105 protein-coding genes, 2 tRNA genes, 1 other RNA gene and 2 pseudogenes are annotated in these 112672 nt (G+C 70.8%); 65 read left to right on the plus strand and 45 right to left on the minus strand.

The window, feature by feature from the left end; translation table 11 throughout:
* Positions 1 to 687: 687 nt before the first annotated feature.
* On the minus strand, positions 688 to 1563 hold the full coding sequence (locus ACFE7H_RS11165; protein WP_375401313.1) for an aldo/keto reductase: 876 nt from the start codon (positions 1561 to 1563) through the stop codon (positions 688 to 690).
* Positions 1564 to 1657: 94 nt separating this feature from the next.
* Between ACFE7H_RS11165 and ACFE7H_RS11170 the strand changes: the two genes are divergently transcribed.
* The 6 genes from ACFE7H_RS11170 (at position 1658) to ACFE7H_RS11195 (ending at position 6375) form a co-directional block, all read left to right on the plus strand.
* Positions 1658 to 2104 (plus strand): MaoC family dehydratase N-terminal domain-containing protein, encoded by a 447-nt coding sequence (locus ACFE7H_RS11170; RefSeq protein WP_375401314.1) that lies wholly within the window; start codon positions 1658 to 1660, stop codon positions 2102 to 2104.
* Positions 2101 to 2577 carry a MaoC/PaaZ C-terminal domain-containing protein gene (locus tag ACFE7H_RS11175; RefSeq protein WP_375401315.1) on the plus strand — a complete coding sequence of 159 codons (477 nt, stop codon included), beginning with the start codon at positions 2101 to 2103 and terminating at the stop codon, positions 2575 to 2577. The genes ACFE7H_RS11170 and ACFE7H_RS11175 overlap by 4 nt, the downstream gene beginning before the upstream one ends.
* Entirely contained in the window at positions 2574 to 3776 is a 1203-nt protein-coding gene (locus ACFE7H_RS11180) for a UDP-N-acetylmuramate dehydrogenase (protein WP_375401316.1), read from the plus strand. The genes ACFE7H_RS11175 and ACFE7H_RS11180 overlap by 4 nt, the downstream gene beginning before the upstream one ends.
* A gap of 32 nt (positions 3777 to 3808) precedes the next feature.
* Positions 3809 to 4402: a GNAT family N-acetyltransferase gene (locus ACFE7H_RS11185; RefSeq protein ID WP_375401317.1), complete on the plus strand. Its 594-nt coding sequence runs from the start codon at positions 3809 to 3811 to the stop codon at positions 4400 to 4402.
* A gap of 143 nt (positions 4403 to 4545) precedes the next feature.
* Entirely contained in the window at positions 4546 to 5088 is a 543-nt protein-coding gene (locus ACFE7H_RS11190; protein ID WP_375401318.1) for a hypothetical protein, read from the plus strand.
* Positions 5089 to 5196: 108 nt separating this feature from the next.
* Complete coding sequence (locus tag ACFE7H_RS11195) at positions 5197 to 6375, plus strand: MFS transporter (protein WP_375401319.1); 1179 nt, start codon at positions 5197 to 5199, stop codon at positions 6373 to 6375.
* A gap of 40 nt (positions 6376 to 6415) precedes the next feature.
* Here the strand turns inward: ACFE7H_RS11195 and ACFE7H_RS11200 are convergent, their stop codons facing one another.
* The 3 genes from ACFE7H_RS11200 to ACFE7H_RS11210 form a co-directional block, all read right to left on the minus strand.
* Positions 6416 to 7276: an ABC transporter permease gene (locus ACFE7H_RS11200; RefSeq protein WP_375401320.1), complete on the minus strand. Its 861-nt coding sequence runs from the start codon at positions 7274 to 7276 to the stop codon at positions 6416 to 6418.
* On the minus strand, positions 7273 to 8145 hold the full coding sequence (locus tag ACFE7H_RS11205; RefSeq protein WP_375401321.1) for an ABC transporter ATP-binding protein: 873 nt from the start codon (positions 8143 to 8145) through the stop codon (positions 7273 to 7275). Before ACFE7H_RS11205 ends, ACFE7H_RS11200 begins: the two co-directional genes overlap by 4 nt.
* Positions 8146 to 8219: 74 nt before the next feature.
* On the minus strand, positions 8220 to 9428 hold the full coding sequence (locus ACFE7H_RS11210) for a pyridoxal phosphate-dependent aminotransferase (RefSeq protein WP_375401322.1): 1209 nt from the start codon (positions 9426 to 9428) through the stop codon (positions 8220 to 8222).
* Between the two features lie 203 nt (positions 9429 to 9631).
* Here ACFE7H_RS11210 and ACFE7H_RS11215 point away from each other — a divergent pair.
* The 5 genes from ACFE7H_RS11215 to rplA all read left to right on the plus strand — a co-directional run bounded on the left by ACFE7H_RS11215 (position 9632) and on the right by rplA (position 12441).
* Positions 9632 to 9704, plus strand: a tRNA-Trp gene (locus ACFE7H_RS11215).
* A 44-nt stretch (positions 9705 to 9748) separates the two neighbouring features.
* On the plus strand, positions 9749 to 10024 hold the full coding sequence (secE, locus tag ACFE7H_RS11220) for a preprotein translocase subunit SecE (protein ID WP_375401323.1): 276 nt from the start codon (positions 9749 to 9751) through the stop codon (positions 10022 to 10024).
* A gap of 122 nt (positions 10025 to 10146) precedes the next feature.
* Entirely contained in the window at positions 10147 to 11202 is a 1056-nt protein-coding gene (locus ACFE7H_RS11225; protein WP_375401324.1) for a transcription termination/antitermination NusG family protein, read from the plus strand.
* A 106-nt stretch (positions 11203 to 11308) separates the two neighbouring features.
* Entirely contained in the window at positions 11309 to 11737 is a 429-nt protein-coding gene (gene rplK, locus ACFE7H_RS11230) for a 50S ribosomal protein L11 (RefSeq protein WP_375401325.1), read from the plus strand.
* A gap of 11 nt (positions 11738 to 11748) precedes the next feature.
* The gene (rplA, locus tag ACFE7H_RS11235; RefSeq protein WP_375401326.1) at positions 11749 to 12441 is read left to right on the plus strand and encodes a 50S ribosomal protein L1; all 693 of its coding nucleotides are present in this window, start codon (positions 11749 to 11751) and stop codon (positions 12439 to 12441) included.
* Positions 12442 to 12540: 99 nt separating this feature from the next.
* Here the strand turns inward: rplA and ACFE7H_RS11240 are convergent, their stop codons facing one another.
* Positions 12541 to 13560 (minus strand): NADP-dependent oxidoreductase, encoded by a 1020-nt coding sequence (locus ACFE7H_RS11240; protein WP_375401327.1) that lies wholly within the window; start codon positions 13558 to 13560, stop codon positions 12541 to 12543.
* Positions 13561 to 13793: 233 nt separating this feature from the next.
* Between ACFE7H_RS11240 and ACFE7H_RS11245 the strand changes: the two genes are divergently transcribed.
* Together ACFE7H_RS11245 and ACFE7H_RS11250 are read left to right on the plus strand one after the other, a co-directional pair.
* A complete protein-coding gene (locus ACFE7H_RS11245; protein ID WP_375401414.1) occupies positions 13794 to 14546 on the plus strand; it encodes a response regulator transcription factor in 753 nt (250 codons plus the stop codon).
* 15 nt (positions 14547 to 14561) lie between these two features.
* A complete protein-coding gene (locus ACFE7H_RS11250; RefSeq protein ID WP_375401328.1) occupies positions 14562 to 16022 on the plus strand; it encodes a sensor histidine kinase in 1461 nt (486 codons plus the stop codon).
* Positions 16023 to 16188: 166 nt separating this feature from the next.
* Here the strand turns inward: ACFE7H_RS11250 and ACFE7H_RS11255 are convergent, their stop codons facing one another.
* The 3 genes from ACFE7H_RS11255 to ACFE7H_RS11265 all read right to left on the minus strand — a co-directional run bounded on the left by ACFE7H_RS11255 (position 16189) and on the right by ACFE7H_RS11265 (position 19442).
* Positions 16189 to 17406, minus strand: coding sequence for an Nramp family divalent metal transporter (locus tag ACFE7H_RS11255; protein ID WP_375401415.1), 1218 nt, complete (start codon positions 17404 to 17406; stop codon positions 16189 to 16191).
* A gap of 237 nt (positions 17407 to 17643) precedes the next feature.
* A complete protein-coding gene (locus ACFE7H_RS11260) occupies positions 17644 to 18651 on the minus strand; it encodes a 1-phosphofructokinase family hexose kinase (protein ID WP_375401329.1) in 1008 nt (335 codons plus the stop codon).
* A gap of 59 nt (positions 18652 to 18710) precedes the next feature.
* Positions 18711 to 19442, minus strand: a complete 732-nt coding sequence (locus ACFE7H_RS11265; RefSeq protein WP_375401330.1) for a YoaK family protein — start codon at positions 19440 to 19442, stop codon at positions 18711 to 18713.
* Between the two features lie 119 nt (positions 19443 to 19561).
* Here ACFE7H_RS11265 and ACFE7H_RS11270 point away from each other — a divergent pair, with 119 nt between their 5' ends.
* From ACFE7H_RS11270 to ACFE7H_RS11310, 9 genes are all read left to right on the plus strand, one after another.
* Positions 19562 to 20632 carry an acetamidase/formamidase family protein gene (locus ACFE7H_RS11270; protein ID WP_375401331.1) on the plus strand — a complete coding sequence of 357 codons (1071 nt, stop codon included), beginning with the start codon at positions 19562 to 19564 and terminating at the stop codon, positions 20630 to 20632.
* On the plus strand, positions 20625 to 21851 hold the full coding sequence (locus tag ACFE7H_RS11275) for an amidase family protein (protein WP_375401332.1): 1227 nt from the start codon (positions 20625 to 20627) through the stop codon (positions 21849 to 21851). The genes ACFE7H_RS11270 and ACFE7H_RS11275 overlap by 8 nt, the downstream gene beginning before the upstream one ends.
* A gap of 88 nt (positions 21852 to 21939) precedes the next feature.
* Positions 21940 to 23193, plus strand: a complete 1254-nt coding sequence (locus ACFE7H_RS11280) for a D-arabinono-1,4-lactone oxidase (protein ID WP_375401333.1) — start codon at positions 21940 to 21942, stop codon at positions 23191 to 23193.
* Positions 23190 to 24626 carry a xylulokinase gene (gene xylB / locus ACFE7H_RS11285; protein WP_375401334.1) on the plus strand — a complete coding sequence of 479 codons (1437 nt, stop codon included), beginning with the start codon at positions 23190 to 23192 and terminating at the stop codon, positions 24624 to 24626. Before ACFE7H_RS11280 ends, xylB begins: the two co-directional genes overlap by 4 nt.
* Positions 24627 to 24894: 268 nt before the next feature.
* Positions 24895 to 25980: a VIT1/CCC1 transporter family protein gene (locus ACFE7H_RS11290; protein WP_375401335.1), complete on the plus strand. Its 1086-nt coding sequence runs from the start codon at positions 24895 to 24897 to the stop codon at positions 25978 to 25980.
* 253 nt (positions 25981 to 26233) lie between these two features.
* Positions 26234 to 26656: a BLUF domain-containing protein gene (locus ACFE7H_RS11295; protein WP_375401336.1), complete on the plus strand. Its 423-nt coding sequence runs from the start codon at positions 26234 to 26236 to the stop codon at positions 26654 to 26656.
* Positions 26657 to 26936: 280 nt separating this feature from the next.
* Entirely contained in the window at positions 26937 to 27374 is a 438-nt protein-coding gene (locus ACFE7H_RS11300) for a BLUF domain-containing protein (protein WP_375401337.1), read from the plus strand.
* Between the two features lie 76 nt (positions 27375 to 27450).
* A complete protein-coding gene (locus ACFE7H_RS11305; protein WP_375401338.1) occupies positions 27451 to 28680 on the plus strand; it encodes a pyridoxal-phosphate-dependent aminotransferase family protein in 1230 nt (409 codons plus the stop codon).
* 11 nt (positions 28681 to 28691) lie between these two features.
* Entirely contained in the window at positions 28692 to 29945 is a 1254-nt protein-coding gene (locus ACFE7H_RS11310; protein ID WP_375401339.1) for an allantoate amidohydrolase, read from the plus strand.
* Between the two features lie 164 nt (positions 29946 to 30109).
* Here ACFE7H_RS11310 and ACFE7H_RS11315 read toward each other — a convergent pair whose 3' ends face one another.
* The gene (locus ACFE7H_RS11315) at positions 30110 to 30697 is read right to left on the minus strand and encodes an NTP transferase domain-containing protein (protein ID WP_375401340.1); all 588 of its coding nucleotides are present in this window, start codon (positions 30695 to 30697) and stop codon (positions 30110 to 30112) included.
* Positions 30698 to 30806: 109 nt separating this feature from the next.
* On the opposite strand from ACFE7H_RS11315, the gene uraD reads away from it, so the two are divergent.
* Together uraD and uraH are read left to right on the plus strand one after the other, a co-directional pair.
* A complete protein-coding gene (gene uraD / locus ACFE7H_RS11320) occupies positions 30807 to 31295 on the plus strand; it encodes a 2-oxo-4-hydroxy-4-carboxy-5-ureidoimidazoline decarboxylase (protein ID WP_375401341.1) in 489 nt (162 codons plus the stop codon).
* A complete protein-coding gene (gene uraH / locus ACFE7H_RS11325) occupies positions 31292 to 31624 on the plus strand; it encodes a hydroxyisourate hydrolase (RefSeq protein WP_375401342.1) in 333 nt (110 codons plus the stop codon). The genes uraD and uraH overlap by 4 nt, the downstream gene beginning before the upstream one ends.
* A 29-nt stretch (positions 31625 to 31653) precedes the next feature.
* On the opposite strand, the gene ACFE7H_RS11330 is transcribed toward uraH, so the two are convergent.
* The 6 genes from ACFE7H_RS11330 to allB form a co-directional block, all read right to left on the minus strand.
* Positions 31654 to 32373, minus strand: coding sequence for an HAD family hydrolase (locus ACFE7H_RS11330; protein WP_375401343.1), 720 nt, complete (start codon positions 32371 to 32373; stop codon positions 31654 to 31656).
* 111 nt (positions 32374 to 32484) lie between these two features.
* A complete protein-coding gene (locus tag ACFE7H_RS11335) occupies positions 32485 to 33750 on the minus strand; it encodes a hypothetical protein (RefSeq protein WP_375401344.1) in 1266 nt (421 codons plus the stop codon).
* Between the two features lie 247 nt (positions 33751 to 33997).
* A complete protein-coding gene (locus ACFE7H_RS11340; RefSeq protein WP_375401345.1) occupies positions 33998 to 35263 on the minus strand; it encodes a hypothetical protein in 1266 nt (421 codons plus the stop codon).
* Between the two features lie 140 nt (positions 35264 to 35403).
* Entirely contained in the window at positions 35404 to 35913 is a 510-nt protein-coding gene (locus ACFE7H_RS11345) for a nucleoside deaminase (protein ID WP_375401346.1), read from the minus strand.
* 13 nt (positions 35914 to 35926) lie between these two features.
* Complete coding sequence (gene pucL, locus ACFE7H_RS11350; RefSeq protein WP_375401347.1) at positions 35927 to 36826, minus strand: factor-independent urate hydroxylase; 900 nt, start codon at positions 36824 to 36826, stop codon at positions 35927 to 35929.
* 68 nt (positions 36827 to 36894) lie between these two features.
* Entirely contained in the window at positions 36895 to 38232 is a 1338-nt protein-coding gene (gene allB, locus ACFE7H_RS11355; RefSeq protein WP_375401348.1) for an allantoinase AllB, read from the minus strand.
* Positions 38233 to 38290: 58 nt separating this feature from the next.
* Here allB and ACFE7H_RS11360 point away from each other — a divergent pair, with 58 nt between their 5' ends.
* A complete protein-coding gene (locus ACFE7H_RS11360; protein ID WP_375401349.1) occupies positions 38291 to 39319 on the plus strand; it encodes a methylenetetrahydrofolate reductase C-terminal domain-containing protein in 1029 nt (342 codons plus the stop codon).
* 33 nt (positions 39320 to 39352) lie between these two features.
* Here the strand turns inward: ACFE7H_RS11360 and ACFE7H_RS11365 are convergent, their stop codons facing one another.
* Positions 39353 to 41116 (minus strand): cation:proton antiporter, encoded by a 1764-nt coding sequence (locus tag ACFE7H_RS11365; protein WP_375401350.1) that lies wholly within the window; start codon positions 41114 to 41116, stop codon positions 39353 to 39355.
* A 53-nt stretch (positions 41117 to 41169) separates the two neighbouring features.
* Between ACFE7H_RS11365 and ACFE7H_RS11370 the strand changes: the two genes are divergently transcribed.
* A complete protein-coding gene (locus tag ACFE7H_RS11370; RefSeq protein ID WP_375401351.1) occupies positions 41170 to 41940 on the plus strand; it encodes a dienelactone hydrolase family protein in 771 nt (256 codons plus the stop codon).
* Positions 41941 to 42030: 90 nt separating this feature from the next.
* On the opposite strand, the gene ACFE7H_RS11375 is transcribed toward ACFE7H_RS11370, so the two are convergent.
* Positions 42031 to 42612: an NADPH-dependent FMN reductase gene (locus tag ACFE7H_RS11375; RefSeq protein WP_375401352.1), complete on the minus strand. Its 582-nt coding sequence runs from the start codon at positions 42610 to 42612 to the stop codon at positions 42031 to 42033.
* A 102-nt stretch (positions 42613 to 42714) separates the two neighbouring features.
* Between ACFE7H_RS11375 and ACFE7H_RS11380 the strand changes: the two genes are divergently transcribed.
* Positions 42715 to 43296: a MarR family winged helix-turn-helix transcriptional regulator gene (locus ACFE7H_RS11380; RefSeq protein ID WP_375401353.1), complete on the plus strand. Its 582-nt coding sequence runs from the start codon at positions 42715 to 42717 to the stop codon at positions 43294 to 43296.
* Between the two features lie 73 nt (positions 43297 to 43369).
* On the plus strand, positions 43370 to 43588 hold the full coding sequence (locus ACFE7H_RS11385; RefSeq protein WP_375401354.1) for a hypothetical protein: 219 nt from the start codon (positions 43370 to 43372) through the stop codon (positions 43586 to 43588).
* A 43-nt stretch (positions 43589 to 43631) separates the two neighbouring features.
* Here the strand turns inward: ACFE7H_RS11385 and ACFE7H_RS11390 are convergent, their stop codons facing one another.
* The 7 genes from ACFE7H_RS11390 to ACFE7H_RS11420 form a co-directional block, all read right to left on the minus strand.
* A complete protein-coding gene (locus ACFE7H_RS11390; protein WP_375401355.1) occupies positions 43632 to 44207 on the minus strand; it encodes a pyridoxal 5'-phosphate synthase in 576 nt (191 codons plus the stop codon).
* A gap of 19 nt (positions 44208 to 44226) precedes the next feature.
* Positions 44227 to 45009 carry a creatininase family protein gene (locus tag ACFE7H_RS11395; RefSeq protein ID WP_375401356.1) on the minus strand — a complete coding sequence of 261 codons (783 nt, stop codon included), beginning with the start codon at positions 45007 to 45009 and terminating at the stop codon, positions 44227 to 44229.
* Complete coding sequence (locus ACFE7H_RS11400; protein WP_375401357.1) at positions 45006 to 46373, minus strand: FAD-binding oxidoreductase; 1368 nt, start codon at positions 46371 to 46373, stop codon at positions 45006 to 45008. Before ACFE7H_RS11400 ends, ACFE7H_RS11395 begins: the two co-directional genes overlap by 4 nt.
* 99 nt (positions 46374 to 46472) lie before the next feature.
* Positions 46473 to 47669 carry an ABC transporter substrate-binding protein gene (locus ACFE7H_RS11405; protein WP_375401358.1) on the minus strand — a complete coding sequence of 399 codons (1197 nt, stop codon included), beginning with the start codon at positions 47667 to 47669 and terminating at the stop codon, positions 46473 to 46475.
* Between the two features lie 66 nt (positions 47670 to 47735).
* Positions 47736 to 48596 carry an ABC transporter permease gene (locus ACFE7H_RS11410; RefSeq protein WP_375401359.1) on the minus strand — a complete coding sequence of 287 codons (861 nt, stop codon included), beginning with the start codon at positions 48594 to 48596 and terminating at the stop codon, positions 47736 to 47738.
* Positions 48596 to 49369 carry an ABC transporter ATP-binding protein gene (locus ACFE7H_RS11415; RefSeq protein ID WP_375401360.1) on the minus strand — a complete coding sequence of 258 codons (774 nt, stop codon included), beginning with the start codon at positions 49367 to 49369 and terminating at the stop codon, positions 48596 to 48598. Before ACFE7H_RS11415 ends, ACFE7H_RS11410 begins: the two co-directional genes overlap by 1 nt.
* Complete coding sequence (locus tag ACFE7H_RS11420) at positions 49366 to 50670, minus strand: amidohydrolase family protein (RefSeq protein ID WP_375401361.1); 1305 nt, start codon at positions 50668 to 50670, stop codon at positions 49366 to 49368. Before ACFE7H_RS11420 ends, ACFE7H_RS11415 begins: the two co-directional genes overlap by 4 nt.
* 177 nt (positions 50671 to 50847) lie before the next feature.
* Here ACFE7H_RS11420 and ACFE7H_RS11425 point away from each other — a divergent pair, with 177 nt between their 5' ends.
* From ACFE7H_RS11425 to galK, 4 genes are all read left to right on the plus strand, one after another.
* On the plus strand, positions 50848 to 51798 hold the full coding sequence (locus ACFE7H_RS11425) for a PDR/VanB family oxidoreductase (protein WP_375401362.1): 951 nt from the start codon (positions 50848 to 50850) through the stop codon (positions 51796 to 51798).
* Between the two features lie 48 nt (positions 51799 to 51846).
* On the plus strand, positions 51847 to 53025 hold the full coding sequence (locus tag ACFE7H_RS11430; protein ID WP_375401363.1) for an XdhC family protein: 1179 nt from the start codon (positions 51847 to 51849) through the stop codon (positions 53023 to 53025).
* Positions 53026 to 53098: 73 nt separating this feature from the next.
* Positions 53099 to 54223, plus strand: coding sequence for a galactose-1-phosphate uridylyltransferase (galT, locus tag ACFE7H_RS11435; protein ID WP_375401364.1), 1125 nt, complete (start codon positions 53099 to 53101; stop codon positions 54221 to 54223).
* Positions 54220 to 55365: a galactokinase gene (gene galK, locus ACFE7H_RS11440; protein ID WP_375401365.1), complete on the plus strand. Its 1146-nt coding sequence runs from the start codon at positions 54220 to 54222 to the stop codon at positions 55363 to 55365. Before galT ends, galK begins: the two co-directional genes overlap by 4 nt.
* A 153-nt stretch (positions 55366 to 55518) precedes the next feature.
* On the opposite strand, the gene ACFE7H_RS11445 is transcribed toward galK, so the two are convergent.
* Together ACFE7H_RS11445 and ACFE7H_RS11450 are read right to left on the minus strand one after the other, a co-directional pair.
* On the minus strand, positions 55519 to 56052 hold the full coding sequence (locus ACFE7H_RS11445) for a MarR family winged helix-turn-helix transcriptional regulator (protein ID WP_375401366.1): 534 nt from the start codon (positions 56050 to 56052) through the stop codon (positions 55519 to 55521).
* Positions 56049 to 56444: a hypothetical protein gene (locus ACFE7H_RS11450; protein WP_375401367.1), complete on the minus strand. Its 396-nt coding sequence runs from the start codon at positions 56442 to 56444 to the stop codon at positions 56049 to 56051. The genes ACFE7H_RS11445 and ACFE7H_RS11450 overlap by 4 nt, the downstream gene beginning before the upstream one ends.
* 318 nt (positions 56445 to 56762) lie before the next feature.
* On the opposite strand from ACFE7H_RS11450, the gene ACFE7H_RS11455 reads away from it, so the two are divergent.
* Positions 56763 to 58583, plus strand: coding sequence for an ATPase (locus tag ACFE7H_RS11455; RefSeq protein ID WP_375401368.1), 1821 nt, complete (start codon positions 56763 to 56765; stop codon positions 58581 to 58583).
* A 22-nt stretch (positions 58584 to 58605) separates the two neighbouring features.
* Here ACFE7H_RS11455 and ACFE7H_RS11460 read toward each other — a convergent pair whose 3' ends face one another.
* The 6 genes from ACFE7H_RS11460 to ACFE7H_RS11485 all read right to left on the minus strand — a co-directional run bounded on the left by ACFE7H_RS11460 (position 58606) and on the right by ACFE7H_RS11485 (position 65213).
* The gene (locus tag ACFE7H_RS11460) at positions 58606 to 61302 is read right to left on the minus strand and encodes a molybdopterin-dependent oxidoreductase (protein WP_375401369.1); all 2697 of its coding nucleotides are present in this window, start codon (positions 61300 to 61302) and stop codon (positions 58606 to 58608) included.
* Positions 61299 to 62105 carry an FAD binding domain-containing protein gene (locus ACFE7H_RS11465; RefSeq protein WP_375401370.1) on the minus strand — a complete coding sequence of 269 codons (807 nt, stop codon included), beginning with the start codon at positions 62103 to 62105 and terminating at the stop codon, positions 61299 to 61301. Before ACFE7H_RS11465 ends, ACFE7H_RS11460 begins: the two co-directional genes overlap by 4 nt.
* 67 nt (positions 62106 to 62172) lie before the next feature.
* Positions 62173 to 62601 (minus strand): PRC-barrel domain-containing protein, encoded by a 429-nt coding sequence (locus tag ACFE7H_RS11470; RefSeq protein WP_375401371.1) that lies wholly within the window; start codon positions 62599 to 62601, stop codon positions 62173 to 62175.
* Positions 62598 to 63188, minus strand: a complete 591-nt coding sequence (locus tag ACFE7H_RS11475; RefSeq protein WP_375401372.1) for a PRC-barrel domain-containing protein — start codon at positions 63186 to 63188, stop codon at positions 62598 to 62600. Before ACFE7H_RS11475 ends, ACFE7H_RS11470 begins: the two co-directional genes overlap by 4 nt.
* Positions 63185 to 63328 carry a hypothetical protein gene (locus tag ACFE7H_RS11480; protein WP_375401373.1) on the minus strand — a complete coding sequence of 48 codons (144 nt, stop codon included), beginning with the start codon at positions 63326 to 63328 and terminating at the stop codon, positions 63185 to 63187. Before ACFE7H_RS11480 ends, ACFE7H_RS11475 begins: the two co-directional genes overlap by 4 nt.
* Positions 63329 to 63491: 163 nt before the next feature.
* Positions 63492 to 65213 carry an AMP-binding protein gene (locus tag ACFE7H_RS11485; RefSeq protein ID WP_375401374.1) on the minus strand — a complete coding sequence of 574 codons (1722 nt, stop codon included), beginning with the start codon at positions 65211 to 65213 and terminating at the stop codon, positions 63492 to 63494.
* A gap of 38 nt (positions 65214 to 65251) precedes the next feature.
* Here ACFE7H_RS11485 and ACFE7H_RS11490 point away from each other — a divergent pair, with 38 nt between their 5' ends.
* From ACFE7H_RS11490 to ACFE7H_RS11525, 8 genes are all read left to right on the plus strand, one after another.
* Positions 65252 to 66097, plus strand: coding sequence for an aldo/keto reductase (locus ACFE7H_RS11490; protein ID WP_375401375.1), 846 nt, complete (start codon positions 65252 to 65254; stop codon positions 66095 to 66097).
* A 432-nt stretch (positions 66098 to 66529) separates the two neighbouring features.
* The gene (rplJ, locus tag ACFE7H_RS11495) at positions 66530 to 67039 is read left to right on the plus strand and encodes a 50S ribosomal protein L10 (RefSeq protein ID WP_375401376.1); all 510 of its coding nucleotides are present in this window, start codon (positions 66530 to 66532) and stop codon (positions 67037 to 67039) included.
* A gap of 159 nt (positions 67040 to 67198) precedes the next feature.
* The gene (rplL, locus tag ACFE7H_RS11500; RefSeq protein ID WP_375401377.1) at positions 67199 to 67585 is read left to right on the plus strand and encodes a 50S ribosomal protein L7/L12; all 387 of its coding nucleotides are present in this window, start codon (positions 67199 to 67201) and stop codon (positions 67583 to 67585) included.
* A gap of 136 nt (positions 67586 to 67721) precedes the next feature.
* Positions 67722 to 68738: a LacI family DNA-binding transcriptional regulator gene (locus tag ACFE7H_RS11505; protein ID WP_375401378.1), complete on the plus strand. Its 1017-nt coding sequence runs from the start codon at positions 67722 to 67724 to the stop codon at positions 68736 to 68738.
* 52 nt (positions 68739 to 68790) lie between these two features.
* The gene (locus ACFE7H_RS11510; protein ID WP_375401379.1) at positions 68791 to 69219 is read left to right on the plus strand and encodes a hypothetical protein; all 429 of its coding nucleotides are present in this window, start codon (positions 68791 to 68793) and stop codon (positions 69217 to 69219) included.
* Between the two features lie 127 nt (positions 69220 to 69346).
* Positions 69347 to 70681 (plus strand): ABC transporter substrate-binding protein, encoded by a 1335-nt coding sequence (locus ACFE7H_RS11515; RefSeq protein WP_375401380.1) that lies wholly within the window; start codon positions 69347 to 69349, stop codon positions 70679 to 70681.
* A gap of 137 nt (positions 70682 to 70818) precedes the next feature.
* Positions 70819 to 71811, plus strand: a complete 993-nt coding sequence (locus ACFE7H_RS11520) for a carbohydrate ABC transporter permease (protein WP_375401381.1) — start codon at positions 70819 to 70821, stop codon at positions 71809 to 71811.
* Positions 71808 to 72743, plus strand: coding sequence for a carbohydrate ABC transporter permease (locus tag ACFE7H_RS11525; RefSeq protein WP_375401382.1), 936 nt, complete (start codon positions 71808 to 71810; stop codon positions 72741 to 72743). The genes ACFE7H_RS11520 and ACFE7H_RS11525 overlap by 4 nt, the downstream gene beginning before the upstream one ends.
* Positions 72744 to 72770: 27 nt before the next feature.
* Here ACFE7H_RS11525 and ACFE7H_RS11530 read toward each other — a convergent pair whose 3' ends face one another.
* Positions 72771 to 73724 (minus strand): glycosyl hydrolase family 32, encoded by a 954-nt coding sequence (locus ACFE7H_RS11530; protein WP_375401383.1) that lies wholly within the window; start codon positions 73722 to 73724, stop codon positions 72771 to 72773.
* A gap of 148 nt (positions 73725 to 73872) precedes the next feature.
* On the opposite strand from ACFE7H_RS11530, the gene ACFE7H_RS11535 reads away from it, so the two are divergent.
* From ACFE7H_RS11535 to ACFE7H_RS11570, 8 genes are all read left to right on the plus strand, one after another.
* Positions 73873 to 74571: a hypothetical protein gene (locus tag ACFE7H_RS11535; RefSeq protein ID WP_375401384.1), complete on the plus strand. Its 699-nt coding sequence runs from the start codon at positions 73873 to 73875 to the stop codon at positions 74569 to 74571.
* A gap of 125 nt (positions 74572 to 74696) precedes the next feature.
* Entirely contained in the window at positions 74697 to 76601 is a 1905-nt protein-coding gene (locus tag ACFE7H_RS11540; RefSeq protein WP_375401385.1) for an ABC transporter ATP-binding protein, read from the plus strand.
* A gap of 231 nt (positions 76602 to 76832) precedes the next feature.
* Positions 76833 to 78197 carry a cystathionine beta-synthase gene (locus tag ACFE7H_RS11545; RefSeq protein WP_375401386.1) on the plus strand — a complete coding sequence of 455 codons (1365 nt, stop codon included), beginning with the start codon at positions 76833 to 76835 and terminating at the stop codon, positions 78195 to 78197.
* Complete coding sequence (locus ACFE7H_RS11550; RefSeq protein WP_375401387.1) at positions 78197 to 78322, plus strand: hypothetical protein; 126 nt, start codon at positions 78197 to 78199, stop codon at positions 78320 to 78322. Before ACFE7H_RS11545 ends, ACFE7H_RS11550 begins: the two co-directional genes overlap by 1 nt.
* Positions 78323 to 78327: 5 nt before the next feature.
* A complete protein-coding gene (locus tag ACFE7H_RS11555) occupies positions 78328 to 79482 on the plus strand; it encodes a cystathionine gamma-synthase (protein ID WP_375401416.1) in 1155 nt (384 codons plus the stop codon).
* 81 nt (positions 79483 to 79563) lie between these two features.
* On the plus strand, positions 79564 to 80901 hold the full coding sequence (locus ACFE7H_RS11560; protein ID WP_375401388.1) for a glycosyltransferase: 1338 nt from the start codon (positions 79564 to 79566) through the stop codon (positions 80899 to 80901).
* Positions 80898 to 83060, plus strand: a complete 2163-nt coding sequence (locus ACFE7H_RS11565; protein ID WP_375401389.1) for a glycosyltransferase family 39 protein — start codon at positions 80898 to 80900, stop codon at positions 83058 to 83060. Before ACFE7H_RS11560 ends, ACFE7H_RS11565 begins: the two co-directional genes overlap by 4 nt.
* 92 nt (positions 83061 to 83152) lie before the next feature.
* Positions 83153 to 84421, plus strand: coding sequence for a saccharopine dehydrogenase C-terminal domain-containing protein (locus ACFE7H_RS11570; protein ID WP_375401390.1), 1269 nt, complete (start codon positions 83153 to 83155; stop codon positions 84419 to 84421).
* A 67-nt stretch (positions 84422 to 84488) separates the two neighbouring features.
* On the opposite strand, the gene ACFE7H_RS11575 is transcribed toward ACFE7H_RS11570, so the two are convergent.
* The 4 genes from ACFE7H_RS11575 to ACFE7H_RS11590 all read right to left on the minus strand — a co-directional run bounded on the left by ACFE7H_RS11575 (position 84489) and on the right by ACFE7H_RS11590 (position 87938).
* Positions 84489 to 85148, minus strand: a complete 660-nt coding sequence (locus tag ACFE7H_RS11575; RefSeq protein WP_375401391.1) for a hypothetical protein — start codon at positions 85146 to 85148, stop codon at positions 84489 to 84491.
* Between the two features lie 113 nt (positions 85149 to 85261).
* Positions 85262 to 85927: a response regulator gene (locus ACFE7H_RS11580; protein WP_375401392.1), complete on the minus strand. Its 666-nt coding sequence runs from the start codon at positions 85925 to 85927 to the stop codon at positions 85262 to 85264.
* Positions 85924 to 87117 carry a sensor histidine kinase gene (locus ACFE7H_RS11585; protein WP_375401393.1) on the minus strand — a complete coding sequence of 398 codons (1194 nt, stop codon included), beginning with the start codon at positions 87115 to 87117 and terminating at the stop codon, positions 85924 to 85926. Before ACFE7H_RS11585 ends, ACFE7H_RS11580 begins: the two co-directional genes overlap by 4 nt.
* Positions 87114 to 87938: a sensor histidine kinase gene (locus ACFE7H_RS11590; RefSeq protein WP_375401394.1), complete on the minus strand. Its 825-nt coding sequence runs from the start codon at positions 87936 to 87938 to the stop codon at positions 87114 to 87116. The genes ACFE7H_RS11585 and ACFE7H_RS11590 overlap by 4 nt, the downstream gene beginning before the upstream one ends.
* Before the next feature lie 246 nt (positions 87939 to 88184).
* On the opposite strand from ACFE7H_RS11590, the gene ACFE7H_RS11595 reads away from it, so the two are divergent.
* Together ACFE7H_RS11595 and ACFE7H_RS11600 are read left to right on the plus strand one after the other, a co-directional pair.
* Positions 88185 to 88799 carry a hypothetical protein gene (locus ACFE7H_RS11595; RefSeq protein WP_375401395.1) on the plus strand — a complete coding sequence of 205 codons (615 nt, stop codon included), beginning with the start codon at positions 88185 to 88187 and terminating at the stop codon, positions 88797 to 88799.
* A 122-nt stretch (positions 88800 to 88921) separates the two neighbouring features.
* Positions 88922 to 89269, plus strand: a complete 348-nt coding sequence (locus ACFE7H_RS11600; RefSeq protein WP_375401417.1) for a nuclease-related domain-containing protein — start codon at positions 88922 to 88924, stop codon at positions 89267 to 89269.
* A 252-nt stretch (positions 89270 to 89521) separates the two neighbouring features.
* Here ACFE7H_RS11600 and ACFE7H_RS11605 read toward each other — a convergent pair whose 3' ends face one another.
* The 4 genes from ACFE7H_RS11605 to ACFE7H_RS11620 form a co-directional block, all read right to left on the minus strand.
* Positions 89522 to 89902 (minus strand): DUF1048 domain-containing protein, encoded by a 381-nt coding sequence (locus tag ACFE7H_RS11605; RefSeq protein WP_375401396.1) that lies wholly within the window; start codon positions 89900 to 89902, stop codon positions 89522 to 89524.
* A 2-nt stretch (positions 89903 to 89904) separates the two neighbouring features.
* Positions 89905 to 90258, minus strand: coding sequence for a PadR family transcriptional regulator (locus ACFE7H_RS11610; protein WP_375401397.1), 354 nt, complete (start codon positions 90256 to 90258; stop codon positions 89905 to 89907).
* Between the two features lie 712 nt (positions 90259 to 90970).
* Complete coding sequence (locus ACFE7H_RS11615; protein ID WP_375401398.1) at positions 90971 to 91183, minus strand: RNA-binding S4 domain-containing protein; 213 nt, start codon at positions 91181 to 91183, stop codon at positions 90971 to 90973.
* A gap of 1829 nt (positions 91184 to 93012) precedes the next feature.
* On the minus strand, positions 93013 to 94128 hold the full coding sequence (locus ACFE7H_RS11620; protein ID WP_375401399.1) for a helix-turn-helix domain-containing protein: 1116 nt from the start codon (positions 94126 to 94128) through the stop codon (positions 93013 to 93015).
* 463 nt (positions 94129 to 94591) lie between these two features.
* On the opposite strand from ACFE7H_RS11620, the gene ACFE7H_RS11625 reads away from it, so the two are divergent.
* Genes ACFE7H_RS11625 through ACFE7H_RS11635 form a run of 3 tightly spaced genes read left to right on the plus strand, consistent with a single transcriptional unit; the run spans position 94592 to position 96640 of the window.
* A complete protein-coding gene (locus tag ACFE7H_RS11625; protein ID WP_375401400.1) occupies positions 94592 to 95614 on the plus strand; it encodes a hypothetical protein in 1023 nt (340 codons plus the stop codon).
* The gene (locus ACFE7H_RS11630; protein WP_375401401.1) at positions 95604 to 96065 is read left to right on the plus strand and encodes a hypothetical protein; all 462 of its coding nucleotides are present in this window, start codon (positions 95604 to 95606) and stop codon (positions 96063 to 96065) included. Before ACFE7H_RS11625 ends, ACFE7H_RS11630 begins: the two co-directional genes overlap by 11 nt.
* Complete coding sequence (locus ACFE7H_RS11635; protein ID WP_375401402.1) at positions 96062 to 96640, plus strand: hypothetical protein; 579 nt, start codon at positions 96062 to 96064, stop codon at positions 96638 to 96640. The genes ACFE7H_RS11630 and ACFE7H_RS11635 overlap by 4 nt, the downstream gene beginning before the upstream one ends.
* Positions 96641 to 96808: 168 nt before the next feature.
* Here ACFE7H_RS11635 and ACFE7H_RS11640 read toward each other — a convergent pair whose 3' ends face one another.
* Entirely contained in the window at positions 96809 to 98098 is a 1290-nt protein-coding gene (locus ACFE7H_RS11640; protein WP_375401403.1) for an IS256 family transposase, read from the minus strand.
* Between the two features lie 122 nt (positions 98099 to 98220).
* On the opposite strand from ACFE7H_RS11640, the pseudogene ACFE7H_RS11645 reads away from it, so the two are divergent.
* Positions 98221 to 98604: pseudogene (locus ACFE7H_RS11645) on the plus strand (tyrosine-type recombinase/integrase); the annotation flags it as partial.
* A 217-nt stretch (positions 98605 to 98821) separates the two neighbouring features.
* Here the strand turns inward: ACFE7H_RS11645 and ACFE7H_RS11650 are convergent.
* From ACFE7H_RS11650 to ACFE7H_RS11660, 3 genes are all read right to left on the minus strand, one after another.
* Positions 98822 to 98906: transfer RNA gene (locus ACFE7H_RS11650), tRNA-Ser, on the minus strand.
* A gap of 108 nt (positions 98907 to 99014) precedes the next feature.
* On the minus strand, positions 99015 to 100391 hold the full coding sequence (locus ACFE7H_RS11655; RefSeq protein WP_375401404.1) for a polysialyltransferase family glycosyltransferase: 1377 nt from the start codon (positions 100389 to 100391) through the stop codon (positions 99015 to 99017).
* Positions 100391 to 101338 carry a glycosyltransferase family 2 protein gene (locus tag ACFE7H_RS11660; protein WP_375401405.1) on the minus strand — a complete coding sequence of 316 codons (948 nt, stop codon included), beginning with the start codon at positions 101336 to 101338 and terminating at the stop codon, positions 100391 to 100393. Before ACFE7H_RS11660 ends, ACFE7H_RS11655 begins: the two co-directional genes overlap by 1 nt.
* Before the next feature lie 119 nt (positions 101339 to 101457).
* Between ACFE7H_RS11660 and ffs the strand changes: the two genes are divergently transcribed.
* The 10 genes and pseudogenes from ffs (at position 101458) to ACFE7H_RS11710 (ending at position 112306) form a co-directional block, all read left to right on the plus strand.
* Positions 101458 to 101554: signal recognition particle sRNA small type (ffs, locus tag ACFE7H_RS11665), an RNA gene on the plus strand.
* A 290-nt stretch (positions 101555 to 101844) separates the two neighbouring features.
* A complete protein-coding gene (locus ACFE7H_RS11670; protein WP_375401406.1) occupies positions 101845 to 103755 on the plus strand; it encodes a DNA polymerase III subunit gamma and tau in 1911 nt (636 codons plus the stop codon).
* Between the two features lie 5 nt (positions 103756 to 103760).
* On the plus strand, positions 103761 to 104360 hold the full coding sequence (gene recR, locus ACFE7H_RS11675) for a recombination mediator RecR (RefSeq protein ID WP_375401407.1): 600 nt from the start codon (positions 103761 to 103763) through the stop codon (positions 104358 to 104360).
* Between the two features lie 22 nt (positions 104361 to 104382).
* Positions 104383 to 105237 carry an alpha/beta fold hydrolase gene (locus tag ACFE7H_RS11680; RefSeq protein ID WP_375401408.1) on the plus strand — a complete coding sequence of 285 codons (855 nt, stop codon included), beginning with the start codon at positions 104383 to 104385 and terminating at the stop codon, positions 105235 to 105237.
* Positions 105238 to 105468: 231 nt separating this feature from the next.
* Positions 105469 to 106752 carry an aspartate kinase gene (locus tag ACFE7H_RS11685; RefSeq protein WP_375401409.1) on the plus strand — a complete coding sequence of 428 codons (1284 nt, stop codon included), beginning with the start codon at positions 105469 to 105471 and terminating at the stop codon, positions 106750 to 106752.
* On the plus strand, positions 106749 to 107807 hold the full coding sequence (locus ACFE7H_RS11690) for an aspartate-semialdehyde dehydrogenase (protein WP_375401410.1): 1059 nt from the start codon (positions 106749 to 106751) through the stop codon (positions 107805 to 107807). Before ACFE7H_RS11685 ends, ACFE7H_RS11690 begins: the two co-directional genes overlap by 4 nt.
* Positions 107808 to 107896: 89 nt before the next feature.
* Positions 107897 to 109375 carry a malate:quinone oxidoreductase gene (locus tag ACFE7H_RS11695; protein WP_375401411.1) on the plus strand — a complete coding sequence of 493 codons (1479 nt, stop codon included), beginning with the start codon at positions 107897 to 107899 and terminating at the stop codon, positions 109373 to 109375.
* A 63-nt stretch (positions 109376 to 109438) separates the two neighbouring features.
* Positions 109439 to 110515 (plus strand): annotated as a pseudogene (locus ACFE7H_RS11700) (Rv2578c family radical SAM protein).
* A 303-nt stretch (positions 110516 to 110818) separates the two neighbouring features.
* Positions 110819 to 111490 carry a DNA-binding response regulator gene (locus ACFE7H_RS11705; protein WP_375401412.1) on the plus strand — a complete coding sequence of 224 codons (672 nt, stop codon included), beginning with the start codon at positions 110819 to 110821 and terminating at the stop codon, positions 111488 to 111490.
* A gap of 183 nt (positions 111491 to 111673) precedes the next feature.
* Positions 111674 to 112306 (plus strand): thymidine kinase, encoded by a 633-nt coding sequence (locus tag ACFE7H_RS11710; protein ID WP_375401413.1) that lies wholly within the window; start codon positions 111674 to 111676, stop codon positions 112304 to 112306.
* Positions 112307 to 112672 lie beyond the last annotated feature (366 nt).

The following is a 112672-nucleotide window of genomic DNA, read 5'->3' on the forward strand; positions in this document are numbered from 1 at the left end:
GAACTCTTGACCTTCTCCTTACCATGGAGATGCTCTACCACTGAGCTATCGGGGCCAGGCGCAGGCCCGTCGGGGCCCGCAACACGGCCGAAACTGTAGCATCCCGGCTCCGCCCGCTCCCCGGTGTGACCGGCTGCGACTGCGCTCGCCGGCTACTCCGCTGCGGTCGCAGTTGCCGGACCTGCTCGAGGGCCGATCGACTCGGGTCGGTGCGGTGTCGGAGGGGGGCGGGACACTGTCGACGGCGCGTCGCGCGTCGTTGCTGAGAAGTGCGCCGCGACACGCTGACCACTACATGTAGTCCTCGACTCCGCGTCCAGGGCCGGTATATAGTGATCTCAGGTCGCAAGGGTGACCATCCGAACGCCGGGTACGACCGTGTGAAGGTCTACCGGCCCACGATGCATTGGAGATATCATGAACTTCGACTCCGACACCATCGACGGCTACGCGGTCCCCATGGATCCCATGGACTTGCTCCAGTGCGACAGCTGCCAGTAGGCACCCCGCAGCCGGCGTAGCACGCCGCACGAAAGCGGCAACGAGCCCCGACACCTCTTCAGGTACCGGGGCTCTTTGCTGCGCTCCGTCGTCGCGGTCCTGTCACTCGGATCGTCGCGCGGTACCCGTGACGCGACGCGGTATGCGTGCGTACCGCGCGTCGGCACAGGTACCGCGCGACCTGCATCAAGCCGAGAGGGTCGCCAGCTCGTCGTCGGTCAACGTCAGGGTCGCGGCACCGACGGAGTCGCGGATGCTCTCCGGCCGGGAGGCACCGGGAATCGGGATGACGACCGGGGCCAGCGACAGCTCCCACGCCAGCGCCACCTGCTGCGGGCTGACCCCGCGCGCGTCCGCGACCTGCTGGAACGGGGCGAAGCTGCTGCCGAGGTCACCGGCGTTGCCGATGCCGCCGAGCGGGCTCCACGGCAGGAAGGCGATGCCGAGTTCCGCGCACAGCCGCAGCTCCGGCAGCGACGACCGGAACGCCGGCGAGAACTGGTTCTGCACCGAGGCCAGGCGGCCGCCCAGGATCTCGTTCGCCTCGTTGATCTGATCGGGGTCGGCGTTCGAGATGCCGGCCATCTGAATGGTGCCGGCGTTCAGAAGATGCTCCAACGCGCCGACGGACTCGGCGAAGGGCACGTCCGGGTCGGGCCGGTGGAACTGGTACAGACCGATCGCGTCGCCGCCCAGCCGGCGCGACGACTCCTCCGCCGCCCGGATCAGGTAGTCGGGACGGCCGTTCAGCGTCCAGAGGCCGCCGCCGGGCCGCAGGTGGCCGCCCTTCGTCGCGACGAGCACCTGCGAGGTGTCGCCGCCGTAGGAGTCGAGTGCGCGAGCGACGAGCAGCTCGTTGTGCCCATCGTCGCTCGAGTCGATGTGGTACGCGTCGGCAGTGTCGATGAGGGTCACGCCCGCATCGAGCGCGGCGTGGACGGCCGCGACGGCACGGGCTTCGTCCGGGCGGCCCTCGATCGACATGGGCATGGCGCCGAGGCCGATCGCGCTGACGGAGCGGCTGCCGAGGATGCGGGTGGGAAGAGTGACGGTGGTTGGCATGACGACCATCCTGTGAGCGGCGCTTGGGAGGCGCCTGGCGGTCTGCTCCGCCGTGGTCCGCTCATCGACGCGGAGGCGCGGATACCATCGCCGGATGGCCGTCAACGCCGATCTCGCCGGCACCGTCTATCCGCCGACGGCGCCGTACCTGGTCGGCCGCGAGGACGTGCGCCGCTTCGCCGCAGCGGTCGGGTGCACCGACACGCGCAGCCTTGATCCCGCTGCCGCCCGCGCCGCCGGGCATGCGGACGTCGTCGCTCCGCCCACCTTCGCCGTGGTGGTCCAGGAGCGCGGTCTGGCCCAGCTGCTCGCCGACGAGCGCGCGGGCATCGACTTCACCCGCGTCGTGCACGGCGAGCAGCGCTTCCGCTTCAGTCGCCCGATCGTCGCCGGCGACGAACTGACCGCGGTGCTGACCGTCGCGAGCGTGAAGACGCTGGGCGGCAATGCCATGGTCACCGCCGACTCCGACATCCGCGACGTGCAGGGGCAGCACGTGCTCACCGCCACCTCGACGCTCGTCGTGCGGGGCGACGCATGACCGCCGCCGCCCCGACCCTCGCCGTCGGCGACGTGGTCGCGACCCGCACCTACCCCATCGAGCGGGACACCCTGGTGCGGTACGCCGGAGCCTCCGGCGACTTCAATCCCATCCACTACCGCGACGACGTGGCGCAGTCGGTAGGCCTGCCCGGCGTGCTGGCCCACGGCATGCTGACCATGGGGCTCGCCGTACAGCCGGTGCTGGAGTGGCTGGACGGGCGCGGCGAGGTGCTGGAGTACGGCGTCCGGTTCACGAGGCCGGTGCCGGTGCCGGCGCAGGGGAGCGTGGAGCTGAAGGTCAGCGCCGCCGTCGGCGTGCTGGCCGGCGACGGCACCGCGCGCATCGACATCACCGCCCGGGTCGGCGGGCAGGCCGTGCTGGGACGCGCCCAGGTGCTCGTACGGCTGCCGGAGGCGGCGTCGTCCGGCGCAGGGCTGCCCCAGGCTGGGCCGTCCGGCGGCACCGGATGACCGACACCCGGCAGGCGCTTTCGGAGCTGACCACGCTGCGGGTGGGCGGCCCGGCACGGCGGATCCTCACCCTGCGGTCCCGCGACGAGGTCATCGCGGCAGCGCGTGCGGCCTGGGCCGAGGACGAGGACTGGCTCGTGCTCGGCGGCGGCTCCAACGTGGTGATCGGCGACGACGGCTTCGACGGCACCGTACTGCACGTCGCCACGCGAGGGATCGAGCGCCTGGCCGACGTCCCTCGCGGCGCGGTACCCCCCGTGCCGGCCACCGACGCCGACCGGCTGCGCTCCCTGGAGCGGTCGCTACGCCCCGCCCGGCAGCGGGAGCTGGTCCCCATCCGAGTACAGGCCGGGGAGTCGTGGGACGACCTGGTCGCCCACGCCGTGCAGCAGGGCTGGAGCGGCATCGAGGCGCTCTCCGGCGTGCCCGGATCGTGCGGAGCGTCGCCCGTGCAGAACATCGGCGCCTACGGACAGGAGCTGGCCGCCACCCTGACCGGGGTGGAGTTCCTGGACTACGGCACGGGCGAAGTGCGCTCGCTGCTCGCATCCGAGCTGCAGCTGGGCTACCGCACCAGCGTGTTCAAGCAGGGCCTGCGCGGCATCGTCCTGTCGATCGACCTGCTGCTGCTCGGACCGGAGCGGGGACGGGAGGCGCTCTCGGCACCCATCGCCTACGCGCAGCTGGCGGACGCGCTGGGTGTCCCGCTCGGCACCAGGGTGCCCATCGCTGTACTGCGTGAGACCGTCCTCACCCTGCGCCGCCGCAAGGGCATGGTCGTCGACGCCGGCGAGAGCGAGTCGGCCAGCGTCGGCTCGTTCTTCACGAACCCGGTCGTCAGCGAGAGCTTCGCGCGCTCCCTGCCTCCCTCCGCGCCCCGCTGGCCGACCACGGGCGACGAGCCGGACATCATCGTGCCGCTCGGCGAATCGCTGCCGGCGCGCGCCCCCGTGGACGGCGACCGCCAGGTGAAGCTCTCGGCGGCGTGGCTCATCGAGCACGCCGGCCTGACCCGCGGCTTCGCCCTGCCGGGTTCGAGCGCCCACATCTCGCACCGGCACACCCTGGCGATCGTGAACGGGGGCGGCGCGACCGCCGAGCAGGTGCTGGAGCTGGCCCGGTACATCCGCTCGATGGTGCAGATCGAGTTCGGCGTGCTGCTGCAGATCGAGCCGGCCGTGATCGGCGCCGAGCTCTGAGCCCGTCCGCGGAGCAGGAGACGGAGCAGGAGGTGCAGGAGCCGGAGGTGCAGGCGCAGCCGGAGCCGGAGCCGCAGCCGCCCGAGCTGACCGCTCGGCGCGTCGTGCTGCGCCCCTTCCGCGACACCGACCTGGACGCGGTGCTGGAGGCGGCGGACGATCCACTGATCCCGCTCATCACCAGCATCCCGAGCGGCGTCGACACCGCCGGCGCGCTCGCCTACATCACGCGGCAGCGGAATCGCCTGCCGGCCGGGCTCGGCTACTCCTTCGCGGTGGCCGAGCGCCGCGATGCCGCCATGGCGGTCGGCCAGGTCGGTCTCTGTCTGCGCGACGCCGACATCGGTCGCGGGCGTATCCGGTACTGGATCCGGCCCTCCTTCCGCCGTCAGGGCCTGGCCGCTGACGCACTGGCGACCCTCTCGGAGTGGGCGGTGTCACTGCCCTGGGTGCGCCGGCTGGAGCTGCTGATCGAGCCGGCGAACGAGGGATCGTGGCGAGCGGCGGAGTCGGCGGGCTTCCAGCGCGAGGGAGTGCTGCGCGCGTTCCAGCCGATCGGCGGGACGCAGCGCGACATGGCGATGTACGCCCGCATATCCGCTCCGGCCGCCCCGCCGGAGGACTGACAACGCTCCCCGCGAAGGCCGGACCCGCTCCGGACACGGTCAGGTGCGCCCAGCACATGCCGAGGCCCTACCCATGCGCCGTGCCCGGCATGCCCAGCCGCGGGGGCCATGCTGGTCCACTCTCACCGACTAGGAGCTTCTTCATGTCACAACGCAACACCGTCATTCGCAGCATGCACGACCTCGGCATGGCCGCGTGGTTCGGCGGAACCCTGATGGGTGCGGTGGGCCTGAACGGTGCGGCGGCCAAGGCCATCGATCCGACCGAGCGCCTTCGGCTGTCCTCCATCGGCTGGGGGCGCTGGGCACCCGTGCAGGGCGCCGCGATCCTGACCCACGCCATCGGCGGCGTCGGCGTGATCATCACCAACCGCGGCCGCCTGGCCGCCCAGTCCGACGCGCGCGTCAACTCCTACATCAAGCTGCCGCTGACCATCGTCGCCGCGGGCCTCAGCCTCTACTCGGGCATCCTGGGCACCCGCATCGCCAAGCACGCCGACGAGGGTGCGACCGGAGTCACGGAGCCGGGCGCCGGCACGTCCGACGAACTCGCGGCCGTGCAGCGCCAGCAGAAGATCGTGCAGTGGACCCTGCCGCTGATCACCGGTGTACTGATCGTCCTCGGTGCGCAGCAGGGCGAGCAGCAGCGCCCGGTCGCCGGCTGGCTCGACCGCTTCAAGCGCTGATCGATCGCGGCGCTGACCCGATTCTGCGCTGATCCGGTTCGGCACGGCGCGGGTTCGGAGCGGATCAGTCGGCGCCGGTCACCCGGGTCGTCAGTATCGTTGGGGCGGATGCCTCGACGACTGCCGGTGCGCTCCGCAGGGTCCGCACCGGGGCCCGTCCTCGCGGTATTCGTCGTCGGAGTGTTCCTCGCCCTGACCTCGGAGGTGCTGCCGGTCGGGCTGCTCAGTCCGATCGCTTCCGGCCTGCACACCTCTGCTGCCGCGGTCGGCCTGCTCGTGTCGGTGTACGCCGTCATCGTGGCGGTCGCGTCGGTGCCGTTGACGCTGTGGTTGCGCCGGTGGCCTCGCAGACCGGTGCTGGTGCTGTTGCTGCTCGGCTATGCCGCCAGCACGATCGTCTTCGGCCTCGCTGAGACCTATGCGATCGCCTTCGCGGCACGGTTGGCGGGCGGGTTGATCCACGCCGCGTTCTTCTCCGCCGTGTTCGCTGCGGGGGCGGAGGCGATGCGGCCGGGGCGCGCCGGACGGGGCATCGCGATCGTCAGCCTCGGTACGACGGCCGGGTTCGCCCTGGGGGTTCCGCTCGGCACCGCGCTCGGCGTGGCGGTCGACTGGCGCGTCGTATTCGTCGTCGACGGCGTCGCCCTGGCGGTCGTCGCCGTGGTCGCCGCACTCGTGATCCCCGTCGGCTCGGCTGCCTCCGGGGCGCCGGGTGCGGCGCCGGCTGCAGATGCGCGTGGGGCGCTGCGGCGCCTGCTGCCGGTGGCCGTCGTCATCGCGGTCCTGACGCTCGGCCACAACACGGCCTTCACCTACATCTCTCCGCTGCTCAGCCTGGACGGCATTCCGCTCGCGCAGCAGAGCGTCGTCTTGCTGGTCTTCGGGCTCGCCGGCGCGGGCGGTGTCGCACTGGCCGCGCTGACCGTCGACCGGGTGCCTCGCGCCGCAGCCGCCGGCGGCGCGGTAGTGACTGCGCTCTGCCTGGTGGTGCTCGCCGTCCGGCCGGCGGCCCCGGTCGTCTTCGTCGTGGCAGCGCTCTGGGGGGTCTCGTTCGCCGCGCTGATCCCGCTGCTGCAGACGATCGCGACGACCGCGTCGCCCGCCGCGGGTGACCTGGCTCCGGCCGTCGTCAACTCCACCTTCAATGTCGGCATCGCCGGCGGCGCCCTGCTCGGCGGAGGGGCTCTGCTGCTCGCCTCGCCCGCGCTGCTCGCCTGGCTGGGAGCCGGCCTCGCGCTGGCGAGTGTCGCGGGGATCGCACGTCTTGGTCGGCCCGGCGCCGCGTGACCTGCCCGCGCACGACCCTTGGGGGCACGACTACCGCCGCTCAGCCGTCCTTGCGCACCCAGCGGAAGGTGAGCAGCGCGACGACCAGGCCGACGATCGCCCACACCGCGATCATCAGCGCGACCGTGCCCAGGTCCCACGAGCCGGTCTGCTCCACTTGGGCGAACCGCTCCGGCAGGAACACCGAGCGCATCCCCTGCGCGATCCACTTGAGCGGGAAGATCCCGGCGATCGTCTTCAGCCAGTCGGGCAGGTCGGCGAAGTTGAAGTAGACCCCGGAGATGAACTGCAGGATCAACAGGATCGGCACGATGACCGCGCTCGCGGTTCGACCCGACCGCGGCAGCCCCGAGATGCCGATGCCCAGCATGACCGACATGAGGATCGACAGCAGGAAGAGCCAGGCGAACCGGCTCCAGGCGGCGCCGTCATCCGGCAGCGTCACGCCGAACGCGAAGCGGGCGACGAGCAGCAGCAGCACCAGCTGGGCCAGGGCGGTGACCAGCACCATCCCGACCTTGCCCAGGAAGTAGCTGACCACGGGCAGCGGCGAGCCGCCCAGTCGCTTCAGGGTGCCGTCGCCGCGCTCCACCGCGATGTCGATGCCCAGGTTCTGGATGCCCGAGAGCACGATGCCGGATGCGACCAGACCCGGCAGGTAGTACGCGGCCACGCTGATCCCGCCCTTGCCGCCCGGCCCTGCTCCTACATCACCCGAGGCGCTGAACGCGGCGGCGAAGATCACGAAGATGACGCTGGGGAACAGGAACGTGAAGAACAGGGCGTCGCTCTGCCGGAAGTAGGAGCGCACCTCGTAGCCGACGCGCAGGGCGCCGAGCCGCAGCGTGCGGCCGACTCCGCCGACGGCCGGCCGGCTCGTCGGAGTCGGGGCGGTCGTCATATCGGCTGCTCCTCGTGCTGTTGCTCGTCGGCCTGGATCAGGCCCAGGTAGATGTCCTCCAGGCTGGGGCGCACCACTTCCAGGCCCTCCGGCTCCCCGCCGGCCTGCGCGACCAGGTGGGCGACGAGCGCGCCGGGCGCGTCGGTGCGCTGCTCGTGCCGGCCGTCCGCGTCGCGCCATCGCACGATCGGCACCCGTGCCGCAGCCGAGCCGATGGAGTCGATCGGACCGATGTCCACCAGGCGCCCGCCTGCGATCACGGCGGCACGGTCGCTCAGGTGCTGCGCCTCATCCAGGTAGTGCGTCGTCAGCAGGATCGTGGTGCCCTCCGCCTGCAGCCGGCCCACCAGGTCCCAGAACTGTCGCCTCGCCTCCGGATCGAAGCCGGTGGTCGGCTCGTCGAGGAACAGCAGCTCGGGACGTCCGATCACGCCGAGCGCTACGTCCAGTCGGCGTCGCTGGCCGCCGGAGAGGGCCCGGATGCGCTGCTTGGCCGCCTGCCCCAAACCCACATCGGCGAGCGTCTCATCGACATTCCGCGGGTTCGGGTACAGCGCGGCGAAGTGCGCGAGTTGCTCGCGCACGGTCGCGACGGCGGCTTCGCTGCTGGACTGCAGCACGATCCCCAGCCGAGCCTTCCAGTCCGTGCCACCCCGGCCCGGGTCCTGTCCGAGCACCGTCGCCGACCCGCCGCTGCGCTGCCGGTAACCCTCCAGGATCTCGATCGTGGTCGACTTGCCCGCTCCGTTCGGGCCCAGCAGGGCGAAGACCTCTCCGCGCCGGATGTCGAAGCTCACCCCGTGCAACGCCGTGCGCTCGCCGTACCGCTTCGTCAGGTCGTCGACGCGCACCACGGCCTCGGACGACATGACCCCAGCCTGCCCCAGGACCGGCCGCCGAGGTGACCGGCACACGCCGGCCGCGCGCGGTCGGTCGGCGCGGATCAGGCCGCGAAGAACGCCGCCAGGCGCCGCACGCCTTCGGCCAGGGCGTCGTCGCCCAGGGCGTAGCTGAAGCGCAGGTAGCCGCTCGGGCCGAACGCCTCGCCCGGCACCACGGCGACCTCGCACCGTTCCAGCAGCAGGTCGGCCAGTTCCAACGTGGTGCGCGGAGTGACTCCGGCCCACTCGCGGCCGAGCAGCGCGGTGACGTCGGGGTAGACGTAGAAGGCGCCCTGCGGAGTCGGCGTGCGGAAGCCCGGGATCGCGTTCAGGCCGGCGACGATCGCGCGGCGGCGACGGTCGAACGCCTGCCGCATCGCCTCCATCGGCTGCATCGGACCGTTCAGTGCCGCGATCGCGGCGCGCTGGGCGACGTTGGACACGTTGGAGCTGAGGTGCGACTGCAGGTCGGCGGCACCCTTGATCACCGGCGCCGGGCCGACCATCCAGCCCACCCGCCACCCGGTCATGGCGTACGTCTTCGCGACTCCGTTCACCAGCACGGCCTGCTCGGCCAGCTGCGGTACCGCCTCGACGATCGAGACCGCGCGCACCCCGTCGTAGACCAGGTTCTGGTAGATCTCGTCCGTCACGACCCAGATGCCGTGCTCGAGCGCCCATTCGCCGATGGCGCGGGTCTCGTCGGGGGAGTAGACCGCGCCGGTGGGATTGGACGGCGAGACGAACAGCAGCACCGTCGTGCGGGGCGTGCGCGCCGCCTCCAACTGCTCGACGGTGACCTTGTAGTCCGCGTCGGCGCCGGCGAACACGGCGACGGGCACGCCGCCGGCCAGTTTGACGACCTCGGGATAGGTGACCCAGTAGGGCGAGGGGATGACCACCTCGTCGCCCTCGCCGACCAGGGTCTGGATGGTCTGGTACACGGCGTGCTTGCCGCCGTTGGTGACGATGACCTGCGACGGCGCCACCTGCAGGCCGCTGTCGCGCAGTGTCTTGGCGGCGATCGCCTCGCGCAGCTCCGGCAGGCCGACGGCGGCCGTGTAGTGGTGGTTGCGCGGATCGTGCGCGGCGGCGACGGCCGCCTCGACGATGTGCGCGGGGGTGTCGAAGTCGGGCTCGCCGGCCGCGTAGCTGACCACCGGGCGGCCCGCTGCGGCCAGGGCCTTCGCCTTCGCGTCGACGCGAAGGGTCGCCGACTCGGCGATGGCCGCGATGCGCGGCGAGATGGCGGTCGGCACGGGTGCGGTCACATGAGCCAGGGTACCGGCGGGCACGGCGGCGGGTTCTGGCCGTCGTACGCCGGCTCCGGCGGCGGAGGGGGTGCGCTGCTACAATCGCTCAGTCAGTCGGAGCCAACGTGTGCTTCGGCGTGCCTGCAGCGGCTGACCGCCGTGCTCAGTCGCCCTCTGCGGCAGTGGAACGCACGCCGGACGGGCAGCGGATGCGGCGACCTAGGGCGGTGGCTCAATTGGTAGAGCAGCGGTCTCCAAAACCGCAGGTTGCAGGTTCGAGTCCTGTCCGCCCTGCGAAGTCAGTCGCACCGAACCGCATCAGAACAGGAGGTTGACCCGTGGCACGTGGAGTAGTGGACGAACCCAGCGAGGACGTCGTCGCGGTCGCCCGCCTGGAACGGGGCGTGCGGCGTAGCCCCATCGCTCGCGTCGTCACCTTCCTGCGTCAGGTGATCGTCGAGCTGCGCAAGGTGATCACGCCCACCCGCCGCGAGTTGGTCACCTACACCGGCGTCGTGCTGGTCTTCGTGGTCGTCATGATCGGCATCGTGTACCTGCTCGACCTCGGCTTCGGCTCCCTGGTGTTCTTCCTCTTCGGCAGCCCCGCCAGTTGACCCCGCGCCTCCGGGCACCCGGCTGTTCGTTCCACCGAACCGAACGGCCCGAATCGACCTGAACGGCCCTCGAGCCGTCACCATAATCAAGAAGACCGAGTTCATTAAGGACCTGTAGAGCAGTGGCAAGAGAACATCGCGACGACCTGGATCTCGCTCCCGAGGATGAGCAGAGCTCCGAGGTCGACGATTCCTTCGACGAGCACCTGCCGAGCGGCGGCGAGGAGCTGGAGCAGGCCGCGACCGACGAGCGCCTGAACGAGGTCGACACCGACCCCACCGACGAGCAGGCCGAACGCGACGCGATCGAGGAGGCGGCCGATCCCGAGGCCGACCGCGAGGTCGACGAGGCGCTCGAGGTGCACGACCCGAGCGACTACGAAGCCGCCGAAGCCGCCACCGACGACGAGGCCGACGAGGTCTTCGCCGAGAACCCCGCCCAGGGCATCGCGACCGATGTAGCCGACGCGCAGTCGTCCGATGCGGCGTCGGCCGACCCGAGCGACGAGGCGGCGGATGCAGAGCCGACTGAGCCGGTCGAAGAGGTGCAGGTCGACCCGTACGACACCTTCCGCAAGGAACTGAAGGCCAAGTTCGGCAAGTGGTACGTCATCCACTCCTACGCCGGCTTCGAGAAGCGCGTCAAGCAGAACATCGAGCAGCGCAAGGGATCCCTGGGCCAGGAGGACAGCGTCTTCGAGGTGCAGGTGCCCATGGAGGACGTGGTCGAGATCAAGAACGGCCAGCGCAAGCTGGTCAACCGCGTGCGCATCCCCGGCTACGTGCTGGTGCGCATGGAGCTGACCGAGGACTCCTGGTCCGTCGTCCGGCACACCCCGGGTGTCACCGGCTTCGTCGGCAACTCGCACAACCCCACGCCGCTGCGCTTCGAAGAGGCGTTCAACATGCTGAAGAGCACGGTGCAGATCATCGAGGCGCCGGTCAAGGCCGGTGCCGCAGCGCCCAAGGGCGGCCGCGGTCCCGGCGTGCGGTCCGCCCCCATCGAGGTCGACTTCGAGGCCGGCGAGACCATCACCATCAAGGAGGGCTCGTTCGCGGGCCTGCCCGGCACCATCAGTGAGATCAAGCCCGAGAGCGGCAAGCTCACCGTGCTCGTCTCGCTCTTCGAGCGCGAAACCCCGGTCGAGCTCAGCTTCGACCAGGTGACCAAGCTCTGACCCACCTTCCTCTCCGGAGGAACCCACAGACACCACATCCGCAACGGCGGAGCAGTGGGAGCGGATGCGCGCAGTAGCGCGCGTCCTCGACACGAAAGAAGGAAACATGGCTCGCCAGAAGAAGGTGACCGGCCTGATCAAGCTCCAGATCAAGGCGGGCGCCGCCAATCCGGCGCCCCCGATCGGGCCTGCGCTCGGTCAGCACGGCGTCAACATCATGGAGTTCTGCAAGGCGTACAACGCCGCGACCGAGGCCCAGCGTGGCAACGTCATCCCCGTGGAGATCACCGTCTACGAGGACCGCACGTTCACCTTCGTGCTGAAGACCCCGCCCGCCGCCGAACTCATCAAGAAGGCCGCCGGCGTCAGCAAGGGCTCCTCGACCCCGCACACCGTCAAGGTCGCCAAGCTGACCCGCGACCAGGTGCGCGAGATCGCCCAGCAGAAGCAGCCCGATTTGAACGCCAACGACCTGGACGCGGCGGCGAAGATCATCGCCGGCACCGCCCGGTCCATGGGCATCACGGTCGAGTAGGAGGAGCAGCGATGGCACAGAAGAGCAAGGCGTACCGCGCGGCGGCCGCCAAGATCGACGCCGACAAGTTCTACAGCCCCACCGAGGCCGTGGATCTGGCCAAGCAGACCGGATCCGCCAAGTTCGACTCCACCGTCGAGGTGGCGCTCAAGCTGGGCGTCGACGTGCGCAAGGCCGACCAGATCGTCCGCGGCACCGTCTCGCTGCCGCACGGCACGGGCCGCACCGCGCGCGTAGTCGTGTTCGCGATCGGCCCGGCCGCGGAGGCCGCCATCGCCGCGGGCGCCGACGAGGTGGGCGGTGACGACCTGATCGCCAAGGTCGCGGCCGGCTACACGTCGTTCGACGCCGCGGTCGCGACGCCGGACATGATGGGCAAGGTCGGCCGCCTGGGCCGCGTGCTCGGCCCCCGTGGGCTGATGCCGAACCCGCGCACCGGCACCGTGACTCCGGATGCCGCCCGCGCGGTGTCCGAGATCAAGGGCGGCCGCATCGAGTTCCGCACCGACAAGCACTCCAACGTGCATTTCGTCGTCGGCAAGGCCGGGTTCCCGGCCGAGCAGCTGAACGAGAACATGAAGGCCGCCATCGACGAGGTCGTGCGGCTCAAGCCGTCCGCCTCCAAGGGCCGCTACATCCAGAAGGCGTCGCTCTCGACCACCTTCGGACCCGGCATCCCCGTGGACGTGACCGCGTTCGGCTGATCGAGCAGTAGTGATCGAACGCTGCTGATCGAACAGTGACAGCGATGAGGCCGGTCCGAACGGGCCGGCCTCGTGTCTGTCGCTGTGGGGCCGCCCGCTTCAGTACTCGGCGATCTGCACCACGAGCTTGCCGCGCACATGGCCCTCTTCGAGCCGGCGGTGGGCCATGCCGGCCTCCTCGAGCGGGAACACCTCGTCCACGTTCACCCGCACGTCGCCGGAGGTGATCAAGCGACTGATCACCGCCAGCGTCTGCGCGTCGGCGATCATGCGGAACGTCGTCGCCCGCACGTCGGCAGCAGCGGCGTCCGCGGCGAGCGTCGGCCAGCTGGCGCTCGGCACGTTGATGAGCAGGCCGCCCGGCCGCAGCACCGACAGCGAGCGGGAGCCGGTGTGATCGATCGCGTCGCCGATCAGGTCGATGACGGCATCGACGTCGTCGAGCCCGTCCTCGAAGCGCATCCGCGTGTAGTCGATCACTTCGGCGGCGCCCAGCTCGCGCAGCCAGCCGGTGTTCCTCGACGAGGCGGTGGCGATGACCCGCGCGCCGAAATACGAGGCGAACTGCACCGCGAAGTGCCCCACACCGCCCGCGCCGGCGTGGATCAGGATGCGCTGACCTTCGTGCGCCTTCGCCTGCTCCACCACCGCCCCCCACGCGGTCAGCGCCGCCAGCGGTACGCCCGCGGCCTCGACGTGCGAGAGGGTGCGCGGCTTGCGGGCCAGTCCCCAGGCGGGCGCAGCGACGTATTCGGCCAGGCTGCCACCGCCCCGCGGCACGCCGGTGACGCCATAGACCTCGTCGCCCGGCTGCAACGGGAAGCTCTCGTACGGCGCGCGCATCACGACACCGCTGAAGTCACTGCCGAGCACCGCGGGCCAGCCGGGCAAGCCGGCGGCGGCGCCGCGGCCGGCGCGGGTCTTGGCGTCGATCGGGTTCACTCCGGCGGCGATCACGCGCACGAGCAGCTCGGCACCGACCGGCACCGGTACCGGTACCTCGGCCATGTGCAGGGCGTCGGGCTCCCCGAAGCCCGTGATGACCGCGGCGCGCATGCGGTCGGGCAGGTCGGGGTCCTTGCGGGTCGTCGTGGGACCGGCGTCGGTGCTGATCGTCATCGGGACCTTTCCGGCGGCGCCGTCCGGAGGGTTCCGGTGGCTGCGTGCGCGTGCGGGCGCGACCCCCATTCCACTCCGCGGGTGATTCGGCCCGGTTACGGTCAGATCACCGCTGTGTCAATCCGTGCCCCCAGTCCGCGGTGCGCACGCGGTCATGCGTGCTTGACCAGGATTCCTTCGCCATCGCACAGAAGGCTCATAGGGAGGTCCTGATACTTGGCCATGTGACCACAATCCGTCCTGGCACCGCTCCCGAGACCTCGGCCGTCCGCCCCCGGCTGAAGCATCCCGACGGCACTCCCATCCGCGTGCTCGTCGTCGACGACGAGCCCACCCTGGTCGACCTGCTGCAGATGGCGCTGCGCTACGAGGGCTGGGAGGTGCGAACCGCCTCCGACGGCCGGCACGCGCTGAGCCTCGCCCGCGAGTTCCGGCCCGATGCGATCGTGCTCGACATCATGCTTCCCGACATCGACGGCATGCAGGTGCTGTCGCGGGTGCGCCAGGACGGGCAGCAGACGGCCGTGCTGTTCCTGACGGCCAAGGATTCGCTCGAAGACCGCATCAACGGGCTCACCGCGGGTGGCGACGACTACGTCACCAAGCCGTTCAGCCTCGAGGAGCTGGTCGCCCGCCTGCGCGGGCTGATCCGCCGCTCCATGCTGGCCGTGGCCGACGAGGAGGACCCCCGGCTGGTCGTGGGCGATCTGATGCTGGACGAGGACAGCCACGAGGTCACCCGCGCCGGCGAGCCGATCGAGCTGACCGCGACCGAGTTCGAACTGCTGCGCTACCTGATGCGCAACCCGCGGCGCGTGCTGTCCAAGACGCAGATCCTGGACCGCGTGTGGTCGTACGACTTCGGCGGCAAGTCCAGTGTCGTGGAGATCTACATCTCATACCTGCGCCGCAAGATCGACGCCGGCCGCAAGCCGATGATCCACACCGTCCGCGGCGCGGGATACATGCTGAAGTCCGCCGAATAGGCGGACCGCACCACCATGCTCCGCAACTGGACGCTGCGCACGCGGCTGATCGCCCTCGTGGTGGCGCTGCTCGCGGTCACCAGCATCGTCATCGGCGGGGTGATGTTCCTCGTGCTCAGCACCGCGATGTCGAACCAGTTCGATTCCCAGCTGGCGAATGACGCGCAGCGGATCACCCATGGCAACGGAGGTCCGTCAGCCCGAGGCGAACTGATCGACCCCGGCACGATCGCGGTCGGATTCGACGACTACGGCAACTCGCTCGGGGGCGGGTACTTCTCGTCCTCGACGAAGATGACCGCCTTGCCGGGCGCGCAGATCTCCGCGCTGCGCGTCGTGCCCGCCGATGGAAACCCTCGTTCCATCGCAGTCCAGGGATACGGCGACTACCGGTTCGTATCGGTCGAGGCGTTCGGGGGGCGCTTCGTGGTCGGCGAGCCGTTGTCGTCGCTCAATCGACGCATCGCCGGAGTGCTGGTGACTGTCGTGCTCGTCGTATTGGCCGCAATCCTTCTCGCCGCTGTTCTGGGTGCATTCATCATCGGGCGGGCCCTGCGACCCTTGCGCCGGGTCGCGGCCGTCGCGTCCAGCGTCGCCGCGATGCGACTGGACCAGGGCGAGGTGAAGGTCGGGCAGCGGGTGCCCGAGCAGGACACGAACTCGCACACCGAGGTGGGACAGGTGGGCGCGGCGCTCAACAATCTGCTCGACTCCGTCGGTTCCGCGCTCGCGGTGCGCCAGGCGAGCGAGGAGAAGGTGCGCGCGTTCGTCGCCGATGCCAGCCACGAGCTGCGCACGCCGCTCGCCTCCATCCGCGGCTATGCGGAGCTGACCCGGCGCTTCGGCGGCGAGCTGACCGACGACGTGCAGCACAACATCGACCGAATCGAGTCGGAGTCCAAGCGCATGACCGCGCTCGTCGAGGATCTGCTGCTGCTCGCGCGGCTCGACTCGCAGCCCGAGCTGGCGGCGGAGGACGTGGACCTCTCCCGCCTGCTGGTCGACGTGGTCAGCGATGCGCATGCCGCCGGCCGCGACCACCGATGGGACCTCGAGCTGCCCGACGAGCCGGTGCTGGTCCGCGGCGACGACGCCCGGCTGCACCAGGTGTTCACGAACCTGCTCGCCAACGCCCGCGTGCACACGCCGCCGGACACCCGGGTCACGGTGCAGCTGCGGGAGCCGACCGGCGACACCGTCACCGTGCTGGTCCGCGACTCCGGTCCCGGCATCCCGCCCGACCTGCTGCCCCGCCTCTTCGGCCGCTTCGTGCGCGGTGACAGCTCGCGCAACCGCACCACCGGCAGCACGGGCCTCGGACTCTCGATCGTCAGCGCGGTCGTACAGGCGCAGGGCGGCACCGTCGAGGTCACCTCCGAGCCGGGCGACACCGCCTTCCGCGTCACCCTGCCGCGCGCGTACGCCGCGAGCACGGGCGCCCCCGCGGTCACGGAGTCGGCCAGCGCCTCCGCCTGACCCTCCGCCCGGCCCATCCCGACTACGGGGATCCGGCCCGACTACGGAGATCTCGAGCGACACGCCGTGTTCGAGGGCGGATCCTCCGTACGTGCGCACGCCGGTCCGTACTTGGGGAGGTTCTCCGTAGTCGAGGGTGCCGGAGGGTGCCGGAGGGTCAGAAGGGTCAGGAGGCGCCGGTCACCGTGAGGGCGATCAGCGCGAAGTTCAGCCCCACCACCAGCGCGACGGCCGTCCAGGCGGCCACCCGGGTCCACGGGCGGTCGACGTGGGCGCCCATCAACGCCCGGTCGCCGGTCAGCCGCACCAGCGGGATCAGCGCGAACGGGATACCGAAGCTCAGCACGACCTGGCTCACCACCAGTGCCCAGGTGGGGTCGATGCCGGCCCCCAGCACCAACAGTCCCGGGACCATCGTGATCAGCCGCCGTAGCAGCAGCGGGATCCGGATGCGCAGCAGCCCGCTCATCACGACCGAGCCCGCGTAGCACCCGACGGAGGTGGACGCCAGGCCGGAGGCGAGCAGCCCGACCGCGAACACCACGCCGATGCCGGGTCCCAGGGAGCGGGCGATCGCGTCGTGCGCGCCGGCGATCGTGTCCGTGCCGCCGACGCCCCGCAGGCTGGCCGCGGCGAGCAGCAGCATCGCGATGTTCACGGCTCCGGCGAGGGCGAGCGCCAGCCCCACGTCCAGCCGGGTCGCCCGAATCCGCTGGAGCAGGATCGCCGGCGACGTGGACGCTCCGTGGCGGTCGCGAGCCAGCGCCGAGTGCAGGTAGATGGCGTGCGGCATCACCGTGGCTCCGAGGATGCTGGCCGCCAGCAGGACCGAGCCGGTCCCGGCGAACCGCGGCACCAGGCCTCCGGCGGCGCCGCCCCAGTCGACCGGACTGACGAACAGCCCCGCCAGGAAGCCGACCGCGATGATCGCGAGTAGCCCCACGATGACGCTCTCGAAGGTGCGCTGGCCCCGCCGGGACTGCACGGCGAGCACGAGCATCGAGACGACGCCGACGATCAGTCCGCCGAGCACCAGTGGCAGCCCGAACAGCAGGTTGAGCGCGATGGCTCCGCCGATCAGCTCGGCGACGTCGGTCGCCGCCGCGACCGCTTCGGCCTGCAGCCAGTACAGCCGCCGGCCCGTCGTCCCGAGCCGGCCGGCGAGCACCTGCGGCAGGCTGCGTCCGGTGACCAGGCCGAGCTTGGCGGACTGGTACTGCACGAGCACGGCGATGGCATTGGCGGCCACGAGCACCCAGACGAGCAGGTACCCGTACCGCGCGCCTCCGGTCAGGTTCGCGGCGACATTGCCCGGATCCACATACGCGATGGCCGCGACGAACGCCGGACCGAGCAGGCCGAGCAGCGGTGAGCCGGAGCGCACTCGGCGCCGCGGAGCGAGGACACCGAGGTCGACCGCCACCCGCACCTCCGGCCGCTCAAAAGTTAGCCGAGTCTAACTCTCCGATCCGGCGGCGAAGGGAACATCCACGACCGCGCCGGCCCAGCCCACGCGGTACCTGTGGCCTCGCGCGGTGAAGATGCACCTCCCCAGCCCGGCAGGGGCTGTGGGCCCGGCGCGAAGCCACATCTACCGCGCGAGGTCTTGGGCGGCACCGTCCTAGCGGCGGGCGGGCACGGTCGCGTCGACGAGGGGGCGGTCGAGGTCCGGCTCGCCCACCTCCGCGACCGGTGCGTCGGCGAGGCCGGTGATGAGCGTCGTCGGCAGGGAGACCGCCAGGGCGCCCCACGAGCAGGCGGAGCCGATGGCCGACGCCAGATCGAGCCGCGGCTGGCCGCCGCCGATGCGGTCCTCGTCCCGAATCGAGTGCGCCAGAAAGCCGGCCAGGGTCGCGTCGCCCGCCCCGGTGGTGTTGACGACCCGGGAGGCGGTGGCGCGGCCCCACCGCACCTCGTCCGCCGAGATGGCGAGGGCGCCGTCCGCTCCCAGGGACACGAGCGCCACCTCCACGCCGAGCGCGTTCAGTTCGCGACCCGCGTCCAGGGCGGCGCCGATGGTGGGGATGTCGTGACCGACGAGTGCCGCCAGCTCGTCGGCGTTGGGCTTGATCAGGTTGACGAGCCCGCTTTTGGTGAGCCGCTCCAGCGGCAGCCCGCTCGTGTCCAGGGCGACGCGGGCGCCCGCCTCGCGAGCGCGCTCGAACAGGTCGGTCATCGAGACGTGGTCGCCGGTGTCGCTGTCGAAGGGGTGCACGCCGGAGACGGTCAGCCAGTCGGCGTCGGTCTCGATCAGCTGCTCGATGGTCAGGTCGCAGACGCGCTGCCAATCCGCGCCGGAGACCGGCAGCGCCGACTGGTTGACGTTGGTCGTGCGGCCGCCGTCCTCGACGATGGCGGTATTCACCCGAACCCGGCCGAGGATCGGCACGATCCGCAGGATGTGCGGGTAGGGCGTGCGGAAGAGCAGGTGCTCGTCGTCGCGGCCGATCGGCATGACGCTGGCCACCTGCACGCGCGCCAGATGCAGGGTTCGGGCCACGTTCAGGCCCTTGCCGCTCATGTACTCGTGCACCTCGACGGCGCGGTTCACCTTGCCCGGATTCATCGACGGCACCAGGTAGGTGCGGTCGAGCACCGGGGCCGGAGTCAGGGTGATGACGCCGCTCACGTGTGGTCTCCTCGAGTACGGCCCGCGGGCGGGCCCCTGCGCGCCCGATCCGCGTCAGCCTAGGACGTGCGCGGCGACGGGTCCGACCGGGCGGCGTCTGCGGCGGCGGCGGATCCCGCCACCCGCTGCCCGGCGTACCCCACCGCGGCGACGGCGACCAGCACCAGGGCAGCGACGCTCAGCCCGACCCAGAAGTGCAGCAGCAGCAGCGCGGCACCGACCACCGCACCGACGCCGAGCAGTCCCACCGCCAGCAGACGCCGGGGCCAGCGCTGCTGCACCCGGCGACCCAGCCAGGAGTCGAACGACAGCCCGATCAGCGTGGAGGTGACGACCACCGTCGGCACATCGGCGACCGCGATGTGGCGGGCGGCGCCGCCCTGCATCCCCATCGCCAGGCCGAGCAGCCCGGTGACCGGCAGTCCGACCGCGGTCGGATAGGGCGCGTCGGCGGACACGGTGGGGATCACCGCGATCACGAGCAGCACGGCGGCGACGCCGAGCAGGGCGGTGTCGCGTCCCGTCCAACCTGCTGCGGCGCCGCGCAGCACCCGGCCGGCGACGGTCGCGCCCACCACGAAGCCGGCCAGGGCGACGATCGGTCCGACGATCGGCAGATTGCCGTTCCCGGTCAGCCCCATCGCCAGCACCACGACGTTGCCGGTCATGTTCGCGGTGAACACCCGGTCCAGGCCGAGATAGCCCACCGCATCGACCACGCCCGTCGCGAAGCACAGCGTCAGCATCAGCACCACGTGCAGGCGCTCCGTGTCCGTGAGCAGGCGTCGCATGGCGACGATCCTGGCGGAACGGCCCGGCTAGCGTTGCACCGTCCGGCCGACCAGCCCGTCGTGTTCGGCCCGTCGCGGTCGCCCGTCCGTGGTCAGCCCGTCCGTGCTCAGGAGGTGCCGTGCAGGATCCGCCGGTGCTGCAGCCGCGTCCCGCCGGTCCCGGCTACCTGCCCGCGACAGTCGCGACCGTGCTGTGGGGCCGCCTGCCGTGCGGTGCGGACCGCGCCGTCGCCTGCGTCCCCTCCGGCGGTTCGCTGACGATCGACACCGTTTCGCACGAGGGCGTGCTGCCGGATCAGGGTCAGGACCCCGCCGCCTATTTCGCCGCCCGCGGCGTCGATCGGCGCGCGGTCCTGGACGATGCGGTACTGCTGGCGTCCGAGGGCGTCCGGCTCGACGGGGACGGGCCGCATCTGACCACCGGCCCGATCGCGGTGACGGGCGCGCTTCCCGGCGACCTGCTGCGCATCGACGTGGTCGAGCTGCTCCCCCGGGTGCCGTACGGCGTGATCTCGAACCGGCACGGCCGCGGGGCGCTGCCGGGGGAGTACCCCACGACGCCCGAGACGGTCAGCGTGTTCGCCCGCGTCGAGCAGCGCGACGGCCAGCAGGTAGGCGTCCTGCCCCGCGCCGGCACCGACGGCCCCGGCGTGCACTTTCCGCTGGCGCCGTTCCTCGGCATCATGGGCGTCGCCGCAGCCGGTGACGTGCGGCCCCATTCGGTGCCGCCGGGTGCTTTCGGCGGGAACCTGGACATCCGGCTGCTGACCGAGGGCACGTCGCTGTACCTGCCCGTGCAGGTGCCGGAGGCGCTCGCCTACATCGGCGACCCGCACTTCGCGCAGGGCGACGGCGAGGTGGCCCTGACCGCGCTGGAGGCGTCGCTGCGTGCGACGCTGCGCTTCACGGTCGTACCCAGGGCGCAGGCGATCGCGGCCTTCGGCGAGGTGACCGGACCGCTCGTGCAGACCGATGACTACCTGTGCCCGACCGGGCTGGACGAGGACTTGGACGTCGCCGTACAGCGCTGCGTGCGGGCCGCGATCGAACTGCTGCATGCCCGATTCGGCATGGACCGGCCGAACGCGCTCGCCTACCTGAGCGCCGCGACCGATTTCGACATCTCGCAGGTCGTCGACCTGGTGAAGGGTGTGCACGCCCGCATCCGCATCGCGGACTTCGATGCCTGAGATCGACCGCCGCGTCTGGCGGGTCAAGGGCGACCCCCTCGTCGCCGCCGTGCCGCGATCGGCCGGGCACGGCGCACCTGCGGCCCTCGACGGACAGACGGTCGCGGTCAAAGACCTGTTCGCGGTCGCGGGTCAGCGGATCGGCGCCGGGGTGCCGGGGTATCTGGCCGAAGCGCTCGTGCAGCCCGTCTCGGCGTCCGCGGTGCAGCGCCTGATCGACGGCGGCGCGAGCGTGATCGGCATCGCGCAGACCGATGAGTTCGCCTTCAGCCTGGCCGGCGCCAACCCGCACTACGGCAGCCCTCCCAACCCCGCCGTGCCGGGAGGGCTGCCGGGCGGCTCGTCGAGCGGGCCCGCGAGCGCCGTCGCGCTCGGCGAGGCCACGATCGGGCTCGCCACCGACACCGCCGGCTCGATCCGGGTCCCCGCCTCGTACCAGGGACTCTGGGGGCTGCGGACCACGCACGGCGCGGTTCCGCGCGACGGGCTGCTCCCGCTCGCTGCCGGCTTCGACACGGTCGGCTGGCTGACCCGGTCGCCGGCGCTGCTCCTCCGCGTCGCGGTCCAGCAGCTGCCGGAGGCGGCGATGCTCCAGGTCGGGATACCGCCGGCCATGCGGTTCGCGATCGACCCGACGCTGCTGACGGGTGTCGATCCGGGCGTCGCCGCCGCGTTCGTCGCCTTCGTGCGGTACCGGCTGGGAGGCGAGGTCGACGAGGTCGCCGTCGGCGATACGGCCGAATCCGCCGACGCGTTCCGAATTGCGCAGGCGTTCGAGGCGTGGGCCTGCCACGGCGCGTGGCTGACGGCGCACCCCGGCGCCGTCAGCGGCGCCGTCAGCGCACGATTCGACGCCGCCCACCGGGTCACGGCGGCCGAGGCGTCGGAGTCGCGCGAGATTCTCGCGGCCGCGCGCGGCCGGCTCACCGCCCTGCTGGCCGCGCGGGTGCTGCTGCTGCCGAGCACCGCGACAACGGCGCCGTCGCTCACGGCCGAGCCGCCGGTGGTGGAGCACGCCCGCGCGAGGACGGTTCGCCTGACCCACCTCGCCTCGGTCCTCGGCGGTCCGGCCGTCAGCGCCCCGCTGCTCACCGTGAACGGCGCACCCCTCGGAATCTCACTGGTGGCGCTGCCCGGCCGAGACGTGGAACTCCTGCGACTGGCCGCCACGCTGGCGGCCGACGCAGGGCAGCCCACCGAATCGCCGACCGACCGTTGATGTCGGGGCCCGAACCGACCACCGAAGGCGCCCAATACGATGTCCGGCGAGACGCCGCACCGAAGCGGCACGCGAGGACGGGTACCACGTGCAGAACTGGGGCGGCAACGTCACGTTCACCGCTCCTGCGCTGATCGACGCCACGAGCGTGGCGCAGGTGCGGCGCGCGGTCGCATCGGGTGGGCGCGTGCGCGCCATCGGCACCCGCCACTCCTTCAACGAACTGGCGGACACGGACGGCACCCTCGTCTCCGTGCTGGACATGCCGCCGGACTTCCACCTGGACGAGCACGCCGGCACCGTGTCGTTCGCGGCGGGCACTCGGTACGGCGCGGTCGCCGCGTACCTGGTGCAGCACGGGCTCGCGCTGCACAACACCGGCTCGCTCCCGCACATCTCGGTCGCCGGCGCGATCGCCACGGGCACGCACGGCTCCGGAGTCGACCTGGGCAATCTGGCGACCGCGGTGCGCGCGCTCGAGCTCGTCGGCCCCGGCGGAGACCTGCGCCGCATCGCTGCCGGCGACGGCGACTTCGCCGGCTCGGTGGTGGCGCTCGGGTCCCTGGGCGTCGTCACGCGGGTCACCCTGGCGGTGCAGCCCTCGTACCTGATCCGGCAGGACGTGTACGAGCACCTGCCGTGGCCGGTGCTGCTGGCCGATGTGGATGCGGTCGTCGGCGCCGCGTACAGCGTCAGCGTGTTCCTGGACTGGCGGGGCGACACCGTGCGGCAGGTCTGGCTGAAGCGGCGCGTGAGCAGCGAGGACGAGCCCGTGGCCGACGACCTGCTCGGGGCGGCGCGCAACCCGAGCGCGACGGCCTCGATCATCTCGCCCATCGACAACACCACGCCGCTCGGCGTGGCCAGGCCGTGGGCGTTCACGCTGCCGCACTTCCGCCTGGACGCGACTCCGAGTGCAGGCGACGAGATCCAGTCGGAGTACTTCGTCCCCCGCGAGCACGCCGCCGACGCGCTGCGGGCCGTCCGCGAGCAGGCTCCGGTCTTCGCGCCGCACCTGCTGATCAGCGAACTGCGCACCGTCGCCGCCGATGATCTGTGGCTCAGTCCCGCGAACGGGCGCGACTCGCTCGCCATCCACTTCACCTGGCGTAACGACACCCCCGCCGTCCTCGACGTCCTGCCGGCGATCGAGGCGGCGCTCGCTCCCTTCGCCCCGCGACCGCACTGGGCCAAAGTGCACACGATGGCACCGCAGGCGGTGCTCGAGACCTATCCCGACCTGCCCAGGATGCGCGACCTGATCACCCGCGCCGATCCGCAGGGTGTCTTCCGGAACGAGCACCTGGACCGTGCGCTCGGGCTGCAGCGAGAGTTCGCGTGACCCTGGTCGCGGGAGTGGATTCCTCCACCCAGAGCTGCAAGATCGTGGTCCGCGACGCCGAGACGGGCGCGCTGGTCCGCAGCGGGCGAGCGGAGCACCCCGCGGGCACGGCAGTCGATCCGGAGGCCTGGTGGCAGGCGCTGCTCGCCGCCGTCGCCGACGCCGCTGGCATCGAGGACGTGGCCGCGATCGCCGTCGCCGGTCAGCAGCACGGCATGGTGACCCTGGACTCCGGCGGGGCCAGCGTGCGCGACGCGCTGCTGTGGAACGACATCCGCTCCTCCGCTGCGGCCGCCGATCTGGTGCGCGAGCTCGGCGCGACCGCCTGGGCCGATGCGGTCGGCACCGTCCCCGTCGCCTCCTTCACGGCTACCAAGCTGCGCTGGCTGCGAGACGCCGAGCCCGAGGCGGCCGGCCGAGTCGCCGCGGTCGCGCTGCCACACGACTACCTCACCTGGCGGCTGGGCGGCTTCGGGCCCGGCCGACCCGACTTGGACGCGCTCGCCACCGACCGGTCCGACGCCAGCGGCACGGCCTACTGGTCGGCGTCGGAGGGGGCGTATCGCCTTGATCTGCTGGAGCGGGCCTTCGGCCGGGCCGTCATTGTGCCGCGGGTGCTCGGGCCGGATCAGGCCGCGGGAGTCACCGGCCCCGGTCTGCCCGGCATCCCGGCGGGCATCCCGATCGGTCCGGGCGCGGGCGACAACGCGGGCGCCGCGCTGGGTCTCGGTGCCGGGCCGGGCGACGTGATGGTGTCGGTGGGTACCTCCGGCACGGTGTTCGCGGTGACGCAGCGGCCGACCTCGGATGCCAGCGGGCTGGTGGCGGGGTTCGCGGACGCGACCGGCGACTTCCTGCCGTTGATCGCGACGCTGAACGCGGCCCGCGTACTGACCGCCGGCGCGACGCTGCTGGGGGTCGACCACGACCGGTTGGCGGCACTCGCGCTCGGCGCTCCGGCGGGCGCGAACGGTGTGGTGCTGCTGCCCTACCTGGAGGGCGAACGCACCCCGAACCTGCCGCACGCGACCGGATCCCTGCACGGCCTGACGCTGGCCAGCGCGACTCCCGCCACGGTCGCCCGAGCCGTTGTGGAGGGGATGCTCTGCGGCCTGGCCGACGGGCTGGACGCGATCACGGCGCAGGGTGTCGGCGTGGAGCGCATGCTGCTGATCGGCGGTGGCGCCAAGAACCCGGCCGTGCAGGCGATCGCGCCGCAGATCTTCGGCCTGCCGGTGACGGTGCCGCCCGCGGGGGAGTACGTCGCCGACGGTGCCGCCCGCCAGGCCGCGTGGGTGCTGACCGGCGGTCTGCCATCGTGGACGCTCGGCGAGGGGGTGATCGTGACGGCCGGAACCCGCCCCGAGACGCGGGCCCGATACGCGGAGGCGCAGCGCGCGCTCGGCTACCCGGTTTCCGTCGCCCTCGGCTGATTCGTCCGCTCGGCAGTGCGACGGGTCCGCGTTGATCGTCGATATCCCCTTCCGTGTCGGTACCCTGGAGGTGAAGGGGAGTAGTTCCTGCTCGGGTCGCCGAGTTGCGACGCATCGACATGCTGGTCCGATCCGGGCCCGGTGCGTCACCCGCAAGGGCGAACGAGACCTTCGGCCCGACACCAACGACCGCGATTCTGCGGTCCGTGCGTCGTCCGGCCGGGCCCTTCGGCTCCCGGTCGTGCGGCTCGACCGAAGGAGCACCCCCATGTCCACGACCCTGCCCACGCAGCGGCCGGACCCGGCGCAGTTGCGCCGCTGGCGGCAGCACCTGGCCGACGAGCGTGCGGAGGCTGCGATCTACAACAACCTCGCCCACCGCCGCACGGGCGAGGAGCGCGAGATCCTGCTCGGGCTGGCGGAGGCGGAGAAGCGGCACGAGGCGTACTGGTTGGCGCTGTTGGGCGACCGGGTCGGCAAGCCGCGCCGGACCGACCTGCGCACTCGCCTGCTCGGTCTGCTGGCGGGCCGGTTCGGATTCGTCTTCGTGCTCGCGCTTCTGCAGCGCGCCGAGGGCCGCTCCCCCTACGACGACGATCCCGACGCGACCTCCACGATGGCCGCCGACGAGCGCCTGCACGGGGAAGTCATCCGATCGCTGGCCGAGCGCGGCAGGAAACGGCTGTCCGGGTCGTTCCGGGCGGCGGTGTTCGGCGCCAACGACGGCCTGGTCAGCAACCTCTCCCTGATCCTGGGCGTCGGCGCGAGCGGCGTTCCGATGGCGGTGATCCTGCTGACCGGCGTCGCGGGGCTGCTCGCCGGAGCGCTCTCGATGGGTGCCGGCGAATACGTGTCGGTCCGGTCGCAGCGGGAGCTGCTGGAGGCCTCGACCCCCGATCCGCGCGCCCACACCCTGCTGCCCGATCTCGATATCGACACCAATGAGCTTGCGCTCCTGTTCCGTTCCCGCGGCCTGGACGAGGAGGAGGCAGCGCGGCGAGCCGAAGAGGTCCTGGCCGGAGGCCGGGATCAGCGCACCGCGATCGGCGGCGACGTCGACACCCACGAAGCGGTCGGCAGCGGCCTCGGCGCCGCGCTCAGCAGCTTTCTCTGCTTCGCCTCCGGAGCGATCATCCCCGTGCTGCCCTATCTCTTCGGCGCGCAGGGGATCGTCGCGGTCATCCTGTCCGCGGGACTGGTCGGCCTGACCCTGCTCGGCACCGGCGCGATCGTCGGGATCCTCTCCGGAGGGTCCCCCCTGCTGCGCGGCCTGCGCCAGCTGCTCATCGGGTACGGCGCCGCCGCCGTCACCTACCTGCTCGGCCTGCTCTTCGGTACCGGCGCCGCGGGCTGACCCTCGAGGGCCCGCCCACCGGACGATTCGTACCGATCGCCTCCGTACAGGTTCAGGACAGACGTGCAGGCGCGCCTATGCACGCGTCTCGAGTCCGTACAGATCCTCGGCGCCGTTGCGCCCAGCGACCTTGCGAGGGAAGACGAATTGCGGCCTTCATCACGCTCGAAGTCAATACCCCGAAATCGGGCTGCCGGCGAGTAGCGTCGCACCGATGTGATCGCAGTGATTGGGTGTTGTCGCACTGATTGGGATGTCGGGGGATGCCATGTTTTCAACGGTCTACATCAGTGAGTCGACTGCCGCCTTCCAGGTGGACGATCTACCGGCCCTGGTTGCGCAGGCCAGTGACAAGAACGGCAAGGCGGGCCTGACCGGACTGCTCCTCTACAGGGACGACAGGTTCCTTCAGACGCTCGAGGGTCCGGAGCAGACGGTCCGTGCACTGATGGCCGCCATCACGGCAGATCCGCGGCACGACCACATCCGAGTGCTCGCCGAGGAACAGATCGAGCAGCGGCGGTTCCCGGACTGGTCCATGGTGTGTCCGCAGGTCGCCGATGCTGATGCAGAGGCCCGTCTCGGCTCCGCCGATCTCCTGGCTCACGCTCGGGAAGGGCTCCAGGCATTTCCATCGCGGACGGCCTTACTGCTGCATTGGTTCCAGATGCACTGACCTCGCCGATCGTCGCAATGTGCGCCTAGTCGACCTTCCGGAGCGAGCACCTGGCGGACTACCCGAACAAGCAGTGCACCGGTGGTGCGTCCGGCCGGCCCGCCTATTGATGCGTGGCAGCCGGAGTCGTATTCCGTCGCCGGTATGCGCAAGTACGGATCAGGACCGCCAGCAGCAGGAAGCCGGCCAGCATCACGACTGCACCATCACGACTGCGCCATGACGAGAACGCCCCGAAGGCGGGGTGTTGACGGAGTGATCGACGTGATGCGATCGCAGGGTGAGCAAGTTGAAGTCGAAGAGGGAAACCGTGTTCTCGGCGGTCTACATCAGCACGTCGACGTCGGAGTTCAGGGAGGGCGATCTGCCCGCTCTGCTGGAGAAGTCCCGCGAGAACAACGGTATGGCCGACTTGACCGGCATGCTCCTCTACCGGGAAGGCCGGTTCCTGCAGGCACTCGAGGGGCCGGAGGACACCGTTCGCGCCGTGATGAGCATCATCGCGGCGGACCCGAGGCATGAACACATCCAGGTACTCGCCGAGGAACAGATCGAGGAGCGGCGGTTCCCGGCTTGGTCCATGGGCTACCCGCAGGTCAGCGATGCGGACGTCGAGACCCTGCCGGGCTTCACCGACTTCCTATCCAGCAATCAGCGCGCGTTCCAGGACTCCTCGTCGCGGGCGACACTGCTGCTGGACTGGTTTCGGGCGCACTGACCCTCTGCTGAGTCGCGCGATCGTCGTCCTGCCTCGGTCCCCTACCCTCGATGGGGACCCGGGGAGGACGCAACCGATGCCCGCACCGCAGATCGATCCGCCTGCCCGGCTGCTGATGGGGCCGGGTCCGGTGAATGCCGACCCGCGTGTGTTGCGGGCGATGTCCGCGCAGTTGACCGGCCAGTACGACCCGTTCATGACGGCGACGATGACCGAGACGCAGCAGCTGTACCGCGAGGTGTTCCGCACCGAGAACGACGCGACCGTGCTCGTCGACGGCACGTCGCGCGCCGGTATCGAGGCGGCGATCGTGTCGCTCGTCGCGCCCGGTGAGCGCGTGCTGGTGCCGCGGTTCGGCCGGTTCGGTCACCTGCTGGTCGAGATCGCGGAGCGTGCGGGGGCCGAGGTGCACACCATCGACGTGCCGTGGGGGCAGGTGTTCGCGCCCGAGCAGATCGAGGCCGCCGTGCGCGAGGTACGGCCCGCGCTGGTCGCAGTGGTGCACGGCGACACCTCCACCACCGTCGCGCAGCCGCTCGCGGACCTCGGCCCCATCTGCCGCGAGTACGGGGCGCTGCTCTACTCGGACACGACGGCGAGCCTCGGCGGCAACGACTTCCGCACCGACGAGTGGGGGCTGGACGCGGTCACCGCCGGCCTGCAGAAGTGCCTGGGCGGACCCTCCGGCAGCGCCCCCATCACCCTCTCGCCGCGCGCTGTCGAGGTGGTACGCGCCCGCAGCCGGGTCGAGGCCGGGCTGCGCGACCCGGCGGACAGCGACGGCGCCCGCGGTACCGAGCGCATCCGCTCCAACTACTTCGACCTGGGGATGATCCTCGACTACTGGGGCCCGGCCCGCCTGAACCACCACACCGAGGCGACCACGATGCTCTACGGCGCCCGGGAGTGCGCTCGGGTGCTGCTGCAGGAGGGGCTGGATGTCGCGGTCGAACGCCATCGGCTGCACGGCGAGGCGATGCTCGCCGGTTTGCAGGGCCTGGGGCTGACCCCCTTCGGCGACCTGGCCCACCGGATGACGAACATCGTGGCGGTCGAGATTCCGGAGGGGGTGGTCGGCGACGATGTGCGCGGCGAGCTGCTGGCCGACTATGGCCTGGAGATCGGGACGTCGTTCGGTCCGCTGCACGGGCGCGTCTGGCGGATCGGGGTGATGGGGGTCAACGCCCGGCGCGACACCGTGCTCACCACGCTGGCCGTGCTGGAGCAGGTGCTGCGGCGGCACGGCGTCGCGGTGCCGCCCTCGGGCGGCGTGGACGCGGCGCTCGCGTCGTACGGGTCGGCGTGAGTATCGCCGGCGTGAGCACCGCTCGCCCGAGCGGCGCCGACGCCGCGCGGGTGATGGATCGCTGCGACCGGCTCGCAGGCATCAGTTCGCTGCCCGGCGGCATCGAGCGGGTGCACCTCAGCCCCGAGCACCGTGCCGCGAACGATCTCGTCGCCGGCTGGATGGCGGAGGCGGGGCTCGCGGCGCGCCAGGACGCCGCGGGCAACCTGATCGGCCGGCTGGAGGGGAACCGTTCCGACCTGCCCGCGCTGGTGCTCGGCAGCCACCTGGACACGGTCACCGATGCGGGCCGGTACGACGGGATCCTCGGCGTGCTCGTCGCGATCGAGACCGCGCGTCGGATCGCCGACTCCGGTCTCGAGCTGCCGTTCGCGCTGGAGGTGCTCGGCTTCACGGACGAGGAGGGCACCCGGTTCGGCAACGCCCTGTTCGGCTCCCGCGCCTTCGCCGGGCAGGTCGGCGAGCCGTGGCTCGCGCTGCGCGACCGGGCCGGGACGTCGGTGCGCGACGCGCTGACGGCCTTCGGCCTCGATCCGGCGCGGGTGGGCGACGCCGCCCGCGACCCGGCCAAGCTGATCGCATACCTGGAGGTGCATATCGAGCAGGGACCGTACCTGGCGGACAGCGGCCGCGCGCTCGCCGCCGTCTCCACGATCGCGGGCGCCCGCCGGTTCGCGATCACCGTGACGGGCCGCGCGGGGCACGCGGGCGGCACGCCCTACGACCGTCGACGTGATGCGCTCGTCGGCGCGGCCGAGATCGTCGTCGAGATCGAGCGGCTCGCGATCCGCACCGGCACCATCGCGACGGTCGGGCGCATTCGCGCCTTCCCCGGCGGCATCAACGTCGTGCCGGGCACGGCGCGGTTCTCCCTGGACCTGCGGGCGGAGCGCGACGAGGACCGCGACGCGGCGTTCGCGGAGCTGCAGGCGTTCGCCGGGCAGGTCTGTGCCAGGCGGCGCCTCGGCTGGCACGTCGAGGAGCTGTATCGCGCCGATGCCGTGGCATGCGATCCCGCCCTGCAGCAGGCGATCGAGGCGGGTATCCGCACCACCGGCGACGCCGATCCGGCGGTGCTGTGGAGCCGTGCGGGCCACGACGGCATGGCGGTCGCGGCCGTCACTCCGTTCGCGATGCTGTTCGTACGCTGCGGCAACGACGGCATCAGCCATCACCCGGACGAACTGGTGGCGGAGGACGATGTCGCGCTCGCCATCGACGCCTTCGAGGCAGCCGTCCTGCACCTCATCCAGGCACACGGATAGCACACCGTCCGCGCCCCGAGGCGGCGCGGACGCCTCCCGAGTATGGAGCGACCTCCTCAACGACGCAGGATTTCGGCCTCGAGATCGGCGGGTCGCCGGAATTCCCCGTCGTTGGGCGGGATCTCCGTAGTTGGTGTGGTGAAGACGGCGGCACGCGGCCCGTATCAGGGGCCGGCATCGGGGGTGGAGGACGGTCGGTCGACGTCCGCGCCCGTGAACAGGTCGCCGCACTCCACCCGCCGAGCGCCGGCTGCGGCCAGGTAGGCGCCGGCCCCGCGGTCGCCGTGCAGGCCGTTCTGCACGCGTGCCCAGTGGTGACGACCGAGCAGCGCCGGATGGCCGGGCGTCCCGTCGTAGACGGCCTGCCGCAGCGAGCCCGCATCCGCCCCACCGTCCAGCAGACGGAGGCAGGCGGCGACCGGCAGATCGGGCAGGTCGACCAGGGTGATGAGGACCGCGTCCGTGTCCTCATCGGAGTCCGCGAGCGCCCGCAGTCCTGCCTTCAGCGACGCGGAGAGGCCCTGCGCCCATGCCTCCGCGAGCACCACACGCGCTGTTCGGGGGACGAGCCCGCTCGCCTCCTGGGCGGCGGCGCCGAGCACCACGAGCACCGGAGCGCAGCCTGCCTGCTGCAGCGCGGCGACCGCGCGTCGCACCCACGGGTCGCCGTCCGACGTGCGGGCGAGCGCCTTCGGACCGCCGAAGCGGGTACCCGCGCCGGCCGCGAGCACCAGTCCCGCGGTCCGCGACATGGCCGCAAGTCAAGCAGGCTGCACATGTCGAGCGGGCCGGCACGAGTCGAGCGGGCCATGCCGGTCGAGAGGCCCACGCCTGTCGCTAGGGTCGGAGCCGGGAGGCACGGTGCTCGACATCGACGACGCGACGCTGCGCGAGCGGCTGCACGCGGCGCTCGGCGTGCAGCGCTGGGTCGACGAGGTCGTAGCGCGGGCTCCGTACGCCTCCGTGAACCGGCTCGTCGAGCGCGGTTCGGCGGCCGCGGCGCAGCTGACCGACGCCGAGCTGGACGAGGCAGCCGGGCACCACCCGCGCATCGGCGAGCGCGCCTCCGGCGACGGCACCGCACAGCGCCTGTCCGCCGACGAGCAGGGCGGCCTGCAGCGGTCGTCCGAGGGCGCAGAGGCCGAGGTCGCCCGCGGGAACGCGGTCTACGAGCAGCGCTTCGGACGGGTCTTTCTGATCCGTGCCGCCGGCCGCAGTACCGACGAGATCGCCGCCGAACTGCAGCGACGGCTGAAGAACACCGCCGACGACGAGGCGGCGGAGGCGAAGGAGCAGCTGCGCCAGATCGCCGAACTGCGGCTGCGCACGCTGTTCGAGGTCGACTCGTGAGCCAGGTCACCACCCATGTGCTCGACGCCGCATTCGGCGGTCCGGCGGTCGGCGTGGGCGTCACCTTCGACCGACAGGTGGACGACGGCTGGCGCGAGATCGGCGGCGGCGCCACCGACGCCGACGGCCGCATCACCGCCCTCGGCCCCGATGTGCTGCAGGCCGGGATCTACCGGCTGACCTTCGCCACCGGCGACTACTTCGAGGCGACCCGTCGTCCCTCCTTCTACCCGGAGGTGCAGGTGACGTTCCGCCTGGAGGGCCGTCAGCACCACCACGTGCCGCTGCTGCTCAGCCCGTTCGCCTACTCCACCTATCGCGGCACCTGACGGGCCGTCCGGCCGCGAGCCCGACGGGGTCAGCGGGCGAGCAGGTGTGCGAGACCCGGCACCACGACGTTCGGGCGCGGCCACTCCGCCTTCGGCTCGACGCCCCGCCGATCGATCCAGACGCCGCGCAACCCCGCCGATTGCGCGGCCTCCACGTCGTGCCACAGATGGTCGCCGACCATCGCGGCGCGGTCCGGAGTCGTGCCCGCCTGCACGAGAGCGTGCTCGAAGATGCCCGGCTGCGGCTTCATCACACCGACCTCGCTGGAGATGATCAGCGGATCGAAGTACGACTCCAGCTCGACCGCCCGCAGCTTGGCGCGCTGCACCGCGGCCGCCCCGTTCGTCACCAAGCCGATCCGCACGCCGCGCTCGCGCAGGGCGTCGAGCACCGCGACCGCGTCCGGATACACCCGGTGCGCGCGCCGTTCCAGCTGCTCGTGCGTCGTGACCGCCAGCCGCACCGCGTCCTCGTCCCGCACCCCGCAGCCGGCGAGCGTCTGCCGCCAAGCCTCGGTACCGAGCGCACCGACGTCGACCGCGCCGATCATCCACTCCTCGTACACCTCGGGCCACAGGTCCGCCCAGACCCGCGTATTCGACGCCAGCAGGTCGTCGACAGCCAGTTCCGCGCCTGCCGCGATCACCTCGCAGGCGCCGCGTACCGCAGCGGGCAGGCCGCTCTCGTCGAGCAGCGTGCCGTCCAGGTCGAAGAAGACGGTGTCGATGCCGAGCAGCGCATCCGGCACGATCGGCGGCCCTCCCTCACGTCGAGGGAGCCGACCCTACGGCAGGCATCTGACGAGGTCACAGCCGAGGCCGCCGCCGGCCCGCTAGCACCCGGCCGGATGACCGGTCCCTCAGTCCTGCCGGTCGGCCCACAACTGCTTCTGCACGAGCATCGCGAGATCGCGGAGCGGAGCGGGGTCGACCTGCGAGGCGTCGCGGGGCTCGCCGTCCATCACGCAGAGCGACCCGATTCGATAGCCGTCGGGCGACTCGATCGGATAGCCGGCGTAGAAGCGGATGGGGGGATCGTCGCGCAGTGCCTCGATGTGCTTGAAGTGCTCGTCCTGCCAGAGGTCGCCGTACACGCTGGCGCCGTCGCTGCGGATGGTGTGGTCGCACACGGAGTCGGCTCGGGGCAGTTCTTCCCTGTCCATGCCGACCTTGGAGTAGTGCACCTGACGGTCGTGATCCAGCACCGTGATCGTGGCCAGGCTGGTGCGATACAGGTTGCGAGCCAGTTCGGTGATGCGGTTCAGGCGCTCGTTCGCCGTGCCGGGCAGCAGGCCCATCGCATCGACGGCCCGCTGCCGCTCATCCTCGGGCTCCGCCTGGCTGCGCCGGGAGCGCGCCGAACCCTGGGTGGGTGGACCCGCGGACAGCCTGGGTGCGAGTGCCGTGGCGATGCTGTCGGCCCACTCGTTGAAGATCAGTGCGCCGCGTGACCCCAGGCGGCCGGGCGGCCCGCTCGGGGCGGGCAACCGCCGATAGAGCACCCGCGGGCGGGACTCGCACACGGACTCCGTCGCGGCATTCAGCACGATGGCGTGCCGGTCGGCGATCGCGGCCGGCCGGCCGGTGAAGCTGCCGACCGATCGGAGCGGCTGCGTGCCCATCACGAGGATCTGCGTGGAGACCGACGACCGCTCGAGCACGTCGTCGAGCAGGGCTGTCAGCGAGCGCCGCCACCGCCGCTCCGGCGTCAGTCGTGCAGCGTCGGCGACGCCGGACAGGATCACGATCGCGTCGTAGCGCCACAGCCGCACATCGTGCAGCAGTCCGTGCATCGTCTCCATCGTGACCGCCGGCCCGGTCCGCGCTTCCACGTCGGTACCGCGGCCCGTCGCGGCCGCCAGCGTGCGGGCGACCTGGCCGGTGAGCGCGAGGTCGTGCGTACGGACCGCGGCCGAGACGCCGAAGTCGTTGCCGACCAGCAGTATCCGGTCGGGATCGGGACCGCCGCCCCGCGCGACGGGTGCGTCGGTCGCGCGTGCCAATATGCGGTGCCGCTCGTCGGTCGCGCGCCCCCAGGCGCGCATGAACGGACGCATCGCCAGCACACGCAGGCCGTACAGCGTGTGAGCGAACCGGCTCGGCGGAGCAAGCGCGGGATCGGTCATGCCGCTCGCTCCCCGTCTCGTGTCCGCTCGACAAGCCCTGCAGAACGGTTCGGTGTGGTCAGGCGCTCTGACAGCGCCGTCCCCTGGTACCCGATCCGCCCGTTCCGGGACGATCCTTGCGGTCGCGGCGCATCAGGCGCTGGCCCTTGTGCTGCGGAGCGGAAGCAGGTAATACACAGGATTCTGACGTGATTCTTTCGGCGCCGACGAGGTCGTCGTCGAAAGGCCGGACGGCGCGGCGCGGCCGTCAGTCGGCGCGCTCGGCCCACAGCTGCTTCTGCACCAGCATCGCCAGGTCGCGCAGCGGGCCGGGATCCACCTGCGAGGCGTCCCTCGGCTGCGCGTCCATCACGCAGAGCGACCCGATCCGGTAACCGTCGGGCGACTCGATCGGATACCCGGCGTAGAAGCGGATCTGGGGATCGCTGCGGAGCGCGTCGACGTGCTGGAAGTACTCGTCCTGCCACAGGTCGCCGTACACAGTCGCGCCATCGCGGCGGACGGTGGCCTCGCACATCGATGCGGCGCGCGGGAACTCGGGCAGATCGAAGCCGAGTCGGGAGTAGTTGACGTGCCGGGTGTCGTCGAGCACCGTGACCGCGGCCATGCTGGTGCGATACAGGTCACGAGCCAAGTCGGTGATCCGGGTGAGGCGGTCGTCTGCCGAATGCGACGGCAGTCCCATCGCCTCGACCGCGGCCTGGCGCTCCGACTCCGGCTCCGGCTGATTGCGCAGCGAGCGGGCCGAGTCGACGGCGGACGCCCCCGCGACGAGGCGGGGTGCGAGGGCCGTGACGATCGCGTCGGCCCACTCCCTGTGGATCACGGCGCCGCGGGACCCGGGCTGCCCCGGCGGCACGCTCGGTGACGGGAGGCGTCGATAGCTGACGCGCGGGCGCGAGGCGCACACGGACTCCGTCGCACAGTTCAGCAGGGTCGCATGACGATCCGCGACGGCCCCGGGCAGGCCGGTGTACAGGCTGACCGAGCGCAGCGGCTGAGTGCCCATGACCAGGATCTGGGTGGATGCGGAGGCTCGTTCCAGCACGTCGTCGAGCAGCGCCGTGAGCGCGCGGCGCCACCGACGCTCGGGGGTCAGTTGCGCGGCGTTCGCGACGCCCGCCAGGATCACGATCGCGTCGTAGCGCCACAGTCGGACGCCCTGCAGCAAGCTGTGCATCGTCTCGATCGTCACGTCCGGGTCGGCGCGCGTCTCCACGTCGGTTCCACGGCCGGTCGCTGCGGCCAGCGCACGCGCCACATGGCCGGTCAGCGCCAGGTCGTGAGCGAGGACTCCCGCCGTCAGCACCCCCACGTTGCCGACGAGCAGGACCCGATCCGGATCGGCTCCGGTCGCTCGGGCGGCCGGTGCGTCGGTCGCGCGCGGGACACGGGCGCGCTGCTCGTCGGTCGTCCGCACCCAGGTGCGCATGAACGGGCGCAGTACGACCCGGCTCAGCGCGGAGAACACGAGCACGAGGGGGTTCGGTGACAGCGGTGCACAGTCGCTCACGCTCATCGACCTCCGTCGCCGCGCGACCGGGCGGTCCGCTCGTCACCCGACCAGTGGGTCGGCGAGCAGAGCGTATCCGGGCGGTCGTCGCACTGTGGCGTCCCGCGCGGGTGGGCGTCACCCCCCGATCGGGACTGTTCTCAGTAGTGGGTGCGGTCGCCGTGGTCGAGCCAGGCGTCGAACGGCGCCGTGGCGTCGGGCGGTCGCAGCGATTCGATCGCGATGTGCCACGACTCCCTGGGGGTCTCGAACAGCTCGTAGAACGCCCGGTCGTCGAACCCGCCGCGAGCCGCGTCGTGCCGGTCGGCGGCGAACACGACGCGGTCCACGCGCGCCCACAGCGCGGCCGACAGGCACAGCGGGCACGGCTCGCACGACGTGTACAGCACGGCGCCCGGTAGCGAGAAGTCGCCGACGGCGCGGCACGCCGCGCGGATCGCCTGCACCTCGGCGTGGGCAGTGGGATCCAGGTCGCGGGTGACTCGGTTGCGGCCCTCGGCCAGCAAAGCGCCGTCCCGCACGAGCACCGCACCGAACGGGCCGCCGCCGTCCGCCACGTTCGCGATGGCCAACGCCACAGCGTGCGCGAGCCAGGCGCCGTCCGGCTCGGAGTCGGTGGGCCCGGAGTCGATCGGCTCGGAGTCGGTCATGCCGGCGCGGCCGTCACGCCAACCCCGTGAACGCCCACCAGGCGTCGCCCGCGGGTGCCGCATCGTCGCGCTCGACGGTCGCCTGAATCAGGCCGTAGGGCCGGTCGTCGGCGTTGAAGACCTCGCCGGGGTTCTCCAGCCCGAACCGCTCCAGGTCCACGACGAAGTGGTGCTTGTTCGGCGCGGAGAGGCGCACCTCGGCGATCGCGGGGAACGCGGTCAGCACCGCGGTCCCCATGTGCCACAGGGTCTGCTGCAGCGCGAGGGAGTGCAGCGTGGCGAACTCCCGCAGCATGGTCGCCAGCACGTCGGCGGCCAATCCGTTCCAGTCGGTGGCCGCGGCCGGATCGGTCAGCCGCCACCGCGCCGTGAGCGCCGTCGCGAGCACCCGGTCGTCGGTCGGCGCCAGGGTCGTGTACTCGTCCTGCAGAAAGTCCTTGAAAGCGCTGCCGGTGGACTTCAGCACCGTCAGGTCCTTCACGCCCTGCACCACGTGGGTCGCGTCCGGCTCGACCGTGATCGCCGCGGTCCGCACCTGCTGCCCGGAGCGCACCCACGTGTGATCGTGCTCGGCTCCGTCCACCAGCACCCGTGTCCAGTCGTACCGCTCGATCTCGATGCGGGCACCCTGCACCGGGGCGACGTCGTCCACGAAGTGCCGGGCCAACGAGAGCCCCCACGCCTCCACCGGGTCGACTGGGTGCGTCTTCGCCCAGACGTAGGCGGTGTTCTTCTGGGTGTCGGTCGGCAGCACGTCGCGCTGGTCGCCCCGCAGGTAGGCGGCGGAGAAGTCGCCCCGCAGCGCCGTCGACACGTTCAGATCGACGATCTCGTGCCGCGGAGCATCCCGCACGATCCGCACGACCCGGGTCTCGGCCTTGCCGTACTGCGCGGTCCCCAGCACGATCGCCATGCGACTCATCCTGACAGCGGCATGTGTCGGCCGTGTAACCGCCCGCCGCCCGACGCTGCCGGAGGGGGTCAGACCCGGCTGAGCAGCCGGCCGGCGGGGCTCGCGGTGCTGACCGGCGTTCCCGCAAGCCACGTGCCGCGGACCCGACCCGTGAGCGGGCGGTCCAGGTAGGCGCTGACCGCGTTCCGATACCTCAGGGCCGCGGGCTGCAGGCGCACCGGCTCGTCAGGAGCGAACACGGCCAGGTCGGCCGCCCCGCCGACCTGGATCCGGCCCTTGCCCACCAGCCCCGCGAAGTCGGCCGTCGCGGTCGCGATCCAGCCGACGACCCGCTCCAGCGGCACGCCCCGGTCGCGAGCGGCGGTCCACACCGCCGCGAGGCCGCTCTGCAGCCCGGCGATCCCGCCCCACGCCACCTGGAAGTCGCCGCCGCCGGCGAACTTGCGCTCGGGTGTGCTGGGGGAGTGGTCGGACACGATGAAGTCGATCGTCCCGTCCAGCAGGCCGGCCCAGAGCGCATCCTGGTTGCCGGCGTCCCGGATCGGCGGGCAGCACTTGTACTGCGTCGCCCCGTCGGGAACGTGCTCCGCGTCGAGCGTCAGGTAGTGCGGGCACGTCTCCACCGTGATGCGCAGCCCCTCGGCCTTCGCGGCGGCGAGCATCGGCAGGGCGGCGGCGGCCGACAGGTGCAGGATGTGGGCCCGGCCGCCGGTGCGGCGCAGGCCGTCGAGCACGCCCGAGATCGCCGCCGTCTCGGCCTCGGGCGGGCGGGAGTCGACGAACCGCCGGTATTCGCGGCCGCCGCTGTTCGCGGCCCGGATCAGCACGTCGGGATCCTCCGCGTGCACGATCAGCAGGCCGTCGAACGGCGCGAGTTCGTCCAGCGCCGCCTGCAGCTGCGCGCGGTCCAAGTGGGGGAACTCGTCGACGCCCGACGGCGCCAGGAACGCCTTGAACCCGAAGACGCCCCGGTCCCAGAGCGCCTGCAGGTGCCCGAGCGAGTCCGGGACGGCGCCGCCCCAGAACCCCACATCCACCGAGACGGCGCCTCGGGCCGCCTGCTGCTTCGCGTCGAGCGCCGCGGGGTCGATGGTCGGCGGGATCGAGTTCAGCGGCATGTCGATCAGGGTGGTGACGCCACCCGCCGCGGCGGCGTCGGTCGCCGTGCGGAACCCCTCCCACGACGTGCGACCCGGCTCGTTGATATGCACATGCGTGTCGACCAGTCCGGGCAGCAGCACCTCGTCGTCCTGCAGGGTCACGGCGTCGTCGCCCGCCTGGAAGGCGTCTATCGCGGCGATCCGACCGCCGTGCAGCCGCACGGTCGCCGGCCGGAAGGCGCCATCGATCAGTACCCGCCGCCCGCGCAGCGAGGTCGCTCCGGATTCCAGTGTGCCGTCGCTCACGTGGCTCCCTCCGCCGACGGAGCCCAGTCAACCAGGGGTGGCGTCGGTACCCTGGCGCATGCCGACGCTGCTGGTCTGCCCCAAGCACATGGAGTACGGGCCGTGCGGCGGGGTGCGCGCCGACGGCCGGTGCGAGGTGGCCGAGGCGCCCTGCGCCTTTCTCGACACCCCGGTCGTTCCGTGGAGCGGACTGGATCGCCGCACGCCGATCCGCCGATCGAGCGACCCCATCCCCTCCGCTGCGGCGATGCGCGACCTGCTGCGCACCCGACCGATCGTCGTCGCGGACCTGCCGGCACGGGCCTGTTCCAGCGCCTCCATCCGCGAGGTCGCAGCGGTGCTGACCGGGCACGTCGACGCGGTGCTGGTGGGCGACAGTGGAGACGCGCGCGTGCAGTTCCCGCCCGCGTACCGCGCGGCGCTGCTGCACGGGGCCGGGCTGACGGTGCTGACGGGCTTGAACTGCCGCGACCGCAACCGCGTGGCGCTGCAGGGGGAGCTGGCCGGGCTGGCCGACGCGGGCGTCGCAGGTGTGCTCTGCCTGACCGGTGACCACACCGACACGGGGGAGCGGCCGGACGCGATGCCGGTGTTCGATCTGGACTCCACCGAGCTGGCGGCGCTCGCCGCCGCCGCCGGGCACCTGGTCGCGGTCGCGGAGTCGCCGACCGTTCCGCCCGCTTCCAACCGTCCCGGCCGGCTCGTGCAGAAGCTCGCGGCCGGCGCCGAGGTGTGCTTCGTCGATCACGCCGGTGGCGCGGAGCCCGTGCGCGCCTTCTCCGCGGCGGCCCGGGACGCCGGTGCCGACTGCGCGTTCATCGCCTGCGTGCCGCTGGTCGTCGATGCGGCGAGCGCCGCGCTGCTGCAGAGCTTCACCGCCCTGGTGCTGCCCCAGGGCTTCCTGGCCGGGATCATGTCGGCCGCCGACCCGTTCACCGCGGGGATCGAAGCCGCCGTGCGGCTGAGCGCGGAGCTGCTGGAGGCAGGAGTCGACGGCATCGACCTGTCGGGCGGCAGCGGCGGCGCCGGCGAGGTCCGCTTCGCCGAGGCGATGGCCGAGACCGCCGACCGGCTCGGCCTGCGCTGAACCGCCGGTCCCGGTCCGCTTGCGCGCGCTGAGTCAGAACTCGCCGGCCAGCCGGTCCTCCCGGGCGTCGGCCAGGTCGTACAGGTCCTGTGCCGTCGAGATGGCCCGCGAGCTGTACGCGCCGACCGCTCGGGCGTCCTGCAACTCCTCCCGGGCCGCGTCGCGCATGCGCCGCCGCAGAACGACCAGCTGCTCGCGCAGGCCCGTCTCGCTCGGCCCGGCCGGTTCCTCGTCGCTCGTGTCCAGGCGGGTGAAGCGGTCCCGCAGCAGCTCCAGCACGCGCGGGTCGGCGGGCCGGCCGCCCACCACCGTCCGAGTCGGGTCCTCCAGCAGCGACAGGGACGCCGCGTTCACGTGGTCCAGCAGGCCGTGCAGCTCCCGCTGGTACGCGTCCTGGCCATCCGACTGCACGCCCAGCAGGCGGATGACCAAGGGGAGCGTGCCGCCGAACACCAGCAGCGTCAGCACGGCCACCGTGAAGGCGATGACGATCAGCAGCGAGCGGTATTCCAAGTCATCCGGCAGCGACTGCGCCGCGGCGAGGGTGACGACGCCGCGCATCCCGGCCCAGGCGATCACCGTGCCGCCGCGCAGACCCAGGCCGTTCTGGCGAAAGAAGTCGAGGTCCGCCCGGCGCTGCGCCACACCGCGTGTCGCCCGCTTCTTGCGTCCGGACTGGCGGGCGGTGGCCGGCTCGAACTCCTCCACCCGCTCCGCGAACTTCTCGAGCCGGGGCTCGGCGCCCAATCGCCGTCGGTCTCGGAGGCGCAGCACCGGCAGTTCGACCAGCACGTACAGCGCGCGCAGCCCGACCAGCACGGCGGTCAGCAGCACGCCGAGGCCGATGGCCTGCGCCGGGGTGCCCGTGTCCTCGCCGCTCAGGGTGTCGATCAGGGGCTTGAACTCCAGTCCCATCACGAGGAAGACCCCCTCCTCCAACAGGAACTGCACCGTGCGCCAGTTGGTGTGGTCGTTGACGCGCTGGGCCGGGGCGAAGGCGGTCGCACCGCGGTGGCCGGTGATCAGCCCGGCGATGACCGTGGCGAGCACGCCGGAGGCGCCCAGATGATCGGCCGGCAGGAACGCGACGAACGGCACCCCGAACGAGATCGCGGTGGTGAGCACCGGGTCCGAGAGGCGAGCGCGCACGGCGACGGTCACGTAGCCGACGATCGCGCCGATCGCGGCGCCGACCACCACAGAGAACACGAAGCCGCCCGCGATCGAACCCACGAGCGCCGGCACGTTCTGCAGATCCGCGGTCGCATCGCCGCCCGAGGTCAGTGCGATCGCCGCGACCGCCGTGCGCAGCACCACCAGCGCGGTCGCATCGTTGACCAGGCTCTCGCCCTCCAGCACCGTGACGAGCCGCTCCGGCAACCCGAGTCGCTTGGCGATCGACGTCGCCGCGACCGCGTCGGTCGGGCTGATCACCGCCCCCACGGCCAGTGCGGCCGCCAGGTTCAGGTTCGGGAAGATCGCGTACAGCAGCAGGCCGGTGACCGCCGTGGTCAGGATCACGAGCACGATCGACAGCCCCGCGATGGCGGGCAGGTTGCGCCGAAAGTCGACCGCGGGCAGGTTCACCGCAGCCGCGTACAGCAGGGGCGGCAGGATCACGTCGAGCAGGATCTCCGGCGGGATGTTCGTCAGGTCGGGCATGCCGGGGATGAAGCCGGCGGCGACTCCGGCCACCAGCAGGATCAGCGGCGCCGCCACCCCGGTGCGGTGCGAGAACACCGCCACCACCACCACGATCGCGAGGGCGCCGATCAGCAGCAGGCTCGGGTCGATCATCGGAGGGCCTCTCGTTCAGCGCGGGCCGATGTGCCGTGGGCGAGGATGCGTGCATGCCCTCGTACTCGGCCACCCTCTCGTCCATTCTCGACCGTGAACCCCAGCCGCCGGGCGGAATCACCACCGCCGACGTCGACTACGACGTGAGCGGCACCGCCTGCGCTGGTTTTCTGGCCCTGCCCGCGGGCGACGGTCCCGCGCCCGGGGTGCTCGTGGTGCACGACTGGCTCGGCGTGGGCGACTACGTGCGCATGCGCTGCGAGATGCTCGCCCGGCTGGGCTACGTCGCATTCGCGGGAGACATCTACGGCGCCGACACTCGCCCCGGCCCCGCCGACGCCGCCGCGGTGGCCGGCGGGTTCTACGGGGACAAGGCCCTGTTCCGCACCCGCCTGACGGGAGCGTTCGACCGGTTGCTGGCCGAGGACCGGGTCGACGCCACCCGCACCGCGGCGATCGGCTACTGCTTCGGTGGCTCCGGCGTACTCGAGCTCGCCCGCACCGGCGCCGACGTGTCCGGGGTGGTCAGTTTCCACGGTGGACTGCAGCCCGGGCCGGAGGGGGAGGCGCAGGCGATCCGCGCCAAGATCCTGATCCAGACCGGGGCGATCGACCCCGTCGTCCCCGACGATGCGGTGGTGGCGATCGAGAACGAGTTCCGCGCCGCGCCCGACCTGGACTGGCAGTTGACCGCCTACTCCGGCGCCATGCACGCCTTCACGCAGCCGGACGCGAACAGCCCGGACTACGGCGCCCAGTACAACGCATCGGCGGAGCGCCGCAGTTGGCAGGCGATGAAGGGGTTCTTCGCCGAACTGTTCTGACCCTCTGCCCGTTCGAAGTGCAGCTCGCTGAGACGACGAACGCCCGCCCGGTCGAACCGGTGCGGGCGTTCGTCATCTCTGACGTACTGCTCAGGCGGCGACGAGCTGCGCGGCGCGCACGGACTTCAGGGCCGCCGTCCACGACTCCAGCTGGTCGAACAGGGTCGTGGCCCAGTCCTCGAACTGCGGGCCCGGCGCGAACTCCGAGAAGTTCTTGAAGTCGGAGAACAGCGAGAAGCTCAACTGCTGACGCACGTGCGCGATCTGCAGCTCGGACGAGATCGCCCGCAGGTGCTCGATGGCGCGCGCGCCGCCCAGGGAGCCGTAGCTGACGAACGCGGCTGCCTTGTTGGTCCACTCGTTGTAGATGTAGTCGATGGCGTTCTTCAGGACGCCCGAGGTGGAGTGGTTGTACTCCGGGGTGACGAAGACGAACCCGTCGAACGAGGCGATCTTGGCCGCCCACTGCTTGGTGTGCTCGCCCGCGTACTGGCCGAAGGCCGGCGGCATGGCCTCGTCGAGCGGAGGCAGCGGGAAGTCCGCCAGGTCCACCAGCTCGTAGTCGGCGGCGGTGCGCTGCTGCGCGCGCTCCAGTACCCAGTCGGCGACAGCGGCGCCGTTCCGGCCCGGACGCGTGCTGCCCAGGATGATCGCGATCTTCAGGTCTGCCATATGGGTCTCCTTCGAGAGGGGTGATTCTGCGATTTGTTGACGTCTCAATCAGTAGCACAAATTTCTGTGACAGATCAACTTATCCGCTGGTAGGCTGTCGCGATGATCGAGGCAGGCGGCGAGATGACCGAGTCGGCGATGACCGAGTCGGGGTCGCTCACCGTGGGGTTGCCCGGCGAGGACGACTGGGCGCTCTGGCGCGACTTCGTCGCCATGCGGCGGGAACTCGATCGTGCCGTGGAGCAGCGACTGCAGCAGGACGCCGGCCTCTCCACCCCGGAGTTCGAGGTGCTGCGCAGCCTGAGTCTCGCGCAGGGGCATCGACTCCGCGCGGGCGCGCTCGCCGACTCCCTCGGCTGGGAGAAGAGCCGCATCTCCCACCAGGTCAGCCGCATGACGACTCGAGGCCTGGTCGAGCGCGCCGACTGCTCGATCGATGCGCGCGGCACGTGGGTCGTGCTGAGCGCGCGCGGAGCGGACGCGTTGGCCCGCGCGGCCTGCGGATACACCGAAGTACTCAGCCGGCTGTTCTTCGACGCGCTCGAGCCTGCGGACAAGCGTGCGATCCGCACGGCCGCATCCCGCGTCGCCCGGTCGATCGGTCCCACGCCTCCCCCGACGACCGCTGCGACGACGCCGCCGACGAGCCCGTCCACGACCGAGACGTCGACCGCGACCGCCTGAGCATCCGCTGCGGAACGTCCATCGTTCTCGCAGACTGGCCCGCCAGGCTGGTCGAACGCGAAAGGATGGCCGAATGAACCCCATCAAGGCACTGGTCGACGCAGGCTTCAAGAGCGAATACGCCTACTGGGGCGGCTTCATCTCCATCGGGATCAGCTTCGCTGCCTGGGGCCTGTCGCAGCTCAGGGACTCCAACGACAAGGCGCAGTCCGACCGCTGGGGCATCTTCGTCGGCCACTGGGCGCCCACCTTCTTCGCGCTCGGCGTCGCCATCAAGCTCGAAGAGAAGTAACCGCTCGGCGCGAGTGGTCCTCTCGGCCCGATCCGGCCCCGGTTCAACCGGGCAGGTGCGTCATCACCCACGTGTCGCCGTCGGCCGTGTATTCAAGGCGATGGCTTGCGGTGTCTGGATCGGATCGCCAGAACGTCAGCCGGTCCGGCCGCACCACGTAGCCCGACCAGGTCGGTGCCACTGGAATCGGCTCGACGGCGTGCTCCGCGCGGAATGCACGCCACTGCTCGATGCGGTCCGCGTAGGGCAGTAGCGCGAATTCGTGTGAGTTCTGCCAAGCCAGTTGCTGCAGGTACGGTGAGCGGCGGGCGAATGCCGCATTCGCCAGCGCCGGCTCCTCGCGCTCGGCAACGCCGAGGATCACGAGCTGCCTGGTGAAGCCGGGCCAGACCGCGAGGATCGCGACCGCGGGCTGCTGATCGAGTTGCTGCGCCTTGCGCGACGTCGCATCGGTGTGGAACGAGAACCCGTCGGGCGTCCAGCCGCTCAAAAGGACGGTGCGCACGTCCGGTCGGCCGGCTGCGTCGACCGTCGCCAACTGGATCTGCGGTCGGTCCGGGTCTTCGTTCGGCGGCAACCACTCCGTCACCGCGTCGAGCACCGCACCAGTCAGGCGCACGGCGATCCGAGCATTTCGGTCACGGAGCGACCGGGCTGTACCGGTCGATCTCGGTGAGCGCCTCGACCGCGAATTCGACCGACGCGGACACGATCCGCGCGCCGGCTTCGGCGGTCGCTCCGGTGGGGTCGCCGATGACGCCGGTGGGGCCGAAGTCGTTCGAGAGCCAGCCGAAGGTGACCGGCCGGCCGTTGAACCCCAGATGGGTGAAGTCGGCCAGATGCTCGGGCACGTTCCGCGCGAACGCGGCCTGGTCGACCAGATGGGGCACGAGATGCATCATCGCGGAGGTTTCCGTGTACCCCGCGTGAATGCCCTGCCCCGCTTCGTCCGGCTCGCCGTCGCGGCCGGATCCGGCGCTGCCGCGCCCCGCCGGCATCGTGAACGGCTGCAGCCCGAAGCGGCGCCGCAGCTCGCGGTTCGCCACCTGCAGCAGCGCCACGTTGCCGCCGTGTCCGTTCAGGAAGACGAGCTTCTTCGCCGGCGTCGACGCGATCGAGCGACCGATGTCGACCAGTGTCGAAAGCAGCGTGTCGGCGGACAGCCAGATGGTGCCCGGCGCCCAGGCGTGCTCGTCGGACTTGGTGAAGGTGAGCGTCGGCAGCAGCCACAGATCCAACCCGGCGTCGTGCCCGGCCGACACTGCGGCGGTCGCAACCGCCTCCGCCATGATCGCGTCGGTCGCGAGCGGCAGGTGCGGTCCGTGGTGCTCGATCGATCCGACCGGCAGGACCAGCACGCTGCGGTCGGTCAGGGTGCCGGCCACCCTGCTTCCGGGCAGGTCGGCCAAGCGTCGGATCACTTGATGGCGCCCTTGCGGGGACCGGCGTAGTCGGGATTCAGCTTGCCGGGGTTCAACAGCCCGGTCGGATCGGTGGTGCGCGCGAGTCGCACGGTGCGCTCCACCTCGAAGTCGACGTTCCACTGGTGGGGGTTGTGCACGCCCACGCCCAGCTCGTTCAGCCGCGCGATGCCGTCGTAGACCTGCTCGGCGCTCTCATATGCCCCGGCGAGCATACCGATCGGTACCGAATGGCCCGCCTCGATGTGCAGCAGGCCATGCGGGTAGACGGCCTCCACCTCCGCCAGCCGATCGATCAGGGCCTCGCCCGAGACCTCCACATGGAAGGTCGTGCGGTCGGTGGCCTTCTGGTACCACTCGATCGGATGGTTGTAGCTGAGCATGCTGATGCGCATGCTGGTCTGCGGGCCCTCCCGAACCGCTTCGATGCGCCCGCCCGCCACGTCGACGGCGTCGGCGACCGCGTGCAGCATGTCCGCCGAGACGATCGCCCGCAGCGACGCCCGGCCCGCGGGAATCGCGTCGTCGGGCGGCAGGGTGGACGAGATCTCGGGATTGTCCGCCGACACAAGGCGCGGTGGCGGCTGCATGTGCCCCACCTGGCGGACGACGCGCATGGCGGAGGGCAGGTCCGGGAAGCTCGCGTAGACGCCGCGCCAGTCCCGCAGCGGCTCCAGGCGCACCGTCGCGCGGGCGATGATGCCGGCGGTGCCGTAGTTGTGCACGTACGGCTGGGCGCCGTCCCCCTCCACGTGCACCAGCACGCCGGTCGGGTCGGCGTGCACGACGTCGAGCGCCAGGACGTAGCCGCGGTCGTTCGAGCCGTGCTCGATGGTGCCGGTACCGCCCGAGCCGCCGGAGAGGAACCCGCCGATGGTCGACTGGGCGGTGGACGGGTACATCCAGAGCGCCTGATCGGTCTTCCAGGCGGCCTGCTCCAGCACCACCATCTGGGCGCCGGCCTCGGCGGTGATGAAGCCGTCGCCCACCTCGACCACGGCGCGGGCGCGCGTCAGGTCGAGCACCAGGCCGCCCGCCAGCGGGATGCCCTGGCCGTAGTTGCCGGTGCCCTTGCCGCGCGGTGTGATCGGCACGCCGTGGCGCACGGCGGCGCCGACGGTCGCCGCGATCAGCTCGGCGCTGGTCGGGAACGCCACCACGTCGGCGAGGCCCAACGGCAGCTGTTCGCTGATGATGGGCGACATCCAGGCGCCGTCGAGCGAGGCCCGCTCGCGCACCCGCTCCTCGGTGCTCACATTGCGTTCCCCGAGCAGCTCGCGCAATTCGGCCGCCAGGGCGTCCAACGCTTCTGCGGTGGGTGCCGGCGGGGCCGGCGTGGGCGCCGGGGTATCGATCAGAGTCATCAGGTTCCCGAACGGTTCGGTCCCGCCTTCCCGGCTCCGTCGTAGGGAGCCGGGAAGGCGAGGCGCAGGGTGGTGGGGCGCGTTACTCGGCGACCGCGATTACTCGGCCACCTTGATCGACTTGCTCATGAACTCGTTCGTGAACAGGTCCGCCGGGGTGATCCCCGACTTCGGCGGGGTGCCGCCCTTGGTGAAGATCGGCGTATCGATGTCGATGATCTTCTGCACCCGGGCGGTCTCCATCTCGCCGACGTAGCCGCTCGGCCCGTTGGCGATGAGCTTCAGCGACTTGTACTGCTGCGCTGCGAAGTCCGCGACCTGTTGGTCGTAGACCCAGCCGTTGTTGTACTGCTTGACGAGGCTGACGATCAACTGGTTCGCGGTCGACGGGTTCGCGAAGTAGTCCACGTCCGCCTGCTGCATGACCGGCACGAGCTTCTTGAGGCAGGTCGCCATCGACGTCTTGTCGGCGCTCCGGATGCTCATCGCCTCCGGATAGATCGGGTATCCGGTGTCGTTGATCAGCTGGAACTTGACCGGCTTCATCCAGGCGCCGACCTCTTTGGAGTAGATGTAGGGCTCGGCGGTGGCGAAGCCCTGTTGCGCGTCCTTGCCCTGCGCCGCCACGAACTTCGCCGGCGTCCCGTCGTAGCTGCCGTCGAGCACCTTGGCCGGCAGGATGCCGGCGCCCTGCAGGTAGCTCATGTACGCGGCGCCCTTGAAGTACCGGATCACTCCGCCCGATGTCGCGAGCGCGCTGCCCAGGGACTTGATGTCCGTGACCGCCGGATAGGTCTTCGGATCCCACATGATCATCTGCGGCGAGATGCTCGTCTCGGCGAAGACCGCCGTGGTGGGCAGCTTGGCCGAGTTCTGGACGGCTTCGTCGGTGCTGACGTAGCCCAGGGTGATCGACTTGTCCGTGTACATCTGCTGCGTGACCGACTGGAAGCCGATTGCGGGACCGCCCGAGCGGATCTGGATCTTGACGCCGGTGGACTTGCCGCCGACCACGAGGTCGCCGGTGACGGTCTTCTTGGCCGTGTCGACGGTCGCGTTCGGCCCGACCATCTCGTACAGCGCGCCGTGGTCGGCCTCCGGATTCCAGTCGGTCTGGATGGTGACCGTCGCCGGGCAGGCGCCCGCGAGACTGACCGAGGCCCCGCCGGTGCTGGCGCTCGGTGCGGCGGCGCTGCTGGTCGGCGCACTGCCGGAGCCGCCCGCGCAGCCGGCGAGTGCGAGGGCGGTGGTGACGGCGGTGCCGATGACCAGCGCCCTTCGATGGATGGATCGCATGGTGCTCCTTGTGTTCGGGTGGGGGAAGGAGGCCGAGATCGTCGCGGAGATGCTGTGCACGACGCTTCAGCCGAGGTCGAACCACTTGCCGACGGCGAGCCGGCCGAGCAGTCCGAAGACGAGGAACACCACGATGCCGAAGAGCGACGCGATGATGATCGCGGCCCAGCTCTCCGGCCCTTGGATGCGGGAGGCGAAGACCGAGATCGCGGTACCGAGACCGGGACTGCCCTGTCCGAGCAGCTGGTCGCCGACGATCGCCCCGATCACCGAGAGGCCGGCGGCGTTCCGCAGTCCGACGAAGATCGAGGGCATCGCGGCGGGGAACTGCAGCTTCATCAGGCGGGTCCACCGGGTTGCACCCTGCAGCTGGAACAACTCGCGCTGGCCCTTGTCGGCCGCCTGCAGGCCGAAGAGGGTGTTCGCGATGATCGGGAAGAGCGAGATGAGCAGGGTCACGATCACCTTGCCGACGAAGTTGTAGCCGAAGATCGTGCCGATCAGTGGGGCCACGGCGAGGATCGGCAGGCACTGCAGGATGACGGCATATGGGTAGAAGGAGCGCTCGATCCAGCGCGCCTGGGCCAGAGCGACCGCCCAGACGACGCCGATGACGACTGCGCAGGCCAGGCCGGCGAGGGCGACGAGGGCCGAGTTCATCAGCGCCGGATACAGGATCGCGACCGACGCGGGTTCCGCGACCGCGGCGAAGAGGATCTGGTGCGGGAAGGGCCAGAGGTACGGTCGGCCCTGTGCCGCGAAGATGCCGGCGATCCCGTAGAACACGGCGATGATGCCGACCAGGACGAGCAGCGGCGGCCAGAGATTGCGCCGTCCCGTCCGGCGGGCTCCGATCGGCCCCTGGTCGCGGATCGGCAGCGCGGCGTTGGTGCTGGCCACTTCCTGCGACGTCGTGGTGACAGTCATCAGTGGTGCCCCTCTCGGAGAGCGTGGGAGACCTCGCCGACGAGTTCGGCGAACTCCGTGGTGTAGCGGATGTCGGGGTCGCGTGGCATGGGGAAGGGGACGTCGAAGGTCTGCACGATGTGGCCGGGCCGGCCGGACATGACGACGACCCGGGTGGAGAGGTAGACGGCTTCGGAGACGGAGTGCGTGATGAAGAGGCCGGCGAACTGCTGCTCGGTGAAGAGCTTCAGCAGTTCGTCGTTGAGCCGCTCGCGCGTGATCTCGTCGAGCGCGCCGAACGGCTCGTCGAACAGGAACAGCTCCGGGTCCAGGGTCAGCGAGCGGGCCAGGGAGGTGCGCATCTTCATGCCGCCGGAGAGCTGCTTGGGCAGGCTGGATTCGAAGCCGCCCAGGCCGACCAGCTCGATCGCGTCGGCGGCCTTGCGGCGACGCTCCTCTTTGCTGTCGCCGTGCAGTTCGGCGAGCAGCTCGACGTTCTTGGTCACCGAGCGCCAGGGCAGCAGGGTCGCGTCCTGGAAGACATACCCGATGCGGGAGGTGCTGACCTGCGCCGAGCCGGTGGATGCGGTCTCGAGGCCGGACGCGATGCGCAGCAGCGTGCTCTTGCCGCAGCCGGACGGGCCGACGACGGTGACGAACTCGCCGCGTTGCACGGTCAGGTCGACGTGCTCCAGGGCGGTGACGCCGTTGTCGAACTGCATGGCGACGTCGCGGAAGTCGAGCAGCGTCGTCGGTGGCGCGGTGGTCGGTCGAGTCGGTGCTGTGGCGGTCACGCGATCGCCCTCCCTCGTGAATACTGCAGGGCGGCGCCCGGATCGGGTACCGCCACGTGGGTCTCCAGGTGCGACTGCGCCACCAGCCGGCCCTCGTGCAGGACGATGCGATCGGGTGAGGCGAACGCGATCGCCTCACCCACCGAGCCGGCTCGGACGGCCAGCAGGTCGGCGGTCGCGCCGACCACCGGGCCGGCCGGCGGCAGGTGCATCACCGCCCGGGCGTCCGTCGTGACGGCGGCGATCGCCTCCTCGAAGTTCAGGTGCCCGGCGGTGACGAGCAGGGAGGCGGTCTCCAGCGCGTCGGCGCGACCGACCGGGTTGAAGGGGTCGCGCACGTTGTCGCCGCCCGCGGCCACCAGCACGCCCGCGTCGATGAGGGCACGCAGCGCGGTCAGCCCGCGCGGGGTCGACACCGGCTGCTCCCAGCCCTGCAGGTACAGGTTCGTGATCGGCAGGCTGATGATGCCGATGCCGGCCGCGCGGACCGCCGCGATCACCGGCCCGAGTTCGGCCGGCGGCAGCGTGCCCAGCCTCACGCAGTGGCCCGCGCTCTTGGACACCGGCCAGTCGCGGACGCGCTCGGCGTACACGGCCAGCGTGAGCCCACCGGTCAGCGCCTCGTCCGCGTGCAGGTCGACGCCGACCCCCCGGCGCTCCGCGATGTCGAGCAGCCGATGCGTCTCCGCCACCGGATCCTCCGCCAGGTGCGGTGCACCGCCGATCAGGTCGGCGCCCGCGTCGAGCGACTGCTCGATCAACGCATCGGGCGCGTCGTCGCCGGGCAGCGCGACGATCTCGAGGTCCAGCAGCCCCGCGAACTCGTCGCGGATGCCGGCGAGCGCCCTGACACCGCGAAGCGGGTCGGCGTTGGCGTCTGTAGCCGGGAAGAAGTTGGCGTGCGAGCGCACCGCCGTCGTGCCGTTCGCCAGCATGCGGACGAGCACCAACCGGGCGCGCTCGGCGATCGAGTCCGCATCGGCCTGCGCCGCATACCCGTGGAACGACTCGATGGCCCGCTCCAGGTCGCCGAGCGGCGGCCGGATCTCGTCGAAGGTGAGGGCCTTGTCCAGGTGCGCATGGGGGTCGGCGCCGGCGGCGGTCAGCACGTACCCGTCCAAATCGAGGACCGTGTCGGCGTCGGTCGGGATCATCGTGCCGCTCGGGGCGACCGCGGCCAACGTGCCGCCGGCGAGGCGCAGATCGACGACCGATCCGTCGGCCAGGGTGGCGTGCTGCAGCAGATCGACCTCGCTGCGCAGCGCGGGCCGGCGCAGGGCGGAGTGGGGATCGTTCGTCATGCGCACCTCCGTCGGCCTCACGGTACCCACGCGTCGTTTCGGCCGTGTAACGCCGCCGTTAAGCCGATCGCCGCTCCGATGCCCTGCTCCGCCGGGCGTGCTAAAGACGTGTCCCGACACGTCCGCCGCGGAGGCCGCGGCGTGACACGAACGGCGAGACGTACGGGAAGGCACGCGATGAACGGCGAACGCGATCTGCGGATCGTCCGGCGCACGACGGCCGCGCAGGGCGTGGTGCTGCTCGACCTGGAGCGACCGGACGGCGACGGGCTGCCGATGTGGACACCCGGCGCACACGTGGACGTGCTGCTGCCGGACGGGCTGGGGGAGCGCCAGTACTCGCTGTGCGGCGATCCCGCCGAACGCGTGCGGTGGCGCATCGGCGTGCTGCGGGAGGCGGCCGGCCGGGGCGGCTCCGCCTGGCTGCACGACCGCAGCGAGGGCGACGTGCTGCGGGTCCGTGGCCCGCGCAACCACTTCGCCTTCCAGCCGAGACCGGGGCGCGAGTACCTGTTCGTCGCCGGCGGCATCGGCATCACGCCGATCAGCGCGATGGTGCAGGCCGCCGACCGCGCGGGCGTGGCATGGCGGTTGGTGTACGCGGGCCGGTCCCGCGGCACGATGGCCCTGCTCGACGAGCTGGTCGGGCGGCACGGCGACCGGGTGCAGGTGTTCGCGGGCGACGAGGGACGCCGCGCGGATGTGCAGGCACTGCTCGACGCGGCGCCCGACGCGGTCGTGTACTGCTGCGGACCGTCGCGGCTGATCGAGGCGGTGCAGCAGGCCGGCGCAGGGCGCGGCTCGGGGCATCTGCACCTGGAGCGGTTCGAGGCCCGGCAGTTGGAGGCGCCGGTGTGGACCGAGCCCTTCGAGGTCGAGCTGCTGCTGTCCGGGACCACCGTCACGGTGCCGCCGGACCGCTCGATCCTGGAGGTGGTGGAGGAGCAGGGTGTGCTCGCGCTCGCCTCCTGCCGGGTCGGCACCTGCGGTACCTGCGAGACGCCGATCGTCGACGGGGTGATCGACCACCGCGACTCCGTGCTCTCCCCCGAGGAGCAGGACGACGATTTCGCCATGATGATCTGCGTCTCGCGGGCCGCCTGCCCGCGCATCGTGCTGGAGCTCTGACCGGAGCCACCGCGACGCCGTGAACGGCCCGCGCGAGGTGCAGGGCCGATGCCTTGCAAGGATGGGGCCGTGTTCGAGATCGCCGGCCGGTTGCTGACCGCCCTGGATTCGGGCGAGCGGTTCGCGGTCGCCACGGCGATCGACGTGCTGGGCAGCTCGCCGCACGGGGCCGGCACCTCCATGGCCGTGGGCGACGCCGGCAGCGTGGTGGGCAGCGTGTCCGGCGGCTGTGTGGAGACCGCGGCCCTCGACGGCTGCGCCCGGCTGCTGCGGACCGGGCTGGCTGCCACCGCCCGGTTCGGCTTCGGTGACGAGGCCGCCGCGCGCGCCGGGCTGTCGTGCGGGGGCGAGCTGGACGTGGTGTTCCACCCGCTGGATCCGGGGGTGCGGGACGAGCTCGCGGCCGCTGCGGCGGGTAGGTCCGCGGCGGTGGCCGTCGTCACGGCCGCTCCGCAGGACCGGACCGACCTGCTGGGTCGCACCTTGGCCGTCGGCGCTGCAGCAGGCGAGTTGCAGGAGTTGCCGACCGCGTTCGACGGCCTGCCCGACCTGTCGATGAACGGGCTGCGCGCCGCCGTCCGCGGACGACTGGAGACCGGGACGAGCGGCGCGGTCGAGTCGGCCTGCGGCGACTCCATGCTGCGGCTCTTCGTCGAGGTCGCCGTGCCGGCCGCGGCCTTCGTGGTGGTCGGAGCCACCGAGTACGGCCGGGCCCTCGCGCAGGCCGCGACCGCGCTCGGATACGCGGTGACCGTGGTCGACCACCGTCCCGCCTTCGCCGGATCCGGGCGCGTGCCGGGCGGCGTGGTGCACGGCTGGCCGCACGAGCTGATCGAGGGCACGGCGCTCGATCGCCGGTCCGTCGTGTGCGTGATGTCCCACGATGAGGAACTGGACCCTCTGACGATCGCGGCGGCGCTGGCCGGCGGGGCGGGTTACGTAGGTGCCCTCGGCTCACGGTCGACGCACGCCCGGCGCGTCGAACGGCTGGTGGCGCTCAGCGTTCCCCAGGCCGAGATCGACCGTGTGCACGCCCCGATCGGCCTGGACATCGGCGCCAGCAGCGCGGCCGAGACGGCCGTGTCGATCATGGCCGAGGTGCTGGCCGCGCGCACCGGGGGATCGGCGGACAGCCTGCGCGACCGTACCGGCCCCATCCACCGTGCTCGCACTGTGCATGCCGCGGGAGGCATGGCTCCCCGGCTGGGGGAGCGGCTCGCCCGCTGAACCCAGCGACGCTTGCCGATAGTGTTGCGGGGCTTCCGACGACGATGAGGAGTCCGATGACCGGCGGAGTCGAATGAGCGGTATCGCTGTCCGCCCCACGCGACTTGCGGATGGCCGCGAGCTGATCTACTTCGACGACGCCGACACCACGCTCGGCGCCGAACGCCGCGCGGACGATCGCACCCTCGACCCTCGTCCGGAGACCGCGACCATGCGGCTGGACGCGTTGACCGGCGACTGGGTGTCCATCGCGGCCGCTCGCCAGAACCGGGTGTTCCTCCCTCCGGCCGAGGCGGATCCGCTGGCGCCGCAGAGCGAGACGAACCCCTCCGAGGTGCCCGACCAGTACGACGTGGCCGTCTTCGAGAACCGGTCGCCGTCGTTCGGCCCGGCGACCGGCGACGTGGCCGGCGCGCCGCAGTCGCTGGACGATCTGGCGCAGATCGGCTTCGGCCGAACGCGCACCTCCGTCGGCCGGTGCGAGGTGGTCTGTTTCAGCCCCGCGACCGAGGGCAGCTTCGGGGGACTCACCGCGTCGCGCGCGCGGACCGTCGTGGAGGCGTGGGCGCACCGCACCCGGGCGCTCAGCGAGCTGCCGGGGGTGCAGCAGGTCTTTCCCTTCGAGAACCGCGGCCAGGCCATCGGCGTCACCCTGCATCATCCGCACGGCCAGATCTACGCCTACCCCTATGTGACGCCGCGGACGCAGCGGCTGCTCGCCACCGTCGACGCCTACGCCGGGGACCTGTTCGCGGACCTGCTGGCCTTCGAACAGCAGGGCGAGCGCGTGGTGCTGGCCGGCGATCACTTCACCGCCTACGTGCCGTTCGCCGCCCGCTGGCCTGTGGAGCTGCACCTGCTGCCTCATCGGCACGTGCCGGATCTGGCCGGACTGACCGACGACGAGAAGGACGAACTGGCCGTCACGACCCTGCGGCTGCTGCGCGCCATGGACTTCCTCTACGACACCCCCACGCCCTACATCGCCGCGTGGCACCAGGCGCCGGTGTCCACCCACCGCGATCGGGTGCGGCTGAGCCTGCAGATCACCTCGCCCAGGCGGGGCGCGGACCGGCTGAAGTTCCTGGCCGGCAGCGAGGCCGCCATGGGGGCCTGGATCGGCGACCTGGTCCCGGAGCAGACGGCGGACCGACTGCGGACCGCGCTGGCCGCGGCGGATCGGGGCGTGCAGGCGTGAACGCGACGGAGCTGTTCTCGGAGCGGTTCGGCCGGTCGCCCGCGGGGCTGTGGCAGGCGCCCGGCCGCGTCAACCTGATCGGGGAGCACACCGACTACAACGAGGGCTTCGTGCTGCCGTTCGCGATCGACCGCAGTACGACCGCGGCGCTGGCTCCCCGGCACGACCGCCGCGTGCGGGTCGTGACGACCTTCACCGACGAACTGGTCGAGACCAGCCTGGACGAGCTGGCACCGGAGTCGTTCGGCGGCTGGTCCGCCTATCCGCTCGGCGTCGCCTGGGCGTTCGGCGAATACGGCGCCGAGCGCGACCTGCTGCGGGGATTCGACCTGTCGCTCGACTCCGACGTGCCGGTCGGTGCGGGCCTGTCGTCGTCGGCCGCCATCGAGATGACCGTCGCGGTGGCGCTGAACGAGGTGTGGAGCCTCGGCTTCGACCGCACGACGCTCGCCCGGGTCGGTCAACGTGCCGAGAACGTCGCGGTCGGTGCGCCGACCGGCATCATGGATCAGGCCGCGTCGGTATTCGGCCGGGTGGACGCCGCGGTGCTGATCGACTGCCGCAGCCTCACGGTGACCGCCGTGCCGCTGGGGTTCCGCGACGCCGGGCTTGCGCTGCTCGTCGTCGACACCCACGTGGAGCACGCGCACGCCACCGGCGGCTACCGCGAGCGTCGCGACTCATGCGAGGACGGTGCCAGACGCCTCGGCGTCGCCGCGCTGCGGGACATCACGGTCACCGACCTGGATCGTGCTCGCAGCGAGCTGGACGATACGACGTTCCGGCGGGTGCGGCACATCGTCACCGAGAACGCTCGCGTGCTGGACGGTGTCGACGCACTGCAGGCGAACGATCTGGCCCGGTTCGGCGCCCTGCTGTACGAGAGTCACGCGTCGATGCGCGACGACTTCGAGATCTCCGTTCCGCAACTCGACCTGGTCGTCGATGTCGCGGCCCGCAACGACGCGGTCGGTGCCCGGATGACCGGCGGCGGATTCGGCGGCTCCGCGATCGCGCTGCTGCCCATCGACCGGGCCGACGAGGTGGCGGAGCGGATCGCGTCGGCGTTCGACGAGCACGGGTACGACGCGCCGACCTCGTTCGTGGTCACGCCGTCGGGGGGAGCGGGCCGCGTCGACTGAGTTCCCGCGCTCCCGCCTCCCCCTCCGCCGAGGAATTGCTCCCGCCTCCCCCTTCGCCGAGGAATTCAGGAGGAATCGAGGAATGAAGGAGGAAACCGGCCGGATCCGCCCCGGACCTCGACAACTCCTGGATTGTGAGCGAACGGTCGGCCGTCAGGCGCCGGAGTGGCGGTCGGCCGGCTGCGTCACACCGGCCTGCAGTCGCTCCAGGAAGCGGATCACGGTGGCCGCCTCGTCGGCGGTCAGATCCTCCACGGCGAACATCATCCGGGCGTGCATCTCCTGCAGGGTGGCGCGCACCTCGTGATGCGCCAAGTCCGTGCACTCGACGAACACCCGTCGCGCATCGTCGGGGTTCGTGGTGCGCACCACGTGCCCGCTCTTCTCGAGCCGTTCCAGCAGGTTGGACACCGAGGCCGGCGAGATGTCCAGGTGCTGCGCGAGATCCTTGGGGCTGACGCGGTCGCCCCGGCCCGTGACGGCCATGATGTTGCGCAGGGCCGCCAGATCCGTCTCGTTCATGCCCATCGAGCCCTGCGTGCGCTTGCGCATGGCGATCTCGGCCTCGCGGTACTGCCGCAGGGCCTGCAGGACGGCACGTCCACGCTGCGAGTGAGCCTCGTCGCTGTACCAGTAGGCGGAGTCGGTTCGCGTCGATGCTGTGCTGCGCTGCTGGGTGTCGGTCACAGCGGGTTCGCGGAGAACCAGGCGGCAGCCAGGGTCGGGACGGCGATCAGGCCCAGCGCCAGCGTCGAGGACGCCAGCAGGTTCGCCCGTCGCTCGATGCCGTCGCGGGCGGCTCGTGCCGCAGCGCGGACACTCGGCTCCAGGCTGCGCTGCGCCTGCCGGAGCGTCGGATAGACGCCCTCGACGGAGCCTTCCCAATCGCGCACCTGGAACCCGGCGTCGATCCGCTCGATCGAGCCGGCAGTGTCGAGCCCGATCCGGGCGGACCATACGCCGTCGCTCGTGGTGTTCCAGTCGAGCATCGGCGTCGGATAGGACTGCTGCTGCTTGGGCAGGAACGGCATCGCCGTGCTGCGCAGCCGCATGCCGCTTCGGATGTTGAGAACGCTCATGGTCCGACTCCCTCAGTGTCCTTCGCATCCGGTCCGGGCGCCTGAGTGCCCGTTTCGACAGTTAGTTAGGCTAACGAAATACCGACGCAGGTCAAGTGGATCGGGGTACGGCGTGGCGCATTTCGCACGGTTTTCGCCCGGATCGGCGTAAAAACGGGGTACGAGCCGGTCGATGAGGGCGGGTCGATCCGGCGTGTCGCGAGCCGGACCCTACACTCCGGAACAATCGGGGCCGCCTCGCGCGACCGTGATCTCGTCACGGACTTCGGGACCGCGGCGACCTGCGCCCCGACGGGGTCGAGAGGGGAGTGCCGCGCCGTGACCGTCAGCGATGTGCACGAGGTCGCATCGGCGACGCTGTACGGCGATGCGACGGCGCACTTGATGCTCGACGGCGCGATGCACTCGATCCGCGGCGACTCGGATGCCGATGCGCGCCAGCAGGTGCTGCACCTGGTCGCCGCGAAGGCCCGCCAGCAGAACGCGGCCGTGCTGCTGGCAACCAGAGACCGGTTCGGCTCCGGTCACCTTCGCGTGCGGCCCGGCGGAGTCGTCGAGGCGGTCGGCGCCTTCGTGCCGGCCGGGCCCGACGACGTGCTGAGGCCGCTCGTGGACACCGCCGACCTCACCGAGTTGGTTGCTCCGCGAGCCGACAGTCCCAAGTCCGACGCTGCTGGCTCCACGGACTTCGCCGACTCCGCTGCCTCCACGGACTTCAGCGACTCCACAGTGGTGGCGCGCGGCCCGGATCCGGACCCGGCGAGCGAGGCGGCCGCGCTGGAGGCCCTGTACCGGGCCGCCGCGTCCGAGTCGCCGGGTCACCACGACGTCGAGCACCCCGACGCTGCGGCTCAGGCGGACGCGAAGCCGGACGTCGCGGCGCCGAGCGATGTCGCGCCTCCGGCACCGCAGCAGCCCGAGCCGACGCAGGCACCCGGCACGCCGGCGGGCAGCACGCCTGAGGAAGCCGAGCTGGCCCCCGAGACGCGGGCGCCCGCGCGCGCGTCGCGGGCCAAGTCGCGGTCGCGTCGGGTGTCGGTGCCGTCCGTCCCCGACTCGGCCGGACCGGTCGGCCCGGCCGAGTCGCTGTGGCCCGTCGCCCCGGCCGTCGTCGCCGAGACGGTGCCCACCGTGCTGCCCGAGCCCGCGCCGCTGCCGACCCCGGTGAGGCCCGTGCCGCCGCCGGAACGCCGCGAACCGGCCGAGGAGGAGCGTGCGGACGCCGTACGCACGTCGTTCCTGGCGCCGGAGCGCGAGCGCCGCTCCGCCACCCGCGGCTGGCGCGGGGCGCTGGCGCGCACCGGCCTGCCGGTCGCACCGAATCGGTTCGAGCGCGGCGAACGCTCCGACGTCGAGGTCGTGCGGCGCACCTGGACCGTGCCTCGCACCATCGCCGTCGTCAACGGCAAGGGCGGGGCGAACAAGACCCCGACGACCGCCCTGCTGGCCGCGGTGTTCGCGCGCCTGGGCGGCGCTGGGGTGCTCGCCTGGGACAACAACGACGCACGCGGCACGCTCGGCTGGCGCACCGACTCCGCCGGCCACGAGTTGAGCGCCGGCGAGGTGCTGGCGCAGGCGCAGTGGCTGCTCTCGCCCGATGCCGGCGCCGCCGACCTGGCCGGCCACGTGCATCATCAGGCGGTCGACAAGTACGACGTGCTGCGCGCCAGTCCCCTGCAGATCACGGGCGAGCATCGCATCGACGAGCGCGAGTTCGACGCGTTGCACGCCGTGGCCAGCAAGTACTACCGGCTCGTGATTGTCGACTCCGGCAACGACGAGTCCTCGCCGCGCTGGCGTCGGATGATCGACCGGACCGACCAGCTCGTCGTCGCGACGACTGCGCTCGGGGAGCACGCCGAGGCCGGCGCACTGCTGCTGGAGGCGCTGAGTCATCGGGACGAACGCTCCAGCCAGTTGGCCGAACGGGCCGTCGTCGTCGTCTCCCAGTCGGAGAAGAGCGCCGGTCAGGTCGCGGCCAAGCGGATCGCGGAGGCGTTCGCACCGATGGTGCGCCAGACCGTCACCATCCCCTACGACCGGGCGTTGCACAGCGGCAAGATCCGCTACGACGCCCTGGAGCCCGACACCCGCCGGGCCTGGCTGACCGCCGCGGCCGCCGCCGCCGAGGGCCTCTGACCCGGAGCGATGCGAAGCGGCGTCAGCCGTGCAGCAGGCGCCAGATGCGGTCGCGGGACATCGGCAGCTCCATGGGCCGCACCCCGATCGCGTCGCGCACCGCGTTCGCCAGGGCGGGAGCGACGGGGTTGTACGGCGCCTCGCTCATCGACTTGGCGCCGAACGGCCCCAGGTCGTCATGCGTGCTGGCGAACAGCACCTCGGTGACCGGCACGTCCGCGAGCTGGGGGATGTGGTAGTTGCGGAACACCCGGGTGAGCACCTGGCCCGCACCGTCCAGCCGCACCTCCTCGTACAGGGCCGAGCCGATCGCCTGGGCGACGCCGCCCTCCACCTGGCCGCGCAGCTGCTCCGGGTTCAGCACCGTTCCCGCGTCGACCGCCTGCACCGAGCGCAGGATGCGCACCTCGCCGGTCGCCGTGTCGACCGCGACCCGGAACGCGTGCACGTTGAAGGCCAGCGCGCGCGGCGTCCCGTCCGCGCTGCCGGTCGTCGTGATCGGCCCCGACGCCGCGCGGATACGGGCGTAGTCCACCGGGTCGGGCGCGGTCCGCCCCGCGCCGCCGACGACCGCCGCGGCCGGCTCCCGTCTCGCGCCCTCTCGCAGTGCGTCGCGCATCGCGACGGCCGCGGCATGCACTGCCTTCCCCGCCACGACGGTACCGGCGGACCCGAACGCACCGGTGTCGTACTTGGCGCCGTCGGTGTCGGAGGAGCGGATGCGCACCAGCCGCGCGGGCAGCGCCAGCACCTCGGCGACCAGCTGGCCGTGCACGGTGGTGGTGCCGTTGCCGAACTCCGCCGTGCCGACCTCCAGGGTGACGCCGCCGTCGGCGTCGAGGTGCAGCCGCGCCTCGCTGAAGTGGCCCCGCGGCGGGGCGGTCGCGATCATCGACATCGCCATCCCGGTGCCGGTGCGCCACTCCGGACCCGTCGGCGCCGGCAGGCCGCCGGTCGCGACGGCCGCCTGCGCCAGATCCAGGCATTGGTCCAGCCCGTAGCCGCCGTACTGCAGGTCGGTCTGCTCGTCCGGATCGGTCACGACGATCGGGTCGCCGGGCCGGATGACGTTGCGCCGGCGCAACTCGAACGGATCGACGCCCACGGTTCGGGCCAGCTCGTCCATCGCCGACTCCACGGCGAACATCACCTGGCCGAGTCCGTACCCGCGGAACGCGCCGGACGGCGGGTTGTTCGTGTACACGGACTCCGCATCCACGCGCCGGGCGGGTACGCGGTAGACGCTGAGCGACTCGTGGCTGCCGTGGAAGAGCACCCCCGGGCCGTGGTTGCCGTAGGCGCCGGTGTCGGCGAGCACGTCCACCGCCATGCCGGTGAGGGTGCCGGAGTCGTCCGCGGCCAGGGTCACCTCGACCCGCTTCGGATGCCGCAGCGTCGCGCCGACGAATTCGTCCTCGCGGGTGAACTCGTACTGCACCGGCCGGCCGGTGGCGAGCACCGCCAGGGCGACGGCGTCCTCGGTCAGCAACTCCTGCTTGCCGCCGAATCCGCCGCCGACGCGCGCCGTGATCACCCGGACGCGATCCTCGGGCAGCGCGAAGATGCGGCAGATCTCCGCCCGTACCAGGTACGGCACCTGCGAGCTGGTGCGCAGCACCAGCCGGCCGTCGGCGTCGAGCCAGCCGCGGGTGGCGTGCGTCTCCAGCTGAGCGTGGGCGATGCGCTGCGTGCGCCACGTGCCGGAGACGGTCGCGGTGGCCGCTGCGACGGCCGCGGCCACATCGCCCAGCTCGCCGTGCTTGGCCGCCGCCACGTTCCGCGACGGGTCGGCGATCCGCGAGGCGGTCGCATCCTTCTCCCCGTGCAGCAGCGGGGCGCCGGCCGCCCGAGCCTCCTCCGCATAGAAGACCGCGGGCAGCACCTGCCACTCGACCCGGATCAGGCGGGTGGCCGCCTCGGCGATCCCGACGGTCTCGGCCACCGCGATCGCCACCCGCTGGCCCGCGAACCGCACGATCCGGTCCATGACGACCGTGTCGTCGGGATCCTCCAGCCGGTTCTGGTGCCGGCCGGTGGAGAACAGGGTGCCGGGCGCGTCCTCGTGGGTGAGCACCGCCAGCACGCCGGGCAGGGCACGCGCGGCGGCGGTGTCGATCGACACGATGCGCGCGTGCGGATGCGGGCTGCGCAGCACGGACAGGTGCGCGAGGGACGTGGTCGCCAGATCGAGCGTGTACGGCTCGCGGCCTGACACGATCCGCTCCGCCGCCGGCGCCCGGACGGAGTGCCGCACCCCGGCCTCGCCGTCGGCCGGCACGGTGTTGACGCGCCCATGCAGGGCGTCGCGGATGCTGCGGTACCCCGTGCAGCGGCAGAGGTTGCCCTTGAACAGGCGGTCCAGCTCGGCGTCGTCGGTCGCCTGCGCGACCTCTGCCGTCGCCGCGGTCATCACCATGCCGGCGGTGCAGAAGCCGCACTGGAATGCGGCGGCATCGACGAACCGCTGCTGCACCTCGCCCAGGGCGCCGGCCGTGCCGAGCCCCGCCGCCGTGGTGACCGCCCGACCGTCGGCGCGGTAGGCCGGGATCAGGCAGGAGTGCACGGGCGTGCCGTCCAGGTGCACGGTGCAGGCGCCGCAGTCGCCGGCGTCGCACCCCTTCTTCACCTCGGTGCACCCCAGCTCGCGCAGCAGCGTGCGCAGGCTCTGCCCGGGGGACGGGTCGGCGTCGCGCGGCTCGCCGTTCACCTGCACCTTCATGACCGCAGCTCGCTGCGGATCTGCTCTGCGAACCGCGCCGACATCGCCCGCCGCCAGTCGGCGGCGCCGTGGGCGTCGGTGAACCACGTACGGATGCCGTGCATCGCCTGCTGCAGCGCGGCGGGCGAGGGAGGCGAGTCGAACCGCAGCACCTCCGGTCGCGTCGTGCCGCCGGTCACGCAGATGATCAGTCCGCCGTGCCCCGCGGTGCGTCCTGCCACGACCGTGCCGGCGCGGCCGAGCGGCGACAGGGCGATCCGCCGGAACGCGGTGCGGGCCGCCATCGCGTGCTGCGGGATCTCGATGGAGCGGATCACCTCGCCCGGCCGGATGGCCGTCGCCTGCTGGCCGAGGACGTATTCCGTGACGAGCATGCGTCGCTCGCCGCCGTCGGGCGTCCAGATGACGAGCTCCGCATCGAGGGTCGCAGTCAGCCCGATCAGTGCGCCGGCGGCCAGAGCGGTGGCGATGTTGCCGCCGAGCGTGGCGGTGTTCCAGATCTTGAACGACTGCAGCAGCGACTCCGCACACTCGCGGAACAGCGGCAGCGCCACTCGGGAGGGTGCCGGCGGGATCGCGACCAGTTGCGCGATCGTGCAGGTGGCCGCCAGGCTCAGGGACCCGTCCTCGCGCTGCTCCCACGGCGTCCAGTCGAGCCCCATCAGGTCGACCAGCCCGGTCAGGTGGTCCTGCCGCTCGGAGTAGAGCCAGGTCCCGCCGGCGAGGGGCCGTACCCGGTCGTCGACGACCACGTCGGCACGGGTGCGGGCGACCCGCACCTCGGTCAGCGTCGTCAGATCCATCCGCCCATTGCACCCCATCGTCGTTGCGTCGGTGTTTCCACCCCGCAGCGACCGTCTGCGCTGAGTCCTAGACGCTGACGACGACCGCGTAGGAGCCGACGCCGATCAGGCGGGCGCCGTCGACCGACTCCTTCTTCATCAGCAGCGCCGTGATCGCGCCGGTCGCCGGGTCGAACTCGACGTCGGTCACCTTGCCCAGCTCGTCGCCGCCGGCTGTCAGCAGTCGCTTGCCGCGCAGGTGGTGGTCCTTGCCGAGCAGCTCGGTGACCGGCCCGACTCCCGCGCCGATGGCCCCCGCTCCCGCGACCGTGACGGCGTCCGCGCCGAATGCGGCGATGTCGGGCCAGGCCAGCAGGTCGCCGCGTTCCGCCTTCTTGATCTCGACCGCCACCACCTGCCGAGACGCCGGGTCGACGACGAACTCCGACACCCGGCCCACGGTCTCGGCGCTGGAGGTGCTGACGACCTTGTGGCCCTCGGCCTCGCTGAACTTCACGCGACGCCCCCTTCCAACTGTGCCCGGAACGCGCTGATCGACGCGCCGAATCCGGCGAGGTCCTGGCTGACGAAGTCCTTGGCGGCGGCCGGCACGATCAGATGCTGGCCGGAGGCGGAGATGGTGTCGGGCAGCGGGATCAGCACCTTCGTCCCCTTGGTGCCGAGGGCCTCGGACGACTCGATCTCGTAGCCGACGACGTCGCACCGGGGGCCGGGTCCGTCCGTCACCTGCACCACCACGTCCGAGACGGAGCCGAGGCTCACGCCGGCGTCGGTGAGCACCTCGGACTTCAGCACGTTGCCACCGCCCCCGCCGCTGGCCGCCTGGGCCACCACGGCGTCCACCGGGTCGAGCACCTGGACGTCCCGGATCATCACCGCGTCGGTGCCGAGCGCGAGCACGGATCCCCAGCCGAGGGCCTGCTTCAGCGGGCCCCCGAACAGGCCGCGGCCGGCCAGGGTGAAGCCGCCGAGCTCGCCGCCGGCGGCGGCGAAGATCATGTCGCGCACCTGGGCGACGTCCTCGCCGGCCAGCGTGACCACCGGGCGCTTCGTGATCTCGCTCGTGCGCATCAGCCGGCTCATCGCCGGCCTCCGCGGCTGCGCGCCCGCGCCGGCTGCGCCAGCACGCCGCCGCGTCGCCGGCGGGCCTGGACCGCGAGGATCGCGACCAGGATCACCACGACCACCACGACGGCGACGATCACCCACACCCACCACTGCATACGACACCTCCGCCTTGACGGTACGGACGCGGCGCATCGCGGCCGAACACCTGTGCTGAACCTACCTGGACTGGACTGCTGTGGATGGGTGTTCCCGAAGGCGGATCAGATGAGGCGGATCAGTTGCGGCGGATCAGCCCGTACCCGGTGGAGAGGTGGCCGATCAGCGATCGGGCGCTGCCGCGCGCCGGCCGAGTTCCGGGAACTGATCGTCGCGCCACTCGTCCTGCAGTCGCACGCCGGCGGCGGCGGCCTGCTCCTCGCGCTCCCGCAGTTCGACGCGGCGGATCTTGCCCGAGATCGTCTTGGGCAGCTCGAAGAACTCCACCCGCCGCACGCGCTCGTAGGGCGGTAGTCCCTGTCGAGCGTGCTGCAGCACCGCCAGGGCGGTCGCCGCGTCGGGCGCCCAGCCGGCGGCGAGTGCCACATACGCCTTCACCAGGTTCAGCCGCGTCGCATCGGGTGCCGGGACGACGGCGGCCTCGGCGACGGCGGGATGCTCGATGAGCACGCTCTCCACCTCGAACGGCGACACCTTGTAGTCGGAGGACTTGAAGACGTCGTCGGTGCGCCCGATGAACGTGATCATGCCGTGCTCGTCCCGCGCCGCGACGTCGCCCGTGTGGTAGTAGCCGTCGCTCATCGCCTCGGCGGTCCGTTCGGGCGCGTCCAGGTAGCCCGTCATCAGGGGCACGGGCCGGGCGGACAGGTCGAGGCAGATCTCGCCCTCCTCCGCGGGCTCGCCGGTGACCGGATCGATCAAGGTGATGGCGACGCCCGGTAGCGGCATCCCCATCGAACCGGGCGTCACGCGACCGCCGGGAGTGTTCGCGACGACCGCCGTCATCTCGGTCTGGCCGTAGCCGTCCCGGATCGTCAGGCCCCAGGCGCGCTGCACCTGCGCGATCACCTCGGGGTTCAGCGGCTCGCCCGCCGACAGCGCCTCCGTCAGGGCGGCGGGCCGCTCGCCGAGGTCGGCCTGGATCAGCATCCGCCACACGGTCGGGGGCGCGCAGAAGGTGGAGACCCGGGCACGGTCCAGCTGTGCGCGGAGCGCTGCGGCGTCGAATCGGGCGTAGTTGAAGACGAAGATCGTCGCCTCGGCGGCCCAGGGCGCGTAGAAGCAGCTCCAGGCGTGCTTCGCCCAGCCCGGCGAGCTGATCGCCAGGTGCGTGTCACCCGGCTGCAGTCCGATCCAGTACAGCGTCGTCAGGTGGCCGACCGGATAGGAGGCGTGAGTGTGCACCACCATCTTCGGCCGGCGGGTGGTGCCGGAGGTGAAGTAGACGAGGCACGGGTCGGAGGTGCGCACCTGCACCGCCGGCCGGGTGCCGGTCTCGTCGAACGACTCCGCATAGTCCGCCCAGCCCGTCGCCGGGCCCACGCTGATGCGGCCGAAACCGGTGCCGAGCCCCGCGAACTTGCCGGTGTCCGCGGCGTTCGCGATCACATGTCGAACGCGCCCGCGCTCGACGCGATCGGCCAGGTCGGTGGGCGAGAGCACCGTGGTGGTGGGCAGGATCACGGCGCCGAGCTTCATCACGGCCAGCATCGACTCCCACAACTCCACCTGGTTGCCCAGCATCAGCAGCACGTGGTCGCCGGGTGCCACTCCCTGCCGCGCGAGCCACGCGGCGAGCTGATCGGACCGCGCCGCCATCCGCGCGAACGTCACCTGCTGCTCGCGGCCGTCTTCCGAAACGATCCACAGCGCGACGCGGTCGTTGTCGCGCGCGATCGCATCGAACCACTCCGTCGCCCAGTTGAAGGTGTCGCCCACGTCGGGCCAGCGGAATTCCGCCTGCGCGCGCTCGGCGTCGGTCCGGAGCGCGAGCAGCTGGTCGCGGGCGGCGCGATAGGCATCGGTGGCAGTCACAGTCGTCATCCTGCTCCCGCGCGGGGCGGTCGAGGTACCGTCGATCCATGCCCCTGGAGACCGCAGTTCCGACCATCACCCTGAACAACGGGGTGCAGATTCCGCAGCTGGGATTCGGGGTGTTCCAGATCGAGCCGCCGAAGACGAAGCACGCGACGCTCGCCGCCCTCGAGGTGGGCTACCGCCACATCGACACCGCCGAGATGTACGGCAACGAGCAGGGCGTCGGCGAGGCGGTGCGCGAGTCCGGCATCCCGCGCGAGCAGATCTTCGTCACCAGCAAGCTGAACAACGGCTTCCACGCGCCGGAGGCTGCGGCGCAGGCGTTTGAGCAGACGCTCGAGACCCTCGACCTCGGCTACGTCGACCTGTTCCTGATCCACTGGCCGCTGCCCGACGTGCTCGACTACGTGGCCACCTGGAAGGCGCTGGAGGGGCTGTATGCGGGCGGCAAGGCGCGCGCGATCGGCGTCTCCAACTTCAAGCAGCACCACCTGAACCGACTGTTCGCGGAGAGCACGATCGTGCCGGCCGTCAACCAGATCGAGGTGCATCCCTACCTGGCGCAGGACGACCTGCGCGCGTTCGACCGCGAGCACGGCATCGCCACCGAGGCGTGGTCGCCGATCGCGCAGGGCGCGGTGCTGGAGGATCCGGTGCTGCAGCGCATCGCTCGCGGGACGGGCAAGTCCACCGCGCAGGTGACCCTGCGCTGGCACATCCAGCGCGGCGACATCGTGTTCCCCAAGTCGGTGACGAAGGAACGCGTGCAGGCGAATTTCGACATCTTCGACTTCGAGCTCTCCGACGCCGACATGAACGACATCTCGGCACTCGACAAGGGTCAGCGGACCGGGCCCGACCCCGACGTCTTCAACTACGTGCCCAGCTGACCGGTCGCCGTCCCGCCAGTCCGCGCCTCCGTCCCTCCGCCTCCGCCGAGGAATTCAGGAGATTTCGAGAACCGCAGGCGGAATCCGGCGATCCGCGCCTGCATTCCTCGATTTCTCCTGAATTCCTCGTGGTGCGGGCAGCCGACGAAGGGGGTGCGCGCGTCCGCTACACTGGCGGGACCGAAGACCGCAGGTCGTCGGCTTGCCGCAAGACGAGTCGACCGAAGGTCCGGTGCCCGTTCATCAGAGCGGGTGACCGGCGTCCAGCGCAGGTGACATGACGTCGATCCGATCGCGCTGCGATCCCATCCGCCCCGTGCGCCTCGCGCCGGGGCTTTTTCTTTGCCCCGTGCGGTCGACGGCGACAGACGATCCGCGCCGGCCCACATCCTTCGATGGGGACGCCGGTGCGGCCGACAGGAACGGAGCCACATGGCGACGAAGCAAGCAACGGTCGCGGAGTTGACGGACGGGTTCCGCGACTCCAACGCCGCGCTGCTGACGGAGTACCGCGGTCTCTCGGTGGCGCAGCTGAAGCAGCTGCGGGCATCCATCCAGGAGCACGCCACCTTCTCGGTGGTCAAGAACACCCTCACCAAGATCGCGGCGCACAACGCGGGCATCTCGTCGTTCGACGACGAGTTGGCCGGACCGTCCGCGATCGCGTTCGTCCACGGCGACACCGTCGCCGTGGCGAAGGCACTGCGCGACTTCAGCCGCACGAACCCGCTGCTGGTGGTCAAGAGCGGCTACTTCGACGGCGCTCCGCTGACGGCGGACGAGGTCTCGAAGCTCGCGGACCTCGAGTCGCGGGAGGTGCTGCTCGCCAAGGCGGCCGGCGCCTTCAAGGCGACGCTGACCCGGGCGGCGTACGTCTTCAACGCGCCGCTCTCGAAGGCCGTGCGCACGGTCGACGCCCTGCGCGAGAAGCAGGCCGCGTAAGCGGCCTGCGACCGGTCAGTGCGGGCCGCGTAGCAGAACAGATCCATCCCCGATCGAGAGCCGATCTCAAGAACGGGAGAACCGGGCCGAATGGTCCGGTTCGGACTACCCACGACCCGCGCCGCAGTAGCGGCGGCGCGGAAGGAAGGAATGGCCACCATGGCAAAGCTCAGCACCGACGAGTTGCTCGACGCGTTCAAGGAGCTCTCGCTCATCGAACTGTCGGAGTTCGTCAAGAAGTTCGAGGAGACGTTCGACGTCACCGCGGCCGCTCCGGTCGCCGTTGCGGCCGCCGGTGGCGGCGCTGCCGCTCCGGTCGAGGAGGTCGAGGAGAAGGACTCCTTCGACGTCATCCTCGAGACGGTCGGCGACAAGAAGATCCAGGTCATCAAGGAGGTCCGTGCGCTGACCTCCCTGGGCCTCGGCGAGGCGAAGGCGCTGGTCGACGGCGCTCCGAAGCCCGTGCTGGAGGGCGCGAACAAGGAGACCGCCGACAAGGCGAAGGCGCAGCTCGAGGCTGTCGGCGCGTCGGTCACCCTCAAGTAGCACTGCGCACCCAGGCAGGGCGGCCCCACCCACCGGTGGTGCCGCCCTGCCGTTGCACGGACTTGCTGTGTCTGGGAGACGTGGTGACCCGTTATCGTGAGCCCACCGATGAGGACGTCGTCGAGCAGGGGGGACGATGACCGATCGGGTGCGGATCCACGATGTCGCCGCCGTCGCCGGCGTTTCGACCACGACGGTGTCGCATGCGCTGAGCGGCCGCGGCAAGGTCAGTCCGGGCACCCGTGATCGTGTCCGGCGTGTCGCCTCCGACTTGGGATACGCGCCCAACCGGATCGCGACCGCGCTGCGTCGCCGGCGCACGGGCGTTATCGGATTCGTCTCGGACGAGATCGCGACCACGCCTTTTGCCGGTCGGATCGTGCTGGGAGCGCAGGATGCCGCCGCGGAGATCGGCCTCACCCTGATGGTGGTGAACTCCAACCGGGACCTCGAGGTGGAGCGCCGGCAGGTGGACGTGCTCAAGTCGCAGCAGGTCGATGCGCTGCTCATGGCCGCCATGTTTCACCGCTCGGTGCGGGTGCCGGCCGGTGCGACTGGTCTGCCGGTCGTGCTCGTGAACGGGGTCGACGAGAGCGGCGAGAGGCCCTCGATCGTGCCGGACGAGCACCTCGCCGCCTACTCGGCCACCCGACTCCTGCTGACGGCGGGCCACCGTCGCGTCACCCACGTCACGCTGGACGCCCCGGGTATCGGTGTCGATCGCCGACTCGCCGGCTACACCGCCGCCATGGCCGGATGGGGTCTCCCGACGCACGTGGTCCGTGTCCCGCAACCGGCGGATGCCCGCTCGGGGAGGGTGTCGTTCGAGCGGGCGCTCGGCGAGCGGCCGGATCTGACCGCCGTGTTCTGCTTCAACGACCCGATGGCGATGGGCGTCTACCAGGGGGCGGCCGAACGAGGCCTGCGGATCCCCGAGGACGTCTCGATCGTCGGTGTCGACAACCTCGAGATCATTGCGGATCAGCTGCGTCCGGGGCTGACCACCATGGCGCTGCCGCACTACGAGATGGGCCGTTGGGCCGTGCAGGAGGCGGCTCGGCGGGTCGACGAGGGCTCCTCGCCGGCGCAGCACGTGCAGCTGCCCTGCCCGATGGTCGTCCGGGAGTCGGTGACCGGGCCCGTCTCGGTCTGACGGCGGTCAGAAGCCCGGCGTCCGATCCGATTCGGCGCTATGGTTCGCGTCGATGAACGCCGTCCGACGATCCGGGTCCGCCGCGACGAACGTCGCGCCCGTCCCGCGACCACGGCTGGTGGACGCCGCCCTGGTGCTGACGTGCGCGGCGGCAGTCCTGAACGTGGTGATCGGTGTGCTCGTCGCCGTGCAGGCATCGAGGACACCGACGGTCGTCAGCAGTCCGCTGGTCGCGGTCGTCGTGGCGATCTCTGTGCTGTACGCCGTGGGTCTGGTCGTGCTGGCACTGGTCGTGCGGTCGGGCCGGGCATGGGGGCGAGCGGCGTTCGTCAGCGTGACCGCGCTCAGCCTGCTGGCGGTGTTCGCCTTGAACGCGCTGAACCTCGCGGTGCTGCTGCTGCTCCTGCTGGCGGACGTGCTGCTGTACCGCCGTTCGGTCACCGCATGGGTGCGGGTGTCCCGAGGTCTGCAGCCGGCCTGAGCGCGACCGCCCGCGATCGTTACCGATTCATGTCTGGGCGTCCGGGTGCGAGGACCCTCCTTCGGGGTTAGGGTCTCCGTGGTAAAACGATTTGGTTTACCCCTTCCAATGACGAAAGGTCGAAGTAATGACGCTTCGAAAGCGTGCAGTCGCCCTGGTGGCACTCGCTGCCGGCACGGCTCTTGCACTGACCGGTTGCTCCGGCGGCACCTCCGGCAGCAGTGGAGGAGCCGCGACAGGCACCGTCACGATCGCGGGCGGCTTCACGGGCGATCAGGGCACCGCGTTCCAGAACGACCTGAACGCGTGGGCCAAGAAGAACGCCAAGGGTGTGACGATCAAGTACACCGGCAGCGACAGCTTCCAGACCTCGATCGTGGCGCAGGTCAAGGGCGGTACGGCCCCCGACATCGCGATCTTCCCGCAGCCCGGCGTCCTCAAGTCACTGATCAGCGGCGGCATGGTTCCGCTGGACGACCTGATCGATGTGAAGTCGGTCACCTCCGACGAGGCCTCCGGTCTGCCCGACATCGCCAAGGTGAACGGCAAGACCTACGGCCTTCCCTACAACATCAACGTCAAGTCGCTCGTGTGGTACAACCCGGCGGCCTTCAAGACGGCCGGCCTGACCGTGCCGACTACGGACGATCAGCTGCAGGCCCTGCAGAAGCAGATCATCGACCAGAACAAGGGGTACCCCTGGTGCGTCGGTATCGCGTCCTCCGGCTCCAACGGCTGGCCGATGACCGATTGGCTCGAGGAGTACGTGCTCCGGTACGGCGGCCTCCAGCAGTACAACGACTGGATCACCCACAAGGTGAAGTTCGACTCGCCGCTCGTGAAGAAGGCGGCCGCCAAGGTGGAGTCGATGATCTTCGCGCCGGGCGCGGTCAACGGCGGTGGCAAGGCGATGGCGTCGACCGACTTCGGTGCGGCGGGCAACAACCTGTTCAAGACGGGTGGCAAGTCGGCCGGTCAGTGCTTCATGATGCGCCAGGGCACCTTCATCACTGGCTTCTTCCCGAAGGACATCCAGGCGCAGATCGCGAAGAAGGACACCACGAACATCAACGCGTTCGTGCTGCCGACCCCGACAGGCGCCGCCACCACCGGCACGCTCGGTGGTGGCGACCTGGTCTCCGCGTTCAAGAACAACCCCGCCGTGAAGAAGGTCGTCAACTACATCGTCGGCAAGGACTTCGGGACGAACGGCTACGCGAAGGACTGGGGATCGGCGCTCTCGCCCCACAACTCGTTCGACGCGTCGCTGTACGCGACCCCCTTCCAGCCGATCGCTGCAAAGGCGGTGTCGGACGCGAAAGCCTTCGGGTTCGACGCCTCCGACCAGATGCCGGGTGCCGTCGGCGCCGGGACCGAGTGGACGAACCTCACGCAGTGGACCGCGGGTCAGGAGTCGCTCGATGCGGCGCTGAAGGCCATCGACGCCTCGTGGCCCCAGTGAGTTGAACGAAGCGGTGGGGCGGGACGGAGAGGTCCCGCCCCACCGCTGTCATCGTTCGTCCGCCTCCCGGTAGAAGCGTCTCCCTCGCCGGCACAATCCGATCAACCCCCTTCACAGCGTCGTCAGGTGGTAATCCGTTGAACCAGATCGTCAGTGTTCTGGCCTCCGTCGTCGGTGGCCTGCTCATCTCCTACTTGATCTACCTCGGCCTCAACTTCATCGTCGAGAAGACGGGCACGAAGTGGAACCGGCGGCTTCTGCCGTACGTCTTCCTCGGGCCGGTGCTGCTACTGCTCGCCGTCTTCATCCTGGCGCCGACGGTCCTCACCGTGGTGCAGAGCCTCATCCACTACGACACGTTCGGGCTGACCACCTTCGGTGGGGTGACCAATTACATCCAGCTGCTCTCCTCCGCCGCGTTCCTGCAGACGCTCCTCAACAACCTGCTCTGGATCATCGTCGTCCCGGCACTCACGGTGACTGTCGGACTCTTCGTCGCGACACTGGCCGACCGGCTCGGTCCACTGCGGGAGAAGAGCTTCAAGACGCTGCTGTTCATCCCCTTCGCGATCAGCGGTATCGCCGCCGGTACGATGTGGAAGTTCGTCTACGCCTACAACTCGCCCGGGCAACCGCAGATCGGTCTGCTGAACGCGATCTGGACGGGGATCACGAAGTCCGATCCGGTGTCATGGCTGGGTACGCCGACGTTCCACCTCAACAGCTTCCTGATCATGGCCGTGATGATCTGGCTCAACGCCGGATACGCGATGGTCCTGCTCTCCGCCGCCATCAAGGGCGTACCGGAGGAAACCATCGAGGCGGCCCGCATCGATGGTGCGAACGAGCAGCAGGCGTTCTTCCGAGTGATCATTCCCCAGATCCGCGCGACCATCGTCGCCGTCTTCATCACGGTGCTGATCACCGTCATGAAGGTCTTCGACATCGTGCTGGCGATGACGACGGGCCAGTACAACACGAACGTGTTGGGACTCGAGTTCTACAACCAGCTGTTCAGCTTCCAGAACCAGGGCAAGGCGTCGGCAGTCGTCGTCATCCTGCTGATCGCCGTCATCCCGGTGATCGCCTACCAGATCCGCAGCTACCGTGAGCAGGAGGCGCTTCGATGACCAGCAGCACTCAGGTCACCCCGACCATCGTGAAGACGCGGAACGCCTCCGCGGTCTCCACGGCGACCAAGACGACACGGCCGAAGCGGGGCATCCTGCTGACGGTGGTTCTCGGGATCCTTTCGATCCTGTGGTTGCTGCCCGTGCTCGGCCTGCTCGTCACCAGCTTCCGTCCGACGACGGACGCCCTCGCCACCGGCTGGTGGACCGCGCTGGGCAAGGGGCTCACGCTCGAGAACTATTCCAACGCGCTCTCCGGTGCGACGAGCGGCACCGGTCAGAGCCTCGCGGGGGAGTTCCTCAACACGGTTGCCATCGTGCTGCCGGCGACGATCCTGCCGCTCATGTTCTCCGCGTTCGCCGCGTACGGGTTCACATTCCTGGAGTTCAGGGGGAAGGAGGCGTTCTTCGCCCTGGTGGTGGGCTTGCTCGTGGTCCCGGTGCAGATCTCGCTCGTACCGGTCCTGCAGACCTACAGTGCGATCACCAAGGCGACCGGGATCCAGATCGTCGGCAGCTATCCGGCGGCCTGGATCGTCCACTCCTCCTTCGCCCTGCCGCTCTGCATCTTCATCCTGCGGAACTACATGGCGACCCTGCCGAACGCGCTGATCGAAGCGGCGCGCGTCGACGGCGCGAGCCACTTCCAGATCTTCTGGCGGCTCGTGATCCCGATGTCGATCCCGGCGCTCGCCTCATTTGCCATCTTCCAGTTCATCTGGGTGTGGAACGACTACCTGGTGTCCTACATCTTCGCGGGAACGACGCATCCCGTGCTCCAGGTGGGTCTGCTCGCTCTCGGCGGGCAGTACAGCCAGGGCTGGAACCTCGTCGCGGCCGGCGCGTTCGTGGTCATGATCATTCCCCTCATCGTGTTCTTCTCACTGCAGCGCTTCTTCGTCCGCGGCCTGACCGCGGGCTCGGTGAAGTGACCCGGAGGAGCCGGCGGGCGTCGACGGTCAGCGGGCGGTGGGCTCCCGGACGGTGAGTCGCGGCACGCCGTCGACCAGTCCGATCGGCTGCGGATCGGTGATCGTCCCGACGAAGTCGCCCCGCTCGTCGAAGTTGCGGAACGCGAGGAAGACCGTGTCGCCGTCGCGGGTTTCGACGACGCGGCCCACGTACAGGTCGCGCCCGACGAGCAGGTTCGCCTCCCGCGGATCCCATGGATGTGCTCCCGGCTTGGTGGGGATCGTCCACACGCCGCCCGTCGTACCGGTCGCCCGGTGAGCGGCGGAGAGGTCGTCGGCCAGGCAGTTGAAGAGCAGGAAGTCCCGGCCCTCGATCCGGGCGATCTCCATTACCTCGAGCTGCCCGAACCCGCTGCCCGGCTCGGTGAGCGGGGCCTCCAGGGTCCAGCTGTACAGGTCGTCGGAGACCGCCGTGCCGATCACGCCCCGGTCGTCCGCCGGTCCGTGGTTCGCGCGGGCGCAGATCAGCATCCGCCACCGGTCGCCGTCCGGGTAGATCCAGGGGTCCCGGAACCCCTCGTCCTTGCATGCGCCCTGATCGGCGGTCTCGTACCAGCGCGGGTCGGCGGCCAGCACCTGCCCGCGACGGTCCCAGTGCACCAGGTCGTCGCTGACCGCGATACCGATGGACTGCACGGTCTTCCCGCCGACCAGGGTCGTCCCCGTGTAGACGAGCAGCCACGTGCCGTCGGGGTGGCGCACGGTGCATCCGGTCCAGACGGCCAGGTCATCGAACGCCGGGGCGTCGCTGCGCACCAGCGCGTCCTCGACCCGCGTCCAGCTGATCAGGTCCCACGAGACGGCGTGACCGATCGCCGCGCGGTGGTGCCTGGCCTCAGGGTCTCGCACCGCCTTCGACGCGAACAGGAAGAACAGGTGGTATCGCTCGCCGTCGTCGACGACCCAGAAGTCCCAGACCCAGGACTCGACGAGTGCGAACACGAGGTCCTCGCCCTTCGGTCGTACCGACAGCGCCGAGTGATCGCGACGACGTCGGCGGTTCCCTCAATACTAAGGAAAATCGATTCGGCTCCTCGAACGACGAGCGCACGGGTTCGCGCCGGCGCGTCCGGATGATGGACTGCATCTGATGGGCGTCGACGAGCTGGCACGCCTCCGGCGCATCGTCTACGGGCCGAATCCGGATCCGGAGTCGAGGCGGCGGTACGAGGAGTTGCTGCGCGAGCGCGAAGCTGTGCCGCCTCCGCTCGCCGACGACGGACCGGCTGTCGCTCCCATCGCTCCCATCGCTCCGGTCGCTCCGGTCGCTCCGATCGCTCCGATCGGTCCGGTCGCCGCGGTTCCGCGGCGTCGCCGCGCGCTCGTCATCGCCGTGCCCGCGGTAGTCGTGGCGGTGGCCCTCGTCGTGGCAGCCGTGCAGGCAACGACCACCGCAGACAGGCTGCCGTTGTCGCTGAGCCCTCCCGCCCTCTCCGGGGCGACCATCGTCGCCTACGGCAACCAGCGCACGACCAGGGCCGCGGCCGCCTTCACGCGATACGAGCCGTTCGGCTACACGGTGTTCCAGCCGTCCGGCGGTTCACTGCATCTGGCGCTGCGGTGCGTCGGGAACGGCACCGTCGTGATCACCGCTGGGCAGCGCTTCCCCTTCACCTGTACAGGCCCGGAGCGAGTGCTGCATCTGGACGACGAGCACGAGCACGTGAAGCCCTTCGTCGTCGTCGGGATCACGAAGGGGGACGTCGTCTGGGCGGTCCGGATCACGGAGCGCCCCCCGCCGGACTCGAGCGTCGCGAACCCGTCGAAGCGGTTCGGGGAGATGGGCTGAGTCCATCGCGGTGGTGGGTCGCTCGCGCCCGGTCACCACGGGTCACCGTCGTTGCTGTGGTCTGCTCCACCTCTGCGGTGGCGCCCCTGCGCAGCGGGTCGACGTCGGCCTCGTACCCTGGACGGATGTCGATGGGGCGGGGTGGTCACCGCGGAGGGGTGGGGTCCAGGGACGCCGCCGCCCAGCGCGCCGCCAACGCCAGTGCCCCGCGCATTCCCGACCTCGGCCGGCGCATCCTGGGGCTGTTCCGGCCCCACCGCCGGCAGCTGACACTCACGATCACGCTCGTGCTCATCACGGCCGCCCTGACCGTGGTGCCGCCGCTGCTGACCCAGCGCGCCTTCGACGACGGCCTGTTCCCGCGCTCCGGCCACCCCGATCTACCCGTGCTGACGGAGATCGTCGCCGGCATCGTGGCGGTGTGGGCGGCGTCGCAGGCGCTCGGCGTCTGGCAGACCTACCTGACCGCCACCGTCGGCAACCGCGTCACCGCGTCGTTGCGGGAGCGGCTGTTCGGCCAGCTGCAGCAGATGGAGCTCGGCTTCTTCACGCGCACCCGCACCGGCGTGATCCAGTCCCGGCTGTCCAACGACGTGGGCGGCGTCTCCAACACCGTCTCCAACACGGTCTCGAGCGTCGTCGGCAATACCGTCACGGTGATCGCCGCGATCGTGGCGATGCTGCTGCTCAGCTGGCAGCTGACCGTGATCGCGGTGCTGATCCTGCCGCTGCTGATCCTGGTGCAGCGCAGCATCGGCCAGCGGCGCGCGCGCATCGCGACCGCCACGCAGGAGTCGCTGTCGGAGCTGACCGCGATCACGCAGGAGGCGCTGAGCGTCTCGGGCATCCTGCTCGCCAAGGCGTTCACGCGGCAGCGCAGCGAGACGGAGCGGTACGCGGCGGAGAGCGGGCATCAGGCGCGTCTGCAGGTGCGGCAGGAGATGACCGGGCAGGGCTTCTTCGCGCTGGTGCAGGTGTTCTTCCTGGTCGTTCCCGCCCTCGTGTACCTGGTGTCGGGGTATCTGCTGAACGGGGGAGCGGCGATCACCGCGGGGACGATCGTCGCCTTCACGACCGTGCAGTCGCGACTGACGTTCCCCCTGATCGGTCTGCTGCGCGTGGCGCTGGACCTGCAGACCTCCTCCGCTCTCTTCGCCCGCATCTTCGAGTACCTGGACCTGGTCCCCGCCATCCGGGACCGGCCGGAGGCGCGCCCCGTGCCGCACGACGAGCGGCTCGGGCACGTGCAGTTCGACCACGTCGGCTTTGCCTATCCGGGCTCGGGTGGCTCGGAGTCGAGTCAGAATGCGTCGGCCGAAGACGGGTCGACCGAGATCCTGCGCGACGTCTCCTTCGACGTGGAGCCCTGCCGGTTCGTCGCGCTGGTGGGTCCGTCGGGCGCGGGCAAGACGACGATCGGCTACCTGCTGCCCCGGCTGTACGACGCGACGGCGGGCTCGGTGCGGTTCGCCGGCGTCGACGTGCGGGATCTGCAGCAGGAGTCGCTGCTGAGCGCCATCGGCATCGTCAGCCAGGAGACGTACCTGTTCCACGCCTCCATCCGCGAGAACCTCGCCTACGCGAAGGCGGACGCGACCGACGCCGAGATCGAGGCGGCGGCGCGCGGAGCGAACATCCACGAGACGATCGCGCGGTTCCCCGGCGGGTACGACACGGTCGTCGGGGAGCGCGGATACCGGCTCTCCGGCGGCGAGAAGCAGCGGGTCGCGATCGCCCGTGTGCTGCTGAAGGATCCGCCGGTCATGCTGCTGGACGAGGCGACCAGCGCACTCGACTCGGTGTCGGAACGGATCGTGCAGGAGGCGCTCGACGCCGCCGCGAGCGGCCGCACGACGATCGCGATCGCCCACCGGCTGTCGACGATCGTGCACGCCGACGAGATCCTGGTCGTCGACGGCGGCCGCATCGTGGAGCGCGGCCGGCATGCCGAGCTGGTGCGCCTGGGCGGCCTGTACGCATCCCTCGCGGCGGAGCAGTCGGCGGAGGGCGCGGAGCCGATCCCGTCCTGAGCGGCCGGCCATCGGCTCGGGCTGCGCCTTTGAGGTTCACTTGTCGACGCCATTCCGGGCCGGAGTAGTCAAGAACTGCACTTCGAGAGTGCGAGCTCGGGAGGCCGGAGGCCGCGGGGTCGCGGGGTTCACGTAGGGTGAGGAGCGTGCTGTCGTGCGCGCGCCGCTGTCGCTGATCGGGTCGTCCCGTCTCGTCCACTGCCGCCGCCCACCGAAGGAAGCACCGCCGCCATGCGCATCGCCGAATCGATCACCGACCTGGTCGGGAACACGCCGCTGGTCCGCTTGAACCGCGTCACGGCGGGGCTGAGCGCGACCGTCGCGGTGAAGGTGGAGTACTTCAACCCGGGCGGCTCGTCCAAGGACCGCATCGCCGCCCGCATTCTGGACGCCGCCGAACGGGAGGGCCGAATCGCGCCGGGCGGCACGATCGTGGAACCGACCAGCGGCAACACCGGGGTCGGGCTGGCGCTCGTCGCGCAGCAGCGCGGGTATCGCTGCGTCTTCGTGATGCCGGACAAGGTGGGCGACGACAAGCGCAACGTGCTCACCGCCTACGGCGCCGAGGTCGTCGTGACGCCCACCGCCGTCGCCCCCGACCATCCGGAGTCCTACTACAGCGTCTCCGACCGGCTCGCCGCGGAGATCCCGGGCGCGTTCAAGCCCGACCAGTACTCCAATCCGAACGGCCCGCGCAGCCACTACGAGACCACCGGGCCCGAGGTGTGGCGCGACACCGACGGCACGGTCACCCACTTCGTGGCCGGGGTCGGTACCGGCGGCACGATCAGTGGGGCGGGCCGGTACCTGAAGGAGGTGTCGGAGGGCCGGGTGCGGGTGATCGGTGCGGATCCGGAGGGCTCCGTCTACTCCGGCGGCTCCGGCCGCCCCTACCTGGTGGAGGGCGTGGGCGAGGACTTCTGGCCGGCGGCGTACGACCCGAGCGTGGTCGACGAGGTCATCTCGTCGAGCGACGCCGAGGCGTTCGCCATGACCCTGCGGATGGCGCGCGAGGAGGGGCTGCTGGTCGGCGGCTCCAGCGGCCTGGCGGTCTCCGCCGCGCTGAAGGCGGCCGAGCGGCTGGGCCCGGACGACCTGGTGGTCGTGCTGCTGCCGGACGGCGGCCGGGGCTACCTGGGCAAGATCTTCAACGAATCGTGGATGCGGTCCTACGGGTTCGAGCAGCCGCCCGCCGGCCGGACGCTCGCCGACGTGCTGGGCGCCAAGGGCGGCGGGCTGCCCGACCTGGTGCATGTGCGACCCACCGAGACGGTGCGCGAGGCGATCGCGACGATGCGGCAGTTCGGCGTCTCCCAGCTGCTGGTGCTCACCGCGCCACCGCCGGTCGTGATGGGTGAGGTGGTGGGGGCTCTCGACGAGCGCAGCCTGCTGGAGGCGGTGTTCAGCGGGCGGGCCGCGCTGACCGACGACGTCTCGGCGGTGCTCACTCCCGCGCCGCCGCTCATCGGCACCCACGAGTCGGTCGCCAGCGCCCGTGCCGCGCTCGGCGACTCCGACGCGCTGCTCGTGACCGAGGGCGGCAAACCGGTCGGCGTCGTCACCCGGTCCGATCTGCTGGCGTTCCTCAGTGCCTGATGACCGAGGGCCTGACGGACGAGTGCCTGATAACCGAGCGCCTGATGACCGAGCGCCTGATGACGGCGTGCCGGACCGCCGAGCGCCCGACCACGACGAACCCGACAAGACAGGCAGCACTGTGACCGACCTGACACCGACCCAGGGGTTCGCCACCCGCGCCATCCACGCCGGCCAGGCGCCCGATCCCGCAACCGGAGCGGTGATTCCGCCGATCTACCAGACCTCCACCTTCGTGCAGGACGCCGTCGGGTCGATGCGCTCCGGGTACGAGTACGCCCGCAGCGGCAACCCGACCCGCATCGCGCTGGAGCAGCAGGTCGCCGCGCTGGAGCTCGGCACCCACGGCATCGCCTTCGCCTCGGGCCTGGCCGCGGAGGACGCGGTGCTGCGTGCGCTGCTGCACCCCGGCGACCGCGTCGTGCTCGGCAACGACGTGTACGGCGGGACGCACCGCCTGCTCGACCGCATCCTGCGCCCGTGGGGGGTGCGGGTGCAGGTGGTCGAGCTGACCGATCCGAGCGCGGTCGACTCGGCGCTGGCCGCCGGCGACACACGGGTGCTGTGGGTGGAGACACCGAGTAATCCGCTGATGAAGATCTCCGACATCGCCGCGCTCGCCCGAGCCGGGCACGCTGCCGGGGCGCACGTGGTCGTGGACAACACCTTCGCCTCCCCGGCGCTGCAGCAGCCGCTGACGCTCGGCGCCGACATCGTGGTGCACTCGGCGACGAAGTACCTGGGCGGGCACTCCGACGTGCTGGGCGGCCTGGTCGTGACGAGCGACGACACGGTGGCGGAGCAGATCCGCTTTCTGCAGTTCGCCGCGGGCGGGGTGCTGGCGCCGATGGAGGCGTGGCTGACCACCCGCGGCATCAAGACCCTGGACGTGCGGATGCAGCGGCACTCCGCCAACGCCGCCGCCATCGCCCTGCAGTTGGCGGGCCACCCCGCGATCGCCCGCGTGCACTACCCGGGACTGGCCGCGCATCCGGGCCACGAGATCGCGGCCCGTCAGATGCATGCCTTCGGCGGCATGCTCTCCGTCACGGTGCACGGGGGCGCATCCGCCGCGCTGCGGCTCGCCGAGGGCACCCGTCTGTTCACGCTGGCGGAGTCGCTCGGCGGCGTGGAGTCGCTCATCGGCTACCCGAGCGAGATGACCCACGCCTCTGTCAAGGGCACACCGCTCGCCGTCCCGGACGACGTGGTGCGCTTCTCGGTGGGCATCGAGGACGTCGCCGACCTGCAGGCCGACCTGGATCAGGCGCTGGCCCGGCTCTAGTCCGCGCGGGTCAGCGCTTTGCGCAGCGGTTCTCCGGCGCCGCATAGCGGCCGCATAGGGGCTGCTCTCACGATCATCCCCGTGAACGTATGGAGCGATGGACCGGATGTCGATCTGGTCGTACCCGTGTACAACGAGGCGGCCGTGCTGCAGCAGCACGTGTGGCGTCTGCACCGGTACGCGACCAATCACCTGACGTGTTCGTGGCGCATCACGATCGTCGACAACGCGAGCGCCGACGGCACGGACGAGGTCGCGCGGTCGCTGGCGGAGTCGCTGAACGACGTGCGGGCCATCCGGCTGGAGCGCAAGGGCCGCGGACTGGCGCTGAAGACCGCCTGGTCCGCCTCCGACGCCCGGGTGCTGGCGTATCTGGACGTCGACCTCTCCACCGACCTGGCCGGCCTGCCGCCGCTGCTCGCTCCGCTGCTCTCCGGGCACAGCGACCTGGCGATCGGCACCCGCCTGACCCGCAACAGCCGGGTCGTTCGCGGCGCCAGGCGCGAATTCATCAGCCGCACCTACAACGGCATCCTGCGTGCGGCGCTCGCCGCCTCGTTCACGGACGCGCAGTGCGGCTTCAAGGCGATCAGCCGGGATGCCGCCGCCCGCCTGCTGCCGCTCGTGCAGGACGACTCCTGGTTCTTCGACACCGAACTGCTGGTGCTGGCGGAGCGCGCCAACCTGCGCATCCACGAGGTGCCCGTCGACTGGACCGACGACCCCGACAGCCGCGTCGACATCGTCCGCACCGCCCGCGACGACCTGAAGGGCATCTGGCGGCTGGGCAAGGATCTGGCCCGGCACCGTCTACCGGTCGAGGCGATCGCGCTCGAGCTGGGCCGCGGCCCGATCGTGCCCCCCGCCCGACCGCGGTTCGCCACGCAGGTCGTGCGGTTCGGGCTGGTGGGCCTGCTCTCCACGCTGGCCTTCGCGCTGCTCTACCTGGCACTCCATCCGCTCTTCGGCGCGCAGGCGGCCAACTTCGCGGCCCTGCTGCTGACCGCCGTAGCCAACACGTGGGCGAACCGCTGGTTCACGTTCGGAGTGACCGGGCGGCTGGGCGTGGTGCGGCACCAGGTGCAGGGCCTGCTCGTCTTCGGACTGTCGTGGGCGATCACCGCCGGATCGCTGGTCGGGCTGCACGCCCTCGTCGCGCGGACGACGCCGGTCGAGGAGATCCTGGTCTTGACCGCCGCGAACCTGGTCGCGACCGTGCTGCGCTTCGTGCTGCTGCGCGGCTGGGTGTTCCGCGCCCGCCGCGCCGCTCCGGAGTCCGGGACGCGCGCCGCCTCGCAACCGCTTCCTGATCGGACGGACGCCCGACCCGCGGCGGCCCGATCCGCCGCGACTCTGCCCGCACCGATCGCCACCGCCGGCCCCGACCATGCCTCGACCACGATGGAGACGTCCCGATGAGCACCGACGCGACGACCCTGCTCGGCCCCGCCACGCGCGCCCGTCCCCGGGGAGCCACGCGCCTGCGCGGCCTGCCCCGTTCCCTGTGGCGCGGTCGTGAGACCGACGCGGCCTGGGTGCGCCCCTCGTTCTTCGGCCTGATGGTCGTGAGCGCGGTCCTCTACGCCTGGAACCTGGCTGCGAGCGGCTGGTCGAACGCGTTCTACTCCGCGGCCGTGCAGGCCGGCGCCACGAACTGGGAGGCGTTCTTCTACGGCTCCTCCGACGCCGGCAACTCGATCACCGTCGACAAGCCGCCCGCCTCCCTGTGGGTGATGGAACTCTCCGCCCGCATCTTCGGGCTCAGCTCGTGGAGCGTGCTGCTGCCGGAGGCGCTGATGGGCGTGCTCACCGTCGCACTCGTCTACTGCCTGGTGCGGCGGCACTTCGCAGCGCCGGCCGCCCTGATCGCCGGCGGCGTCGTGGCGGTGACGCCGGTGGCCGTGCTGATGTTCCGCTTCAACAACCCCGACGCCCTGCTGGTGCTGCTGATGACCGCGTCGGTGTACTGCGGGTTGCGCGCAATCGAGGACGGCCGGGTGCGCTGGGTACTGCTCGCCGGCGCCGCGATCGGCTTCGGCTTCCTCACCAAGCAGCTGCAGGCGTTCCTCGTGATCCCCGCCTTGGCCGCGGTGTTCCTGTACGCCTCGCCCCGCCGCATCGGTACCCGCCTGCTGCATCTGCTCGCCGCGCTCGGCGCCGTCGTCGTCTCCGCGGGCTGGTGGGTCGCGATCGTCGAACTGGTCCCCGCCTCCGCTCGGCCGTTCATCGGCGGCTCGCAGACCAACGACTTCTTGGAGCTGACCTTCGGCTACAACGGCTTCGGCCGGCTGACCGGCAACGAGACCGGCTCGGTGACGGCCGGCGGCAACGCAGCTGCCGGTGGCGGCGCCGGCGCCTGGGGCGCGACCGGACTGTTCCGACTCGTCGGCAGCGAGTTCGGCACCCAGATCGGCTGGCTGCTGCCCACCGCCCTCGCGATGCTGGTCGTCGGCGTCGTGGCGCTCTGGCGCCGACCCCGCATCGACCCGGCGCGGGCCACCCTGCTGCTGCTCGGCGCGACCCTGGTGGTGACCGCCGGTGCCCTCAGCTTCGGCGCAGGCATCATCCATCCCTACTACTCCGTCGCGCTCGCTCCGGGCATCGGCGGCCTGGTCGGCATCGGGACAGCCCTGCTGTGGGAGCGACGGAGCAGCCTGGCCTGGCGCATCGTCGCCGCGGTGACGGTGCTCGGCACAGGATGGTGGGCGTGGGCGCTGCTGAACGAGTCGCCCACATTCCTGCCCTGGCTGAAGGTGGTCGTGCTGCTCGCGGCCGTCGCCGCGGCGGTCGCGCTGATCGTCGGACCGCGGGTGCGCGCACTTGCCACCGTCGCGATCGTGACGGCGCTGCTGACCGCGTTCGGCGGACCGGCTGCCTACGCCGTGGACACGACTCTCACTCCGCACGCCGGCTCCATCCCCTCCGCCGGCCCCACGGTCGCCGGTGGGCGAGGCGGCTTCGGTGGGGGAACGGGCGGCGGCATGCGCTTCAACCGCGGGGGGACAGGCACCCAGGGCGGGTTCGGCGGGCAGCCCGGCGCGCAGGCATTCGGCGGGCAGCCGGGCGCGCAGGGCTTCGGTGGCCGAGGCGGCTTCGCGCCCGGCGGCACCGGCACCCAGGGCGGCTTCGGGACGCGCGGCCGCTTCGCTGGCACGGGTGGCGGCATGGGCGGCGGTGGCGGCCTGCTGGGCGGCGACACGGCCGTGGCGTCGTCGGTCACCGCGCTGCTGCGCCACGATGCTGGGCAGTACACCTGGGTCGCGGCCGCGGTCGGTTCGCAGACGGCCGCCTCATACCAGCTCGCGAGTCGCGGCGCGGTCATGCCGATCGGCGGCTTCAACGGCAGCGACCCGTCGCCGACGTTGGCGCAGTTCAAGGCGCTGGTCGCGGACGGCACGATCCACTACTTCATCGGCGGCGGTCGCGGCGGCTTCGGCGGCCGATCGAACGGCGGGTCGAGCGCATCCAGCGACATCGCCTCGTGGGTGCAGTCGACCTTCACCGCGACGACCGTGGGCGGCGTCACCCTGTACGACCTGACCGTGCCGACCACCGGCTCGGCCGCGGCGCAGATCTGAGCGGCCCAGTCGGCGACGGGAGCCGCGGCCCACCGCGACGTCGGGCCACAGAGACCGACCGGGCGCTCGGGTCGGGCCGCTAGCGTCCATCCATGCGAATCCTGTTGGTCGGTGCCGGAGGTGTCGGCAGCGCGATCGCGAAGATCGCCGCCCGGCGCTCGTTCTACGAGGCGATCGTCGTCGCCGACTACGACCTGGCGCGAGCCGAGCGGGCGGTCGGCTGGATCGCCGAACGGCACGGCGCCGAGGTCGCCGCGCGGTTCCACTCGACCCGCATCGACGCCTCCGATCCCGACGCGGTGGCCGCCGTCGCCCGCGCCCACCGGGCCACCCACGTGATGAACGCGGTGGAGCCGCGGTTCGTGCAGGCGATCTTCGCCGGGGCGCTCGCCGCCGGCGCGGACTACCTGGACATGGCGATGAGCCTCTCCGAGCCGCACCCCACCGATCCGTACGCCGAGACCGGGGTGAAGCTCGGCGACGACCAGTTCGAGCAGGCGGCGGACTGGGAGGCGGCGGGCCGGTTGGCGCTGGTCGGCATGGGGGTGGAGCCGGGCCTCAGCGACGTGTTCGCCCGCTACGCCGCCGACCACCTGTTCTCGTCCATCGACGAGCTGGGCACCCGCGACGGCGCGAACCTGGTCGTGCGCGACGATGCCGGGCGCGAGGTGTTCGCTCCCTCCTTCAGTATCTGGACGACGTTGGAGGAGTGCCTGAACCCGCCGGTGATCTGGCGCAAGGAATCCGGCTGGACCACCACGGAGCCGTTCAGCGAGCCGGAGGTGTTCGACTTTCCCGGCGGCATCGGCCCCGTCGAGTGCGTGCACGTGGAGCACGAGGAGGTGCTGCTGATGCCGCGCTACCTCGACGCACAGAAGGTGACGTTCAAGTACGGGCTCGGTGCCGACTTCATCGGGGTGCTGCGCACCCTGCGCGATCTGGGGCTGGCCTCGACCGTGCCGTTGACGGTGCGTTCAGCCGCGGGCCCCGTGCAGGTGGCACCGCGCGATGTGGTCGCAGCCGCCCTGCCCGACCCCGCGACCCTCGGCCCGCGGATGACCGGGACGACCTGCGCCGGGCTGTTCGTGACGGGCATCGGCAAGGACGGGAATCCGCGCCGGGTGTACCTGTATCACCTGGCCGACAACGCGGTCACGATGCGCGAGGACGACAGCCAGTGCGTCGTCTGGCAGACCGCGCTGAACCCGGTGATCGCGCTGGAGCTGCTGGCGACGGGCGTCTGGTCCGGTGTGGGCGTGCAGGGTCCGGAGGCGTTCGACGCCGAGCCGTTCCTGGAGTTGATGGCCCGCAGCACCGCGCAGGGCGGGTACGGGCAGCCCTGGGGTCTCGAGGAGCGCTGACCGCTGCTCCGGCGGCTGCTCCATCCGTCGGTCCATCCGTCGGTCCGGCGGCTGGGTGGGCCGCGCCTCAGCCGAGCAGGGCGAGCGCGGCCGCGATGGCGACGAACGCCAGCAGGACCGTGGTCACGCCGGTGAGCAGGACCGCCAGGATCGGGTGCCGCTCCGCCGCCGAGAGCAGCTGACGCCGCGACTGGCGCAACTCGGGCAGGGAGACCGGCTCGGCCTGCCGGGTCACCGGCACGTCGAAGTGGTTCGCGACGAGCGTGATCTGCTGCTCGCTCCAGAACTGACCGCGCATGCGCAGCCGGGTGCGTCCCTGCTCGTCGAGCAGGAAGAGCTGCGGGTGCGTGCGCACGGTCCGGTCGTCGATCAGCGGCAGTACCAGGGCGGAGCGCACGTGAGTCGAAGGCGTCGTGCGCCTGCGGCCGATCAGCCGGCACTCGGTCACGCCCCCGTCGGTCAGGACCAGCCCGATCGTCGAGAACCGGTGCGCCAGGGCTCCGCACAGCAGGGCCAGTCCGATCGCGCTCAGAATGAGGGGGACGAGCCGGCCGGGGCCGGAGATGAACACCAGGATGACCGCAACCGGCCCGAACAGGGCGAGCAGTGCGACGGCGACGGCCTGCCACTCGCTGCGACCGGGCGGCCGCAGGCGGACCTCATCGCCGACCTCGGCCGAGCGGGCTACGGAGGCCGTCGTCGGGGTCGTCGGGATAGGGACGTTCACGGGCACACGATATGGCCCGCGGCCCGCTCGGTCGCGCCCCCGTGCGGGCCACATCCGGATCACCTGGGTCCGGTCGTCGCATCACCCGGTCAGGGGATCACTTGGTCGGCGGATCACCTGGTAGGCGGAGTCGCGATGCCGGTCTCGAAGGCGAAAACGACCGCTTGCAGTCGGTCGCGCAGCGCCAGCTTGGTCAGCACCGCGCTGACGTAGGTCTTCACGGTCGCTTCGCCGACGTGCATCCGCTCGGCGATCTCGGCGTTGGAGAGGCCCTCGGCCAGGGCGAGCAGGGCGTCCGCTTCGCGGGCGGTGAGGCGGTCGAGCGCCGCTCGGCGGCGGGGATCCTCGCCGGTGGCCGGCGCGTGACGCTCGACGAGCCGTGCCACGACCGTCGGGGACAGCAGGGACTGGCCGGCGTGCACGGTGCGGATCGCCGGCGCCAGCGACTCCGCCGGAGTGTCCTTCAGCAGGAACCCGCTCGCGCCGGCGCGGAGCGCGTCGAGTACATACTCATCCAGGTCGAACGTGGTGAGCACGAGCACCCGGGCCAGCTGTGCGGCGACGATCGCCGCAGTGGCCTGGATGCCGTCGAGGCGCGGCATGTGCACGTCCATCAGCACGATGTCCGGGCGGACCCGCCGCACGAGTTCCATCGCCTCCACGCCGTCGGTCGCCTCGCCGACGACCTCGATGTCGGCGGACATCGAGAGGATCGCGCCGAAGCCGGCGCGCACGAGTGCCTGATCGTCGGCGATCGCCACCCGGATCGGTGCGGTCATCGGCGGGCCTCATCCATCGGCAGCAGGGCGTGCAGCCGGTACCGTCCGGACCGCGTTTCGGTGGTGAGCTGTCCGCCGAACGCCGCGACCCGCTCGCGCATGCCCACCTGACCGTTCCCGCCGGGCAGTTCGGCACGCGGCGGCGCCGACGCCGCGTTCTGCACCTCCAGCTCCACCCGGTCGTCGTGCACCTGCAGCAGCAGGTCGGCGCGGGAGTCGCTGCCGTGTTTGAGCGCGTTCGTCAGGCTCTCCTGCACCACCCGGTACACCGTGCGGTCGAGGGCCGGTGGCAGCGCGGACGGATCGCCCTGCACGCTGACGGAGACGGTGAGCCCGGCGGCGTGCAGCTGCTCGGTGAGGCGGGTCAGGTGCGCCAGCGACGACGACGGATCGTCCGCGGGGTCGCCTCGCAGCAGGCCGAGCACCCGCCGCAGTTCGACGAGCGCGTCGTGGCCGGTCGACTCCACCTGGGCGATCGCGGCGGCGCTGCCCGCGGGGTCGACCGCCATCCGCAGCCGGGCCGCGCCGGACTGCAGCACCATCACGCTGACGCAGTGCGCGATCACGTCGTGCAGGTCGCGCGCGATGCGGGAGCGCTCGTCCGCCAACGCCTGCTCCACCAGCAGCGCCTGCAGCGCGTGCCGCGCCTCGATCTGGCGGGCGAGCGCCTCCCGCCGCTCGATCAGCGCCCGGATCAGCACCCCCGTCGTCCAGCCGATGGCGATGATCGCGGCGTACACGGCGACCTGGCCGGCGAAGCCGGGGATCGTGATCGAGAGCAGCACGAGACCCGGCACAGGGAACAGCAGTGCCCACCGGTTGACCGGCCTGCGGCCGTAGCGGGCCGCGCCTTCCGCGCCGATGGCGAGCGGCAGGAGTGCGCCGACGGAGACGACGTCGTAGCTCTGCACCAGGTGGGGCAGCGTCGCGAGCGCGGCGACGGCGGCGGCGCTCGTCAGCGGCCGGATCCGTCGCGCGGCCAGCGGCAGGGGTGCCGCGGCGCTCAGCAGGCCGCCGATGAGGGCCGGGCCCGTGCCGCGGTAGCCGTCGTCGGCGTGGGAGGCCGCCTCCAGAAAGGCGATGCCCGCGAAAACGACCGCCACGGCGATGTCGAACGCGGTGTCCCAGCCACGTCGGCCCCTCATCCCGGCGTCACTCATGCCGACGTTGCTCATCCGAGTGTCGCTCATCCGGGCCTCGCCAGCGGGAGGGGTTCGGCCGCCGACTCCGCTGCGGACGCCGGCTGCGCCTCCGCCCGCAGCAGGCCGAGTGCACGTCGCAGCTCGGTCAGCGCCTCCCGGCCCGTGGATTCGACCGTCTGCAGGGCGCTGGCAGACGTCGCCGGGTCGGTGGCGAGATGCAGCCGCGCCGCGCCGGCCTGCACCACCATCGCCGTCACGCTGCGCGCGATCACGTCGTGCAGTTCGCGTGCGATGTGCTCCCGTTCGGCTGCGATCAGGGCGGCCTGACGCATCGCCTCCGTCTGCTGCACGGCCAGCAGCTCGCTGGCGAGCGCCGCGGTCCGCGCCGCGAGCACGCGGAACACCGTGCCGAGCGCCCACCCGATCGCGTACAGGATCGCCTCGAAGATCCACTCCGACGGCTGCCGGAAGGCGGGGTCGAGCGCCGCATAAAGTCCGTAGAGCGCCGCGGGCAGCAGGATCGACAGCCAGTTCCACGGCCGCTTCGCGTACTGGGCGCAGGCGCCGTAGGCGACGACCACGACGACGAGCCCGCCGATGAACGGCCGATCGACGTCCGCGAGCAGTTGGGGCACCCCCCGCAGCAGCACGATCAGCAGCAGCACGAGCAGCGGCCGCCGTCTCCGCAGGACGAGCGGCAGCGGAGCGACCCCGGCGACGATCGCGCTGACCGCGACCGGGGCGGTCCCGCGGAAGCCGTCGTCGACGCCGAGCAGCACGGTGCCGACCGCGACCGCGGACAGCCCTACGGCCATCCCGCCGTCGATCAGCCACGGCCGTACGCGGCGAAGCAGCAGCGCGATGGACACGGCGTCACGCTACAAGCGGGCCCGGCCGGCACGGATCCCCAATGCGACGGAGTTGATCTCCACAGTTCGACGGAGCGGAGTCCGCCCCACGGTGGAGCAGGCGGCCCCCGGCAATTCCTACGGTCGGTGCCGTTCCTCGAACCTCACCGGAAAGGCCTGACCATGTCCTCTGCATCATCTCCATCCGTATCCCGCTCTGCGTCTCCCTCTGCATCCCCATCCCGTCGGCTGCTCGTCGCCATCGGCATGGTCGGTGCACCGATCGGCCTCACCGTCGGCAACCTGGCGCGCCCGACCATCGACGGGTCGCCAGCCGCGCAGGCGCAGGCGATCGCCGCGCACGCCGGGCAGTACCTGTTCAGCAGCGTCGCGGATGCGGCTGGCTTCGCCCTGCTCGGCGCGCTCGGCGTCGGCATCGCGATGCTGCTGCCCGGTCGAGGCGGCCGATTCGGAACGATCGGCGCACTGCTCACCGTGATCGGCGGCGTCGTGATGGGTGGGGCGGTGCTCACCTCTTCCTTCGTGCAGGCGGCGATCCCGGCATCCCTCGCGCCGCAGGTCCAGCCCGTGATCGAATCGAACGCAGCCCTCGGCGGCCTGTTCGACTTCGCCCTGGTCGCCGCGGTCGGCGGCCTGCTCGGCGCCGTCGGCCTGCTCATCGGCCGACCGGTACCGATCTGGCTGACCGTGCTGCTGATCGTCTCGATCCTGATCTCCAACTTCGGAGGCGGCCTGCTCGGCGCGGTGCTGTCGCTGCCGTTCCTGGTCGTGACCGCCCTGCTGGCCGGTGCCCTGATCCGCCGCTCGCCGGCACCCGAGCCGCAGCCGCTGGAACGCACCCGCACCGCGGCCGTCGCCTGAGCTCCGAGGTATTCAGGCAAAATCGAGGATCCGGGGCCGCAGAGGCCTCGGATCGCCCGAATTCCTCGAAATCGCCTGAATTCTTCGGCGTCGGGTCGTAGACGGCGCCGACGCGGGCCAACATCGACCACATCGTGCTCGCGCCGAGCGGGGTCTGGGTCGTCGACGCCAAGACGCACCGCGGCAGGCTCGAGGTTCGCCGCACCGGCGGGCTGGTCGCTCCGCGCGTTGAGCAGCTGCTGATCAACGGCCGCGACCAGACGAGACTCGTCGACGGCGTCAGTCGGCAGATCGACGCCGTCCGCGCCGCTCTCGCCGATGAGAGCCCGGACGGTCCAGTGCGGGGCGCGCTGTGCTTCGTCGGGACCGAGCTGCCGTGGATCGACGAGGACATCGCTGACGTTCCCCTGCGGGGCAGACGAGGAATGCCGAAACTCCTCCGCCGACCCGGACCCATCGACGCCGATTGAGGCGCACACCTGCGCGACCGCCTGGACGCGTACTTCCCGCGCGCCTGAGTTCCGAGGAATTCAGGCAAAGTCGAGTAGTCGGCGCCGTGAGGGGCTCGGATCGCCTGCAGAACTCGTCATCGCCTGAATTCCTCGGGCGTCGCGGCACTGAGCCGGGTCCGCTCGCCGCCGTGCAGAGCGCCTCCGTATCACCTCACCGGGCCGCCTGGCCGAGCGCAGCGCGGATGGCGGGCGCGGCGAGCCGTGCCGCACTCATCGCGGGTCCTCCGTGCCGCCGACGCGCTCGGCAACGTCGATCGCGTTCCGCAGGCGCCCACGTTCCTCATCGATCCACTGCCGGCCGGAGTAGGCCTGAACGAACGCCTCCGCGAACTCGACGGGGTCCTCGCCGACGACGTCACGGATCGGAGTTCCATCAGCGGCAGCGCGATCCCACAGATCGGCGAAGTCTCCGATCATCGTGATCAGGGTCGGGCCGTCGGTGATGCCGCCGGCATGCAGGAGGTAGCGCTGAAGCGCCCTCGCGGAATTCCTATACGGTTCCGGGAGCGCGTCGAGGCGGGCGACCGACTCCCGCCATCGCTTCTTCTGCTCGAGTGGTCCGGTGACGAACTCGATCCATTTCGCGGCCATGCTCAGTTCTCTCCTTCTGTCTGCACTGCGGTGATCTGATCTCGGAGCTGTTCCAGCCGCGCCGAGAGAAAGCTCCAGTTCCTCCAGAACTCGTCGAGGTACTCGCGTCCCGACGAGTTGAGGGAGTACACCTTGCGAGGTGGCCCCTTCTCCGACGGGACTTTCTCGACGTCGACGAGACCGCGCTGCTCGACCCGGACCAGCAGGGCGTACACGGTGCCCTCTGCGATCTCGGTGAAGCCCTGATCGCGCAGCCAGGCGGTGATCTCGTACCCGTGGGCAGAGCGCCTGGACAGAATCGCCAGCACGGTGCCTTCGAGCGTGCCCTTGAGCATCTCGGTCATCTGCTTCGCCATGACGACCTCCTCGCGGCTACTCACTGACACTTGGTTCCAGTACCTAGCGACACAAGCTACCACTCATCAGCAGCGCTGACTACCGTGGTCTTCAGCCCGTAGCCGATGACCGCGCGAGCGGTCAGGGCGTCGTCGTGGCGTGCGGGCCGAACGGGAGGATCGCGACCGGACGGCAGATAAGGGCGCCGAGCTCAGGAGAAGCCGAGGACCACGTACTCACCCGGGCGCGCTCTCACGCGGGTCGGAGGATGGGATTGGCGGAGGATGGGGGATTCGAACCCGAATCAGCGCCTCTCGGAACACGCCAAGAGATCGCAGAAAACCCCCCTGATCAGCCCATTTGACTCGGTCCTCGATCACAGTGACTCCTAGAATCACCGGAGCCCCCACACGTTTGTGGGGTTTTTGTGGGGGCTCGGACATTGTCCGAGGCTGATCGCACCCACCCCCGCCGCGATGAGCTCGAGTGAGTACCGGGAGCCTTCGCCGACCACTTCTGGGGACCGGCAGAGCGCGGCGAAGCGCGTGTCGTGCTCGTCATCAAGGTGCGGCGTTGTAACGCCTTGTGAGATCGGCTCCCTTCTGGCGCGTAGTCCCTACGTGCATCGGAGTCACCGAGCGGGCGACCTGAACCCGCCGATAGGGCATCGAGTCACCCCGCGCGCGACAGCGGATCCGGGGCGATCCTCGTTGAGTCTTCGACCTCGGCCGTTCAGCCCACCTCGACGAACTCGCCACGCATCTCGACCTCGTCGCCGTGGGTCAGCTGTCTGCCACGCCGGCGTTCAACTTCCCCGTTCACGCGCACCTGGCCGTTGGTGATCGCCTGCCGGGCGTCCGCGCCCTGGTCGATCAGGTCGGCGAGCTTGAGGAACTGACCCAGCCGGATGGAGTCGTTTCGGATTGGAACTGTTCGCGTACTCACGGCTTCTCACGCACGCACGGCATTCTCCGGCATCCCTTGATCAACTCTGCCCACGAGAAGGTCCCGGAAACCCTTGAGCTTCCGGGCCTCGCGTAGCGGGGCGGGACGTGGCCCGCGACACCACGATTCGAATTCGCGGGTTCTCAGGAGTAAGTGCGGGGTGCCGCTCAATTACAAGACCGGATCAACCGGGACTTTTGAGATCGCGCTCGATCACGGGAGTAGGTGCCGGGTGGTGCTCAATCTGCGGGGTAATTGCGGCATATGGGTGTGCGCTATGCGTATTGGGGTACGCGAAGAATGGAGATGTAGTCCTCGCTCTCCCGCGTGGGCCAGGCGCTTGGCCTGCGGCGGGCACCTGGCCGCGCCGGGGCGGTGAGCGCACATGAGGTAGGCGCTGCGCCTCCATGTGGCGTCGAACGGTGTGGACTTGCTGGTTGGTCTGCTTCTCGGCGTCGAGTGTCTCCGAAGCGCCTGCTGCAGCCGTCGCGCTCGACTGCGCGATCGTCGGCGATTCCGCTGTGCTCCTGAGAGCACTACTTTGAGCGCGTGCGGAGCGGGCTGAGATCCCTGATCTACCTGCTTGCTGGGCTGATCCTCCTGGGCCTGGCCTACCTTCTCTATCCCCTCTTCGGGCCTCAGGGGTACAAGGGGTTCGAAGCCGATCCGCCTAACATCGTCGTTTACTCGAACGGGGCTCTAGGTGCTGTTGCTCCCGGCGTCGAGGTCGACGCAACCGGAGCTGCCGGACAGGTAGCCTTGGTCATCGACCAACCGGACGTCTCGGAGCGGACGGCCCCGGGGGCGACGATCGCCGTGGCGATGGAGCAGCCGGGCCACGGGTATGAATACTCCTTGACGCCGCTTCACTGCTCCGCATCCGTTGCCGACGGTCAACTTCCAATCGAAACCACGGTGGCGCCTGGTCCGCTCTGGGCCGCCGCAGCGAAAGCAGGTCAAGAAAGTGCTCCGCCGTCCAAATTGACCGGAGCGCTTGAGAGCTTCTCCTTCGCGACCCCTGTGCTGGCACCGCTAATTAGATGCGCCCTGCCGGAGTTCGGCTTCACCCAGGAAAGCATTGCGACACGGAACCTCTATCTGCCGGGCGTGCAGACCTACGCACTCAACACCAATACTGGTCGGATCGCCACGAGTTATGTCGCCGATCGTCCGCCGTCCACATACTTACAGCAGTCAAGTGAGCAACCATCTGAGGTGCTCGCGACTAGGTATTCATGGTATGAGCGCGAAAACGACACATTCGCGCGGCAGGGTCTCTTCATCAGCGTTAGTAGCCCGCAGGCCCAGCAGGAGAGTGCCTATCGACTGTTCGGCGCCGGTGCGCTCGTTGGCCTCGCTGGCGGGCCACTTGTCGCGTCCCTGCAGACTCGCCTCGAACCACGGCGGGACTCCAGCGCCCAGGGGGCCGCTTCAACTCATCGGCGACCAGCGCCCTCTTCTCGGGCAGCATTGGATCGCACCCTCCGACGGTCGAGGGCCGCCAGGCAGAGGTCTGGTTCGAGTGGCAACAGAATTTCTTGAGCGGACGGTCTTTCCGTGACCGGAACTCGACACCGGTGGACACAGTCGCTGCTCGGGAACGCGATAGTGCGAACAAAACGAGCAACCTGGCTTCGCCAGCATGGCCAAGCCCGCCTTTAGCGCCTTTCGCAACCCCTCCGCATGAACCGCGGATCACTTGGATCAAGTTGGAGCCGGACGCCCTCGACGTGCTCGGCATGCTCTCGGTGGTACAGCGGCGACTCGACCACGCAACTAGACGTGGTTAAATTTGGCTCACAACAAGGCCCGTGCGTGCTGAGAATGGCTTAATTCGTCACGCGTGCGGCGTCTTCGAGGTCTCCTCTTACCCTCAATCTACCGATTGGCCCATTCCATTTCCCGGCAAGATGTCCGTGCTGCCCGGCGATGATGCCAGGGTCGACGCCGACGGATGCTGCAATTTGGATGATCGTCTCTGCGGTTGTCGCGCTGGCGACCTGTGCCCGATACTCCCGCGGAAGCAGTGCGCTTTCGGCAAATGTGTTGGCAGCGGCCTCTTGTGAGTCGGCGTCGTCGTCAGCTTTGCCCGTGTAGTCGACGTAGGTGCCGCGCTTGGGATGCAGCAGTACGTGACCGATCTCGTGCATGAGCGTAAACCAGAACACGTCGAGGTACCGGTATCTGCTAGTCAGCGCAATAGTCGGGTGCCCCTGTACCCATCGGGAAACTCCGTTGATGCGTGTTGCTTTGATCTCCGGTACGTATACCAAGGCTACGCCCGCCGAAAGCAAAATTCGCTGCGCTTCCTCGAAGGCGGCCAGAAGAGGTTTGATGGTCGCGTTTGCAATAGGCTTCACTGCCGCTTCTAGCGCTCGCGGATCGTACTGCGGTGCTGTTGCGACAACTTTCGTGGCCTCGACTTCCGAGAGCCGTAACCACACGGCAATGGCATACCGATCAATAGTGAACTTCTGCGCGCGCTTGTAGGAAGCTTGCGGCTCGAGCCAGGTCTTCGTGAAAGCGGCTGGCGACGCAACGCCGAAGAAGCGCAAAAGTTTCTTCGCGATGGTCGCAATCGTGTCGTCGCGCGCGACGATGCTGCGCTCGACGAGGTCTGTCATTGGAAACTCGCTCACCCATTCGGCGAGGTGGTCGAGGGTGAGATCGCGTGCAAGACGCGCGTGATGCGCCTGGTGCTTGGCTTCAATCCGGAGCCAAGTCTCGGCGGGGACCTCGAGGACCTGCTCGAGTGTGACGGCCACGTCGGCGGAGATGGCCGCATGTCCCTTGATGACGAGGTTGATGTGCTTTGTACTGAGGCCTGAGCGAGCGGCTAGCTGCGCCTGCGAGATCCCTCGTGCGTCGAGTTCTCGTTGAAGGACGGAGCCTGGTGCGGTCGCCCAGTCGACGTTGTGTTCGGTCGGGAAGTAGGTGGAGGTCACTGGATCCTTCAGCCTGCGAGTCGGGAGAGCGAGCGGCCTCGAACAGCGAGGTCGTCGACGACGAGTGCGGTCGTCGGGGCATGGTCATGCAGAAGAGTCGAGGAGCCGAGTCGTACCGGCTCCCCGCGCGGGGTCAGCAGCCGTGTTCGGAGCCGAGCGACGCCGAGGCTCATGTCAACGGCGCCGGAGCACACGGTGAAACGAATGCTCTGGAACCGCAGAAGGACGCCGAACGGCTCCGATTCAGACACCACGGTCAGCAGGTCGCGCGCATCTTCGGCGGATGCTCCGGCGGCGAGGTCGAGTGCGGCCTGCTGTGAGCAGCAGACCTCGAGGTGCGGATCACGCCACGCCAGAAGCACTGTTTACCTTCCTGGTAAACTCTTGCGTGGTAGCGTTGCGTTCACCTGCTTGGTAAACGTAGCGGATCCGCGGCCTGCGGAGTCGCAGGATCGGGGGACGGATGACCTACCTGGACGACCAGCTGACCGACGTGCGCGATCGGACCGAGGCGAGCCCTGGACCGCTGGGGGAGGCCCGGCTTCGGCTCGCGACGGTGCGTTCCGCAGCCGGCAGCTTCGAGGGCAGTCTGCGCACGTACCGCAGTGGGTCGTTGGCCACCCACCTGATGAACGACCCGGTCAGCGACGGCGACGGTGGCCTCGTCCTGGACCGACGCAAGTACCCCGCTCTCGGGCCCGAAGGTGGGGGAGAGCTGCCCGAGCAGGTGGCAGCCGACCTGTGCGCGCACATTGGACCCACGATCCGCATCGACTACCCGAACGCGAAGGTGCACACCTCCAAGCGGGGCCCGAAGATCCACTTCGGGCAGGAGGTCGACGGCCAGAACCCGACGGTCGACCTGGTCGTCGCCCTCACTCGCCGTGACGGCGACGGGCTGTGGATCCCGAACCTGACCAAGAACCGGTGGGAGCCCTCCGACCCGGAGGGCCACCTCGAGCTGCTGAACAGCGGCGCGATCGCCGCGCGACGTACCCGCCGGCGGATCACCCGACTCGCGAAGACCTGGAACGGGCAGTTCGAGAAGCCCGGCGCCTCGTCGTTCCAGCTTGGTGTGTGGGCACTCGAGTTCGTCACCCCGAGGCTGGGGATCGCGAAGGGGCTGTGGACGCTGTTCGACAGCGCCGCGACCCGGCTGGAAGCCGACGAGCCGACTCCTGACCCCGCCGGTGTCTCGGAGGACTTGAAGCTGCAGCACGGCGTGACCGTCACCGCGATGGCGAAGCGCCTGCGGACTGCAGCCGATCACCTCCGCACAGCCCTGGACTCCCCCGATGGCACCGAGGTGGTCCACACCGAGCTCGCGCAGGTGTTCTGGAAGTACCTCGACGCCCCGACGTCCAACGGTTTGAAGGCCGCGACCGGCGTCTTGAAGGTCGGCGCACCGCTGCTTGCAGCGGCTGTCGGCGTCTCGGTCGCCGCCGCGTCCGACCCCCGGCGGCGGTCGTTCGGTGGTGACCGGTAGGGCCCGGGTGCCGGCCCGGGCGTTCTGGTTCGATGCACCCGCGCAACGGATACGGTTCGCTCACGACCTCCGCGAGCTCGAAGCGCTGACGATCCCGCGACGCACCCGATACCCGGGCGGCTTCGATGTCGCCGTCACGCTGCGCCTGCCCGACATGCCGCCCCGCCGAGTCACGATCGCGTTCCACCGTGCCACGCCCGCCAGCCCACGCGTCTTCGCCGACGGTCCGACGGACTCCCCGCACCGGTACGGCGACGGCTCCCTCTGCATGTGGCACCCCGACGATCCCGAAGACCGGAGATGGGTGCCGCAGCAAGGTGCCGCTGCTCTCGTCGCCGAGATCGCCGCGCACCTGATCCGCGAGGAGTGGTGGCGTCGCACCGGCGAATGGGCCGGCGACGAGGTCACCCACACACCCTTCCGCCCAACGAATGAGAGCGCACCACGATGACCGACCTCCTGCACGCCGCCGGGACCACCGTGATCGGTGCGGTACTGACCAGCGCGGTCGTCGCAGCCATCATCGGCGTGCTGCAGAACCGATGGCAGGAGCGCGCGCGAACGCGCGCCGCCGAGCGGGCCCGCCTGCAGGTCGCGTTTGCCGAGGCCTTCGACGTGTACACCCAGTACAAGGAGTTCCCTTACGCCATCCGACGGCGCAGAGCAGACGAGCCGGCGCCGGAGCGCATCCGGCTCTCCGAGGAGCTCCGGCACATCCAGAGCCGACTCAGCTACTACCGGGCCCTCGTCCTGAGCGAGGACGTCGCCGCTGGACTGTCCTACAAAACCCTTCTCGACCAAGTCCGCACAGTCGCCGGGGAGGCCATGAAGGCGGCATGGCAGGACGCAGCGGCCTCAGAGGACCGCGACATGGTGATCCCGCGCTCCTTGATCAACCTCGGCGCTCTGACCGATCACGAAGACCAGTACCTCAAGGACGTCACCGCGCGCCTCGACCAGCTGAAGCCGAAGTTCCTCGACCGACGGCACGCCCGCAGCCAATCGAACGGAACCAGCCAGTGCTGACCCCTCGGAGAACCCGTCGTTGCCCGCGTCGTTCGGGTCGAGGGGGCGAACGACGGGTTCCACCCGTCTTGCCCTGTCCTGGCCTGCCACCTCCGCGGAGCGGCTCCTGAACCACCCTCACTCAGCGGAACGGGACTATCTCGTTAACGGTGTTTGTGGCGTTTTCGGTTAGTAGGTCTCGGCTGCCGGCCAGCGGTCGGCGAAGGTGACGGCGAACGCGTTGAGGGCTGGTTTCCAGCGCATGGTCCATCGTGCCCTGCCTCGCCCGGTCGGATCCAGGGACCGGGTGACGAGGTCGAGACATTTCAACGCGGCCTGCTCGTTCGGGAAGTGGTCCCTCGCTTTGACCGCGCGCCGGTAGCGGGCGTTCAGCGACTCGATCGCGTTGGTCGAGCAGATCACCTTGCGGATCTCGACGTCGTAGTCGAGGAACGGGATGAACTCGGCCCAGGCGTTCTCCCAGAGCCCGATCATGGCCCGATACCGGGTGCTCCACTTCTCCGCCAGCTCATCCAACGCGACCCGCGCTGCCGCGGCGTTAGCGGCGGTGTAGATCGGGAGGACGTCGCGTTTGAGCTCGTCCCAGTCCCGCTTCGACGCGAGCCGGAACGTGTTCCGCAGCAGATGGATGATGCAGGTTTGGACCGTGGTGAGCGGCCAGACGGTGTTCACCGCATCCGGCAGGCCCTTGAGTCCGTCGCAGACGAGGAAGAACACGTCGTTCACGCCCCGGTTCTTGATCTCCATCAACACCGCCATCCAGAACTTCGCGCCCTCACCGCCCGGGCCGGCCCAGAGGCCGAGGACGTCCTTCTCGCCCGCGAGCGTCACGCCGATGGCCGCGTAGATGGGCCGGTTGGCGACCTGCCCATCCCGGATCTTGACCACGATCGCGTCGATGAAGATCGCCGCGTAGACGCCGTCCAACGGTCGAGCGGCCCACTCGTTCATCTCCTCGATCACCTTGTCGGTGATCCGCGAGACCGTCTCCTTCGAGACCTTGGCGCCGTAGATCTGCTCGAAGTGAGCGCTAATCTCACCGGTGGTGAGGCCCTTGGCATAGAGCGACAGGACGATCTCGTCGACTCCGGTCAACCGCCGCTGCCGTTTCTTCACGATCTGCGGCTCGAACGTCCCGTCCCGATCCCTCGGCACCTCGATCGTGACGTGACCGGTCGCCTCGGTCAGCACCGTCTTCGGTCGGGTTCCGTTGCGGATGTTCCCGCCCTCCCGATCCGAGGCTGCTTGGTGCTTCTCGTGACCGAGGTGCTGGGTCAGCTCCTCGTTCAGCGCCGTCTCCAGCACCGTCTTCGTGAACTGCTTCAGCAGCCCGTTCGGCCCAGTCAGGGACAAGCCCTGCTCCTGCGCCATCCGGACCAACTCGACGGCCGCCGCCTCCTCAGCAGTTGGCTCGTTCTTCTTCTTCCGTGTCGCCACGGTCTCCAGTGTCGTCATCACGGCACCCTCCCCGCCAAGCCATCCGCTCGACGTGTCAGGCCAGAAACACCGTTAAATCCACAGTCCCGGCCGAGTTGGTGCCCGAGCACGCGGCGCTCGTCTACACGCTGGCCTACACCGGCATGCGGTGGGGCGAGGTCACGGGACTTCGGGTTCGAAACGTCGATCTGCAGCGGCGCCGTTCTCGGGTCGAGGAGAACGCCGTCAAGGTATCCACGCAGATCGTCGTCGGAACCCCGAAGACACACGAGACGCGGAGCGTGCCGCTCCCCCGCTTCCTGCTCCAAGGTCTGGCACAACAGATGGCGGGCAAGAACCAAGAGGCGATCGTTTTCGGTGATGGCCGAACCCATCTGCCGAGACCACAAGCCCGCAACGGCTGGTTCATGCGCGCCGTTGGCGAAGCCCGCGCGATCGACCCGACATTCCCGCGGATCACCATCCACGACCTCCGGCACACCGCCGCGAGCCTCGCGGTGAGCGCCGGCGCCAACGTGAAGGCGGTGCAACGGATGCTCGGCCACGCCTCCGCAGCCATGACGCTCGACACCTACGCCGACCTCTTCGACGATGATCTCGACGCCGTCTCGGACCGTCTGGACCAGGTCAGAACGCTCCGCGTCAACCAGAGCCCCCACAGAAGTGTGGGGTTTTTGTGGGGGCTGGAGAAGGACAAAGGCCCTCGATCCGCGTCGTTACGCGGATCGAGGGCCCTCAAGGGTGCGGAGGATGGGGGATTCGAACCCCCGAGGGCTTGCACCCAACACGCTTTCCAAGCGTGCGCCATAGGCCACTAGGCGAATCCTCCGGGCCGCAGCCTCAGCCGCGAGCGGTCATGAGTGTAGCCGGGGGTCGCGCACCGCTCCCGGCCCGAGCACTCCGCAAGCTACCCGGCTCGATGTCTGGCAGGCGCGGCTCAGGCGCGCCGGCGGTCGGCGGGCGGGCTTGCCGCGCCGGCGACGTGACGGGCCAGCGCCAGTGCCTGCGCGGCGCGCGCGCGGGCCACGGTCGCGCGCCCGCTCCAGCGGGCGAACCGGCTCGGCCCGAGGGTGAGGGGCCAGCCGCCCGGGAGCAGCAGTTCGCGCCGGCGGGATCGGGGGATGAAGCTAGCGGGGTCCGGGGTCCGCCGGAGGTAGGCGGCGGTCCGCGCGCGGTCGGCGGCGTGCGCGCGCCACTGCATGCAGTATCCGAGCGCGGACAGCAGGGCCTGCAGGGCGATCGGATCCGGCGCGGCGAGGGCAGGTGCATCCTCGTCCACCCGAGGGATGACGTGCTCGACGATGACCAGCGGGATGCGGTTGCTGTCCTCGAACCGAGGCAGTGCCGCGCGGACGGCCGCCGCACCGGCGGATCCGGCCGGCAGCCCGAAGTAGCGCTGCGCCGTGACCAGGCCGGTCGAGAAGCAGCCGAGCACCAGCGCCGGCGGATCGCGGTGGTAACGCGCCTCGACCGGCACCGGATCGGTGTCCAACTCGAATCGCACCCCCGACTCGAGCGCGGCCATGCGGAGCGACTCGACATCATGGCCCGGGGCGCTCGGATGCGGCCGCATCACGACCGTGCGCAGGCCCCGGCCGGCCGCGGTCCGGATCAGGCCCGCGTACAGCTCCAGCTCCGCACGCCGCGACAGCAGGTGCAGCGAGGCGAGGTACTGCCCGAGGATCAGCGCATACGGCTCGCCGACGGGCGCTGCGGCCGTCGCGCCCGCGAGCTCGGCGACGACCTGCCGGAAGGCGTGCTCCGGTATCGCGACGGCCGGGACGCGGTACTCGCGCAGCAACTCGGGCAGGAGGCCCCGCACCAGATCCAGGTACAGCACGGAACGCACGCGATCCACCATGACCGGCGTCAGCGGGTCCCGCGTGGGGCCATAACTCATGAGCCCCTCGGCATAGACCGTCACCGGCGCTTCCGCGAAGATGTTCAGGATGGTCCGGGCCGGCGGCACGTGCACCGACTCCACCGCCAGCTCCACCAGGTCGTCGTCGGCCAGCCCGAGCGCCCGGCGGAACGCCCGCTCGAACAGCGGCTGCTCCGGCACCCGCGGCCGGAACAGCGACGGGTGCAGCGGGTGGATCACGTCGTTGTACGACGCCGTCCGGTCGAAGCGCAGCAGCAGCGCGGCGGCCCCCGGCACCTCGTCGATCCGCGGCGCGACCTCCGGCACCTCGGCGTTCGCGGAGGTGAGCAGGATCCGTTCGTCCGCGTCCCCGAAGCTGCCGGCGTCGAGCGCGGCGGCCAGCACCATCACCTGATAAAACGAGGAGGCCTCGAAGACCTGCACCCGACGCATCAGGCGAGCCGTTGCAGGCGTCGCGCCCGTGCCGGGTCGATGCTGGGCAGCGCCTCCGCGACCAGGTCCGCGGGCAGCGCGCGGATGGTCCGGCGGGCCCGCTGCCGGAACGTGCGCCAGGTGTCGGGTGCGAACCGGCCGCGCCGGGCGTCGTGGTGCGCGATCATCCCCAGGTAGGCGCGCACGAACCGGCCGAGGTGCGGCGCCAGGTCGGCGTCCGCCAGCAGGTCGGCGAGCACCAGGTCGAAGGCGTCGAAGAAGTGCAGTTGCCGTTCGTCGCCGACCGCGGTCAGCGAGCCGGCGACCTGCTGGCGATAGAAGTACCCGGTCAGGCCGACCACCGCGTATGTCGAGGCGAACAGGTGCAGCCGCCACGACATGCGGCGGTCCTCGGCGGTCGCCAGATGCTCCTCCACGTGCAGCAGGCCCGTCTCCCGCAGCCGCAGGTCGTATATGCCCGACCAGGCATTCGGGTAGTCGACCATGCTCGCCCGCGTCGTTCCCGTCCCGATGCCGCGGCGCGCGGGCAGCGGCTGCCACCGACGTGGCTCCGGAGCGCGGCGGACCGTGCGGATGCGCCCCTCCGCCCGCACGTGGTCGGCGCGCACGAAGTCGACGCCGAGCCGGTCGATGGCGTCGGTCAGCTTCGGCAGGTAGCCGGGCGCGAACCAGTCGTCCGCATCCAGGTACGTGATGAAGCGTCCGCCCGCCGCCGCGGTTCCCGTGTTGCGCGCAGCGGCGACCCCGCGGGACTCCGGATGCGTCAGCACGCGGACGGAGCCGCTTGCCGGGCTGAAGGCCGCCAGCAGGGCGGCGGTGTCGTCGCGGGACCCGTCATCGACGAACAACCACTCCGTGTCCGGAGCCGTGTTGCGCTGCGCGCTCGCCAGCGTCGTCGGCAGGAAGTGCGCCGCATCGTGACACGGCACTACCACCGACAGCCGCACGCGGAAACCCCCTGACGCCGTCCGGGCGGGCGGCGCGCCAGTGTCGCCAGCCGGAGCGTCTGCGCGATGACGCCCGCATGACGATCGGGTGAACGGGGCGCCCTCCCCGGTACACTGTGGGCGGCTCCCCGTGTGGCGCCATCCAGGCCAACTCCCCCAGGGCGGAGACGCAGCAAGGGTAACCGGGCTCTGGCGGGTGCGCGGGGGGCCGTTCGTATGTCGCGCCGCCGCTTCTGCGGCGCGAGTCGTGGGTAGTCCGCTGCGGCGGCCGAGCCGCCTTCGCTCCCGAATCAGCGTCGGGCGGGTGAGTGGGCGGCCGCGTCAGCGCGAGGTGGGCGGGGTCTGCGGCGAGGAATTCAGGACTTTTCGAGGGATGAAGGCGCTGCGGGGCGGTTTCAGCCTTCGTTTCTCGATTTGTCCTGAATTCCTCGTGCGGAGGGGAGCGGAATCCACAGGGCGGGGCGACGCGCCCGGCGGTGTCGGACGGCGCGGGTAGCGTCGACAGAGTGGTCACCGCCCTCTACCGCCGCTACCGGCCGGAGACGTTCGCCGAGCTGATCGGCCAGTCGCACGTCACCGATCCGCTGCGCACCGCGCTGCGCGCCGACCGGGTGAACCACGCCTACCTGTTCAGCGGCCCGCGCGGCTGCGGCAAGACCACCTCCGCCCGCATCCTGGCCCGCTGCCTCAACTGCGCCGAAGGCCCCACCGACACCCCCTGCGGCGTCTGCGCCAGCTGCGTCGAACTCGGTCGCGGCGGTCCCGGCTCCCTCGACGTCATCGAGATCGACGCGGCCAGCCACAACGGCGTCGACGACGCCCGCGACCTGCGCGACCGCGCCGTCTTCGCACCCGCCCGCGACCGCTACAAGATCTTCATCCTCGACGAGGCGCACATGGTGACCTCGCAGGGCTTCAACGCGCTGCTGAAGATCGTGGAAGAACCGCCGGAGCACGTGAAGTTCGTCTTCGCCACCACCGAGCCCGAGAAGGTCATCGGCACCATCCGGTCCCGCACCCACCACTACCCGTTCCGGCTGGTGCCGCCCGCCCAGATGCTCGCCTACATCGGCGAGCTCTGCGTCACCGAGGGCGTCGACGTCGAGGCGGGCGTGCTGCCGCTCGCCGTGCGGGCCGGCGGAGGCTCTGTGCGCGACACGCTGTCGCTGCTCGACCAGCTGATCGCCGGCTCCGACGACCGCCGCGTCTCCTACGACCGCGCCACCTCGCTGCTCGGCTACACGAGTTCGGCCCTGATCGACGAGGTGGTCGACGCCGTCGGCGACCGCGACGCCGCCGGTGCGTTCGCCGCCGTCGACCGCATCGTGCAGACCGGACAAGACCCGCGGCGCTTCGTCGAAGACCTGCTGGAGCGGCTGCGCGACCTGATCCTGGTCGCCGCCACCGGCGAGCAGGCCGGCGCCGTGCTGCGTGGCGTCCCCGCGGACACGATCTCCAGCCTGGTCGTGCAGTCCACCCGCTTCGGCCCCGCCGAACTCTCCCTGGCGGCCGACACGGTCAGCGCCGCACTCGACGAGATGGTCGGCGCCACCTCGCCCCGGCTGCAGCTGGAGTTGATGCTCGCCCGCATGCTGGTGCCCGCCGCCGACACCGGTCAGCGCGGAGCGATCGCCCGGCTGGAGCGACTCGAGCGGCGGGTGGGCGTGGAATCACCCGCTGCGCCCGTGACCGAGCGTCCCGTCTCCGCCGAGCAGGGTGCGCCCCTCGATCGGCCGGTCACCCCTCCGTCGATAGCGCGATCGACCCCGCCCGCTGCGACGTCGGTACCGCCCGCGTCCGAGATCCGCACATCGGTGCCGTCCGGCGACCGCGATGACCGGGGCGCCTCCGACCCGCAGCAGCCGTCTCGTCCGGCAGCGGTGCCATGGCGATCGGCGCCGGCAGCAGCGTCTGCCGCGGTCGCCGACCCAGGGTCCGTCGAGCAGATCGCGTCGCCCGCGACCGTGGCGTCGGCGTCGGGCACGGTCGGTGTCACGCTGCAGCACGTGCGCGACGCCTGGCCGCAGATCCTCGAGACGGTGCAGCGGTCCAAGCGCAGTGCCTGGGCGGTCGTCTTCACCTCGCATCCGCGTGCCCTCGACGGCGACGTGCTCACCATCTCGTTCGTCAGCCGCGGCGACGTCGAGACGTTCCGCCAGACCGCTCCCACCGGCGGGGTCAGCGAGGTGCTGCGCAGCGCGATCCTCGAGGTGCTGGGCGTACGCGTCAAGTTCCGTCCCCGGGTCGACGGCGGCGAGCCGGCCTCCACCCCTGAGCAGCCCGAGGCGCCCACCGCACCGACGACGCAGGCCGTGCCGGTCGCCGCGAGTGAACGCTACGGCGAGTCGGTGGTGCGCGAGATCCTGGGCGCCAGCTTCCTCGAAGAGACCGCCGTCGTTCCCGCTCGGGAAGGCTGAGACCCGTGTACGAGGGCATCGTGCAGGAGCTCATCGACGAACTGGGCAGGCTGCCGGGCATCGGCCCCAAGTCGGCGCAGCGCATCGCGTTCCACATCGTGCAGACCCGCGAGTTCGACGTCTCCCGCCTGGGCGAGATCCTGATCGACGTGCGCGAGAAGGTGCGGTTCTGCGCCCTGTGTGGCAACGTCGCCGACCAGGAACGGTGCGGCATCTGCCGCGACCCACGCCGCAACGGCACCGCCATCTGCGTGGTCGAGGAGGCAAAAGACGTCGCCGCCATCGAGCGCACCCGCGAGTTCCGCGGGCTGTACCACGTGCTCGGCGGCGCCCTCAGCCCGATCGACGGCATCGGGCCGGACGACCTGCGCATCCGCGAGCTGTTGCAGCGGCTGGCCGACGGCCAGGTGCAGGAGGTGATCCTGGCGACCGACCCGAACATGACCGGTGAGGCCACCGCCACCTATCTCTCCCGTCTGTTGCGGGGGGTGGGCGTGCAGGTCAGCCGCCTCGCGTCGGGGCTGCCGGTGGGCGGCGACCTGGAGTACGCCGACGAGGTCACCCTGGGCCGCGCCTTCGAAGGCCGGCGCCTCGTCGAACAGTGATGGGGCGCAGCGTGGCGGGCGCATGCTGATTCCGATCGGCCGGGGCGTCTCCCTGGAGGTCGCGGACGCGGGCTCCGGTCCGGTGATCGTGCTCTTGCACGGCTGGCCCGTCACCTCGCTGCACTGGCGTCACCTGATCCCGCCGCTGAACCGCGCCGGCTACCGCACGCTGGCGATCGAGTTGCGCGGACTCGGCGGTACGTCCACCGGCCCAGCAGCGGGGAGTGCCGCCGATTCGCACGCCAAGCCGCTGCTCGCGAGGGAGGTCATCGCCGTGCTCGACGCCCTCGGCGTGCGGCGCACCGTCCTGATCGGCCACGGGATGGGCGGCACCGTCGCCGCACTCATGGCGGCCGCGCAGCCCGCACGCACCGTCGCCCTGGTGCTGGAGGAGGCGGTGCCGGCTGGGCTCGCCGTTCCGCTGCCGCCGCCCGCACCGCACCGGCCCGACTGGCATGTGGCGCTGCTCCGCGCCCCGCACGGCGTGGCGGAGGCGCTGCTGCCCGGCCGCTTCGACGTGCTGGTCGACGCCGTGCTCACCGCAGCAGCCGGTCCCGCCGGGCTCGACTTCGACGCCCACCTCGCCTACGTGAGCGCCTATCGCGGCGACGATCGGCTCGCGGCGACCCTGGGCCTGTTCCGCAGCGAGGCGGAGGACACCGCGGCGATCCGTGCCGCCGCCCGGCGCCGCACCCGCATACCGGGGCTCGCCATCGGCGGCCGGTTCGGTTTCGGCGGGGCGACCACCGAGGCACTCGCGCGGCTGGTCGCCGGCGCCCGCGGCCTGCTGGTCCCCGATGCGGGCGCCTATCCGGTGGAGCAGGCCCCCGACGCCACCGCCTCCGCCCTCATCCAGTTCCTGCGCGCCGTCTCCTAGTAGGCGCTGCCCTGACCGGCGCTTCCCCGGTCCCCAACCGGTTCGCGCGGTAGCTGCGCCTTTGCGCGGTACGCACACCTCCCGCGCGAAGGCCGCAGTTACCGCGCGAGGCGCACGCACATCTGCGCACGCACCTCCGCGCCCGCGCACTCCGCCCGCCCGGGGCCGCGCGAGGCCCTCGGTACACTCGTGGCCGCCGGGCCGGTCCGGCAGCGGAGTCGAAGGCGTGGCGTGGGTCTGATCGTGCAGAAGTTCGGCGGCTCGTCCGTCGCGGACGCCGAGAGCATCAAACGAGTCGCGAAGCGGATCGTCGAGACGCGCAAGGCCGGCAACGAGGTCGTCGTCGCCGTGTCCGCGATGGGCGACACCACCGACGAGCTGCTCGACCTGGCCCACCAGGTCACTCTGCTGCCGGCGCCACGGGAACTCGACATGCTGCTGACAGCCGGCGAGCGCATCTCCATGGCGCTGCTCGCGATGGCGATCCGCAGCATGGGCCACGATGCGCGGTCGTTCACGGGCAGCCAGGCCGGCATGATCACCGACGCGTCGCACGGTGCGGCCCGCATCGTCGACGTGACGCCCGGCCGCGTGCGCGAGGCCCTGGACGACGGAGCGATCGCCATCGTCGCCGGGTTCCAGGGCTTCAACCGGGCCACCGGCAACATCACCACGCTCGGCCGCGGCGGGTCCGACACGACCGCTGTCGCGCTCGCGGCCGCCCTGCACGCCGAGCTCTGCGAGATCTACACCGACGTCGACGGCATCTACACCGCCGACCCCAGGGTCGTTCCGCGGGCCAGGCCGATCCCCAGGATCACCAGCGAGGAGATGCTGGAGCTGGCCGCCGGAGGCGCGAAAGTCCTCTATATCCGTGCCGTGGAATACGCTCGCCGGCACGGCGTCACCCTGCATGTCCGCTCGTCGTTCAACAACCGGACGGGCACGATCGTCTACAACCCGCCGGCACCCGGGCTGGACGAGAACGGAGCACCCGTGGAAGAGGCGGTCATCGCCGGCGTCGCCACCGACCTCGGCGAGGCGAAGATCACGGTCGTCGGCGTGCGCGACGAGCCGGGCAAGGCGGCCGAGCTGTTCACCGTGGTGGCCCGCGCGGGCGCGAACATCGACATGATCGTCCAGAACGTCTCCGCCGCCGCGACCGGGCTGACCGACATCTCCTTCACGCTGCCCAAGGGCGATGCGCAGGCCGTGCTCGCCGCCATCACCGCCGAACAGCAGCGGCTCGGCTATCTGTCGTTGCAGCACGACGACCAGATCGCCAAGCTGGCGCTCGTCGGCGCCGGGATGCGCACCAACGCCGGCGTCTCGGCCCAGCTGTTCACCGCGCTGTCCGAGGCGGGCATCAACATCGAGATGATCTCCACCAGCGAGATCCGCATCTCCGTCGTCACCCGCGCCGACTCGATCGACGCCGCGGTCCGCGCCGTGCACACCGCCTTCGGCCTGGACGGCGAGGACGAGGCAGTGGTCTACGCGGGGACCGGCCGATGAGCGCGCCGGGGCTGCGCGTCGGCGTGGTCGGCGCGACCGGCCAGGTCGGCACCGTGATGCGTCGCCTGCTGGCCGAACGCGATTTTCCGGTGGAGCACATCCGCTTCTTCGCCACGGCGCGCTCGGCCGGAACCCTGCTCCCCTGGCAGGACGGGCAGATCGAGGTGGAGGATTCGGCGACCGCCGACCCGAGCGGCCTCGACATCGTGCTGCTCTCCTCCGGGGCCGCCTCGTCGCGCGAACTGGCGCCCCGATTCGCCGACGCGGGAGCGACCGTCATCGACAACTCCTCCGCCTGGCGGATGGATCCGCGTGTGCCGCTGGTGGTCAGCGAGGTGAACCCGCACGCCCTGAGCGGCGCGGTGAAGGGCATCGTCGCCAACCCGAACTGCACGACGATGGCGGCGATGCCGGTGCTGAAGGTGCTCGACACCGAGGCGGGGTTGATCCGGTTGACGGTCAGCACGTATCAGGCGGTGTCGGGCAGCGGGCTGGCCGGAGTCGCGGAGCTGGCGGACCAGGTCGAGCGCGCGGTCGGCGACGGCGACATCACCCGCCTGGTGCACGACGGGCAGGCGGTCGACCTGGGCGCGCCGGCGAAGTACGTCGCGCCGATCGCGTTCGACGTCATCCCCTTCGCGGGCGCGCTGGTGGACGACGGGTCGGAGGAGACCGACGAGGAGCAGAAGCTGCGGAACGAGAGCCGCAAGATCCTGGAGCTGCCCGACCTGCCGGTCTCCGGCACCTGCGTGCGGGTGCCGGTCTTCACGGGCCATTCCCTGTCCGTGAACGCGGAGTTCGCCCGCCCGATCTCGCCCGCCCGGGCTCGGGAGCTGCTCGCCTCCGCCCCCGGAGTCGAGCTGGCGGACGTGCCCACGCCGCTGACCGCAGCCGGCCGCGATCCGAGCTATGTGGGCCGCGTCCGCCGTGACGAGGGGGTGCCGGACGGCCGCGGCCTGGCCCTGTTCATCAGCAACGACAACCTGCGCAAGGGCGCGGCTCTGAACGCGGTGCAGATCGCCGAACTGGTCGCCGCCCGATCCCGGGTCGCCTGAGAACGCACACCCGTCGCCATCTCCGTCGGAGGCTCGCGGTCGAACCCTCCGGGACGGGTCGCAAAGCGAGTCGACGGTAAACTCGCCCGATGGCCACCGATGAACCCGTCGACGTCGTCCTGATCGGCGGCGGCATCATGAGCGCCACCCTGGGCACGATGCTGCACCGGCTGGAGCCGGACTGGTCGATCCGCATCTTCGAGCGGCTCGGCGACGTGGCGCAGGAGAGCAGCCACCCCTTCAACAACGCGGGCACGGGCCACGCCGCCCTGTGCGAGCTGAACTACACGCCGGAGCGTCCGGACGGCTCCATCGACATCACGAGCGCCGTCAAGGTGAACGAGCAGTTCCAGCTCTCCCGCGAGTTCTGGGCGGGCCTCGTCGACGCCGAAGTCGTCCCCAAGCGCACCGGGTTCATCAACTCCACCCCGCACATGACCTTCGTCCGCGGCGAGAAGAACGTGGACTACCTGCGCCGCCGGTACGAGACGCTGCGCCAGCATCCGCTGTTCTCGGCGATGGAGTTCTCCGAGGACCCGGCGGTCATCTACTCCTGGGCCCCGCTGCTGGTGCTCGGCCGCGAGCGCGACGAGCCGATCGCCGCCACGCGCACCGTGACGGGCACGGACGTGGACTTCGGCGCGCTGACCCACACCCTGATGGACGGGCTGACGCAGGCGGGCGCCGAGCTGGTGCTGAACACCGAGGTCACCTCGTTGAAGCGCGGCAAGGACGGGCTGTGGAGCGTGCGCACCCAGCACCTGGTCGGCCGTACCTCCAGCACGGTGCGGGCGCGGTTCGTGTTCGTCGGCGCCGGCGGCTGGGCGCTGAAGCTGCTGCAGAAGGCGGGGATCCCGGAGGCGCGAGGCTTCGGTCTGTTCCCGATCGGCGGGCAGTGGCTGCGCGCCGACGACCCCGAGGTGGTCCAGCAGCATCAGGCGAAGGTGTACGGCAAGGCCTCGGTCGGCTCGCCGCCCATGTCGGTGCCCCACCTGGACACGCGCATCGTCGACGGCAAGGCGTCACTGCTCTTCGGGCCCTATGCCACCTTCTCGCCGCGGTTCCTCAAGAAGGGCAGCCTGCTCGACCTGCCGCTGTCCGTCAGGCCGCACAACCTGATCCCGATGCTCGCCGTCGCGAAGGACAACTTCCCGCTGCTGAAGTATCTGATCAACGAGCTGCGCAAGACGCGCAAGGCCAAGTTCGCGTCACTGCAGGAGTTCTTTCCCGAGGCCGATCCGGCCGACTGGCGCCTGCTCGGCGCGGGGCAGCGAGCCCAGGTGATCAAGAAGGATGCGAAGAAGGGCGGCGTGCTGCAGTTCGGCACCGAGGTGGTCTCGGGTGCGGACGGTACGATCGCCGGCCTGCTGGGCGCCTCGCCGGGCGCCTCGACGGCCACCGCGATCATGCTCGACATCCTGCAGCGGTGCTTCCCCGGGCGCATGGCGACCTGGCGGCGCGGCCTGACGCACATGATCCCCACCTACGGGTCCATGCTGAGCGACGACCCGCGCGCCGTGCAGCGAATCCATCGGGCCACATCCGAGTCGCTGGGACTCACAGCGTAGACCAGTTCGACTCCGATTCGATTTGGATTTGCGATCTTCTAGTAATCGTGTTCGAATACCGGTATGCGGTGGAGCGGGCAGGCTGTGCAGGCCGAGCAGCCGCAGGCGCTGCCGGGCCTGACCAACACCGCGGGATTCGTCCGCAGTGTGCGTACTCCGGAGTTCGCGGGTATCACCTTCCATGAGGTGCTGGCCAAGTCGGCGCTGAACCACGTGCCGGGCGTCGGTACCGGCATGCCGTACGGCTGGACCATCAACCCCTACCGCGGCTGCTCCCACGCCTGCGTGTACTGCTTCGCCCGGCCGACGCACCGCTACTTGGACTTCGTCGACGCCGGCGACTTCGACCGCGAGGTCGTGGTCAAGGTCAACCTGGTCGAGGTGCTGCGCGGCGAGTTGCGCCGCTCCTCCTGGGCCGGCTCGGTGGTGGCGCTCGGCACGAACACCGATCCGTATCAGCGGGCGGAGGGGAGATACGGGCTCATGCCGGGCGTGATCCAGGCGCTCGCCGAGTCCGGCACCCCCTTCAGCATCTTGACGAAGGGGACCTTGCTGCGCCGGGACATCCCGGCCCTGGTCGACGCTGCGGAGCGCGTGCCCGTGCACGTCGCGATGTCCATCGCGATCTATGACGAGGTACTGCAGCAGGCCGTCGAGCCTGGCACGCCGTCTGCCGCGGCCCGTCTTGCGACGGTGCGCGCGGTCCGGGATGCAGGCCTGCCGTGCGGTGTGCTGCTGATGCCGGTGCTGCCGTACCTGACCGATTCGATCGAGCACCTGGATGCGGCGCTCGCCCGGGTGCGCGAGGCGGGCGCCTCCACGGTGCAGTGGTCGGCCCTGCATCTGAAGCCCGGCGTGCGCCAGTAGTACCTCGCCTGGCTGCACGAGCAGTACCCGCAGCACGAGCAGGCGTACCGCCGGCTCTACGCGGATGGGGTGTACGCGCCCAAGCCCTACCGCACGTGGCTCGCCGACCGCATCCGTCCGCTCGTCCAGCGGCACGGGCTGACGGTCGGCACCGTCGCCCTCACAGCCGGAGTAGCGCCGTCGGCCGGAGTAGCGCCGTCGCCCCGAGTAATAGCACGTCGCACTGCCGTCACCGCGCAGACATCGACGCACGCTCCGCCGCCGCTGTTCTGACCTCGGGCAGTCCTCTCGCCCTCTGCTGCCGGCTGTTCGACAGGGCCTGATCCGGCAGGCACTCTGTCTGTCCCCAGATGGAGGGTGAACCGGCGATTCACCGGTTCTGAGGGGGTGCTGCGGGGTACAAACGTACTGACCGGTCGGCGTACCCGACCGGCGTGACCCGTTCGGGCGCCCGCCCGATGGCGAGTAGACGAGGACGCTGTGGTGAGCTGGGATGACAGGACCGATGATTATCGGTCTATCGGTGCCGTTCCGACCGTGATCGGGGGATCGGCGACATCGGCGCGACGTGAGTCGTTGACGAGTGGCACCGCCACGCTGCCCGCGGAGGAGCGGCGCGTGCGGGTGGCTCTGCTCGACGACCACGAGGTGCTGCTCGACAGCATCGTGTCGTGGATCCGCGGCAACGCGCACGACTTCGAGGTCGTTCTGGCGGCGACCACGTGGCTGCAGATGGTGCACAGCCCCAGCTTTCCCACGGACCTCGTCTTCCTGGACGTGCAGTTGAAGGAGCCCGTGTCCATCGAGGCGCGGGTGCGTACCTGCCGCGCGGCGGGCGCCAAGGTGATCGTCCTGACCGGGCTCGACACCGCCGACCTGCGGGACCGTGCGATGAAGGCCGGCGCGTCGGCGTTCCTCGGCAAGAGCCAGCCGCTGCACGAGGTGATGTCCATCGCACGCGAGATCACGGGTGTCGGCGGCAGCGCGCAGCAGGAGTCGTGGCGTCCGCTGCCGCAGGTGGCGGTGCCGGTGGAGAAGCCGCGCCTGTCCGTCGGCGAGGAGGAGGCGCTGCGGCTGTACGCCAGCGGCCACAGCACCAACGAGGTGGCCTCCGAGATGAACGTGCAGTACGAGACGGCGAAGACCTACCTACGCCGTGTGCGGGAGAAGTACGCCAAGGCCAAGCGGCCGGCCAGCCGCAAGTCCGACCTGATCCGTCGCGCGGCCGAGGACGGGTATTTGCAGTAGCAGGCCCCTGCAATAGCGGGGCTGTCTGCATCCCGCAGGAATTCAGGAGATTTCGAGAAGCGGGCGCCCTGCGGGCCTGTGATGTCCTGAATAACGAGGGATTTCCTCAATTCCTCGTCGTCGCGACGCCGCCCCGCGGCCTGCGCTGCGGCTGCGGAAGGGGCGCCGTACCCTGGACGGACGATGGCGAAGCTCTATTTCCGCTACGGCGCGATGAACAGCGGCAAGAGCACGGCGCTGCTGCAAGCGGCCTACAACTACGCCGAGCGCGGGCAGCAGGTGCTGCTGACCAAGCCGTCGGCGGATCTGCGCGGCGACCGCGACATCGTCTCGCGGCTCGGCGTGACCCGCCCGGTGCACTTCGTGATCGGGCCGGACGACGACGTGCTGCAACTGTTCTTCGCCGAGCGCGCCCGGGTCCTGGCCGAGACCGGCGGCGGGGTGTCGTGCCTGCTGGTGGACGAGGCGCAGTTCCTGACCACCCAGCAGGTCGATGATCTGCTGCGCATCGCGGTCGTGCAGGGCACCCCGGTGCTCGCCTACGGCATCCGCACCGACTTCCGCACGGCCGCGTTCCCGGGCAGCCGCCGCCTGCTGGAGGTGGCGCACAGCCTGGAGGAGCTGAAGACGATCTGCCGGTGCGGCCGCAAGGCGATCTTCAACGCCCGCCGGGTGGGGGAGTCGTTCGTCTTCGACGGTGCCCAGGTGGCCATCGACGAGCAGGACGACACCAGCTACGAGGCGCTCTGCGGCGAGTGCTATCTGGCCGAGAGCGGCGGCGTCCTGCTGTCGGAGGATGTGGCTGCGGCGCGCTGACCGCGGGCCATCAGGCCGACCCTCCGATCGCCGCGGGAGATCGCCGCCGATCTGCAGCGGACCCTCGCCGACGAACTGGAACGCGACCCGGCTTTTGCGGGCGACGGAACCCTGCTCGCCGCCTTCTTCATCGCCGGCTACGGCACGGTGCTCGTGGAAACCGCGCGTCGCCGCATCGCCGGAGAGTCGCCGGGCACGGTGCGGAACGACCATCGCGAACGCCTGGACCGGCTGTTCGACGCCCTCCGCACCGGAGTCGTCCCTCAGCCCTGAGGGTCAGCGGGGCTGATCGGTGAGCCACATGGTCGGGGTAGCGGGATTCGAACCCACGACCTCCTCGTCCCGAACGAGGCGCGCTACCAAGCT

Source organism: uncultured Amnibacterium sp. (assembly GCF_964250715.1).
GTDB lineage: Bacteria > Actinomycetota > Actinomycetes > Actinomycetales > Microbacteriaceae > Amnibacterium.

Coding starts and splice junctions, on each gene's coding strand:
- ACFE7H_RS11335 (WP_375401344.1), bottom strand. CDS start 33,750: ATGACCGATCCCGCGCTTGCTCCGCCGAGCCGGTTCGCTCACACGCTG.
- ACFE7H_RS11275 (WP_375401332.1), top strand. CDS start 20,625: ATGCCTGAGATCGACCGCCGCGTCTGGCGGGTCAAGGGCGACCCCCTC.
- ACFE7H_RS11370 (WP_375401351.1), top strand. CDS start 41,170: ATGCCCTCGTACTCGGCCACCCTCTCGTCCATTCTCGACCGTGAACCC.
- ACFE7H_RS11625 (WP_375401400.1), top strand. CDS start 94,592: ATGACCTACCTGGACGACCAGCTGACCGACGTGCGCGATCGGACCGAG.
- ACFE7H_RS11550 (WP_375401387.1), top strand. CDS start 78,197: ATGACCGAGGGCCTGACGGACGAGTGCCTGATAACCGAGCGCCTGATG.
- rplJ (WP_375401376.1), top strand. CDS start 66,530: ATGGCGACGAAGCAAGCAACGGTCGCGGAGTTGACGGACGGGTTCCGC.
- ACFE7H_RS11535 (WP_375401384.1), top strand. CDS start 73,873: ATGGGCGTCGACGAGCTGGCACGCCTCCGGCGCATCGTCTACGGGCCG.
- ACFE7H_RS11385 (WP_375401354.1), top strand. CDS start 43,370: ATGAACCCCATCAAGGCACTGGTCGACGCAGGCTTCAAGAGCGAATAC.
- ACFE7H_RS11295 (WP_375401336.1), top strand. CDS start 26,234: ATGTCGGGGGATGCCATGTTTTCAACGGTCTACATCAGTGAGTCGACT.
- pucL (WP_375401347.1), bottom strand. CDS start 36,826: ATGGCGATCGTGCTGGGGACCGCGCAGTACGGCAAGGCCGAGACCCGG.
- ACFE7H_RS11205 (WP_375401321.1), bottom strand. CDS start 8,145: ATGTCGTCCGAGGCCGTGGTGCGCGTCGACGACCTGACGAAGCGGTAC.
- ACFE7H_RS11425 (WP_375401362.1), top strand. CDS start 50,848: ATGAACGGCGAACGCGATCTGCGGATCGTCCGGCGCACGACGGCCGCG.
- ACFE7H_RS11450 (WP_375401367.1), bottom strand. CDS start 56,444: ATGAGCGTTCTCAACATCCGAAGCGGCATGCGGCTGCGCAGCACGGCG.
- ACFE7H_RS11580 (WP_375401392.1), bottom strand. CDS start 85,927: ATGACCGCACCGATCCGGGTGGCGATCGCCGACGATCAGGCACTCGTG.
- ACFE7H_RS11515 (WP_375401380.1), top strand. CDS start 69,347: ATGACGCTTCGAAAGCGTGCAGTCGCCCTGGTGGCACTCGCTGCCGGC.
- ACFE7H_RS11265 (WP_375401330.1), bottom strand. CDS start 19,442: ATGCGACGCCTGCTCACGGACACGGAGCGCCTGCACGTGGTGCTGATG.
- ACFE7H_RS11465 (WP_375401370.1), bottom strand. CDS start 62,105: ATGGATCTGACGACGCTGACCGAGGTGCGGGTCGCCCGCACCCGTGCC.
- ACFE7H_RS11195 (WP_375401319.1), top strand. CDS start 5,197: ATGCCTCGACGACTGCCGGTGCGCTCCGCAGGGTCCGCACCGGGGCCC.
- ACFE7H_RS11690 (WP_375401410.1), top strand. CDS start 106,749: ATGAGCGCGCCGGGGCTGCGCGTCGGCGTGGTCGGCGCGACCGGCCAG.
- ACFE7H_RS11420 (WP_375401361.1), bottom strand. CDS start 50,670: ATGACGAACGATCCCCACTCCGCCCTGCGCCGGCCCGCGCTGCGCAGC.
- ACFE7H_RS11170 (WP_375401314.1), top strand. CDS start 1,658: ATGGCCGTCAACGCCGATCTCGCCGGCACCGTCTATCCGCCGACGGCG.
- ACFE7H_RS11400 (WP_375401357.1), bottom strand. CDS start 46,373: ATGACTCTGATCGATACCCCGGCGCCCACGCCGGCCCCGCCGGCACCC.
- ACFE7H_RS11545 (WP_375401386.1), top strand. CDS start 76,833: ATGCGCATCGCCGAATCGATCACCGACCTGGTCGGGAACACGCCGCTG.
- ACFE7H_RS11375 (WP_375401352.1), bottom strand. CDS start 42,612: ATGGCAGACCTGAAGATCGCGATCATCCTGGGCAGCACGCGTCCGGGC.
- galT (WP_375401364.1), top strand. CDS start 53,099: ATGAGCGGTATCGCTGTCCGCCCCACGCGACTTGCGGATGGCCGCGAG.
- ACFE7H_RS11360 (WP_375401349.1), top strand. CDS start 38,291: ATGCCGACGCTGCTGGTCTGCCCCAAGCACATGGAGTACGGGCCGTGC.
- ACFE7H_RS11595 (WP_375401395.1), top strand. CDS start 88,185: ATGGTCGGTGCACCGATCGGCCTCACCGTCGGCAACCTGGCGCGCCCG.
- ACFE7H_RS11540 (WP_375401385.1), top strand. CDS start 74,697: ATGTCGATGGGGCGGGGTGGTCACCGCGGAGGGGTGGGGTCCAGGGAC.
- ACFE7H_RS11315 (WP_375401340.1), bottom strand. CDS start 30,697: ATGTCGCGGACCGCGGGACTGGTGCTCGCGGCCGGCGCGGGTACCCGC.
- ACFE7H_RS11680 (WP_375401408.1), top strand. CDS start 104,383: ATGCTGATTCCGATCGGCCGGGGCGTCTCCCTGGAGGTCGCGGACGCG.
- ACFE7H_RS11585 (WP_375401393.1), bottom strand. CDS start 87,117: ATGAGCGACACTCGGATGAGCAACGTCGGCATGAGTGACGCCGGGATG.
- ACFE7H_RS11305 (WP_375401338.1), top strand. CDS start 27,451: ATGCCCGCACCGCAGATCGATCCGCCTGCCCGGCTGCTGATGGGGCCG.
- ACFE7H_RS11475 (WP_375401372.1), bottom strand. CDS start 63,188: ATGAGCCGGCTGATGCGCACGAGCGAGATCACGAAGCGCCCGGTGGTC.
- ACFE7H_RS11635 (WP_375401402.1), top strand. CDS start 96,062: ATGACCGACCTCCTGCACGCCGCCGGGACCACCGTGATCGGTGCGGTA.
- ACFE7H_RS11200 (WP_375401320.1), bottom strand. CDS start 7,276: ATGACGACCGCCCCGACTCCGACGAGCCGGCCGGCCGTCGGCGGAGTC.
- ACFE7H_RS11610 (WP_375401397.1), bottom strand. CDS start 90,258: ATGGCGAAGCAGATGACCGAGATGCTCAAGGGCACGCTCGAAGGCACC.
- ACFE7H_RS11565 (WP_375401389.1), top strand. CDS start 80,898: ATGAGCACCGACGCGACGACCCTGCTCGGCCCCGCCACGCGCGCCCGT.
- ACFE7H_RS11480 (WP_375401373.1), bottom strand. CDS start 63,328: ATGCAGTGGTGGGTGTGGGTGATCGTCGCCGTCGTGGTGGTCGTGGTG.
- ACFE7H_RS11510 (WP_375401379.1), top strand. CDS start 68,791: ATGAACGCCGTCCGACGATCCGGGTCCGCCGCGACGAACGTCGCGCCC.
- ACFE7H_RS11365 (WP_375401350.1), bottom strand. CDS start 41,116: ATGATCGACCCGAGCCTGCTGCTGATCGGCGCCCTCGCGATCGTGGTG.
- ACFE7H_RS11165 (WP_375401313.1), bottom strand. CDS start 1,563: ATGCCAACCACCGTCACTCTTCCCACCCGCATCCTCGGCAGCCGCTCC.
- ACFE7H_RS11180 (WP_375401316.1), top strand. CDS start 2,574: ATGACCGACACCCGGCAGGCGCTTTCGGAGCTGACCACGCTGCGGGTG.
- ACFE7H_RS11290 (WP_375401335.1), top strand. CDS start 24,895: ATGTCCACGACCCTGCCCACGCAGCGGCCGGACCCGGCGCAGTTGCGC.
- ACFE7H_RS11485 (WP_375401374.1), bottom strand. CDS start 65,213: ATGACGACTGTGACTGCCACCGATGCCTATCGCGCCGCCCGCGACCAG.
- rplA (WP_375401326.1), top strand. CDS start 11,749: ATGGCACAGAAGAGCAAGGCGTACCGCGCGGCGGCCGCCAAGATCGAC.
- ACFE7H_RS11460 (WP_375401369.1), bottom strand. CDS start 61,302: ATGAAGGTGCAGGTGAACGGCGAGCCGCGCGACGCCGACCCGTCCCCC.
- ACFE7H_RS11525 (WP_375401382.1), top strand. CDS start 71,808: ATGACCAGCAGCACTCAGGTCACCCCGACCATCGTGAAGACGCGGAAC.
- ACFE7H_RS11240 (WP_375401327.1), bottom strand. CDS start 13,560: ATGACGATCAGCACCGACGCCGGTCCCACGACGACCCGCAAGGACCCC.
- ACFE7H_RS11345 (WP_375401346.1), bottom strand. CDS start 35,913: ATGACCGACTCCGAGCCGATCGACTCCGGGCCCACCGACTCCGAGCCG.
- ACFE7H_RS11605 (WP_375401396.1), bottom strand. CDS start 89,902: ATGGCCGCGAAATGGATCGAGTTCGTCACCGGACCACTCGAGCAGAAG.
- ACFE7H_RS11410 (WP_375401359.1), bottom strand. CDS start 48,596: ATGACTGTCACCACGACGTCGCAGGAAGTGGCCAGCACCAACGCCGCG.
- ACFE7H_RS11710 (WP_375401413.1), top strand. CDS start 111,674: ATGGCGAAGCTCTATTTCCGCTACGGCGCGATGAACAGCGGCAAGAGC.
- ACFE7H_RS11250 (WP_375401328.1), top strand. CDS start 14,562: ATGCTCCGCAACTGGACGCTGCGCACGCGGCTGATCGCCCTCGTGGTG.
- ACFE7H_RS11695 (WP_375401411.1), top strand. CDS start 107,897: ATGGCCACCGATGAACCCGTCGACGTCGTCCTGATCGGCGGCGGCATC.
- ACFE7H_RS11430 (WP_375401363.1), top strand. CDS start 51,847: ATGCCTTGCAAGGATGGGGCCGTGTTCGAGATCGCCGGCCGGTTGCTG.
- ACFE7H_RS11570 (WP_375401390.1), top strand. CDS start 83,153: ATGCGAATCCTGTTGGTCGGTGCCGGAGGTGTCGGCAGCGCGATCGCG.
- ACFE7H_RS11490 (WP_375401375.1), top strand. CDS start 65,252: ATGCCCCTGGAGACCGCAGTTCCGACCATCACCCTGAACAACGGGGTG.
- ACFE7H_RS11655 (WP_375401404.1), bottom strand. CDS start 100,391: ATGCGTCGGGTGCAGGTCTTCGAGGCCTCCTCGTTTTATCAGGTGATG.
- rplL (WP_375401377.1), top strand. CDS start 67,199: ATGGCAAAGCTCAGCACCGACGAGTTGCTCGACGCGTTCAAGGAGCTC.
- ACFE7H_RS11175 (WP_375401315.1), top strand. CDS start 2,101: ATGACCGCCGCCGCCCCGACCCTCGCCGTCGGCGACGTGGTCGCGACC.
- ACFE7H_RS11505 (WP_375401378.1), top strand. CDS start 67,722: ATGACCGATCGGGTGCGGATCCACGATGTCGCCGCCGTCGCCGGCGTT.
- rplK (WP_375401325.1), top strand. CDS start 11,309: ATGGCTCGCCAGAAGAAGGTGACCGGCCTGATCAAGCTCCAGATCAAG.
- ACFE7H_RS11405 (WP_375401358.1), bottom strand. CDS start 47,669: ATGCGATCCATCCATCGAAGGGCGCTGGTCATCGGCACCGCCGTCACC.
- ACFE7H_RS11190 (WP_375401318.1), top strand. CDS start 4,546: ATGTCACAACGCAACACCGTCATTCGCAGCATGCACGACCTCGGCATG.
- ACFE7H_RS11380 (WP_375401353.1), top strand. CDS start 42,715: ATGATCGAGGCAGGCGGCGAGATGACCGAGTCGGCGATGACCGAGTCG.